Source organism: Photorhabdus africana (genome assembly GCF_035181445.1).
Classification (GTDB): domain Bacteria; phylum Pseudomonadota; class Gammaproteobacteria; order Enterobacterales; family Enterobacteriaceae; genus Photorhabdus; species Photorhabdus laumondii.
This window is the reverse complement of the sequence record NZ_JAXBVE010000010.1, coordinates 1-115,343: the sequence shown is the minus strand read 5'-3', so window position 1 is coordinate 115,343 and position 115,343 is coordinate 1. Positions and strand designations below refer to the sequence as shown.

Here is a 115,343-nt window from a genome sequence, read left to right as displayed (position 1 = left end):
CAAATTGCACGGAATCTTTTGCCGTTTCCCAAACTGGCCGAGAAGTCTGACCAGAACCTAATGCTTTGTTACTGTCGCCCTCTTTTACACTTAAAACCTGTACGGCGGAGGCATGGCTGAATAAAGCATGGTATTGATCACCGGCAAACTGTTCAGCGGGTAATTTCCAGTTACAATTGATCACCCACTTTTGCACACCACCAATAACCTCAGTTCCTCCTTCACGGCGATCAAGCACACCATCAAGATACCAAGCCATATCACCGAGATAATCAATCAGGGAGGGGGCTGTCGTATCCCAGTTACCAAAAATCAATCCTTTATAACTTTCCACACACGGCACTTCCTGAAGTCCCCATTGCTCTTTGCAAAGCCCATGTGGATAGGCGCACGCTTCCAACGGGACGTCGATTAATTGCCCATCCACACCATATGACCAACCATGATAAGGGCAAGTAAATGCACGGGTATTACCGCTATCCGCGTAACAAACCCGCATGGAACGATGGCGACATTGATTTAGGAAAGCTTTAACGGAACCATTTTTTTGGCGGACAACAACAACACTGTCCTCTCCCATATAAGTATTGAAAAAATCACCCGGATTGGGGATTTGGCTCTGATGAGCTAGAAACAGCCAACAACGGCCAAATATTCTTTCGAGTTCTAACTGATAGAGCTCGGGATCGATATAAATCTGAGGAGTTACGCGACCGGCTCGGGCATCAATCAGGCGGTAAATATCTGAATCTTTGCTCAATGTCATATTATTCAGTCCTCAAGTAAAAGAAAAGTTGACTTTTTGCCAACATGCAAAATGAATGCTATTAATAGATTAATATTTTGTGAAATACATTGTTTGTTTAAATTAAGACTTTTTTTCGATATGTGAGGAAACAGTAATGGAATTAAGACACTTACGCTATTTTATTGCGGTGGCAGAAGAATTAAACTTTACCAAGGCCGCAAAAAAACTACACACTGCACAACCTTCGTTAAGTCAACAAATAAAAGATTTAGAAGATTATATTGGTTCTACACTATTAGAGAGAAATAAACGCAGAGTCTCTCTAACCAAAGCCGGAGAAGTTTTTCTTCAACAAGCCCGGCTTATTCTTGACAATGCAGAGAAAGCAAAAAAAATGGCCCGCAGAGCGGCACAAGAACAAATTGTGCTAACTATCGGATTTGTCCCATCAGCAGAAGTTAAAGTATTACCTGAAGTCATCCCAATATTTCGCTTGGCTCATCCTGGAGCAAAAGTAGAACTTATTAGTTTATTTAATCCAGGACAAGAAGAGAAATTATTACAAGGTGATATTGATGTCGCTTTCATGCGTCCGCCAATAACGAGTGATTATATTGATTTTAAAGTCATTCTTAATGAACCACTGGTGGTTTTGATGCCCGCTAATCACAGGCTAAGGTATTGTGAGAAAATTTCAGTCGACGACCTACACGGAGAAAATTTTATTACTCCTGATCCAACACAATCTGGCGTATTACAACAGATTATAGAAAATTATTTTACTGAACATAATGTCGTACCTAATATTATTCAAACAGCTAATAATATGCTATTAATTTTAAACATGGTTAGCCTAAATTTAGGATGCGCAATAGTACCATTCTATATTACCAGCATCATGACAGATGCCGTTATTTGCCGACCATTATCAGGATATTCCCCCACAATAGAGTTAATAATGGCATGGAGAAAAGACAACACATCAGAATTATTATTGCACTTAATAGATGTTGTTGAAAATAAATATCTGCAAGAATAAAAATAAGCATCATCGTTTTTGCCTTTCAGACTAGACATATTAAGTATTAGTGAATATTACTTGCTGTCGTTATATTAATAACGTATTAATGTAAAATAAATAAGGAAGGTATCATGATGTCAATATCAGCAAATCTTCAACATAAACCTATACAGCCCGAATTACGTTCGCTTTGGTCTGCTATTGCCAGCGGTGAAATCCATCTACATCATCTCGATGTAAAAGGGATAAAAACGCGTGTTCTTGAAGCGGGTAACGGACCTACTCTGATTTTCTTACATGGTATTGCAGGTCATTTAGAAGCTTATATGCGCAACATACTGCCCCATGCTGCCCATTTTCGTGTACTGGCAATTGATATGCTGGGGCATGGCTTCACGGATAAACCTGTCCGTTCCTATGAGATTATCGATTATGTGGAACACCTACGGGATCTTATTGAGACATTAAATCTGAAGAAAATTCACCTTTCTGGCGAGTCATTAGGCGGATGGGTTGCAGCCCGGTTTGCGGCAAAATATCCGCAATATATTCACCGTCTGGTGTTGAACACCGCTGGTGGCATGATTGCTGATCCAAATGTGATGGAACGCCTGCGCACACTGAGCTTAAATGCAGTGAAAAACCCAGATCGGGAAGCTACCCGCAAGCGTCTTGAATTCCTGATGGAAGATCCTGCAATGGTGACAGAAGACTTGGTTGAAGCCCGTTTTGCCATTTATCGTCAGCCGGGTATGTTGTCCGCAATGGAAAGCATTATGTGCCTGCAAGATATGGATACCCGCTTACGTAACCTTTTGACCGAAGATGAACTGGCAAAGATCCAGGCTGAAACCCTAGTGCTATGGACTACACACGATCCGACTGCTGCGGTTTCAGTAGGTCAGCGTCTTGCCGGGCTTATCGAAAATAGCCGTTTTGTCGTGATGGAAAAATGCGGTCACTGGCCTCAATATGAAGATCCGGACACATTCAACCGGCTCCATATCGATTTTTTACTCAACGGCAACAGATAATGTCCCTTTCAGACGAGTGATATTCCAGCTGGAATGTCACTTCTGTGGTTTGAGCAGGAGAAACAACAGATGCATAACGTCATAACCCATCTTAGTGAAAAATTGTTTCAATCATGGCAGAATCATCAAGCCATTGATCCTATCTCTGATGAATATCCAGAATTAACGTTACACGACGCCTATCTCATCCAGCAAAAAGTTATTGCTCACCGGTTGGAAACAACTGGAGAGCGAATTGTCGGTAAAAAAATCGGTATCACTAGCCAAGCAGTTATGGATATATTGGACGTCGATCAACCCGATTTTGGCATTCTCACCTCAGATATGCATTACAAAAACAATACCACTGTACCCATTGAGCAATTAATTGCACCGAAAGCTGAAGGCGAAATTGGTTTTATCCTGAAACACAACCTGTGTGGGCCAGGTATTACGGCAGGAGATGTACTCAGAGCAACAGATTATGTCGTGCCCTGTATCGAAATTGTCGATTCCCGTATCCGTGATTGGAAAATAAAAATCACAGATACTGTTGCTGATAATGCTTCATCAGGGTTATTTGTCATTGGCAATGGCACCCGTCTGCCCTCAGAAATTGATTTAGCTGCCGTGACAATAACGTTGGAGAAGAACGGTAAACTGGTTGACACTGGCATTGGCGCCGCTGCACTAGGGCATCCAGCCAACGCAGTTGCCTGGCTAGCGAATATGCTAGGAACACTGAATATGGCGTTACTCCGTGGAGAAATCATTCTCTCTGGCTCCCTCACCACCATGGTGCCAGTTAATCCAGGTGATCAGTTGAAAATTAACTTACTCGGCGTGGGATCTGCCAAGATCAGTTTTGCCTGAAAAATTAGCCTTAGTTTCTAAATAGGAGTCATAAAAAGCCCCCACCAAAGTTACTGGCAACTTAGTGGCAGGGGCGTAAATAGCTTGTTATCATTTCAAACCTAATAGAATGTATTCCTTTCGTTAATATTATTTTTACCAAATTAAAAACAATAATTTCATAAGTTTCGTGGTAATACACATTCGTCGTTTTCAGCGACAACATTCATCATGTCTTGAGTCGTATTTTAAGTTCTGTATTGCTGAAACCGATACGGCACTCAATCAATTCCGCAAGAGCAAGGGCGTTTTTTTCTTTTTTTCGGTTACATACGATCTGTAATGAAAATGGTAACCCCTGACTGTTTAATCCTGTTGGGATGGAGACCGCGCATAAGTCAGCAAAGTTTACGAAACGGGTGAAGTCATTTGGGGGTTGATGTTCATCTTTTTCAGCTATAGGCCAAGAAGGTTCTGGGGTCGTAGGAATTACTAAAGCATCCACATTCTGAAACCAATTCGAAAATATCTTCCGTACGTGACGACAGAATATCAATGCTTCCGAATACTCTTTCTCTTTTATCTCTTTGCCACGTTCTAATCTTACTTTAATTGTATCGCTGAGGGAGTTCTGTGAATTACACAAATATCCATAATTCTGCCAAGCCTCAAACGCAGTGATGATAGAATTAGCCTTCATGCACTGCGATAAAGGATATGGGAAAGGTTTCTTTTGAGTTACCATACCCATTTGAGAAAAAACCTCCAGCAATGACGCATAATGCAAACCTGTTTCCTTATCTAAACCTGTTTCAAGAGGGTGGCTACCACTGGTGCCGTAACATATGCTTTTTGACTAAAACAGTTCGTGCCTCCTCCTGTGACCTTACCTTTCAGATCAAAAAAATCCTTAACAGCAAAAGGAATACCATGGAGAGGACCACGCCAATTTCCTGATCGTATTTCCTGTTCGGCATGTTTTGCTGCGGCCCGCGCATCAGCTTCATAGATCTCTGAAAAGGCGTTCAGCTTATGGTCGTAACATAAAATACGCTTCATGTACTCACCTAAAATCTCAACAGGTGATATCACTCCGCTCCGTATTCTTTCTCCTAATTCATTAATTGAAAGACTGATAATTTCATCCATCATTTATCTGCCTTTAGTGTTATAGAATTGTGATATTCATCAATATCATTTTTTACAAAAAGAAAATTGATAATCAAGATGGACAGTGTGGCTATGATAATAGTAATAACCGCATACTTCATGTTTAAAACAAAGAGTTTTTCACTGTTTACCATTTGCCCAAAAACTGCCACGGCAAAAGCGGAACCTATCTGACCAGTTGCACGGGAAACTCCTGAGGCAACGCCAGTGTACTGTTTCGGAGTACTTTGCATAAATAAAGATGTTGACATTGGTGATCCCAGCCCTCCACCAAAACCAATCAACACAAGTGGAACAAAAAGATAAGCATAGTCATTGTTGAACTGTGTAACCAGTAATCCACTGAAACCGACCAATCTTATCATGGCCCCAACAATCATCATGTGGCTCGTCTGGTAACGGCGTGCAAGCCATCCAGAGACCTTATTTCCCAATATGACACTGATTGAGAGCGGTAACAGGGCCATACCCGTTTGCGTTGCACTCAGGTGCTGAATATCCTGAAACCAAAAGGTCAGAATAAACATGGCACCAAAAAAGGAAAAAGCGCCAGAAAAGAAAATCCATGAAATAGCGCTAAAATTTGGCCACCTGAACAGCTCCAGTGGAAGCATAGGAGCTTTACTTCTTCTTTCTACCACTATGAATGCAGTCATGATGATTAAAGACAAGCACAACAAGATAACTGAGTTCAAATTGATTTGAGGAGAGTCATTCAGCCGGATGACACCAGCAATAAATAGAAATATTGTCAGGAAAAGAAGTAGCTGGCCTTTTATATCCATAGTTAAACTTTTATGTTCATGCTCTGGAGACTGCACCCTAAGTGTCAAAAAGATCCCTGCTAAGCAGAGCGGCACATTTACTAGGAAAATCGATCTCCACGACAGATATTCGGTCAGCCACCCTCCTATGACAGGCCCCGCCACCAGAGCGATACCTCCCCAGCTCGCCCAACTGGCAATGGCACGGGTTCGTTCTGTTTTATCTGTGTAGGTATGAGTGATCAAAGCAAGTGAACCTGGTACGAGTATGGCGGCGGAAATACCCTTTTTGTAGGGTCAATATGAATAATTCATGAAGGGGACTCTCAAGTCGTTCAAGAATCGTGAAGACCTCTGGATTACCCAGCCGACAGTTGATTTCAAGAAGGCTCGGCATTCCTTTTTTGTCAATCATGACACCAAAATAGAGGAATCCTATATATTCGATTCCTTCAGAATTAAGAGCTGCCAGACAAGGTTCTACAATTTGGGTAATGATAGCCTCATGCTGTGCGGAGGACAGTACTGGGGAATAAGCTCCCATACCACCAGTGTTAGGGCCTTTATCCCCATCAAGCAGCTTTTTATAATCTCGGCTTTCAGCCAGTGGTAGATAGTTTTTTCCGTCAAAGAGGATGGTGTAAGAGACTTCTTCACCTTCAATGAATTCTTCAACCAGCATTGGTCCGACATTTCTTGTGAAAAACTCTTCCAGCGTGTTTTTAACATGCTGGCGATCCTGGGCTATCACTACACCCGTTCCCCCATGAACCATACCGTCTGCTTTGATAACCACAGGTAAAGGTAATGTGTCGGCAAATTTTTGGGCCTGTTCCTGTGATTCACAAATTGCGCTGTAAGGTGTAGGTATTTGATATTTTTTCATGAATTTTTTGGAAAAGCCTTTCGACCATTCAAGTCGGGAGGCTTCACGAGTCGGGGCAATGATGGGTAACCCACGAGATTTAAAGTAGTCGGCTACCCCAGCTGCCAAAGTTTGGGTCGGTGTGATAAGCGTAAAGTCTGCTTTTAGTTCCAGAGCAGCCCTAGCCAGCCCCTCAACATCTCCTGAAGACACTGGAATATTTTCCATTCCGGGTGCGCATGACGTAGCCGGATTACCTGGGGCTAACCATACTTTTTCTACTGCTGGGTCCTGTAATAATTTCCATGCCAGCGCCTGTGCGCCGGCACCTGAACCTGCTATAAGGATTTTCATTATAGTCTTCTCTCAAAACACAGGGTTAAAAGGAATTTCATCAGTTTTGCCACCTGACTAAATCATCGATCCAGTCGGCAAAATGTTCAATTCGTTCAGTAAGTTGTACATCACTATTGCCGGTAATTATGGCGCTAACAACGTCATCGGTATAAGTTGTTGCCTGTTGATAAATTTGCCCGACTCTCCCTGATAAGCAGAGTGTGGATATCCAATCATAAGGAACTGAATCTGGCAAAGAAATCAGATATGCCGGACGAACAGGAACGCGAATTGATGCTGCGAATTCTCTTGGTTCAGTCCGGACTGTCAGTACATCATTGATACCTGCACAACTCTGTATCCAAGCTTTATGTATATTTATCCCCCAAGTGTGTTCTATTAACTCCCCCGTAAGTGAACCCGCAGTACGGGCCGCAATCTCGCATAAAATTAATCGGTCATCGGCGGTGTGGAATATTTCGGCATGAAACCCAAGGGTAGGCGCAGCAGGCAACGCTGATATAGTTCGATAGGTAATACTGTTCAGTCGCTCTGCCAAGGGGGTAGCAGGATCAATAGTACGGCTACCAAATATACCTGCATGCTGGTAATCAAGAGCATTATTGATATAAGCGCAGGGAGCAAAAAATGAATCTCCTGCTTCATTAATTACACCGTTAACATGATACATATTTCCAGAGATAAACTTTTCTACCATCCAGCCATCAACGGTTCTGTCGCGGAAAAAATCGGATACTTCTCTGAGACTCCTACATACCTTAACGTATTTCGAGCTGCATCCATCCACCGGTTTTATCACAACTGGGAAATTATGCTCTTCACTGAAAGTTAGAACATCCAGCCAACTGCCAAGTCGTCTAAACGGAGCCACTTCAATGCCTGCACGTTGAAGATAATCTTTCATTAAAACCTTATCTCGATACGCCAAGGCACTTTCAACGTTCTGGCCTGGGAGGCCATAATATTCCCGAAGTTGTGCAGCTCGGATAAGGTCAAATTCCGAATGAGGCAGAATCTGGCTGAATGAGGTGTGACGTCCTAATTCTGTGGCGATAGATAAAACACCTTCACCGTCATCAAGGCTGTCGATCTGCCGGACGTACCGGTAACGGTGCTGAAGAGGAAATTGTGGTGCAGAACTGATAAGCCACAGGTCATCACGGCATTCCTCCAACCATTCTGCAAAGTTAATCTTGATGCTTCTTCCGAGGCATAGTATTGCCATACTTTACCTCACATAACGTCAGAAATGGGTTTGATAATATCCAATACGGTGAAATCGCCCCATTGAGTACCGTTATCAATAAGATGATTGACCGTCATGTCCTGCCGAGTACAACGTCTCATAATGCGTAAAAAAGCATGCCATTCATCGCTTCCATGGAGAACCGGGACAGGGGTATCCGCTTCAATATAAAGTGGGAGCAAATGAGCAGATAAAATTTCGTTCGGTGAACATCTTGTCAGAATGGCTGCGGTATATCGTGCATGATCAGGCAACTGAAAACCGGTTTTCGACCATTCATTTATTGAGCATGAGAGAGGTTGATCGAAAATGAGGTTTCCCAGTCCAAAACATGTCAGCATGTTTTTGTGCCATTCAACACCTCGCAAGGAATGATGATGATGACCTATCACTAGGTTCACACCACATTGTGATAATCGTTTTGATATTTCCTTTTCGTATCTTGTAATAATGTCTTTACGAGTATGATCGCCCCAGTGCATCGCTGCAATAATAAAATCAGCTTGGCTACGGATATTGCCAACTAAGCATGAAAAATGCGCCCAATCATCTTCATTGATGACAGTCATAATATCGGGTAACGCTCCGGGAACCACAGCGCCGGAAAAAGGAGGACTGTAATAATCTCTTGAACGTAACGCTGCAACGCCTCCCTGAAAACTACCGGCTTCAGTTCCAGCATAATAAATGCCCGTTACGCCGAAAACAGCCACCCTGATCCCTCTACATTCAATTAAAGCAGGTTCCCAAGCTTGCTGAAATGTCAGACCGGCCCCGGTGGTTTGCACTCCTGCAGAATGTAATGCTTTCAAGGTGTCAGTCAGACCCTGCAATCCAGAATCCATGGCATGATTATTCGCAAGGGAAAGCACATCGAACAATGCCACGCCTTTGGCGTTTTTTACTGATGATATCGTCATCCCTCGCCGTCCGGGAATTGGCTCAGATTTATCGGTCAGTACACCTTCATAGTTGCCGATAACGATATCAACATTCTCAACTAAAGATGTCAGGTGGCTGAAAGCAGAAGCGGGATCTTCACGATTGATGAGCACATCCCCAAATGAAGCAATAGTAATACTCGACATAAAATCTCTATCCTTCTGATAACACAGGCCGTTGCTCAAAGCCTTTTCTGCATAAAAATACGGGCATTCCCATCTGGGAAAGAGGGCACCTCACCAAAAATGCTATAACCATGCTTCAGATAAAAGTCAGGTGCTTGAATCGCCATAGTAAACAGCACCGCCGTATGACATCCACGTAGGGTCGCTTTTTTTTCGGCCCGTTTCAGCAACGTACTTCCCAGTCCCTGCCGACGCAGTTCTTCCGGAAGAAAGAAATAACTAATGAAAAGCACACCCAGAGAGGTACGACCCACCAAGCCACCAACGACTTCGCCTTGCTGGTCATGGACATAGAAATCCAGCGGCTGGTTGTCAGAAATATTGGTTTGTTCCACATTCCATATATCAAGTAATTGACTAATTTTCCCTCGGCTTTCAACATCACCCTGATCGGAACTTTTGATGGAGTGCCCGGAGTCCAGAATATCTCGATTCATGCATTGATCCTGATTGACCGGGCCGATATATCGGCCCGGTTGGTTATATTAAGTTGCCGTACTCACCAAACGCGTTTCCAGAAATAACTGCTCATAATCACGACCGCGAGCTGTTAGTGCAGGTACCACAGGTCTGCCATCGGATAATTCGATCCAGAGCCTTAATAAATGGCGCTGGTTGAGTGCATCATCCTGAAACTCCGTGCGGGAATGCAGTGTGGTATAGTTGTTGAGAAAAAGGATTTCGCCAGGCTCAAGCATAATGAATAGTTTCAAGAATAATTGCTGCAGGCAAGTCAATACCGGAACCCGGAGAAACTAGCATTTTCTCCAAAACGTCCAGTGATGTGTCATTCTGACTAAGGAAATTTTCGAAAGGAAGGCGAACTATATTGTTCAGGGAAACACCCGCAGCATTTCGTTTTTTCTCTCTGGCGGTGGCTGCAAGAGCGCCCAGAGACATTCCGTGAAACGCATTGGTAAACGCAACAATATCGCTGCGCCCTGTAACTTTGCGCGCGATTTTCATTGCAGCTTCAACTGCATTGGTTCCTGTCGGCCCGGTAAACTGAAAACGATACTGCAAGCCCCGTGGTTTCAGTATCTGCTGATTAAAGCTTTCAATGAATGCCCGTTTTGCATTGGTATATAAATCCAGAGAATGTGTTATGCCATCTTTTTCAATATATTCAATAAGATGAGATTTTAAGCGAGGGTTGTTGTGGCTCGTATTTTTACCAACCGCCCTTACTCGCTTCGATAACTGTTCATTATTTTCTGTAATATTGTGAAGAATATGCATCATGGTAATGGCATGATCTTCATCCTCTTCACGTAAATTTTCCATCAGATGATGAATATCATTGAAGTTATCAATATGGCTGATCAGAGCACACAAAAAGCGAGTAAAGTTACGTGAATAATAATGATGTTGAATCAAGAAATAACGCATTCCGGACAGAGTGATTCGTTCTTCACTCATTGCGATGAGTAACGGGTGGTTAACCAGTTTTTTCACCGCATCTATATCCAGCCAGTTATCCCAGAGTCCTTCTTCGGTCAGTAATCCTATATCTTTTTTATCGGGTAAAGTTACAGTTTGATTTTGTTCACTCACCTTGCCTCTCCTGTTTCTGAAATAAAACGCATCTCTGATCTCTATAACAAGCAGTTCTTTACTAGTAGCAACAGAATAAGTACTGCGGTGCTTATAACCTCTTAACAATCAATGCCAGCGAAAATAAATATTTCATTGATGAAACCATAAATTATATTAACAATCATTTCAATAAATTATTAATCACGCAAAGTAATAAATATTCAACTATTTGAAAAATAAAATTAATATCTTTATGGGAGTATGAGTAAGTACCAATATCGCCTAATTTTTTATTGAAATAATTACTAATTAAAATAATTTCCAATAGGTATCAATTGATGTATCTAAATAGATATATGGACACCGACTCGATTCAAGTAGATAAATAAATTTTCTAGCAACGAAGTCGAAAACATATATTCGGCTTCAATGAGCCCGGATGAAAATCGGTACTCTCTGCCCTCATTATTTCAATTGATGCTATACCCGTTATCTTTCAAGCTGCCTCTTTGTTGGCTGCACTCGCTCACCCCATCTTAGTGAAAAATTGTTTTAATCATGGCAGAGTCATCAAGCCATCGATCCTATCTCTGATGAATATCCAGAATTAACGTTACACGACGCCTATCTCATCCAGCAAAAAGTTATTGCTTACCGGCTGGAAACAACTGGAGAGCGAATTGTCGGTAAAAAAATCGGTATCACTAGCCAAGCAGTTATGGATATATTGGACGTCGATCAACCCGATTTTGGCATTCTCACCTCAGATATGCATTACAAAAACAACGCCACTGTACCCATTGAGCAATTAATTGCACCGAAAGCTGAAGGTGAAATTGGTTTTATCCTGAAACACAATCTGTTATGACAAATTGACAGATTATTACCGGAGGAATAAAGAATAATGATCAACGAAGCAATTCAGGCAGCAAATGGCTTGGTAAGCATTGTCCCTCTCTTAGGGGGCAGCACTTCACGCAAAGATTATGATGAGGCTATGAAGCTGGTAGAATATCTGGTCGAGCACCATCCAGATAGTCCGCTGGTCGATATGCTTACAGCTAAAATTGACACATACGAAAGTAATGCGCCAGAGTTTACAGAGTTCAATGAACGTATTGCTAGCACACAAAGCGGTGTCGCAATTCTACGTACATTGATGGATCAGTACGGCCTGAATCAGACTGATTTTGAGGATGAAATAGGGAAGCGTTCCCTTGTTAGTCGTATTTTGAAAGGTGAACGTTCGTTAACGCTTGAAGCTATGCGTAAACTCTCAGTTCGTTTTGGTGTACCGGTTAGTGTTTTTATTGATTAATTGATAGCAAAACGACACAACCTGACGGGCTAGTTGCAGCAATTCGGCCTGTAGGCTCCAGGTTTCTTCCTGCGTATCTTTCAGCGCCGATCGAACCTCTTCCAGTTGCACGGTCAGATGCTCACCGGTAGTGCTGCGGCGGACCACCTCCTCGCGCAGCACCTTCTCACTGTCATTTAAAGTGAGCCTGAGGCCCTTTTCATTGGCTCTTAATGCGAGCAAAAAAGGTCGATGATTGCAAGCAAGCGGCTACCGCTAACTTTCCAGCAACTTCTGCGGTATTAACTAATACAGCCATATTGGCTTTCGCAGAAATTCCACCGGTTTCTCGATCCACCATTCTCATTAAATACTTTGTCAACGAGTTGCCAACAATATTTTTCTTCTTAGCCTCTAATACCGCTTCCTGTATAATGATATCAATCTTTTGATTATCCAGAGCATCCTCAGGCTTAGTTGGCGTCGTAATTAATATCCCTTTTCCTCCCGGCAACATCCAATTTATCTCAATAGCTTTGGCAATGACGGCAAGTTCATCAAGACGCTGTGGGCTTTTGAATCCGCTGGAACGGCAATAGAATGCAGGAAAATCATCCGACTGATAGGAGATGACTGGCACATTCCATGTCTCCAAAAACTCCAATGTTAATCCAATATCGAGGATATTTTTTGCGCCAGCACAGACTACAGCAACACGGGAACGCGTTAATTGAGTCAAGTCTGCGGATATATCCATACTCGTCTCTGCTCCTCGATGTACCCCACCAATACCCGCGGAACAGAAGAATTTAATACCCGCTATTTCTGCTGCAAGTATTGACGATGCCACGGTTGTCGCCCCCATGCCGCCACTCGCTAACACGACCGGAATATCTCGACTCGTGACCTTTGGAACGTGAGATGCTGTCGCAAATTTCTCAATTTGCTCATCTGACATCCCAATCAAAAATTCCCCCTTATCTATTCCTATCGTTGCGGGTATTGCCCCACTTTCACGAACAGCCTGCTCAACATTCTTAGCTGTTGTGACATTATCAGGGTAATCCAAACCATGAGTAATCACATTAGATTCCAAAGCAACAACAGGCTTTCCTGATTCAAGTGCTTCTTTTACCTCAAGGCTAAATTTAAATGGAACCTTATTACTGATATTCATACTATATACCTTTTAATTTTCTTAATATTATCGACTAAATACTGAACCTTGCAGATTATATTTCTATATCGCTGGTAATTTTAAAATGAGATTATTTTTTCAATCTCAGTAACACCTTCACTTTCCAACAGTTGATAGTGATCCGATATTAATTCAATTATTTTAGGCGACATTGATGAAATCACATCCGATCCTTCGATAAATGAATCATTATCTCTATTCGCCTTGAAAATAGTTATAGGTGCCTTTAGGGATCTGTGATAAAGCTCCTCAACACTGTACTTGAAATCATAAGTCAAAGTCACAATCCTAACGATGCGTTTTACTAATGATGGTTCCAAGTTTTTAAAACGACTACATATAAAGTTAATAAATGTCGTTTCACTATTTACTTGTTCTAAGCAAGTTTTAACCATCGGGCTATTGATTGAACGAGAAAATACAGAAAAAAGTATTTTAACAAAAGCCGGATTAGTAAATTCAGCACCTTTATCCATATATTTATCTTGCTCCATATGAAGATGAGGAGACCCCGGTGCCAATAAATTCAACGCGTTAACTTCTTCTCCCGCTTGTTCAAGCTGGTATGCAACTTCAAATGCTACTCGGGCACCAAATGAATATCCCCACAATGTATACGGCCCTTCTGGCTGTATTTTCTTTATCTCTTTAATATCTTCTTCTGCCATTCTCTGGATAGAAGAAAACGGTATTTCACTCTCGTTTATCCCATATGCCTGTATTCCATAAAATGCCCGGCCAGGAACAACTTTATTAGCAAGCAATCTCAAACTCATAGGATATCCGCCCAAACCCGGCCAACAGTAAATGGGGTCCTTGCTTGCCTGATTCAATAAAATTAATCTTGATATTGTTTTAGAGTCTGTCTGTTCAATCCACTTAGCCAATTCTGCTATATTAGGAGATTGAAAAAGTATCTGTAACGGAAAACGAATATTAAAGGCCGCATTGATCTTATTAACCATTGCAACGGCCATCAAAGAATTACCCCCACTTTCGAAAAAATCATCGAGGGCAGATACTGAATCCCATTTCAGTACTTCCATCCAAATTTTTCCAAGCCTTATTTCAGTATCTGTATGTAATGGCACCAATAGACGCTGTGTTGAAACATTCTCCACGGCTTTAGATTCTGATAAAGATTGATAATCCACTTTTCCATTGGCCGTCAAGGGTAATTTATCGAAAACTAATACCTTATTTGGAATCATATATTGAGGGAGTTGTTGTTGAAGATCATCTTTAATGATCTCAACTGGCCCTTTCATATGAACAACATCTTCTTTCATGCCTTCACACAGATATTGCTCCTGGCTAATACCCCCACCTATGCAGAAATAAAATGCCGCCATAGGTCTATCAAGTGCATTGAGAATAGATCGCATCCTTTTCGCCGAAGGTAAATCGTTATTGCTCTTCGAACTGTAACCAGATGACATTAATCCAATATACAATGGATTACTTTGTAACGCATGTAACCGACGACCCAGTGTTATATAATAGTGCCATTCAGGGACACAGCGTGGAATAATTGACACGCCAAAACTGGAGCGATCATAAACTTGCTGATTAATCGCGATAACATCCTTTTTTCGGACAATATCATCACTTATTCGTACAAATTCTCCGTTAGAAAAGTGATATAAACCACACGGCATCTCAGGTATTTTATTGGCATGTGTTTGTAAATAAATATCGGTCTCAAATGGCGGCAATCCATGTTCATAGCTACATATCTCAAATGCACCAAGATAATAATCCTGCATATCACCATCATACCAATCTGGACATTCATCTTGATATTCACTTTTACCAATACTCAAGCCAATTTCTGGTAATACGTCGTCAAAAAGACCCATAATATGGCCCGCTTCCATTTCCAGAACTTCTTGTATATTGTTCTTATAAACGGGCTCAATGGCTTCATGCTTGCCAATAAAATGCACTTTTATCGTTGGCATTTGCCGACGACTCAATGTTGAAATTTTTATTAACTGATGTGTCACTGGATGATAATAGTAAATCCCCGCCTCCAAACCGAGAACATTATGCAATTCAAAATACATTTGTGTCGCATAGAGAGCACCCGGTGAAGCATAAGCATATTTGGGCAATAAACGTTGATGACTGGTAAACTGACCAAAATAACGCAACGCATAACCGAAATCTTTGAGGGTTAAATGACTCAGTGGCAAAGAGCTAATTTCATTCGATTGAGTGGCTGTCAGCAATTTTTTTAATTTCTCTACCGTTATTTCTGTTCCCTCAAAATAGCGATATGTCTTGCGCCCAAATGCATATTCTCTCTGTTTTATCTCTCCTTCTTGATAAGGAAGTAAGAATGTAGGACGATTTTCACATAACTCTTCACTTCGACAACCAGAATTAGAAAGTTGGGCTTTTACCTGTAGTTTATCGGCTTTTGATTTGTGATGTGAGCTACTATTACCTTGATCCATCAATGCGGCTTCTTTCTCATCTAATTCCACACACGCGATGAGATTTTGGAAACCCGTTCTGGCATCCTTCTTAATTAACATTGCCGCCGTCTTTATCCAGCTATGTTCTTCAATCGCATGACGTATTTCATCAAGCTCAATACGGTAACCTCGTAATTTGACCTGGCTATCAACCCGACCAACAAAATAAGTATTACCATCAGCCCCTCTGGTTACCAGATCGCCCGTTCGATATAACCACTGATGTTGAGTTCCTGATACAAGGTGATTACAAATAAATTTATCTTTGGTCATTTCTGGTTTATGCAAATAACCACGTGCTAACTGAGCACCTGAAATATAAAGCTCGCCAATTTCTCCAACCGCCACAGGTAATCTATCATCATCAAGAACGTAGTATTCGGTATTATCTACAGGTGTGCCAATTGAAATAGAGGTTTGATAATTCGGCAAAGTCTCATTTGTCACCCGGAAAAATGATGAATTAATCGTACATTCTGTTGGGCCATATAAATTGATTAATTCACAGTGAGTAAAACTATTCAAAAATTGCGTGGCTAATTTGGTTGTCAGCGCTTCTCCCCCACTGAATACTTGAGTCAGTGATAAGCAATCCAAAAAATTAGGATTATCCAGTAACGCTTGTAGCAAAGTAGGAACACATTGCAAAGTCGTCACTTGATGCTGAAGAATAGTTTTAATAATTGCATCCGGATCGCGATAGCATCCTAAAGGACCCATAATCACTTGACCACCGATTGCAGGCGCTAGAATTTCCCATTGAGCCGCATCAAAACTCATTGGTGTTTTCTGTAAAATCCGGGAGTGACATCCTAACCCGAACGCTTTTGCAAGAAATCTCATTTGATTTACAATACTGTGATGTTCAATCATGACTCCCTTTGGCTTACCCGTGCTACCAGAGGTATAAATAATATAAGCTAGACTAGTGGGTTTAGGAACTTGAACTGTGCCCAGAATATCTTCTGTTGTTCGTGTTTTTATCGTCAGAGCGACATCTTCTGGTGTCATAATTAATACTGATTTTGGTACAATATCCTGTAGCTGTGCTTTTAAATGCGATTGCGTGAAAATCACATCAATACCAGAATCTTCTATCATATATTTGAGGCGTTCAACTGGATAGTCAGGCGATAACGGCAAATAGGCTTTATCCGCCGATAAAATACCCCATGCACCACAAATTAAATCGATAGAAGGATCACAAAAAAGCCCAATACCCACCGAATTTTTTGCGCTAATTTCTGACAGACAATATCCAATCTCTTTCACCCTTAAATAGAAATCAGCGTAACTGAGAGATTCTTCTTTATCAATAACAACATATCCATCTGCCTGGTGCTTAAGTTGATTCTCAAGCATATCCATCAATGTTATTGCTTCTTCTTTAAGATAAACATCCGTGATTGAGTCACATTTTGTAATATTATTTTCTAACATTTTTAATAACTTTATATAATAATAAAATGAATATCTCCGTAGTTAAAAATGACATTTTATCTACGAAATTATAAGTGTCTTTTTGCTCAATTAAAAAATTTAAATTGTGATTATTCAATGCTCTCCGCAAATAAAACGGTTATTATTCTCCACGGTAATGCTGGAGTATTTTTTTGTAGTTTCGTGATAAAATTCATCTATCAAAATGCATCTCATCATGATATGGAATTATCAATTAATTCATTGTTATTTAAATATTTCAATATTATTCAATTGGTGCTTCTTCGAAAGAAGGAGGAAGCAAAGGCGTATTTGTAAATTGACTTGCTGCTGCCCTATAAATAGTTAAACCATGTTCTTTCCACAATTTATTCATCACATAAACCAGCTTCGGGTTATGTTCTTCCTCTTCCTCTAATGCCCTGGCAATAATATGCGACCACTCCTGTTCCCAGACAGGATAAGTCATTTCATCTTGCCTGAATGAATAAGCCTGATTAAGCGCAGAAAACTTGGCAGGCTTCGATAAATTAGTTGTTGAAAACAGAATGCACAACATGCCAACCCAGTAACATTTAATAATATTTTTACTTTCCTCAGCTGGTAAACGTGAAGCGATATTTTTCATTGCAAACAACGAGCTAATCAAATGAAGAAGCAAAAAATCACCGGGTTTAGCGAGATAAATCAATGTTACGACATAAAATAATTGCGCCAAACTTTCTTCTACATTTTGCGTCTCAATCCAAACCGGCAAACGATATATCTCTGGGTGACCTTGCATTAAGATACGCGCAATACGATATTGAAGACCGGATCTTTTTAATTCAGGATGTATTAAATCGGTATCGGCCAGATTTTCATTATCAATCAACGAATTCACCCAATCGGTCAACTCTGCTTTTCTCTCCTCCCACAGTGTTGAAATTCGCAATATAGAATCAAAAGCATTCTTATCGTTTAGCGAATTATCAATAAAAGCGCACTCTGAATGACAAGGAACATACGAGAATGCCATGTAAGCAAGTCCTTCAATAATCATCCAAGGATGATCAATATCCAATGCCCAACCTAAATGAATAGTACCGTGAGTTAATGCACCAGCCCACCCAGACAAAAGCGTTGGCATATATTCTTGCAATACCTGTTCAATCCCTTTCTTTTTAATTTCTTCTTCAAAATAATCACAGTAAGAAGAATAACTTGTTCGCTTACCCAAGAAATGTTTCCAGTTCGTACTATCTACCACATGCTTTAATGTTTTAGGGGGTTCCAATCCCATACCATAAGGCGTCGATTTAGCATAATTATCATAATAGTCTTTAATTCTGCCAGCACTGATCCCTAAACCATGCAGTGCTATAACAGCATGTTTAACGTGATTAGTCAGGTGACCGTTAAATTCAATATGATATGAGCGATCATTAAGTAGTTTATTAATCATTTTTTACCCTACCGTTACTTATATTCTTATTTTAACTCAGTTGTTTTTCTAGTGAGATAAATTCCAGTTAACACAAACAGTACTCCAACAATTTTTACCAACCCGGGCGTCATACCCTGATATAGCCAATCAAGCAGTACCGCTGATAACATTTGCCCGGCAATCACAAGGACAGCGGCATTCATCGCCCCTAATTTAGGAAAAATATAGCTACTGACTGCTACAAACAAAGCGCCAAACACTCCCCCCATATAAGCCGCGGTTGGGATAGCGCTAAAATTCCATTCATTCCATTGCCAGCTCGATAAAAGTGTCAATATCACTGTTAAGAGAAAAAAACCACCTATATGATTCCAAAGCGAAGCACCAAAAGAACCCATCGAGACACTTAACTGCCCATTAATCGTCCTTGTCGCCGCAATAAATATGCCATTTAAAAAGGCAATAAAAATTAAACTCAGCATGAGTGACTTCCCCCAAACAAAATTAATATACTGCCAAATAGAACAAAGAAAATAACATATAAATCTTGTATCACTATCTTTCTTTTTCTTGTTCTTAAAAGCCCAAAATGATCCGCAACCAGACCAAAAAGTATTTGCCCAACTAACCCTAATGAAATTGTACTGGATAATGGTAGTCCACCATTAATAGCAATAGCCGCTAGCACAACGGTAAATGCACCAGGAATACCACCAAGATAAAACCATATAGGAATATTCGATTTCTTATGTTTACTTTCATCTATTTCTTTCCTAGAAAAGAGTTTAGATACAATAATAAACAATATCAAAGCAACAATCGCGCCAATACCATGAGCCACCCATGATGCAAAAAAGGGTGTTGTACTTTCTGACAGTATACTATTGGTGTAAATCATCAATGTCAGTAGACTTCCACCAATAACTGCCAGTAAGATATTTCTTATCGTATTAATCATTTAAGTCTATTTTCCTCAATAATACGAAGTACGTCATCAAAACAGTTAGCCATCCAGGTTGGCTTAGCTTCTTCCAACATATCGACATTATGTATACCATATGTCACCGCGATTGATCGCAGACCAACGGCATTTGCCATATGAATATCGTGAGTTGTATCACCTACCATAACCGCCATCTCTGGCATAGCACCGTAATATTCCAAAATTTTCCTTCCTGATTCTGGATCAGGTTTAGGTTTTGAAACGTGATCAGCACCAATTATCTCGTCAAATACAACGGCTATACCCGCAGCCTGAAGTAATGCTGTTGCACTTGCGGTAAATTTGCTGGTCGCTACAGATAATTTTACTCCCTGTTTATTTAAAGAGATTAATCCATCTTCAACACCAGGAAATAATAATTCCTTTGCTTTCGGCAGAATACATCGACGATACTGTAATTGATATTGTTCAACAGCTTTAGCGATTAACGCCTCTTCAGGCGATATATTCAAGAGCGTTGCAAATGCTTTCTCTAAAGGCAGACCAATTGTAGTACAGATGTTTTCATTTCCTACCAATGGAATGTTTAACGCCTTAAAAACAGCATTGAATGTTTCCACTATTGCTCGCGAAGTATCAAACAATGTACCATCTAAATCGAAAATGATTATTTTATTCATTAAAAAATACCTTTAAAAAATCATTAATTATAAAATAATGACTAAAATAATTTAATAACCAGGAGACTTAATCAACAAATCTTCTTTAAATTTAATTTCAGGAAAATAAACCTCTTCATTCCATTTGGCCTTTTCGATCGGCTCTAATGAAATGGAAATAACATCCTCTTTACAACCAAACGCTTTTTTTACTACCTTCGTCAATTCTAAAGATAAGATATCTTTATCTTCTTGTAAGAGATTAGCAGGAAAATGTTTTATATTAATATGTGGCATATGTCATCCTTTCAATCTAATTTTATTATATCGCATTCACGATGGTTTATACGTTCCAAAATATCGATCACCAAAATCACCTATGCCAGGATTCATAAAAGCATCTTTATTAAGCCCATTCTCTATTGAAGAGGTAATCAGTTTAATTTTCGGGTATGATGTCATGATTCTATTAAGACCAACAGGAGAAGAAAGAAAATTAACAACAATAATATTATCTTCAGGTACTTCTCTTTCTTTTAATAAATCTATAGCCTTAGCTAATGATCCTCCCGTAGCCAACATAGGTTCAAAAAGTAAAATAGTTCTCTCCGCAATATCATCAGGTAGGTTCGAATAATAATAATGAGGAAGTTTTGTCAATTTATCCCTTTGAATAAGAATTTTTCCCGTTGGGGAATCAGGGTACATTCTTCGATACTCGCCCTCTATACTTTCTCCCGCACGTATTACCGAAACACCACAAAGCTTAGTATTTAAAATCGCTCCATTATAAATATCCCCAATTGGGGTTTGAATATTATGAGAGGTATAGGGTAACAACTCAGATGCTGCCTCTAATAATAAACGAATGATACGATCGGAATAAAATACAAACTCCGATTGTTCGGCTTTACGATTACGTGCTTTTGTATGCAAAGAAGTCAAATATTGACTTTTCGGCAAAACATGCACGTTTTTATAATTCTCCATTACAACTCCAACTCATATTTATAGATAAACGTTATTCAGCCGTGCTTGGCCTCAAATAAACCCGTGACAATTAACGTGCCTATTTAGATCATCACACATCGATTAAAAGATAAACTCTCATATCCATTCTCTTAATGCAATAGGCCGAATCTACAGAATATTTTATATACTACTGCTTTATTGTTTAAATAGTTGTATTTAGCAACAAAATAAAAAATAGGTTCTTAAATTCAAGCCATATTTTCAGACTTGTCTTATTTCTCTATAAACCTTTATATGGAACCCTAATCTGACTTGTCAGAAAAATAAAAAATATATCCGTTATCTTTCAAATTGCCTCTTTGTTGGCTGCAATGACAGAACATTAACTCTACATAATGTAACAATTTCTTATAGTTAATATATACGATAATACATTTTGCCGAATAAATTGCAGAAAACTATTATAACTCTTACCAGAATCATCAAGAAATGCTAAAGTTGAAGGATATGAATATTTCAAATGAGCATGCCATATGATCCAGGAAAAACGTGTTATTCGTCGAATCCAGTCTGGTGGTTGTGCGATCCACTGCCAGGATTGTAGCATTAGCCAACTGTGTATTCCTTTTACCTTAAATGAGCACGAGCTTGACCAGCTTGATAATATCATTGAGCGTAAGAAACCTATCCAGAAAGGGCAAACGTTATTTAAAGCAGGCGATGAGTTGAAATCTCTTTATGCCATCCGTTCTGGCACCATTAAAAGCTACACCATCACCGAAGAAGGTGATGAGCAAATTACAGGTTTCCACCTCGCAGGGGATTTAGTCGGTTTTGATGCTATTCTCAATACTCAGCATCCAAGTTTTGCTCAGGCTCTGGAAACATCAATGGTCTGTGAAATTCCGTTTGAAACACTTGATGATCTGTCCGGCAAAATGCCTAATCTCCGCCAGCAAATGATGCGCTTGATGAGCGGAGAAATTAAAGGCGACCAAGAAATGATACTGTTGTTATCTAAGAAAAACGCTGAAGAACGGTTAGCCGCATTTATTTATAATCTCTCTCGTCGTTTCGCTCAGCGGGGTTTCTCACCAAAAGAATTCCGTTTAACCATGACCCGCAGTGATATCGGTAATTACCTGGGTTTAACGGTTGAAACGATTAGTCGTCTGCTTGGGCGTTTCCAGAAAAACCAAACTCTCGGGGTAAAAGGTAAATACATCACGATTGAAAATATGGATAAGTTGTCTGAGTTAGTCGGAAAAAAATCTGTTTCAATTACCTAATCTTAAAACCAGATCACCTTATTTTGTTGATCTGGTTCTCCTCTGACCTGTTCGGTTTGCTTATATTGGTTTATCTTTAGTATTGAAGCGTGAGTATTGAAGCGTGTTTTGTCTAGCCTCTGTGAGGATACTATTATGGCAAACTATCAGAACCTTTTAGTTGCAATTGACCCAAGTCAGGATGATCAACCGGCATTAAGACGTGCAGTTTATATAGTGCAACGTAACGGTGGCCGGATTAAAGCTTTCTTGCCCATTTATGATCTTTCTTATGAGATGACGACCTTACTCTCCCCAGAAGAAGGTAGTGCTATGCGTAAAGGCGTTACCAGCCAACGCACTGACTGGCTTAAACAACAAGCGTACTACTATCTGGAAGCCGGTATTGATATTGAAATAAAAGTGGTATGGCATAATCGACCTTATGAAGCGATTATCCAAGAGGTCATTACAGGTAATCATGATTTACTTCTGAAAATGACGCATAAACATGACAAGCTAGGCTCCTTGATTTTTACCCCACTTGACTGGCAGTTACTCCGCAAATGCCCATGTCCAGTATGGATGGTAAAAGATCAGATATGGCCGGACCAAGGCTCCGTTGTAGTCGCAGTCAATTTGTCTAATGAAGAGTCATATCATCATGAACTGAACCTGAAACTGGTTAAGGAAACTCAGGAACTGGCAAATCAAGTCATGAAAAACCCGGAAATTCATTTGGTCAGCGCTTATCCTGTTGCACCACTGAATATCGCTATTGAGCTACCCGATTTCGACCCAAGTGTCTATAACCATGCTCTACGTGGTCAACACCTTATTGCCATGAAAGAATTACGCCAAAAATTCTGCATTGATGAAAAATATACTCATATCCATGAAGGACTGCCGGAAAGTGTTATTCCCAAAATGTGTGATGAGATGAATGCGGGCATTATTGTTCTTGGTATCCTCGGCAGAACTGGGCTATCCGCTGCTTTTCTAGGAAATACCGCAGAACATGTAATCGACCAGCTTAAATGTGACATTCTGACAATCAAACCTGATGGTTTTGAATGCCCAATTAAAGCCGCTAAAGAGTGATAGTAATAGCATGATAATCACCCATTTGGCGATAAAACCCGAAACAGATTTTCGTCCCAGGTTTTATCGCCAGATAAACGGCTCAGGCAGTGTAACACCAAGGATCTCCTCACGAGCTATACGCCAGAAAAGACGAATACCCGCTTTAACTTGATAAGTTTCTTTTCCCAATACCTTAAAGATTAGACCACACTGATGGGGTAAACGACTGGTACCACTCGCTATACCCGTTTCAGCATCGTACTGAGGAGCCATGCGCGCCAGAATACGATCGTGGTGAACCTGAGGTGTCAGCAAGATCACATTGCCAAATACATGAAACGGCCCCATCACCCCCACGCTGTTCAATGGCTGCTTTTTTGGCTCCAGTACATAACGCTCGGTAAACAATATCTTGCCATCAAAATCAGTTGCCGTAATACGTGATGAGTAAACCTCAAATTTAAACCCCTGATCAGCAGAGTGGTATTTGCGACCGGACATAATAATTTCAGAATAAATCAGGGTGGCGGTCGGATGAATGGTTATTTGAGTATCGGTGATAAACCGAGAGCCGCTGTGAGGTATTACCGGATCGGGCATCATTTCCAGATAGCCTCCCTGCTCTATCTGGATAGTTTGTACTTGCGCCGCGTAGTTATTCTCCATCGAATGAATCTTAGTCGCCGATTGGGTAGTGACATGACCAAACGCCTCTGGAGCGACATGAATGTCCAGCGCCAATCTATCCCCTTGCAAGATACATCCCGATGTGGAGATCATGAATACGCACGGCATCTGCGGTAGTGCCTCATCCCAATACAGCGCCCGCTGTACCAAATAAGGAACCCGACGTTTCATTTGCGCCAAAATGCTGCGATCACCACGCCGGGCAAATCCCAACCGTAGATAGCCACTTTTACCGACATCACCGCTTGCCATCTGGGGTGGTTCATCCTGAAATCGTGCAAGTTCCGGCGCATTGACACCAAGATTATTTGCCTGTTGACACGCTTCTCCAATATTTTGGGGCAAGCTGGTGGAAGTCATTGTGTCGCCTGTAATGAATGGGTAAACAGGAAATCACGCATGATCATATTTACCAACGTTTCAACACCCTCACCAGTTTTGCAATTGGTCAGGATATAAGGACGCTGACCACGCACAACTTGAGTGTCATGCTCCATCACCGCCAGACTGGCGCCAACATAAGGCGCTAAATCAATTTTGTTGATCACCAGAATATCGGCCTGTACCAAACCCGGACCGTTCTTACGCGGAATTTTCTCCCCTTCAGCGACATCAATCACATAAATATAAAAATCCGCCAACGCTGGACTAAAAGTGAGTGTCAGATTATCACCACCACTTTCAATCAACACAACGTCACTGTCAGGAAAACGCGCTTCCATCTCCTCTACCGCAGCAATATTCATACTGGGATCTTCGCGCACCGCGGTATGAGGGCAAGCGCCGGTTTCCACACCAAGTATCTTTTCTTCATCCAAAATGCCTTTCAAGGTACGTTTAACCTGTTTAGCATCCTCAGTGGTAACAATATCATTGGTGATAATCAGAGGTTTTATTCCGCGCTGAATCAAGATAGGGGTGATCACTTCAATAACGGCAGTCTTGCCTGAACCCACCGGACCGCCAATACCAATTCGGGTAATTTTTTTCACAAGGATTTCCTCATACGATTAAGAGGGGTTAAAAGCGATATCAGGATCAAGTTAGTTACTGAACAGCCGGGTAAACGCACTAACGTGCAGTGCTGCCAGAACATCGGTCATCGGTGCATAAGATGTCATCTGTTCAATCCCTCCCTTTTCCGCCTCATCACAAAACAGTTCAATATCTTGATTCAATGAGAATAAGATACGTTGAATTTCAATATGGGTAACACGCATCAGACGTATAGCCGCACTAAGTATCGTCATTGCAACGCCATATTGATGCATGACGATCACTTCACGTGGAACAGCACCCAATGCACTCATGACGACCGCCAAAGTAATCGGATAGGTACCGGCGGCAATATTGCTCTTTATTTGTGCTAACCACCATGCAATTAATGACTCACCAGTGACTTCAACTGCCATTTCCGCTAACTTTTTCCCCATCCGCGTGACCATAGTGCGACTTTCTTCATTTAATTTTCGGTTAAATACTGCCCAATCATGGGAGATAGCCGCATCATGCTGCCCACTATTCAGCGCCTGACACGCAGCCATTACCGCGCGGCCATCACTACTCACCGCCTGTAACAACGCGGTACGCGTAAAGTCGCTTAATGTTGCCACGTCATATACGATTTTGCTCTGAATGGCCGATTCTAAACCGTTTGAGAAAGAAAATGCGCCAACAGGCAGTACTGAATCCGCAAACTGCATGATTCTGATTAAGCGGAGAGCATTCATTTTAGTTTGATCACATGCTGGTTCAGAAATGTATTATCGACATGAACGTGTGTCGCGGAATCCTCTGCACCACCGAATAACAAGCGAGCCTCTGAGTTGTTAAGAGAAGACAATATCTCTTCACCTTTAACAAAGGAGTAAGGCAATGCATGAAAACCGTGGGTTTTCATGACTGAATCCATGACCTTAGTTGATACTGTCAGCGGAATATAAATCTGGTTATGTTTAATCACTGACTTCCAATGCTGGTTACCTAAAGCATGACCAAGTTCAAAGCTCGTTTTCATTACCGTCTCTAAATCTAATGACAGCAATGATTTCAGGTGAATAACCATCACATCACGCAAGCTCATTTGAACAATAACCGCCAGTCCTTTAGCTTCGTCCCACAATAAAACGTCGCCATCAGACAATATCTGATGACGGTCAAGGGAAATACCCAAATCCAACCCGTTAAGGGTGGATTTACGACAACGGCTTTTTTGCGCTTCCCATTGCGAAAGCACCAAGATATCCGGCGAGATCCCTTGCAAGCGATCTCGCCAGAAAACATCCTTTTTGGCATTACCAAGAATCTGTTCAATAACAATCATAAGATAATCCTCTGAACGCGTGGATCGGTTAATCCGGCCAGAAAAATATTCTCTGACCGGCAACAAAAAAATAGGTTAACTAAAGAAATAGCGCTGATTGAGCGCGACTGTCCTGACCGGTTTTACTGTGGCATATTCACCATTCACCCTGACGGCAAAGGTTTCTGCATCCACTTCAATCGTGGGCGTTTCAGCATTACGCACCATATCTTTCTTAGAGATAGCCCGGCAGTTGCGCACCGCCATAACTTGGCGCTCCAAACCAAGGCTCTCTTTTACCCCCAGTTCCATTGCCGCCTGGGATACAAAAGTGACACAGGTTTCCTGTAGGGTTTTGCCCAATGCGCCAAACATCGGACGATAAAATGTCGGTTGTGGTGTCGGCAGTGAAGCATTTGGATCCCCCATCACCGCCCAATTAATCATCCCGCCTTTAATCACCAACTTAGGTTTTGCGCCAAAAAAACGTGGCTCCCACAGCACCAGATCAGCCATTTTTCCCACTTCAATTGAACCGAGCACATGACTTATTCCCTGCGCAATCGCCGGGTTAATCGTAATTTTGGCGACATAACGTAATACACGGAAGTTGTCGTTATGTGCTGCGTCCTCCGGCAACTTGCCACGCGCCGCTTTCATGGCATGAGCAGTTTGCATCACACGCAGCCAGTTTTCTCCCACTCGTCCCATTGCCTGAGAATCACTGGAAAACATCGACAGTACGCCCATATCGTGCAAAACATTCTCCGCAGCAATGGTCTCTGGACGTACACGGCTTTCCGAAAATGCAACATCAGCCGGCACTTTGGGATTAAGGTTATGGCAAACCATAATCATATCAAATAGTTCTGCCTGACTATTGATACCGTAAGGCAGTGTGGGATTAGTCGAGCTGGGCAACACATTCATCTGGCTGGCAACTTTAATGATATCCGGTGCATGTCCGCCACCAGCGCCTTCGGTGTGGAACGTATGAATGGTGCGACCTTCAAAAGCATCAATGGTATCCTCAACATAACCGCCTTCATTCAGGCTATCGGTATGCACTGCGACTTGGATATCCATGTCATCCGCTACACGTAAGGCATTACGCAACGCGGAGTTAGTTGCGCCCCAGTCCTCATGCACTTTCAACCCGGCAACGCCCGCTTTGATCTGCTCAACTAGCGGCATAGCCACCGCGGCATGGCCCTTTCCCAAAATACCTACGTTAACCGGTAAACTTTCAAAAGCACGCAACATGCGGTGGATATGCCACGGACCGGCGGTGACAGTGGTACCGTTTGTGCCATCAGTGGGACCAACACCACCGCCGAAGAAAGTCGTCACACCATTGGATAAAGCATGTTCAGCCTGTTGAGGAGAAATAAAATGAATATGGGTATCAATGCCAGCTGCCGTGAGGATGAGATGTTCACCAGATATCGCATCAGTACTCACACCAACCACCATACCGGGGGTAACACCATTCATCATGTTAGGATTACCACTTTTACCTATCCCGACAATGCGTCCCCCTTTTATACCGACATCCGCTTTAATAACGCCTTGCCGGGCATCCAAAATCGTGACGCTGGTAATCACCAAATCCAAGACGTTTTCGCTGGTCATACGGTTATCCGCACCCATACCATCACGCAGCGATTTGCCCCCGCCATAGACCGATTCATCACCATAGCCACGCAGATCTTTCTCAATTTCAATAAATAGATTGGTATCACCCAAGCGGATCTTATCGCCAATCGTTGGACCAAAAAGACCTACATATTCCTGTCGGGAAATGGTTGGCATAGTTTATTCCTTTGTTCGAAAGATTTTCCGACGTTCGTTAACTCTACCTCGAATTTATTCGATAATAACTCGATTCTACTACCCGGCATGTAACCAAGTTTTTTCCACAGGCTCATCAATAGCAACCTGACTTTTACCCGCCCAACCATCAACTAAATTATCAAATCCATAAACGTTTTGTTTCCCCCCTATCGGGATTAATGACACCTCGATTTCATCACCGGGTTCAAAACGGATAGCAGTTGTTGCGGTGATATTAAGTCGTTTACCAAACGCAGCCGCACGATTAAATTGCAAAGCTTTATTTACTTCAAAAAAATGGAAATGAGATCCCACCTGAATAGGACGATCACCTGAATTACGAATTTTTAATTGAATAACCGGACGATCTTCATTAAAGGAGATCGGGTCTTTAGCCAGAATATACCCCCCCAACGGAGTAATATCTTCTTTATTATTTTTTTCCATCGGAAAATCTCCACGTTAAGACGTGAGTCAAGACATAAGTTAATATTTTGTCTAGATAATTTTTCCTGCTATTTACAATTTGTTTCAGCAATTATTGAATGGGATCATGCACAGTGACCAAACGACTACCATCAGTAAATATTGCTTCAACCTGTACATGCGGAATAAGATCAGCGACGCCATCCATCACATCCTCTTTAGTCAGAACATGCCTGGAATCATCCATCACTTCTTCCAATGTTTTCCCCTCTCTGGCACCTTCCAATGCAGCCGCAGTAATAATCGCAACGGCTTCAGGATAATTGAGTTTTAAACCGCGAGACTTACGCTTTAATGCGACATCAGCCAGTGTATATACCATGAGTTTTTCAATTTCCCTTGGTGTTAATTGCATAAAGCCCCCTAATTATTGGTTATTCCATACAGCCACACTGGTTGCTGTCCCTATCCGAATATTGATTTAGATAATCTTTTAGTAAAAAATCTTTGACACAAAGAGCATAATATGTCAATTAAGATTATTCTTTTCAATACAGGTTAGTCCTCTTACCTCTTATTTAAGTTTATCCAAAGTAATATTACAAGCTGATGAGTATTCTTATTAGTGAAAAAATTATAGGTCATGAAGTCAGAAAATACTTACTGTTTTTTTTGACTTCTAGCAATCACCCGTAAGGCGGGTTTTACATTTACAGATTTACAGGTATTCCATATATGAATAATTCAACGGATAAAAAACGTGCTGTATCTCTTCTGGTTGTTTTGATTGCCGCCAATGTATTGGCTTGGGTTTGGGCATTTATCGCTTTCCGTCATCATGCGGTTATGATGGGAGCAGCCCTGTTGGCTTACGGTTATGGACTGCGCCATGCAGTCGATGCTGATCATATTGCCGCAATTGATAACGTCACCCGTAAATTGATGCAACAGGGTAAATCACCCATTGCTGTCGGCGCTTTCTTTTCTCTTGGGCACTCTACCATTGTTATTCTGGCTTGCTTCGCCATTGTTCTAACCTCTATGGCGTTTAAAGATCAAATGGGCTGGGTTCATGACTATGGCGGCATTGTTGGTACCTTAGTTTCTGCCTGTTTTCTGTTAGCGATAGCCCTGATTAATTTGCTGATATTGAAAAGCGTCTATCAGAAGTTTCAGGCGATCAAACGTGGCAGAAATTTGGCTAAAAGTGATTTGACTGAACTGGAAACGACGCCGGGCGGGATCATGACACGCTTGTTTCACTCAGTCTTCCGGCTGGTAAGCAAAAGCTGGCATATGTATTTGGTCGGTTTTCTGTTTGGCTTGGGTTTTGACACCGCTACCGAAGTTGGGCTATTAAGTATATCTGCCGCCGGTTCTCTCAGTGGACTTCCTCTGTGGTCGTTGATGGTATTCCCGGCGCTATTTACCAGCGGCATGGCACTCATCGACTCATTGGATAATTTTGTGATGGTGGGAGCCTATGGTTGGGCGTTTTCCCAACCGACACGCAAACTCTACTACAACATGACCATTACTGGAGCTTCCGTTGCCGTAGCACTGTTCATTGGTGGATTGGAAGCGCTTGGGCTTATTGCTGAGCAGTGGGATTTACATGGCGTTTTCTGGAACACTATCGGGGCATTAAACGACAACATGGGCAATGTCGGTTTTTGGGTTGTCGGGATTTTTATTCTGTTCTGGACATTATCTGTGATGAATTACCGCTGGCGGGGGTACGATACGCTGGAAATTAAATAACAAACGCAGAACTCTTCACATAACCGTGCGATGTATTACATCCTGAAATGTTGTTATGCTCGCTATCTAATGATAGCATTTGTGTTACTAGTGATATCATTGTGAGAAAGGTTATGCATAAACAAACGAAACAGACAATAACCCTTCGCTTAGATGAAGGGTTAAAAACACGCATTAAAGCGTTGGCTGACACGCAAGGCATTTCTGCCCATTCGCTTATGGTACGTTCAATCGAAAGTGAAATTGATACTTTGGAGGCCAGACAACAATTTTTACGTGATGCCGAAAACGCTTGGTTAGAATATGAAGCCACCGGTTTACATTTAACTGGCAGTGAACTTTGTAATTGGCTGGATGCGATTGTACGTGGCGAGGATAAGGAGCCACCTGAATGCCATCTGTAATAGTCACTCCCGCAGCAACAAGGGATATAAATCGTCTTATTGATTTCTTATATCAACGCGATACAGTTGCTGCGAAGTCGGCACTTAGTATCATTAGCAAACACATCCAAGCACTGGAATCTAACGTCTTATCTGGACGGCCAACAGAAATTTATCCACTCTTTGAGTTAATTATCCCTTTTGGTGGTACAGGCTATATATTGTTATACAGAGAACTTCCCGGAAGTAATACGCGTTACATTTTGGCTATCCGTCACCAGCGAGAAATCAACTATAAGCACTAACTTAAGCATTAATAACTAGTGAATCGCAAATAAAGTAAAACAACGAATGTAATTTCTGTCTCTTAATCAAGAAATCTGACTAAGAGACAGTAAATCCATCATAGCTGTAAGTTAAAACAATAGAAAATCACAGTGCACGCAGGATTGCCTCTACGCTCGCCTTCGCATCACCGAACAACATTTGGCTATTGTCTTTAAAGAATAGTGGATTTTGCACACCAGCGTAACCTGTATTCATAGAGCGTTTGAACACAACAACATTTTGTGCTTTCCAGACTTCCAGAACGGGCATTCCCGCAATTGGACTGTTGGGATCTTCCTGTGCCGCTGGGTTAACGGTGTCGTTGGCACCAATAACCAGTACGGTATCGGTATCAGAGAAATCATCATTGATTTCATCCATTTCCAGAACAACGTCGTAAGGCACTTTTGCTTCTGCCAACAGCACGTTCATATGCCCAGGCAGACGCCCCGCAACGGGATGAATACCAAAGCGGACGTTAACTCCCTTCTCACGCAGTTTGGCCGTGATGTCATGTACCGGATACTGCGCCTGTGCAACAGCCATACCGTACCCCGGCGTGATGATAACAGAAGTTGAGTTTTTCAACAGTTCAGCAACGTCTTCCGCTGTGGTTTCACGGTACTCACCCATCTCCTGATCATCACCGGTTGAAGAACCATCCGTACCAAACCCGCCGGCAATCACACTGATAAAAGAGCGGTTCATGGCCTTACACATGATGTAAGAGAGAATCGCCCCCGAAGAACCAACCAGTGCACCCGTTACAATCAACAAATCATTGCTCAACATGAAACCCGCTGCTGCTGCGGCCCAACCCGAATAAGAGTTCAGCATTGAAACCACCACTGGCATATCCGCACCACCGATGGAAGCAACCAAATGCCAACCAAATACCAATGCAATTGCTGTCATAAGCAACAACGTGAACACTTGCAGACCAATACTTTCTGTTTTTACAAAAGTAATTAACAACACAAACGAGATAACTAGCGCGGCAAGGTTTAGTTTATGACGATTTGGCAACATCAGCGGCTTGGAAGAAATTTTTCCACATAACTTCCCAAATGCCACAACAGAACCGGTGAAAGTAACCGCACCAATGAAAACCCCCAAGAAGACTTCTGTTAGATGGATATTCTCCATCACGGGTTCTGCAAAGCTATCGTGAGCAATAAAGCTATTAAAACCGACCAGCACGGCGGCCAAACCAACAAAACTGTGCAGAATAGCAACCAGCTCCGGCATTTCAGTCATTTCAACTTTATTTGCCAGACGAATACCAATCACCGCACCGATCACCATCGCCAGAATAACCCAGACAACACTTCCGGTATCAGGCCCGAAAATAGTTGCAATCAATGCGATTGCCATTCCGGTGATACCAAAAATATTTCCGCGTTTAGAACTTTCATGACGAGATAAACCTGCCAGGCTGAAAATAAATAAAATGGCGGCAACAATATAAGCTGCTGTAACGACTCCACTCGACATTAGTTACCCCTTAGTCCTTACGAAACATTTTCAGCATACGTTGAGTGACAGTGAAGCCACCGAAGATATTAATGCTGGCAATAAGAACAGCAATAAATGAGAAGAAACTTACCCATCCACCATCACCAATTTGTAATAACGCCCCAACGACAATAATCCCCGAAATGGCATTAGTGACCGACATTAACGGTGTATGCAACGCATGGCTGACATTCCAGACCACGTAATAACCCACCACACAAGCCAGCGCGAAAACAGTAAAGTGAGATAAGAACTCTTTTGGCGCAACATTGGCTAACCAACCGAACAAGATAACCGCCAATGCCAATAAACCATATTTCAACCAAGGTGAAACGGGTTTCGCCGCTGGCTTTTCTGCTTTAATTGATGCCGGTTTTGCCTGCGGCTGGGCCGAAACTTGAATGGGTGGTGCCGGCCAGGTCATTTCGCCCTCTTTGACAACTGTCACGCCACGAATAACCACATCGTCAAAATCAATATTGATTTCGCCATTTTTCTCTTTACACAGTAATTTCAGCAAATTAACCAAATTAGTGCCGTAGAGTTGTGAAGATTGTGTCGGCAAGCGACTTGGCAAATCGGTGTAACCAATAATTTTCACACCATTTGCAGTAATAACCAATTTATCTGCTTGCGTTAATTCACAGTTTCCTCCGGTCTGAGCGGCCAGATCAACAATCACGCTACCCGGTTTCATGGATTCAACCATCTCTTTGGTGATAAGACGTGGAGCTGGTTTTCCCGGAATTAACGCTGTTGTCACAATGATGTCAACTTCTTTTGCCTGTTCAGCAAAAAGCGCCATCTCTGCTTTAATGAAGGCTTCGGACATGACTTTTGCATATCCGTCACCACTACCGGCCTCTTCTTCAAAATTCAGCTCAAGAAATTCCGCCCCCATGCTCTGAACTTGTTCTTTAACTTCAGGACGAGTATCAAATGCACGAACAACCGCGCCCAAGCTGCCCGCAGCACCCACAGCAGCTAAACCAGCAACACCGGCACCAATAATCATCACCTTGGCTGGCGGGACTTTTCCTGCCGCAGTAATCTGACCCGTAAAGAAACGACCAAATTCGTGAGCGGCCTCGACTATTGCACGATAACCGGCAATATTTGCCATAGAACTTAACGCATCCAGCGACTGTGCTCTGGAAATACGCGGCACTGAATCCATTGCCAACACCGTGACTTTGCGGTCTGATAACTTCTGCAATAACTCAGGGTTTTGCGCTGGCCAGACAAAACTCACCAACGTACTCCCTTCTTTCATTAATGCAATTTCGTCATCCTCAGGAGCATTCACCTTTAAAATAATATCTGAACGCCAAATATTATGACGATCAGTAATTTCAGCACCTACTTGTTGGTAAGCACTATCCTCAAAGCTGGCTAAATGCCCTGCTCCACTCTCAACAACGACATTAAATCCCAATTTCAGCAGGTGTTCCACCGTGTTCGGTGTGGCTGCAACACGTGCTTCATTGGCAAGTCGCTCCTTCGGTACACCAATACGCATAATGTTCCCTTCCTAAAGCCTAAGATTAATGATGATTATTGCTTGTTACAGTCAATTTAGCGATTAAATTAACTTTATTACTGCCATCAGTAAAATCTATCAACAAATATTTTGATAACAAATTGAAAATATTATCGATGATAGATAACGAATGTGTAAAAAAATAACTAAGTAGTATTACCAGTGCAAATCGCAATTTTAACTGGACTACCCGCTATGTTGATAAAAACTTATGGCACCCTATCCTTAAACTTGCATTCATTCATACTGATAGCATAAATTCGTGGGACATTAGCTATTATTACATGTAATAATTATCGGCTATGTGATGCACAACCATGTTCAGCAAGTTACAACTATTTAATGCGCAAGGTGGAAGGATTTTTTATGAAGCTGAAAACAACGATCATTGCAGCAGCGGTACTCTCATTAACGGGTATTACCACTGTTCAAGCAGCTCAGGAGTTATCCCCGGAGAAAGCAGCAGAGCTGAAACCATTTAAACGTATTACAGTTACGGGCCCTTTTAATGCTATTTATGAAGCTGCCGATGCGGTTTCCCGTCGTGCAGACAAAATGGGTGCAGATGGGTTTTATATCCAAAGCCTTGACGATCTAAATAATAGCGGCAATCTGCGCGTTACAGCTGATCTGTACCACAAAGATGCAGAGAAAATTGATAATTTACCTAAATATCGTCTGTTCCGCGGCATCAAAGAATTACCCAAAGCAGAAGCTATAACGTTGGAACCATTCGATACTGTCACTATTAACGGCTTTTACGACAATGAACCCGATTTGAATGAAGCCATTGCAAAAGAAGCCAAGAAAAAAGGCGCTGCGGCTTTCTTTATTGTTCGTCAGGTTGCAATCAATGATGGCGGTAATCAGACGGTGACAGCTTATGTTTATAAAGATGATGCGCCAAAACGCCAAATTCAGGCTGATGAAGCTGTTATCCCGGCAGATTCCGATTCTGGACGTACTGCATTGGCTGCTGGTGGCGAATCAGCTAAGAAAGTAGAAATTCCTGGTTTAGCCTCTTCAACTTCAACCAGTAATTCTGTTGGCCGCTTCTTTGAAACCCAGTATTCTAAAGGTGAACGTTACACTGTAACTCTTCCTGATGGCACAAAAATCCAAGAATTAAATAAAGTCAGCGCTGCTCAGATGGTTCCTTTTGATTCCATCACCTTTTCAGGTTACTACAACAGCATGCCTGATGTTTCTTATGAAGTGGCTAAACGTGCCGCGGCTAAAGGTGCTAAGTACTATCATATTACTCGTGAATGGCAATCCAGTGGTGGTACCTCCACTATCAGTGCAGATCTGTTCAAATAACCAAAAACAAAAAAGGCACACATGACAATCATATGTGCTTTTTTTATTTGTAAAGATAATAAAGTTCTTCAAATTAGTGAGCGGATTCTAATTTCGAATCGATACAATCAATGGCATTCTGTATCGTCACTATTTTTTCCGCTTCTTCATCATCAATAGTTACCCCGAAATGCTCTTCCAGAGCCATAATCAGTTCAACATTATCTAACGAGTCGGCACCTAATTCCTCGAATGTTTGTGTATTAAGAATCTGGGTTTCAGGTATTCCAAGTTGTTCTGCAACAACGCTTTTGACACGATTCTCTAAATTTTCCACGCTGTATTTTCCTAGATGTACCAATTACAAGGGGAAACAGGTTGTTTCCCCATTCTTCATTAACACTAAGATTAAATATTTACACGACAGTCAGGTGCATGAATGCCCCGGTGAATCTGGCACTTTCAGGGATAAAACATAACAGACGCTGATCTTTCTTCAATTTACCCGACTTCATAAGCTCATCCAACATGATATAAATAGAAGCCGATCCGGTATTTCCTTTCACTGTTAAGTTAGTAAACCAACGCTCTTGTTCAATACTAAAATTAATATCGTCAAGACCCTCGGAAAATTTCATGCGGAAATATTCAGATGAGTAATGAGGCAAGAACCAATCAATAGATTCTGAAGATAAGTTACGATCAGCAACTATCCGTCTCAATGGTTCGGTAAGTGTGTATTTAACGACCCTCTCATTTAAATATCTGACATCTTGTTTGATGCAGAAAACAGAATATGCAAGCCAATCAGCCTGACTCATTTGAGCCCAACCTTTCAAACTGCCATCTGCTAACTTTTCTCCACCTGAGTACATACATGTCTCTTGCTCATTAGCAAAAGAGTAAATATCTATCCAATCAATTCGTAATGAAACACCATCAGGTCGAGGTTTGTTTTCAAGTAAAGCAGCGCCAGCACCATCAGAAAGCATCCAACGTAGAAAATCTTTTTCAAAAGCGATTTCAGGGCGTCGTTCCAGTTCTGCAACCCGAGCTTCGTTTTCACTCTGGAAATTGCGGGCATGCAATACAGTGGAAGGTACTTCCGACGTTGTTGAAACCGCATTACTTGTCGCTCCTGAAAGAACGGACAAATAAGCATATTTCATCGCTGTCATACCCGCAGCACAAGCACCGGAAGTTGAGATAACTTCACAGGGTTTATTTTTGAGCTCTCCATGAACCATGACACCATGACCCGGTATAATTTGATCAGAAGTACCACTGCTTGCTGCCAGACTTTGCATATCGTCTAAAGAGAAGTGTTCATCAACCAAACCTTTTACTGCCTCAGCCGCTAGTTGAGCAGATGTATAAGTTGCCTCACCTGTCTCAGGATCCAGTGCATAATGGCGATATTTGATACCATTATTGCGAAGGACTATATGACGAGATCTTGATGGACGACCACCAACAAAACCAAGGACAGATTCCATTGTATTATTATCTATCGGGTTTCCCGGCATAAACGCGGAAACTTTGGTGATATAAACGTTGTTACTCATTTACTTATTTATCTCCTTATCATCATAGCGGGCAGAACCAGAAGGTTGTTCATAGTATTTCTGTAATTCATTAAGACGTTCTTTCAATAATGGGGTAAGCAAACGGCGAACAACCACAGAAATAGGAAAAACAACGAGTACCATCAATATCAAATAGGTTACAAACAACGCTAATAAAGAGCGTCTTACCCATATCCCTCGTTTGCCCACACGGCAAATCAACCCTGACCAAAATCTAAATCCTCGATGTGCCGCACGTTCACCGAAAATAAAAGCTTGGTCGACAACCGCCGCTCCCAGACCTTTCAACATCGGAGCATCAACTTTCTCTTTATCCGTTTTGAGCGCTGCCAACAATGCATCACCAAAACGTGTAGCATCTTTAACATCTTTCTCCGATACGCCCGCCCGCGGTAAACTAGAAAATGGCTGTCTTTTTCCTGTCATTAACCATATCGGGGTTGTGAATACTGTTGCAAAAAAGTTTGCTTTATCAACAAAGACCACGTTATCGCGCAGATACGCTCCACTTTCATGTAGCAGTCTTTTGACAGTTTCCTGAGCTATCAACCACATGTTTCGGCAAGCAATAACTGTCACCACCGGTCGGCCATTAAGTAAACGCTTTCCTTCTTCACTCTTAAGAAATGCCACTATTGGAGGAGCCGGTGATAAATACCAAACCTGGTAGCCTAATATGACCAAATCAAAAGGTTCTTCGTCTTCCAGACCCAAAGGCGCTAGCTCAGGTGGATGTAACTGCACTGTTTCTGGGAAAACATCAACAAATTTAGAAAACTTCCAGGGAAATTCAAATGCTGGAATCGGTTTCAGAATAACTTCACGGATGTATATCTCGTCAGACTCTTGCAGGGGTGAAATTAAGCTTTTTACCACCTCGATCAATTGGCCGCTTTGGGAATACGACACCACAAGAACACGTTTCATATGTTCTAACCTTTATGAATATTTAATACTGAGCCATTCATCGGCACCTAAAAGATAAAAATTTGAATGACAACTGTCCTCTAACCATCTGAGAATATTTTTTGGCATATGTACATATAATCATTCCTGAAAATTAAAAACATATACAAGAAAAATAAGTTAATAAATCACAGAGTAATATTTTCACAAACAATATAAATCAAAGCAGTCGTTGTCAACATGATTTTTTTATTTTTATATAAGATTAGTTTTATATCACATTGTGGAAATTTAATTAGTTACTGATAAAAAAATCAATAAATAATATATTAACTTGAATATAAAATTAACAAGATCAATTAAAAACCAATAAATATTTAAATCAAATCAATAAATTAAAAAACGTTCCATACGTTTTAATTTTATAAAACATTCATAACATTATGAAACTACATATTCAATAGATTAATTTAATAATCTGACATGAAAACAAGAGATGATTATTACTTAGCAGTAATATTACATAACAAAATGAAAATTAGAGGTAAAACTTTATTTTTCACAACTATTTTTATTAAATTTTGAGATCGATCGAAAAAATTAAAATAAAAATTACTTAATTAGTAATAACACCATAGTAATTCATGCTTATTACCTATTTACCTTAGTACAATAAACAGCATTATAAAAATAACGCATATCAGCTTATAAAAATAAATTGCACCTCACTAAATTTACTATCAAACAATGCATAAATTTTATCGTTATTTGCATAGAAAACCATTGCATCCAGCTCATACCCTTCGTAGAATCCCCCCCTATTTCTAGGTTCAATCAGTCTGTTTCTCCGTTCTGTACAGCTTGGAAGCGATGAAAACCCGATACCCAGTTCATCTTTATGATCAGGATAACGAACTGGTTAATAATGCAGTTTATGTCATATTAGGAACATATTTTTGGAAAAGAAACTAGGTCTCACAGCGCTTACTGCTCTGGTACTCAGCTCTATGGTCGGTGCGGGTGTTTTCAGCTTACCGCAGAATATGGCTGAAATCGCTAGCCCGGCGGCGTTAATGATCGGCTGGGGAATAACAAGTGTCGGTATCCTGTTCCTGGCTACCGCACTGTTACTGCTCTCTCGTCTTCGTCCGGATCTTGATGGAGGGATTTTCACTTATGCCAAAGAAGGCTTTGGTGAACTAATAGGCTTCTGTTCTGCCTGGGGATATTGGTTATGCGCAGTCGTTGCCAATGTTTCTTATCTAGTTATCGTTTTTGCCGCCCTGAGTTTCTTTACTGATAAAGAGGGCATTGTCATCTTTGGTGATGGCAATACTTGGCAGTCCCTATTGGGAGAATCTATTCTACTCTGGTTCGTACATTGGTTAGTACTCCGCGGCGTTCAAACCGCAGCCGGCATCAACAAATTGGCGACAATGGCAAAATTGCTGCCTTTGGGTGCTTTCATCATACTTGCCGCCATCGCTTTCAAAATGGATATCTTTCATTTCGACTTTAAAGGCATCGATCTAGGGGTTCCTGTCTGGCAACAAGTAAAAGATACCATGTTGATTACCCTTTGGGTTTTTATTGGTATTGAAGGTGCTGTTGTAGTTTCAGCCAGAGCGAAAAAACGGACAGATGTGGGTATTGCAACCATGCTGGCTGTCGTTGCGGCGTTAGCAACATATATCTTGGTCACCCTACTCTCCTTTGGATTAGTACCGCGACCTGAGTTAGCAGCAATGCGCAATCCATCAATGGCAAACCTAATGGTAGGACTTGTTGGCTCCGCAGGTGAAATCATTATTGCGGCCGGATTGATTGTCTCCGTCTGTGGAGCTTATCTGAGTTGGACAATCATGGCAGCAGAAGTGCCATTTATCGCTTCCCAACACGGCTCTTTTCCAAAAGTATTTAACCGGCAAAACCGCAATAATGCGCCATCATCTTCATTATGGTTCACTAATGGCGCTGTACAACTCTCTCTCGTTTTGATCTGGTTGAGTGGAAGCAACTACAATTCATTGCTGACAATTGCATCTGAAATGATTTTAGTGCCCTATTTCCTTGTCGGAGCATTTCTTTTAAAAGTCGCTTTTGATCGTAGTAATAAGGGGTTATTACTCATTGCTGTTGGAGCATGCATTTATGGCATATGGCTGCTTTATGCATCCGGTTTGATGAATTTGCTATTGTCTGTTGTTCTCTATGCGCCAGGTCTTATTGTTTTTTTGTATGCACGCCGCCAAAACCCGCAGAAAAATAGCTTACATCTGGCTGAAAAGCTCACGATTGTCGCATTGCTGATAACAGCAATTCCTGCCACTGGGTTGCTGATCAAGTAATCCCGTCAGATCCAGCCATTATTCTCCTGTAATGGCTTTCTGGATTTTCATATAGCAGTTTGTTTGGTTTTTCGTTGTTCTGTCATATTTTTGTTAGTGTTATCTTTATAAGTATGTTGTAACTAATATTGTTAATACAACTTGATAGGTATGGTTCTTTAGTCAATTTTGTCGCATTTCGTCTCTGCCAAGGCATTCGCACTGAATTTTTTCGGTACGAATGCCCTGATAGAAACCAGGTATTTTGCTTTCAGTTATTTCAGTTTTTCGGCCCAATCCGCAATTGCATCCGCTGTTTCGAGCGGCTTCTCAGCAGGTAATGCATGGCTGGCCCCTTCAATTACTGCGACAGTAACGCGGTTACCGAACTCATCCTTCGCCTCCATTCGAGACGATTTAGGTCGAAACGGGTCGGAGCCAGCCTGTAGATCGAGGATTGGTGCCGTCCCGCCAGCCCACCAATCCTTACGATTGGTCAGCTCACGCGCCGAGGACTGGCTTTTTATGACATCAGAATGCCAACCCTCAAGCCAAGACGTTGGGTCATTGCCTGCCGCGAAGAAGGCAAGCCTAAGTTTCGTCAGCCGCTCCTCACGCGTGGATTTCGGATCACTAATCACCCTGATCGCATCCGAAAGCTCTGAGGGCCAAGATTTCGCTGCCCCAGCCAAAAGCACTATGCCACGCGTCATTTCGGGATAATCCGAAGCAATCGTCTTGGCGATCCAGTGGCCATAAGCGTGCCCCACCACAATTGCCTTACCTCCTTCTGCCGCAACCACAGACGCAAAATCATCGGCAAAGTCGTGGAAGGTCACATTTTCCATCGGACCGGTTGACCTTGAAATTCCGCGTGGCTCCGGCAGGGCAACACGATAGCCACGCATCGCCAGTCGATCCGCGAGTGGTGCGAATTCCGCTGTTCCCCGCCCAGTTGAAGCAATCACCACAAGCAGTGGCCCTTCCCCACGCACCGAATATTCGATCAATGCCACGCCATTGGTAGCAATTTTTTGTTCTACCTGCATGGCCGAAGCAGGACGCGCGGCGGCAAGCACGATGGACAAAAAGCCTAATATCAAGACGAACTGTTTCATTTTCCTCCCTTACAGGGTTAATTGTGTTGAGTGTTTATACACGTCGTCTTTCAAGTTTCCTCTTTGTTGGCTGCACTCACTCACCCCAGTCACATCGTTATCTATGCTCTCGGGGATTAGCTCCTTTGCCGTCGAGATCCATCTTGAAATCCATAAGGTATATAACCAATTATTAATTAAAAGATATTCTCATTAGTTAGCATAATGATTTATTGTATACAATAAATCACCTTAATATTAAAAAATAATCCTGTTTAAGCAGCAAATACAGATAAAAGTCTTAAATACAACACATTATCCAGTCATTCTTTGGATTTTTCCTAATTAATCGCTATGATCACCCAGCTTTATCCCAAAAAAGACACAGTTTGAATTATCGCTATTGTTATTGGGTAAAAGTCATAAATATTTACACGCTGTATTGATGTTTATACAGTTCCCATTAAATCAATATTTCTATTTCCCTAACGCCATACTTGGCAGGGTTAGGATCTATTTAAAATGAAAGCTAAACTGATTATTTCATCCTTACTTGCATCTTCTGTATTTATTTCTGTAGCAAATGCAGCCGACGGAAAAATCAACTTTACAGGTAATATCATCGCGAATGCCTGTAAAATCGATACCGACTCTGCAAATCAAAACGTAAACATGGGAACAATTAGTTCAAATGCATTTAGTGGCGTAGATAGTACCGCAGCAACAACCCCCTTTAGCATTAAGATGAGTGATTGCCCACCAGAATATACTCATGCACAAGTTAAATTTGACGGGCAGATAGATAGTAGAAACAGCAATCTTCTGGCCTTATCCAATGATAAAGGCCAGAATGTCGCCGATGGTGTTGCTATTGGTATCTATGAAGAAGATAACTCAACGCTGATTCCTTTGGCAAAGGCCTCCAAATCCCAGAATTTTACTGATCAAAAAACAGCAGAACTGAAGTTCATTGCAAAATATGTTGCTACCGCTCAAGCAATTAGCCCTGGCTCAGGTGATGCAGTCGCCAATTTTACGATTGTTTATAACTAAGACAGGCTAAATTTAGAACGGAACTTTATTCACGTTTTGTTTCTAGTACAGGGCATGGATGCCCATAAAATAACGCATAAAAACACGATAAAACGGAGATGCTACCGTGCAGTATCAACGCCTATTTACAATAATTTTTCTATATATTATCAGTATAAATTCCGCTATCGCAGGTGTCGTCATTGGTGGAACTCGTGTTATTTACATGAGTGACAAAAAAGAAGCCTCTATTTCTATAAGCAACCCGGAGAAAGATGCCCCTTACTTGATTCAGTCTTGGATCCAAGATGAAAATGATAATATGAAGACCCCTTTTATCGTTACTCCTCCCATCTTTAAACTCGCAGCAGGCCATGAAAATATCCTGCGGATTGTAAAAACAGAAAGTAACCTGCCTCAAGATCGGGAGTCACTTTTTTGGTTAAATGTAAAGTCTATTCCTACCTCGGTGAAATCAAATCAAAATCAATTACAAATAACAGTTAAGTCAAAGTTTAAATTGTTTTACCGCCCTGCAAATTTGGCAGAAAAGTCAAGTACCGCATACAAAGAGCTCAAATTCCGTATGGAAAATAATTCATTGATCGCAGAGAACCCCACCCCTTACTTCATTTCATTCTCTTACCTTAAAGTAGATCAACATGAAATAAAACCTGCGGGCATGATTAAACCCTTTAGCCAACTAAGCTGGCCTCTGTCGGCAAAGAACCTAAAACAGGTAAATTGGAAAGCAATTAATGATTTTGGTGGTGCTACCGCCGAGGAAAAAACAACCATTTAATAAAACCATTACATTACGCTACGCCAGAAAATTAATTATGGGAAAGTGCTCACAGCATAAGATTAATAAGCAACCATACAATATTGAACATTCATGGCTCTTATTATTGCCATTTATAGCTGTTGGCGTACTTTTTTACCCGGCTAAAACTTATTCTGAGGATTATTTCAACATTCATGCACTGGAAATAGGTACTGATTTTGGTTCACCTGAAGACATTGATCTCTCTATTTTCACGCAAGATGACTATCCGCCCGGTATTTACTGGGTAGATATTTACCTTAATAGAGATAAAATAGATACCAGGAACGTAACCTTTGTCACGATAAATAATAAATTGCTGCCCAAGCTGACAATTCAGCAATTACAGGATATGGGAGTAAAAGTTGATAGCTTTCCAGAGCTGATCAGTTTACCACCCGAAACAGAGTTGTCTGATTTAAGTCAATATATTCCATCAGCAAGCACCACTTTCAATTTTAGTCAGCAAAGACTGGATATCAGTATTCCACAAGCAATATTAAACAGTCAGGCAAGAGGTTATGTTTCGCCTGAATTATGGCAGCAAGGATTAACTTCATTACTGATTAACTATAATTATAGTGGTTCAAATACCTGGCAAGATAATCCATCTGGCTCTACGCAGACCCATTATCTGAATCTTCGAACGGGCGCTAATTGGCAAGCATGGCGCCTACGCAATTATTCTACCTATACCAGCCGTGATAAGAGTTGGAAAAGTATTAACACCTATTTACAACGGGATATTCATGCACTAAAAGGACAATTAACGCTAGGTGACAGCTTTACCCCCTCCTATATTTTTGAGGGTGTTCAATTCCGTGGCTTACAATTAGCTTCGGATGACAATATGTTACCAGACAGCTTACAAGGTTTCGCCCCTAGTGTCCGAGGAATTGCTCAAAGTAATGCTCAAGTTACAATCAAGCAAAACGGCTATATCATTTATCAAACTTATGTTTCACCGGGTCCATTTGTTATTAATGACCTTTTCCCAACCACAACAAGTGGAGATTTGGATATTATTATCAAGGAAGCAGATGGTCAGGAATATCGATCTACTCAATCCTTTTCGACTATACCGATTATGTTACGGGAAGGAGGCTTGCAATATTCGATAACACTGGGCCAATATCAATCATCAAATAATCATGGACGAGCACCTAATTTTACCCAAAGCGCATTAGTCTATGGTTTTTCTAATAATATCACTACCTATGGTGGTACGATTTTTTCAAAAGATTATCAATCCGTTGCTTTGGGCGCAGGTTATAACTTTGGTATATTGGGTTCTCTCTCTTTTGACATTACTCATGCTAATACCGATTTACCATCTAATATAAGTACCAAAGGGCAATCTTACCGTTTGCAATATGCAAAAGATCTTTCATTAACAGGAACTAATTTCACTTTGGCAGGCTATCGCTATTCGACACGTGGTTTTTACGATTTTAAAGAAGCCAATGACATAGATGATGCTAATAAAAGTGACTGGCGTTACCGCACCAATAAAAGAAGTAAATTGCAACTGCATATTAATCAATCTTTAGGAAATTTTGGCAGTTTATATTTGTCCGCTCTTCAACAAAATTATTGGCAACAACCTGGCTATGAACGTAATATCAACGCAGGTTATAGCATCAATTATAATAATATTAATTACAGCCTGAATTATACCTATAGCCAACTTCCAGATACGGATAAAAATGAGCAGCTCTTTTCATTCAGCATACAGATTCCATTAGATCGCTGGCTAAAGAATAGCTGGACCAGTTACAATTTTAATACCAATAAAAACAAAGATATTTCCCACCAAGTCGGTTTAAGTGGCACCGCGCTGGAAGATAATAATTTAATCTATAGCTTGCAGCAGAGTTACACAAATCACGGTACTGGCGCTGGCGGTCATATTCATGCGGAATATAAAGGTGCTTATGGTCAACTTAGTACTGGTTATAGCTATGATCGTCATTCTCACCAATTGAATTATGGTCTTCAAGGCGGTATTGTTGCTCACCCATACGGTATTACGCTTTCACAACATTTGGGAGATACATTGGCATTAGTCCGGGCTGATGGCGCTCAAGGAATAAAGATTCAAAATAATATTGGTATTGCCACCGATTGGAATGGTTACGCGGTTATTCCTTATATCAGCAGTTACCGGAAAAATCGGATCGCACTGGATACGCATTCATTAGCAGATAATGTCGATATTGACGTTAATACCCAAACCGTTATTCCTACTCGGGGAGCCTTAGTTCTGGCCGATTTTAAAACCCGGATAGGTCACAGAGTTCTCATCAATCTCTATTATCAAGAAAACCCTATTCCTTTTGGTGCGGTTGTCACGTTAGAAAAACGCCATGATATCGATGAAGTAAATAGCGCTATTGTGAGTCATGAAGGGCAAGTTTACCTCACTGGTCTACCCGATAGTGGGCGATTATTCGTGAAATGGGGTTATAAAGATATTCAGGAATGTGTCGTTAATTACAAATTACCGGAAAAAAGTCCTTTATCCGGTATTTATATAATAGCAGCTCACTGTAAATAACCACCCACAGGAAAACGCTATGTTTAATATTTACAATAAACTTAAATATTTTCTCATTATCACTAACTTATTAATTGGTTTGATAGTCAGCTCTTATAGTTTTGCCGCTAACTGCCAGTTTGAGAAAGGATTTAAACCAGAAATCACTCACCTCTCTTTTGGAACCTTATATGTCCCAAGAGATCAACCTATTGGTACAACCATTTACGAATATCGCGCAGATGAATTAGACAATAAAAACAATATTTTCTATTGCGATACAAACGTTAATACATCATGGGGATATACATCTTATAAAAGTGCAGATTATAACAAGGATGCTATTTACGAATCCGGTGTTCCCGGTGTTGGTATCAGAATAAATACTTGGGGTCCCGGCTATGGTATCGACTGGCTACCACGTATTGCTAATAACCCTGTAAGCTGCGACAATTCTGATCGTTGGTATTGTGGTAAAACATGGGGTTATTTGACAATTCAGCTAATAAAAATAGCACCAACAACAGGTTCTGGTTTTGTCAGAAACGAACAATTAATTCAGGCACGGGTAAATAATCATATCGTGCATACTTACCGTTTGGGAAATACCCGAATTATTACTAAAAGCTGTTCGCTGAAAAATACTAATATTACTGTTTCGATGGGCGATATCAAAAAAAACGATTTCTCTGGTATTAATAGCACCGCAGGAGGAAAAGATTTTGAGGTTATTCTAGATTGTGATGATGATGTCCAGATTCAATTAATGCTCGACGGAAAGAGAGCAAAAAATAATTTATATCATGTATGGGCGCTTGATCAAAATGATAATCGCACAACTGCTTCCGGTGTGGGTATGCAAATTCTTTACAACAACCAACCTGTCATTATCCATTCACAAATAAATATTGGTAATAGCTATTCAGGTGGGAAGTTATCTATCCCTTTACACGCCCGCTATTTTCAAACCGATCGCAATATTACTCCTGGACAGGCAAATGTAACCGCAACAATGACATTAACTTATCAGTAATAAATTTATCTACATCAGTTATAGAAAAATTATTTCTTGGCTGATGCGCTGTTATTTTATTATTTTTATCTGAAAAATTTTTTATAAAATTCAGCAAATTACGCCCACTAATTAACACGTTATGCGTTAGTGATAATAGCATCAATTGCTGAGAGAATTTCTCCTCGGGAAATGACAACATTACATATAAAATCTTTTTTCTTTATTTTATTGGCGTCAAGAAATGTAATAGCCGGAGTAAATACATAATATTTATTACCATTGATATCAACTACCGGCGTAATACGTTTACGAGTGAGTTCCATTTCTCCTGTTGAAGTCAGTGGAACAATTAATCTTGTTGATAAATTTTCAAAATAATCATGCTGAATAACCAGATAATAAGGCCAAAATTTATTAGATTTTGCTGAAGGATTACGATAAACATCAAATTGCGACATCAAAGGCTCCCAAAAAACTCATCATCAGTAATTATCCCTGCACGTTCTAAGAACTTATTAATTACCTGTATACTCTGCGCATCTTCCTTTTGCTCACATTTTTTAGCTTCTACAGCCTGCGCCAAAAGTTCATCCAGCGTAGCCGATAAGTTCATATTCAGGCTACGGGCCGCGTCTACCAGATCTGTTGTGAGGTATACGTTAGTGCCCTTCTTGGCTCCAGGCCGCGTAACAATTGTAGATCTCATAGTATGACCTCCTATGCTTAAAGTTATGCGCATAATTGTAATCCAATGAACCTAAAAGAAACAAGGAGATTTTAGTGTAGGATTTTATTTTTGAGTGAATTAATCTAAGAGCTAATATATCACAGATCATATTGCAAGTGGAGATATAACGTGGCTCAAGGTAGCTCCTTTACTTGCAAAGGGAAGTGATGCCCATTCATCAGAAACGCTATCAACAGCATTAGCAACTGCATTACCTAAAAACGTAAACGGAGTATTATCTATTCTTGATGATTCCAATGTTTCAATTAGCACTGATTCTGTTTGTTCGCTACCTTTTTATCAAGGAACAGAAGCAGAATTAAATCAGTATGTCGTTGATAGTATTCGTGCACTGTATAAAAGTAAAAGTGGTGAAAAATGCTTACAAAAGCTTATTTCTGCCACCGGTAATTCAAAATCGTTTTCTGAAGGAGATTAATAATGGCTATTCCTTTATATATGTACATAAAAGACGACGGCGGAGCAGATATTAAAGGTTCCGTTGATGTCTATGGTAGAGAAGGCAGTATTGAGATTTTAGAGTAGAAGATAAACGCGATACAGCGCGAAAGCCAGAGACGGCAAGCCAAGTATCCAAAGAATAATGCTTAATTGCATACCCTTTAATTTGCCATCAAAAGACAATGAACTTTTTTCAATAGATGACTCAATTCGAGATATAGCGTTATCAAATCTATTCTCTGACTTTGTTAATCTGGCATTAAGCTGTTCTTCACTTGGTTTCTTAGACAAAGTATTATTGATTACATCTAATTTTTGCATGATAACAGCAACGTCGGTCTTCATTGTGCCAACATCACTGATGACTGATTTCAGATCAGCCTTCACATCGCTCATTGTGGCTTTGATATGCTCAACGTCTGATTCAAGTTTTGCTACACGAGCTTCCAACATATCACCACCTCCACCACCATTGCCGTTTCCATACTTCATAGTATTGGGCAAATATTTATGACTTTCAAGAGTTGCTATATCATTGGCAGAGAATTCGTAAATATTAGCCATCACTTACCTTCCACTTTAGATGTAACAACAAAATAACTCTCATTTACGTCTATAACTTTGCTATCTGCGCTGCCGAATTCCCCCGAATACAGCTCAACAATAAGCTTATAAACACCTTCATTGGGCAAGTGAACCCTCTTTAATGTCATTGATGAAACCATAATATATTGGTCTGTAGACGTAAAACCAGACAAGTGAATGTATGCTGTATCGTTTCCCTTATCTTGATCATCAAGAACCGATTTATCATCAAAGAACACGTCAATTTTAGTGTAATACAGCTCATCTTTACGCAAGAAAACGCCTAAAGCTACATTAAGATACTCTACAGATGGAAAACTATCAGCATATATCCACATACTAGGAGGGTGCATCACATCAATTAACATTCCTTGTCTGATATGTACCGGGTAAGCAAATGATATTTTCTCTAACGTCATGATATTCCTCATATGTTTACTGCTGCTTCACATTCGATACTATTGCTTCTGTCAGAACAAATCCATGACGGCAAGCTCCGTTTGGTGGACAGGACTTAATTAAAACAAAGTGCTGGATAAGAAACCAGCACTTTGTCAATAACCTGAGCCACCTTTAGTCTTCTTTGATCAGGAAGCAATTTGCTCCATCGTTTGCAAAATTCTCTTATCCGAGACCGGATATGGCGTGCCCAGTTGCTGAGCAAACAAGCTGATCCGCAATTCTTCAATCATCCAACGAATCTCTTGCACTTCAGGCAACTGTTTCTGTTGCAGTGATAATTTCACCAGCCATTGCTGCCACTGTTGCTGAACATTTTCGACACGTCCCATTTGCGCTCTATCTCTGTGCGGATCAATCGCCAATTTTTCAAGACGGCGTTCAATGCCTTGCAGATAACGCAGGACATCCGGCAAACGTTTCCAACCATTCGCGGTGACAAATCCTTTGAAAACCAGACCAGAAAGCTGCTCTTTGATATCCGATAACGCCAAGGCCAGCGAAATATCCACTCTCCCCTTGAGACGTTTATTAATAGCAAAAATGGTGGTGAGTATCTGTTCCACTTGCTTAGCTATTTCCACGACAGTATCGTTCAACTCAGCCCGAACTTTGTCCTGTAGCTGAATAAAACCCTGCTCATTCCAAGCGGGCCCACCATTCACTGTCATCAATTTATCCACACCACAAGAGATGCAATCGTCAATCAAATCTAATACCTTGCCATAAGGATTAAAATAGAGCCCCAATTTGGATTTATTCGGCAATTTCTCATGTAAGTATTTAATTGGTGAAGGAATATTGAGCAACAATAGGCGACGGGTACCTTCCCACATGGCAATTTTTTGCTCCGGTTCGGTTTCAAACAATTTGATACCGATACTCTCTTTTTCATCCACCAGCGCTGGAAATGCTTTGACCGAGTAACCACCACGTTTCTGCTCATACCGTCCCGGTAATTCACCAAAACTCCAAATGTGCAGCCCACTCTGTTCAATTCCATCATCAGCAACAGCGGAAAGTGTCTCCTGAACTTTCTCTTTCAAGCGTAATTTCAGTGCAGATAAATCTTTACCTTCCGCGATAGTCCGATTCTTCTCTCCTACCACTCGAAATGTCATTTTGAGATGCTCTGGTACTTGCTCTAACTGCCAATCATCACGTGACACCGTAACACCCGTCATTCGCCGTAACGCTTTCTCAAAGCTATCTAACAAGGTCGATTGCGGTTGAGGTACCCGCTCCATAAATGCCTGAGCATAGTTTGGTGCAGGGACAAAATTACGACGAACCGGTTTCGGCAATGATTTAATCAGCGCAACAACCAGATCATAACGAATACCGGGGATCTGCCAATCAAACCCTTCATCCTTAACCTGATTCAACACCGGCAGCGGAATATGAACTGTCACACCATCAGCTTGCATGCCCGGCTCAAACTGGTAACTAAGCCGTAATTTTAATGCCCCCTGATACCAGTAATTAGGGTAATCCAGCGCACTGATTTTATCGGCATCGCCTTTGATCAACATATTTTTTTCAAAGTTAAGCAAGTCCGGTTGATCTTTAGCTGTCTTCATCCACCAGCGATCAAAATGGCGAGCAGAAACTACATCCTGAGGTAGCCGTTGATCATAGAAACTAAACAAGGTTTCATCATCCACCAAAATGTCACGACGACGGGATTTATGTTCTAGCTCCTCAATTTCCTCACGTAATTTCAGATTCGCGCGGAAAAATGCATGTCGAGTTTGCCAGTCGCCTTCCACCAGCGCATGGCGGATAAACAACTCACGGCAGAGCATTGGGTCAATTTTGCTGTAATTAACCAGACGACTAGCCACAATTGGCAAACCATATAAAGTGACTTTTTCCCTAGCCATTACCGCACCCTGAGATTTTTGCCAGTGCGGCTCGCTATAATGATACTTCACCAGATGCCCGGCTAACGGTTCAACCCATTCAGGTTCTATTCGCGCAGCAATACGCCCCCACAAGCGACTGGTTTCAACCAGTTCCGCCGCCATTGACCATTTAGGTGGCTTCTTGAATAAACCAGAACCAGGAAAAATAGCAAAACGGGCATTACGCCCACCGGTATATTCCTGTTTATCAGTATCTTTTTGGCCGATATGAGATAACAGCCCAGAAAGTAACGCAGTATGAATACCTCGATAATCTGCATCCTGACTATTGACCGACAGACCAATTTCTTTCACCACTTGTCGTAACTGGGTATATATATCCTGCCACTCTCTAACTCTCAGGTAGTTAAGATAATCTTGGCGACAAAGCTTGCGAAATTGCGAAGAGGAGAGTGCCTTTTGCTGCTCTTTCAAAAAATCCCATAATTTCAGAAATGCAATAAAATCGGAGTCTTTATCAGCAAATCGACGGTGTTTCTCATCAGCAGCCTGCTGTTTCTCCAGTGGCCTCTCTCTTGGGTCCTGAATAGATAGCGCAGAAGTGATAACCATCACTTCACGTACACAACCATGATGACGAGCTTCCAATACCATACGCGCCAGCCGAGGATCAACCGGGAGCTGAGCAAGCTGTCGCCCTATTGATGTAAGACGGTAATGACTCTTAGCCATTGCGCCTTGGTCAATAGTGCTCTGGTCAATAGCCCCAAGCTCCTCCAAAAGCCGAACACCATCCTGAATATTACGTTTATCAGGCGGTTGCACAAATGGAAATGCGCTGACATCCCCAAGACCAATTGCCGTCATTTGCAGAATGACCGATGCCAGGTTAGTACGCAGGATTTCTGGATCAGTAAACTCTGGCCGAGAAAGAAAATCATCTTCTGAATACAGCCGGATACAGATCCCGTCAGATACACGTCCGCAACGCCCCTTTCGCTGATTAGCCGACGCCTGTGATATGGGTTCAATCGGCAATCGCTGTACTTTCGTGCGATAACTGTAACGGCTGATACGTGCATACCCGGTATCAATCACATATTTAATTCCCGGTACCGTCAACGAGGTTTCTGCCACGTTAGTTGCCAGCACAATTCTCCGCCCCGTATGTGACTGGAAAATCCGATTCTGATCACTGTTAGAAAGACGCGCAAATAATGGCAGTACTTCGGTATGACGCAGATTCAGTTTATTCAGCGCATCTGCTGTATCACGAATCTCCCGCTCTCCACTCATAAAGATCAGGATATCCCCAGGCCCTTCACGGTTGAGTTCATCAACAGCATCAATAATGGCCTCAAGCTGATCCCGCTCTCCACCATTATCTTCCCCCATGACAGGACGATAACGCACTTCTACCGGATAGGTTCGACCAGAAACTTCGATAATTGGTGCATGATTAAAATGGCGAGAAAAGCGCTCAGGATCGAGAGTCGCGGAGGTAATGATCACTTTCAGATCGGGGCGTTTTGGCAGTAATTGGCGCAAATAACCCAGAATAAAATCAATATTCAGACTGCGTTCATGCGCTTCATCGATAATGAGCGTGTCATACTGTTTAAGTAACCTGTCATTTTGCAGTTCCGCCAGCAAAATACCATCGGTCATCAGTTTAACCAACGTGTTATCACCCACATGATCACTAAACCGGACTTTATAACCAACAGCAGAACCCACGGAGGTTTCCAATTCTTCCGCCAGACGATTGGCAACCGCGCGAGCAGCCAATCGGCGGGGTTGAGTATGACCGATAAGGCCCTTTATTCCCCGACCTAGTTCAAGACAAATTTTCGGGATCTGGGTTGTTTTACCCGAACCGGTTTCACCGGCAATAATGACAACTTGATGGTCACGAATAGCTTTGTAGATATCATCTTTCTTCTGGCTGACGGGCAAGTTTTCTGGATATTTGATCGTTGGACAAGCAGCCTGACGGTTAATGATTTTCTGAGACTCTTTCACTTATATTGATCCTTGTAACTTCTTACTTTGCTAATTAGCCAGCTTTTATTGGCGATATGGTAACACATCCCATTTATTGGCAATAATTTCAGCGGATATTTCCACCACGTTATATTGACGTGGATAAAAGTCTTTCAATAAATTTGAATTCTATTCTCTAAATATTGATCTGTTACCATAAGTCAATAACTCATAAAATAACTATACCCGTTATCTTTCAAGTTGCCTCTTTGTTGGCTGCACTCGCTCACCCCGGTCACATAGTTTGCTATGCTCCCAGGGATTCACTCCCTTGCCGTCGCGATGCATCTTGAAATCCGTAGGGTATATATCGTGATTAACAAATGAATTACCAAAAGTTAACTTAAGGAATAAACATGAGTAAAGTTCTGGTTCTTAAATCCAGCATTATGGCGCAGCATTCACATACTAACCAAATGGCAGATTTCTTCATTGAAAAGTGGCAAACCAATCATGCCGATGACAGCATTACAGTACGCGATCTGACTGCACAACCCATTCCTGTTCTGGATAATGAACTGGTTCATGCATTGCGTCCGAGTGGCAATGAAATGACCGCTCGCCAAAAAGAGACGTTAGCACTATCTGACGAACTCATTGCGGAATTGCAGGATAATGACGTTATTGTTATTACTGCACCTATGTACAACTTCCACATTCCAACCCAACTGAAAAGCTATTTTGATATGATAGCCCGTGCTGGCGTGACTTTCCGTTATACCGAGAATGGCCCTGAAGGTCTGCTAAAAGGCAAACGAGTCATCATCCTGACCAGCCGTGGCGGCATCCATAAAGACGGCCCCAGTGATCTGTTAGTGCCTTATCTGCGTCTGTTCCTAAATTTCATTGGGCTCACTGATATAGAGTTTGTATTTACCGAAGGTGTCGCGTTAGGCCCTGATGCCGCAAATCAAGCGCAACAAACCGCCCGTGAAGTTTTGCAAGCAATCGCTTCCTGATAACCACATTTTTGTTCGTAATTCATACATCACCTATATTTTATATTGCTGTCTTTTGCGCGTCATTCGACGCGCTTTTATTTCTTCAACCACTTACCATTAATACCACGCACATACTCACCAAGTTCAGCTCTGTTCACCAATTTTTCGCCAGTAAGTTTAGCCACTTGCTCTGTAGAAATATTATTGCCAGCCGCAATTTCCGCGTATTTTTTCTCGCGGGCTTGGTTAATTTCCGTCACCAAAGCTTGTGCCTGACTATCTGTTTTCACTGTAGCCAGATAACCACTGAACGTTTCACCGACCAACCCTTTCTGCTTTGCCTCATTCAGGGTCATTCCTCCAACGAAAGAGCTAAACAATATACTCGCCAATAACAATATTCCCGTACCTGTTCTCTTCATAATGCCAACCCCCTAGAATAAACCCGTGTTATTCTTGAGCATCTCTTCAACTTGCCTGTCTACTTTTATCTGAATTTCATGCTCAATTTTGACATTCATATTAATATTAATGGGCTTCTCAGGTGTTGCCACTTCAAGGCGTATACAACCTGACAGCATGAAAGGCCCCATTGATAGTAAGAACAGCTTCATTCCAGTTTGTTTTGTCATTTATCACTCCCATTTAATACAGAGATATTCTGCTGTAGCCAATCTTCAAGATTGTTGCCAAACCGTAAGCTACGCCATAAGTGAAATATATTCTCTTCATGACGATAATTCAGCTTGACTTGCCGTTTTTTATCTCTTAATGAATTAATACCTTGAATTTCAGCATTAAGTGTCAGAACCCCTAAATTATCAAGACTGACTTGCGCCCGTAAGCGACTGATTTCTAAATAGCGTAACCAATCCATAGCGGCGCCAGCGGAAATATTATCTTTGTTAATGGAGTCTACCGTGTCTTTATCCAAGCGTAAGGTCATATGGTCAATATTGGTAATCTGACCTTGCTGAACGATCCAACGTTCATTATTAATAAACAACGGCAATTTTCCGCTGATTTTGCCGGACATCGCAAATTGTTTAACTTTCAACACAGTAAAAAGGCGACTTAACCCCAATTTCTCAAGCGTCAAAATAGCAGGATGATGCTGAGGAAGCCTTAATTTATCTAAGTTAATATGTCCATCCAATATACCTACATTCACATTAGTCAATTCCAGCGGTTTTTGTTCCGATGGTGGATAAAACCCCTGTAAATCCGCCGTCAAGTTACTCATTTCAAACAGGTTATTAAACGTTTTCACTCGTAGCTGAACCGGTGATTTAACACCAAATTGCCAGATACTATCTCTCAACCGCCACGGTAAGACAAAATCAAGTCCACTGATTTCACCCTCTTTAAGCCACATGCTGCCATTTTTTACCACCCAGTGTCCCCCCGCAACAAAACCTTGCTCCTGTGTGACAGAAAAAGCGGCCTGTGCATAAAGATCACCTGATCGTAAGTTTATCCCTAAATCTTTAGGTACCAACGGCTGAAATGCGAGTAAGGATTGAGTAGGCCAACGCGCTTCACCCCGCAATCTTGCTCCATCCCAACGACTGTAAAAAGGGATCGGACCAATATTTCTTGATGAAAGATCACCATTAACAATAAAGTTGTTCGGGCTTTCTCCTGTCAATTTTGCTGTCAGCTCAGCAGGGGGCAAAAAGCCACCGGACCGAAACGATGTTTTCTTCGCTGTCAGCCGTAACTCACCATTAAAGGCCGGTGATTTCTCTGAACGTTGCCATTCCAATGGTTTTGTTAATTGTAGACGCGGTGTATCCACCCGGATCATGCCGTGCTTAATCACATTAAAGCCGGTAGTCATTTCGTTGATGCTAATCAATGTGTCACGCCAACGCCCTTTTCCGACGATATCCCATTTAGCCTGTAGGGGCGGTAAATAGCCATCTCCCCAATAGTTCCAACGCCAATTGCCTTTATCCGGCATAAAATCCTCGGCATGACCCTCTAGATGCAAACGGAATTTTCCCCAGTCACGGTGTTGCGCATTAACAATTGCCTGTAACCGACCAGTAAAACCTTCACGTGTCAGATAAGTTCCCGCTAACGGTGATCGGGCATCTTTAACCATAAACTCATCAGACAATCGCCCCCAAGCCCGAAACAACGAACCTGACTGGAAAGTCATTTTCGGATTAACTAACGGACCATTAATTATCGCAGGCAATGACATAGCCATAATCATATCCTGCACATTAATCTGACCTGTTAATTGAAAAGGAAGTTGCGTATTTAATGCGTTTATCCGGCCCGGCTTTATCGTTAACACTATATTCGCTTTACCACGTTCACCCTGAGTGACCAAATTGATACGGCCACTCATTAGCAGGTTATCCAACCCTTGTTGCCAATGAGCAATCTTAAATATCAGCAACAGACAATGGAGCAAGGCCTTGTGTAGATTTAGGTAACTGATTTAGGCAATTGATATCCCCACGAATATCTGCGGCATTTAATTGCCAATGATAACTGTTATCTATCTCTGAATATGGGTAACTAACAGATAATCGCGATACACGAATAAACCTACAATCCTTCACCTGCAATGAAATATCAGCCAGTTGCAAAGCCCCATTTTTCCATTTTGGTTGTTTCAATGAAACCGTCATACCTGGAGGTAACCAGTGACCGGTGACCTTAGGTAACCAATGAGGAATCGAAAACCATCCCGCCGTTATCAGCAATACCAGCAACATCAGTATGGTAATGAATATTTTTAACCCTTTGGCTATCAACTGTTTGCTCTCCTCATTAAGCCTTAAATCGGTTACTTCTATACCCGTTATCCTTCAAGTTACCTCTTTGTTGGCGGCACTCGCTCACCCCGGTCACATCGTTACCTATGCTCCCGGGGATTCTCTCCCTTGCCGTCGCGATCCATCTTGAAATCCATTGGGTATTTTGTTATTCCATAATTTAGCAGACAGACCTTAAACTAAGACATTGATTATTAAGAAAATTATGTTGAACATATAGGGGAACAACAAGCAATACACTTATAGAGTTAATTAATTTATTGGTTTATTTAACCCTTTAGGTCAGCAATAATTTAAGCTCAAAACAATTTATTAGCTACTTAAATTATAGCGGAGATAATCCCATGAAATTAGTCGTTTACAGTACCAAACAGTATGACTATAAACATCTGGAGCAGGTCAATAAAAAGCTCGGATTTGGTTATGATTTCGAGTTTTTCGATTTCCCTCTCAGTTCAAAAACGGCCAAAAACGCTATTGGTGCAGATGCTGTTTGTATTTTCGTCAACGATAATGCTGACCGTAAAGTGCTTGAAGAATTGGCTGAAATGAATATAAAAATCCTCGCATTACGTTGCGCAGGTTTTAATAATGTCGATCTAGATGCAGCTAAAGAATTAGGTATTCAGGTTGTACGGGTTCCAGCCTATTCCCCTGAAGCTGTTGCTGAACATACCGTCGGATTAATGTTGTGCTTAAACCGCCGTATCCACCGAGCTTATCAACGTACCCGTGACGCCAATTTCTCTCTTGAAGGCTTAATTGGCTTCAATATGCACAACCGTACAGCGGGAATTATCGGAACCGGCAAGATTGGTATCGCAACTCTACGTATTCTTAACGGATTTGGTATGCGTCTGCTAGCTCATGATCCCTACCCCAATCAAGCTGTTTTGGATCTCGGTGCTCAATATGTCGATCTGGATACGCTGTATGCACAATCCGACGTCATATCTCTTCATTGCCCGTTAACACCAGAAAATCATCATCTGCTGAATGAAGTTGCTTTTAGCAAAATGAAAAACGGCGTCATGATCATCAATACCAGCCGAGGGGCTCTAATTGATTCCGTCGCAGCCATTAGCGCATTAAAACAACAAAAAATTGGCGCTCTGGGTATGGATGTTTACGAGAATGAACGCGATCTCTTTTTTGAAGATAAATCTAATGACGTAATTCAGGATGATATTTTTCGTCGCTTGTCTTCATGTCATAACGTGCTGTTTACCGGTCATCAGGCATTTCTGACAGAAGAAGCCTTAACCAGTATTAGTGAAACTACGCTGAGAAATATCCAGCAATTAATCAACGGGAAAAATTGCCCAAATATTGTTAGTAAGTACCCTTAAAATAATATATAGGAGATAAACATGAAAAAAATACTACCTTTGGCAACAGCAACTTTATTGTTAGCCACATTCCAAGCGTCTGCGGTAGAAAACGTGTCAGTTGATGATTTACAACGCCACAAATTTGTTCTGGTGAGCGTTAATGGCGAAGGCGTGAAAAATCAAGAGGGGCGCATACCAACCATTGAATTCGGGGAAAAAATGCACGTTTCTGGTTCCATGTGCAATCTCTTTATGGGCCAAGGTAAACTGAAAAACGGTGTACTGACCGTTAAAAACCTGGCCAGCACTCAGATGCTTTGCTCTGATGAAAAATTAAACAGATGGGATTACCTGATTGGTCAAGTATTAGCCGATGGCGTTAAAGTGACGTTGAAAAATCAAAAACTGACACTCTCTCACCCCGACAATACATTGGTTTATAAAGTTAAGTAATCAAAAAAATCATTTATAAAGTTAGCATTAAACATTTAGCAGAATGAAATTCCTTGAATGGACTCAAGATTAAACTCTGTTTATCCAAATGTTTTATGTTTTAGGTGCCGGAAATTATTCTCCGGCACTTCCAGATATAATATCTAAGCAATAAGTTTACCGCTGATATTAAACTTTTAAACATTATAGGAGAACCAAAATCGACACAAATAAACATAGGCAATATAACTTATTTTTAACTTATTCCCTTCAACTTAAATAAAGAGTTATACACTTTTCACATTTAATAAATAGTTTACTAACCAAATAAAAGGAAATAATTTATGTCCAATATTGCACCGACTGATATTCAATTTATCGACCTCATGAACGAAATGCGCCAACACGCAAAACGTATGTTAAATAATTCTAAAATTGAACCATTTATGCCATCAACACCTGAACTCCAGACATATGCAAATATGCTTGGGGAACAATATGAAAGCACAGATATTACCGAAAATAAGGAAATAGACGGTATTATTAATGAATTGAAAGATTCTGTGAAATCTGGTGCTAATTCAACAACAAACGTATCTAAGACAAGTGTAACTGATAGCACACAGAAATATCAGGCAGCGATTACCGCTGATCCAGACAACGCAGACCAAGACTGGATCGATAACATGAATAAATCTCGTCAAAGAACCAAAGATGAGAACAACAGACAAATTGATACAAGTTACGATAAAGCCATTCAATTTGGGTTACAATTTCCTAACTCCAGAGCAGCAATACAAAGTTTTATGGAAAAAACTAATGCATTCTTTTCCAGTTTATTTGGCAGACTCTCAAATTTTATACTTGATGCAGCCAGGCAACTCTCGGAATGGATAAGCAGAGCATGGGAATCAATTAAATCGTTCTATGATAAAATTAATGTTTGGATTTCCGGTGCTTTGTAATTAATGGATAATGGTTCGAACTAACTCGAACCATTATATTCACCTCAGATATAACCTGGGAAAATTAATTACTTATTAGGCAGTTTGATCCTAGAAATAATTGCCAGTCTATCCATATAATATTTCGCATTACCCCACAACCAACTCTGCTCTTTACTCACATCATCTTCAGCTAAAATATTTCTTAATTCACAGGTCATAACATCATAACCGTAAACATAAAGCCCAAACTGTAACGCCTCATACATTCTGGCTTGCCAAAAAGAGGTGCCTTCTATTATTTGACTCATATTTGAAGCAACAACATCACAGGTTTTAATCAGATAGTGGAAAAAGATTTTAGCGGCCAAATCACTTAATGCCGCTTTATGTTGTGGCTTCCTCGTTCGCCACACAAGTATCTGCGAAGCGAGACGACAGTTAAGCACCAAGTCACTTAATATAATAACTTTGTTGTAATAAACGACTTCTTTTGTTTCGTCACTAAGTAGCGCTAATTCAAAATAGGGCTCATCTATATCATCCAAGTCTAGCCTGTTATCAACCCTGATCAACCGGTAACCTGGCGGAAAAATGAGTTCATCCACATCATGCACAATATTAGTACCAGAGGAATTAAGAGCATCATACAGCACACGATTGAACTCTAACTCACTCAATTGGATGAAATCATTGGTAATCTTTTCTATGTTTCCCACATGTATTGGCATACTTTATGCCTCCTATAATAAACCACAGGTTCAATTACCTAATGGTAATAGTATAGATGCAATTATATATATCCGTCATCTTTCAAGTTGCCTCTTTGTTGGCTGCACTCGCTCACCCCGGTCACATCGTTATCTATGCTCCCGGGGATTCGCTCCCTTGCCGTCGCGATCCATCTTGAAATCCATTGGGTATACAATCAACCTTTAGTTCATTTTTGGGGGATATGCCTACTGGTTAACTTCGCTCTTCCCAACCTGGGAAACACAGAAAATAATTTATTAAATTATAGTTAATTAAATTATTATCAAGGTTTATTAATAATATGCTCTTCCCATTCCACAACATCAATTTCCCGTACAGCGATATGCCTAACAGAAATTCTTTCGCTATGCATTGCTGATTTAGAACCTTTAATCAGAGGATGCCACGGTAATAATGGCTTCCCTTCTTCAAGCAAACGATATGCGCAAGTTATTGGTAACCATGCAAAAGTCGGCAAATTATGACGGGTTAATTTGATACAATCCGGTTCATATCTGAAACGATCTTCGTAATTTTTACATTGGCACGTTTTTATATTGAGTTGATTGCAAGCAACATTAGTAAAATAAATTTCATCGGTATCATCATCCATTAATTTATGTAAACAACACTGCCCACAACCATCACATAATGACTCCCATTCTTCATCCGTCATCTGATCTAGGGTTTTTACCTGCCAGAAAGGCTGAGACATAACTTCTACTATTCCTTATATTATTCAAATCACTCTGGTAGTGAGTGAATTATCATTCAGAGTAACCTTTAACACATCACCGGGTTTCAGTGCGCCAACACCTTCCGGTGTACCAGTGAGAATCACATCTCCCGGCCGCAAAGTAAAAAAGTGCGACATATGGCTGATCAGGGGAACGATGGGTGTCAACATATCGTTACTATTACCGTTCTGCCGTAGTTCATTATTGACCGTCAGTGAAAACTGGACATTCCACGGATCACCAAAATGACTTATTCGAATAAACCCAGATATCGGGCAAGAGCCATCAAACGCCTTACTTTTTTCCCACGGTTGACCTGCTTTCTTGAATTTAGATTGCAAATCACGCAAGGTAAGATCCAATGCAACAGCAAAACCCGCGATAGCGGCGCCAACTCGCTCTTCATTTGCTTGTTTCAACGGCGTACCAATCAGTACAGCCAGTTCAACTTCATGGTGTACAACACCAAAATCCTTTGGAATGGCAATTGGCTGATATATATCACACAGTGCAGTTTCCGGCTTAATAAAAACCACTGGCTCTTCCGCTGGCTGAGACCCCATCTCTTTAATATGTTTAGCGTAATTACTACCAACGCAAACCACTTTATTAACAGGAAGATCCAGTAATGCCCCCTGCCAGTCTCTGTGTTGATACATATTCGTTTCTCACTCTGGTTTATACCCGTTATCTTTCAAGTTGCCTCTTTGTTGGCTGCACTCACTCACCCCGGTCACATAGTTACCTATGCTCCCGGGGATTCGCTCCCTTGCCGTCGCGATCCATCTTGAAATCCATAAGGTATAAAAGCACAACTTATTGTGAATATTGTAGTGGTTAATTTTGCTTATCAAGCCCTTGGATCCTTCTTATTTTTCCATCTGGCTCAGATGTCCATTCATTAAGTTTTCAACCGGAGGAGGGATTTGCAGGTAAAAACCCTGTTCAATTAACGATATTTTTACCTTTTCTATATCAGCACCCGCCAGTTTTGTTCTGTCTGCCAGAGAGATAGTCATTGTATATTGGGGCTGTCCAAAATTTTTCAGTAACTCTTCGGGAACACGAGAGAAATTATCTCTTTTTTCAACATAAAGATATGTTTGCTCCCTTTTCGGACTTCTGTAGATCGCACAAATCATTATAATAAACTCTTTTAAATTCAGGTCACAACTTGCTTGAATAATTCAGTAATTATAACATGTTTATTGTATTTCTAAATATCGTATCCCAGGGGGTGTTCTGGGGGGATCTCAAATTTGCTGAATCTGAGTCAGGCAGGATAGATGTCACAGTCGCCAATTGAGCTAAAAGGCAGTAATTTTACGCTTTCGGTTGTTCATTTACATAATGACCAACCAGAAATCATTCTACAGGCCCTACAGGAAAAAGTGGAACAAGCACCGGATTTCCTGAAAAATGCGCCGGTTGTCATTAATATCTCCGCTCTGCCGGCAAACGCTGATCTGAAAGCACTGCATCACGCTATTGGTTCAGCCGGATTCCGTATTGTCGGAATGAGCGGTTGTCGTGATGAGCAACAGCGCAGAGCGGTAATAAAAGCCTCCTTACCATTACTAAGTGAAGGAAAAAAACAAAAAACCTCGGCAAAGGAAGATAAACCGGCCGAGCCCGCGATTAAAAAAACTCGCGTAATTAATTTACCTGTTCGCTCAGGTCAAAGGATTTATGCCCAAAGCAGTGATCTTATTGTTACCAGTAATGTAAGCGCCGGCGCCGAATTGATTGCCGACGGCAATATTCACATCTACGGTATGATGCGTGGTCGGGCATTAGCCGGTGCATCCGGTGATCAGGAGTGTCTGGTTTTTTGCACCCACTTAAATGCTGAACTTATCTCTATCGCAGGGCAATATTGGCTCGGTGATAAAATCCCGACTGAATTAGCAGGAAAAGCCGCAAAACTTAGCCTGGTAAATAATGAATTAACTATTGAACCTTTAATCTAGCCCTTTTAATAAGGAATCACTTCATGGCACGCATTATTGTTGTTACATCAGGTAAAGGTGGCGTTGGCAAAACCACTTCAAGCGCGGCCATTGCTACCGGCCTTGCTCAAAGAGGTAAAAAGACCGCCGTTATCGATTTTGATATCGGCCTGCGTAACCTCGATCTGATTATGGGATGTGAACGCCGCGTAGTTTATGACTTCGTGAACGTTATCCAAGGTGACGTCTCGCTTAATCAGGCATTAATCAAAGATAAACGTACCGAGAATCTTTATATCTTGCCTGCATCACAAACCCGCGATAAAGACGCTCTCACCTCTGAAAGCGTTGAGAAGGTTTTAGTTGATCTGGATAAACAAGGTTTCGATTTTATTATCTGCGACTCCCCGGCAGGGATTGAAAGTGGCGCGTTGATAGCACTCTATTTTGCTGACGAAGCGATCATCACAACGAATCCGGAGGTCTCTTCCGTACGTGATTCAGACCGTATTCTGGGTATTTTGGCTTCTAAATCTCGACGAGCTGAACGGGGTGAAGATCCGATTAAAGAACATCTGCTATTAACCCGCTATAACCCAGGGCGTGTAAATCGTGGTGATATGCTAAGTATGGAAGACGTTCTGGAAATTTTATGCATTCCTTTAATCGGTGTTATTCCGGAAGATCAATCTGTACTGCGTTCATCTAACCAAGGGGAACCAGTCATTCTGGATGCAGAATCCGATGCAGGAAAAGCGTATGCAGATACTGTTGAACGTTTATTAGGGGAAGAACGTCCTTTCCGCTTCATTGAAGAAGAGAAAAAAGGCTTCTTAAAACGCCTGTTTGGGGGGTAAAACATGGCCTTGCTAGATTTCTTTCTGTCGAGAAAAAAAACGACAGCAAATATCGCTAAAGAGCGGCTGCAAATCATCGTGGCAGAGCGTCGCCGTGGTGATTCTGAACCTGCTTATCTGCCTGATATGAAACGGGATATCTTGGCGGTAATCTGTAAATATATACAGGTCGATCCTGATATGCTCTCTGTACAATTTGAACAGAAAGGTGATGATATTTCCGTGCTGGAACTTAATATAACGTTACCAGAGGCAGAGGAAACTCAAAAATAACGCAGATAGACAGGGCTGTTTTATCATTACCGCCATCAAAGTAACCAAACTATTACGTGGCAGTCTGAGATGGGGTAACCCTAACGGGCCCCCCTTTCTCGCACTTTAGCCTGGCATCAGGCTAAGGCCCTGATATGGATTAATCAGGATAGTTCGCCAGAATCTCTGCGACTGGCTCAGCCAGCAACTCTCCCCGCCATCCACTAAGCAGTTCAGGTTTGTTATTTAATTGTTTCAAGTTCCAGTGAACGCTAAGTAATTGATTAATCTGACGACGAGAGGCCAATAATTCAGAATTAAACCTATGCTGTTCACTTACCTGATGAATCAGCGCCTTAATATCCTTAAATGCTTTGCGATAACCAGGTTGATCAATCAGGTTGGTCATTGGCGGCGGGCATTCACTTTCTGGAATATTTCCACTTTCAGCAACCATTGCCAATAGACGACGACCATGACAACGAATCTCCTGCCCGCTTAACCCTAACGCACCCAACTCTGCCAGAGAAGTTGGCATATAACGCGCTACCTGCCACAGGTTTTCTTCACGAATGACGAAGTTCACGGCTAAATCGCGTTCTCTGGCCTGACTCAAACGCCATGCCGCCAGTTTTTTCAAACACGCAAGCTGTTGGGGACGTAATTGACAGATATTGCCTATCTGTTTATAAGCAGATTCCGGTTCCAATATCTCTTTACGGCGTCGACTGATAAGCCGACACTCGCCCGTCGCAGCCTCCATATATCCGGCCTGCGCTGTTGCAGTCATCAAGATATCCGCCAAAGGCAACAGATAATAAACATCCGCTGCGGCATATTCGCACTGTTTTTCACTTAACGGGCGGGCAAGCCAATCAGTGCGGGATTCGCTTTTATCCAGCTCGACATGAATATATTCAGCCACCAGCGCGGCAAAGCCACATGAAAGCGGGTGCCCAATAAAAGCCGCCAGAACCTGAGTATCAATCATCGGTTCCGGCAAGCATTGAAAAGCATTCAGAAAAACTTCCAAATCTTCACTGCCGGCATGCAACAGCTTCAATATTTGAGGATGAGTAATTAACTCACGGAAAGGTTGCCAGTTGGTGATATTAAGTGGATCAATCAGAGAAAGTTGTTCGCCATCATACAGTTGTATCAAACCTAATTGTGGGTAATACGTCCGTGTGCGTACAAATTCAGTATCCAATGCTACTTTTGAGTATTTTTTTGCCCTTTCGCAAACTTGTTGCAACTGAGCATCTGTGGTGATCAACTGATAATTCAAAACATAGTTCTCTTAGCCATTCATGGAATAAGCACGACAACGCCGGCTAATACCGGCGTTGTCGTGCTTATCAATATTATGAAGAGGATCTCAGGCTATGCTACATTCCTGACCTTTTCCTCTTCATCACGCAGTTCCCTACGAAGAATTTTACCTACATTAGACTTAGGTAATTCATCCCGGAACTCAATGATCTTTGGTACTTTATACCCTGTTAGATAACGACGACAATGGGTTTTAAGTTCATCCTCGGTCAAACTAGGATCTATCCGAACCACAAATACTTTGACAGTTTCACCGGAACTTTCGCTTGATACCCCTATTGCTGCTGACTCTAGCACTTTAGGGTGAGCTGATACAACATCTTCAACTTCATTAGGATACACATTGAAACCAGAAACCAAAATCATATCTTTTTTACGATCTACGATATGAATGGAACCCTGTTCATTAATATTCGCAATATCACCCGTTGCTACCCAACCATCTTTCAACACTTCTTCTGTTGCATCAGGCCGATTCCAATAACCAACCATCACCTGTGGGCCACGTATCCACAATTCTCCCTGCTGGCCCATCTCTACCTCATTACCATCATCATCCACAAGTTTGATTTCCGTTGAAGAGACCGGGAAACCAATACTGCCAGTATAATGTTTCGAGTTATAAGGATTACAGGAAACCAAAGGTGAACATTCCGTCAGACCATAACCTTCAAGCAGATTGGTACCTGTCACTTTTGCCCATTTCTCAGCAACCGCTTTCTGTACCGGCATACCACCACCAACAACCAGACGCAGCGTAGAAAAATCAAGCTTCTTAAATTCTTCATTATTCAACCAGGCGTTAAACAACGTATTTACCCCGGTGACAGAAGTGAACGGATAACGACCTAACTCTTTAGCTGTACCCGTAATATCACGCGGGTTAGTGATCAGAAGATTGCACCCACCCAAGTAAATAAGTAACAAGCAATTCACCATTAACGCAAATATGTGATAGAGAGGCAACGCCGTAACAATCAGCTCTTGGCCTGCACGTAATAATGGAGAATAAACCGCTTTTGCCTGTTCAAGATTTGCCAATATATTACGGTGAGTTAGCATAGCCCCTTTAGCTACACCGGTGGTGCCACCAGTATATTGCAGAAAAGCCAAATCATTACCATTAATTTCTGGTTTTACATATTGCATGCGATAACCTTTCTGTATCGCACAACGAAATGAAATGCCATCAGGCAGATTATACTTCGGTACCAGCCGTTTGATATATTTCACCGCAAAATCAACCAACGTACCTTTAGGTCGAGATAGTTGGTCCCCCATCCGCGTCAAAATAACATGCTTAACTTTAGTGTTAAAAACGATCTTTTCCAATGTATGGGCAAAATTGGAGACGATCACAATAGCGGAAGCACCGCTGTCATTAAGCTGATGTTCAAGCTCACGTGGGGTATACAGCGGGTTTACATTTACGACAATCATACCTGCACGTAGAACACCAAACAGTGCAACGGGATATTGCAGCAGGTTTGGCATCATCAGCGCAACGCGATCTCCTTTACTTAGTCCCAAACCATTTTGCAAATATGCTGCAAATGCCCGACTACGCTCTTCCAACTTACGGAAGGTCATAATCTCACCCATATTGATAAATGCAGGTTGATCTGCATAGTGCGCTACGGCATTTTCAAACATCTCAACCAATGATGCATAACGATCCGGGTCAATTTCCGCAGGAACATCCGCCGGATAATGTTTTAGCCAGACTTTCTCCAAGGTAGTACTCCTGAAATTTTAATTGCTATGTTATCACTCGCCTAATAAATAACGCACGCTTTGATTTAACAAATTATTAACTCAGCGTACCAGTTTAAAAAAGAAACATTGTTCAGGTTGAGATACACATCACTAATTTCATGTTAATCTTGATACATAAAAACAAAGAAAATTGTGTTGTCTGTAAATTATTTTTATTTATCAGTATATTATTGCCATAGTTAATATTTAACTTTGTAGCTATTGATTATACATTGACCTACTTATTTTTTGCTTAAGATAGCATTTTTGAAATAGCATTTATTGCTTTCGTCTATTCCAATGCATTATTAAAAAACCAATATTAATAAAAAATGATTATATACCCTATGGATTTCAAGATGCATCGCGACGGCAAGGGGGTGAATCCCCGAGAGCATAGCGAACTATGTGACCGGGTGAGCGAGTACAGCCAACAAAGAGGCAACTTGAAGGATAACGGGTATATCGGTTTTGTCATACTGCAATCGGATGATATTCCTGATGAACTACGGAAAATTCTGGCAGAAGAGATGACTGCGGGTTTGGGTGCAAGAATTGCAATGAAATTAACGATCAATCCAAAGATAGATAGGAAATAACAGATAAATTACCGCCACATATTATTGCGGCGGCTCAAACTGGAAAGAAAGTTACAATGTCACAAAGTATATCACTCTATCTGGTCAAAATAGTCTCAACAGGTGCGGGGTCGGGGTAATACCAATTCCATCCCCAACCTGAATAATAGGGATAGCCATAATAATTCCAAGGCCCCGGACCATAAGGCATCAATACTCGCTGAACAACTTTCCAGCGTTGATAGCCCATCGCATTAATCACAACATAAGCGTAATCCGCACAACCAATTTTTCCCTTTTTCAATCCCACTATCGGACCGACGACAGTGACGTAATTTCCTTTAAAATCGTCAGGATCAAGGAAATCATTAACATAAACATAGATACGGCCAAGGGAAGGCTCATCTAATTCTGGACTGGCATCCGATGCTAATGGCAATGAGGATATTTCCAAACGAGTACGGTGATTTTCATTCACGACACCAAGTACCTTGCCGCCGAATCGCCCTTCCTGACCGATAAACAGCTCAGGCGTACTCTTAACAGAAAGCAGATCTTGAACAGGCGTTGGTGACGTTCCTTTTACTGAATCAGGAACGGTGATACAGCCTGTAAGCATTACAACACCTAACAAGATTAGCGCTTTAACACTCGGCCGGTAGTTTATTACTCTTAACATAACCACCTTCTCCTGAAAATTGTCCCAATCATGATGTTTAAAATAACGCTGTCTATTTGATACTTTCTTTTACTACAAGTTTCATCAATAGATACTTAACGGCCCGGTAATTTTTTCCAAGTAACTTCATTACGCAAGTATACCGGTTCAGCATGTTCTACGGCCGTCACCTCACCGTTTTGCCACATCTGTATCGCCAGAGGTAACATATCTTCAGCATGAGGTAATGTGATACGACTATCAGTTAACGTTAAATGACTTGTCATCAACTGAGGATGAGCCTGCCAACCAGTACCCGCAACTACCCAATCGCCACTCAATGAAGCCATGAATGCCTGTACCTGTTCCGGTTTCAACACGGCTTCTGTTTCACTTCCTCGCCATTCACCTTGCTGATTACGGATATATTGCCCCCAGTAAACCTCTCCCATCCGGGCATCAATGGCGGTTAATACCTGAGTTGCACCTAGCAGACGAAAAACACCTTGAGCCATTGCATTGAGCGTTGACACACCAATCACCGGCAGTTCAGCCCCCAGAGCCAAGCCCTGAGCAATACCAACACCAATACGTACACCGGTAAAACTACCCGGTCCACGGCCAAAAGCCAAAGCGTCAAGCTGTTGTAAACTCATCCCGGCTTCTGCCAGAACAGATTGAACCATAGGTAAAATGCGTTGCGTGTGTTCACGTGGAGAAATTTCAAACTGTGCCAAAACGGCACCATCATTCCAAAGAGCAACAGAACAGGCTTCCGTTGCAGTATCAATAGCCAGAATTCGTACAGGCATGCCTCAAGCACCTCGGCAAGAAATATAATTCAAAATAAAGTGCTATTTTATCATAGCCTGGTCGATTTTACTCAGTTGGCAGCCATATGAAGGCCATTACCCTTTGCCATATGTACACAGGGGATAGCTGTGTCTTTATGAATTATCAGATAAGTTTACCTGTACTCCATCGCTTCTTAACGTGATCTGTTGTTACATCATGGAACGATCCTTAATCATGTCACGCGATAGCCTGAATTCCGTTCTTCTTAACTATCGTAAGCAATCTCAAGGCTGGGCCTCCGGGTTTTTTTGTTCCACGCTCCCAGTCTGATATAAGATTTTTGCTCACATTCAAATATCGGGCAAAAACAGGCTGTGACAAATGCTCCCGCTCACGAAGAGAACGTATTTCCTCTGGAGAGAGCGATTCTATGGGAGTCAAACAGGCAGCATCAAACTCACGCATGGTTTGCTTATTGACAGCCCCTATTTCGCTTAGTGCCTCCATCGTTTCGTGAATTGCAGCAAACGCATCACTACGATATTTTTTAACCATATTTAGTCACCTCCGAAAAATGACCTTTTTTAATTAACCTGACTAATTGTTCATCTGATAACCCTAGAACGAGGGACGCCATCTTCTTAAACTGTATCTCTTCATCATATTCAATATTAGATCTGTCACTTTTAGCAACCCCATAAACAAAAAAAGCATGTTCTGCGGTCTGGTACAAAATTACCGTGCGAAATCCACCTGACCTTCCTTGCCCTTTACGTGCCACTCGCTGCTTAATTACACCTCCGCCTAAGTCAGCATCAATTTGACCTCTATTGGCTCTTTCAATAGCATCAAGCAAAACCTCGTCGGAAATACGCTGTTTTCGGGCAAAACGCTCGAACCATGCATTCTTAAATATTCTCAAAAAGTAGTTCCACTATTAAATCAATTAAAGTATAATACAAAGTATGATATATAATGGAGATTAAAACAACAATGGAATTAATCGAACCCTTTTTTACCAGAAATATTAGGAGATTGCCGAGCTTGCAGGAAAGCGACCGCTTTCGTTAAATCTCGGGTTCGTGGTGAAGGTGGCAAACTATTCAAAAACACTTCACCATATGGACGCATCACTAAACGATTATCACAAATGACAATGACGCCATAATCATCAATATCACGAATAAGCCGCCCGACACCTTGTTTCAGGCTAATCACCGCATCTGGTAACTGAACTTCATTAAATGCATCACCACCTCTAAGTTGGCAATCTTCAATACGGGCTTTTAACAGCGGATCATCCGGTGCCGTAAAGGGCAATTTATCGATAATGACACAGGAAAGCGCCTCACCGCGCACATCAACACCTTCCCAAAAACTGCTGGTTGCCACCAATAAAGCGTTGCCGGCAGCAATAAATTGCGAAAGTAGCTGACCCTTGCTGGTTTCCCCCTGAACCAAAACCGGCAATGTCATGTTGGCACGGAATGCCTCAGCCAGACTGCGCATCATCTGGTGTGAGGTACATAAAAAGAAACATCGACCTTTATTGGCTTCAATGAGTGGTTTGAGCATCTCTGCCAACCATTTTGCACTACCAGGTTGATTTGGTGATGGTAGATGACGGGGAACGCAAAGTAGTGTCTGACTTTGATAATCAAATGGACTTGGTAGTAACAACGTTTTCGCCTGTTTTAAACCTAGCCGTTCAGTGAAATGGGAAAGTTGCTCGTTAACAGAGAGTGTGGCTGAGGTGAACACCCAACAACCGGATTGCTCATTAATTATCTCACTAAATTTGTCGGCAACAGACAGCGGTGTGAGTGCTAAAAGAAAATGGCGACCATAACTTTCAAACCAATAGCTATAACCGGGGATAGTCACCTCTTTCAAGCGCTTAAGACGATTACGATAAATTGTTGCCCTTTCAAAGGCCGCGTCCAACATGACTGAACGCCCTAAAGATAATTTCATCACGTCATAACAAAGCTCAAGCGCATCATCAAGCAATACCAATGCCCGCTGGACTTGCGGGTTTTGCAATAACTCCCGCAAATTACCCCGATAACCGTTCTCTCCCAACGCTAGCCGGAAATCTTGTGTACTCTGACTCAGACGATCTGCGCTCTTTTGTAATTGAGCTTGATCTCGGACTTCCGTGCGATACACCATAGTGATGTCTCTGGAGAGATCCATCAGTTGGCGGCTACTTAATTGCTGACCAAAATATTGACTGGCGATATCAGGGACTTGATGTGCCTCATCAAATATTTTGACTTCTGCTTGCGGGATCAACTCACCAAATCCCGTTTCTTTCACCACCAGATCCGCCATAAACAGATGATGGTTAACAACGATAACATCCGCCTCCATTGCCCGGCGGCGAGCTTTGAGAACAAAGCATTCCTGATAACGCGGACAATCACTGCCTAGACAGTTATCGTTCGTACTGGTTACCAACGGCCAAACCTGGCTATCTTCCGCCACTTGGTGACAAGTACTGATATCCCCCTCTTCAGTTTGTGAAGACCAGCCTCTTAGCCGAACAATATCTGACAAAATTTCTGCTTCCAATTGTCCGCCCCCAAAAGAGTGCTGTTCCAACCGTTCCAAGCACAGATAATTTGCACGACCTTTCAACAACGCTAATTTACCGGTGAAATTAATTGCTTCGGCGACTGTCGGTAAATCACGATTATAGAGCTGATCCTGTAATGCCTTAGAACCTGTGGAAATGATAACTTTCTGCCCAGAACGCAACGCGGGTGCTAAATAGGCAAATGTCTTACCTGTTCCCGTGCCTGCTTCTACGACCAATTGTTGATGGTTTTTAATCGCACACTCAATAGCCACTGCCATTTCTCTTTGAGCATCACGGGGTTTAAAACCGGTTATTGCTTTAGCAAGGGCACCATTTTTCGCAAAATCGTCTGACACAAACCGTCTCTTTCAATAGAATGGATGGAGATTATGCCAATAGTATGTTCTGATCACCACCCAAAATCAGGCAGATAGTCATTCACAGGAAGGAATATCCATGACAATTGAACGTATTGATCCTCAAGATCGCTGGTCCGAAGCGGTAGTTTACAATAAAACCATTTACTACACCGCCGTACCGGAAAACCTGGATGGTGATATTACTGAGCAAACAGCGAATACACTGGCCGCTATTGATATTATGTTACAGCGTCTCGGTTCTGATAAAAGCAAAATTATCGACGCCACTCTTTTCCTGGCTGATGGAAAAGAGTTTACTGGCATGAATGCCGCCTGGGATGCATGGGTTATTGCAGGAAGCGCACCAGTACGCTGCACCGTTGAAGCTAAACTAATGAATCCCAAATATAAAGTCGAAATAAAAGTTATCGCAGGTATTTAATATTAATTTTGGGATATTCTCTATCGCCTACATTTATATTTTAATTATATGGAGGTTATTCAGAATATCCCAATAGGTGTTATTAATATAAGTAAGATATGATTTCCCCTGTTAATTTAGTTGCAATAACACGTTAAAATAAAACATTAATCGATATTTTCATAAACTATATTATTCATTGATCCAAGTGGAATATTATAAACCCAACAATTCTAACCTTCCTCCTATGCCTTGAACTATCGGTAACCATTATAATGTTCATCTAATATTGACATTCTCATTTTGACAAACCATGAAAATGACCATTATAATGTTCATTAAGGCCATCAATGACCACTATAATGGTCAACAGGAGGGGGGAATGTTAAAACATAGAGCCTATTCAAAATTCTCTCAAGAGGCAGTTATGTTACTCGGAGAACAAATCAAGTTAGGTAGAAAACAACGCCATTGGTCAGAAAAGAATTTGGCAGAACGTGCTGGTATATCCAGAACCACACTACAAAAAATTGAAAACGGGGATATGGGTTGTTCCATAGGATTAGCATTTGAGCTGGCCAACCTTGTAGGTATCAGCTTGTTTGACAGTGATAAATTTCCTATCTCAGCACGTATAGAACAAACAAGAGATAAATTAGTTTTATTACCACAGCGTATTCAGGAAGAAAAGAGAGAGGTATACGATGATTTCTAATAACAAAGAAGTTGTTTAGTCCCAACATTTGATGGCTAGATATGCTAGTTATGAAAAATTTGCCGAGATTATACGATATCGTTTCACTAATCCTCAGAAAACATTAGAAGAATTATTTTCACGATTAGTTTTTAATATACTGTGCGGTAATACAGATGATCACGCTCGAAATCATGCTGCATTTTGGGATGGAAAAAATTTAAGTTTAACTCCGGCTTATGATATATGCCCTCAAGGTAGATCAGGCAATGAAGCATCTCAAGCAATGTTAATAGTCGGAAATAAAAATCTAAGCCAATTACAAACTTGTTTGGAAACTGCACATAACTTTAATATTTCAGAGAAAAAAGCAAAAGAAATCTTTAATGGACAAATATTAATAATCCAAGATAATTGGAATAATATCTGTGAAGAAGCTGAGTTAAGTGAAATAGATAAAAAATTGTTCTGGCATAGACAATTTTTAAATCCATTCTCCATAATTTTTTGAGAACTTTAAAACCTGTACATAAACTTATTGTAAACCCATCTTACGGGCCAAAATACCTACTCTATTTCAGCAATGGCCCTTAATAATTTATTTTAGAAATATATGTTATGTTTTATCCGCTGATAATACTTTGATGATCAATGTAAATAAAATAGTTTCCAATATTGCTTATCACAAATAGCGTTAATTTCATCTAACAGAGTTAACTCACCAAATTGACTTTCTATTTATTTACCTTTTCAATGTTGAATTATACTTATACGTCGTCCATACTTTCTAATAAGCACATCAGTGTCTGCCACTGTTTAGTGAATATAAACATGGCCTAATCTTCAATAACTTTTATACCCTATGGATTTCAAGATGCATCGCGGCGGCAAAGGAGCGAATCCCCGGGAGCATAGCAAACTATGTGACCGGGGTGAGTGAATGCAGCCAACAAAGAAGCAACTTGAAAGATGACGGGTATATCACTTGGTATGGAGCATACTATGGATGTTTGTTCAGGTTGTCATGATTCCCTTCATGATTCCGTTGTTGCGGAAGTAGAAGGCAAGATCTATAAAAGTTGCTCATGTTGTTCCGCCGCAATGGGTCAACATGTTTTTTATCGCTATGAAGACTTTGGTATGAGGGATATGGGTGATGGCCGCTATATTGTTCAGTCTTGGTGTCCTGGTTGTCGAGTGAAAGATGGTCATAAACCAGACGTCTGTTTTACCTGCTAAAAGTCATTTATATACCCTATGGATTTCAAGATGGATCGCGACGGCAAGGGAGCGAATCCCCGGGAGCATAGATAACTATGTGACCGGGGTGAGTGAGTGCAGCCAACAAAGAGGCAACTTGAAAGATAACGGGTATATTCATATCTGCTGGTTATTATGCAAAATAGTTGCTAGTTGCATGCCAGCAGATAATATAAGAAATAAACAATAAAATTCGTTACTTAAAAACCTGAACGCTAATAATGTGTCTTTATCCTGATTTTAAAAATTAAGATGGCTTAAGCCATCTTGATTATCACCATGCCCAACAGCAACAAGGCAATTCCACCCCAACCTTTATAATTCAAACGCTGATTAAACATAATCCAGCCAGCAGCAACCGTCGCGATAATACCGAAAGCGCCCCATAAGGCATAAGCAATGGACAACTCAATTCCCTTCACTGCCTGAGCAAGCGCACTGAACGCCCCAAGGACAGCAATAAGCGAGAGAATCCCCATCCAAGGACGTCTAAAACCATCAGAAAGTTTCAGTAAAATATTCGCTAAAATATCCAACGTGACAGCAAGGAATAAGAACGCCGCATGCCACCATTCAAATTGTTGCAACATGTTAAGCCTCCTTTATTTTACTGTTTTTGATTATTGCGACACTGACAGCCTTATTTGCCATCTGTTTCACTACCTCTGCCGATTTTTTAACTGCGGCTTTTCTAGTGCCGGATTTAATCAACATAATTCCTGTTATCAGCAGAGCCAAACCACCTACTTTCATCAATGACAATGATTCATCAAACCACATGACACTAAAAACAGTAATAAATAGAATGCCAACCCCTTCCCACAAAGCATACGCAACGCCCAGTGCCACTTTTTTCACCGCCATTGCCAACAAGATATAGGATGTGGCGATCATGATGTACATCACGGCCATGCCAACTACACCGCCGGAAACGCTGGCATGTTTCATCGATAAGGTACCGATAACTTCGGTAATAATTGCCATTACAAGGAATAACCAATAAATCATTTTCTTTCTCCTGACCACGCAAATACGCACGTCAAGACGCAAGCTATAAATGATCTAAACCCACCCATATATAAGATGAGAAATAATAACCTGACGTTTTTGACGAAACAGAAATACCGGTTGAAAACCGGTTAACAGGAGTCAGACGCTATAATGCACCGCACCAATAATGCTCACTGGATAAAATGGCAGAAAGGAAAAGCATGTGAGTGGAACTTTGAAACTTGACGCTTTTGGCGCTGTTCATGATATCTCATTCCTTCATCGCACCGATATTCCGCGCGATATACTAAGAATCCTCATAAATAGTGTTAATTTTCCTAGTACTTCTACCATATAAGATAATATAAAGCAATCAATCAATCTCATTTATTTTTTTATCTGATAGACAACATTGAATAAAAAAACAGAATTGATACCAACAATATACCCTATGGATTTCAAGATGCGTCGCGACGGCAAGGGAGTGAATCCCCGGGAGCATAGCAAACTATGTGACCGGGGTGAGCGAGTGCAGCCAACAAAGAGGCAACTTGAAAGATAATGGGTATAAGCTGATACCTTGTTGATAACAACCCAGCCGCTTACAGCGCGGCTTGAGCCTCAACAGAAAGGTTTGTCAATTATTCAAATTCATTCCATGAACGACCATCGCGGGTGATCATGGCAACAGAAGCAACCGGCCCCCACGTTCCCGACTGATAAGGCTTAGGCGCATCATTATCCGCCGCCCATGCATTCATAATAGAATCAACCCATTTCCACGCTTCTTCCACTTCATCACGACGAACGAATAGCGCCTGAATACCCCGCATAGCCTCTAGCAGTAACCTCTCATAGGCATCCGCCAACGGAATATGGTTAAACGTTTCAGAGAAACTCAGATCCAGCTTAGTGGTTTGCAGGCGATGCTTGTGTTCCAGCCCCGGAGCTTTATTCAGCACTTCAATATCAATACCTTCATCCGGCTGCAAACGAATCGTCAGCTTGTTCTGCGGTAGTTGTTGATAAGATTCAGAGAACAAATTCAGCGCGGGCTTTTTGAAATAAACCACCACCTCAGAACATTTCGTTGGCAGACGTTTACCGGTTCTCAGATAGAAAGGAACCCCGGCCCAACGCCAATCATCAATATCGACACGGATAGAGACAAAAGTTTCCGTCCGGCTGGACTGGTTCGCCCCCTCTTCTTCCAGATACCCCGGTACCTTATGCCCCTGAACAAAACCAGCAGTGTATTGACCTCGTACCGTCTTCTCTCGCACATTCGTGTGATCAATACGGCGCAGAGAACGCAATACTTTTACTTTTTCATCGCGGATACGGTCTGTCGTCAAATCCGCCGGAGGAGACATAGCAATCATGGTCAATATTTGCAACAGGTGATTCTGGATCATATCGCGCATCTGCCCGGCTTGGTCAAAATAACCCCAACGGCCTTCAATACCGACTTCTTCAGCTACCGTAATTTGTACATGATCAATTGTCCGGTTATCCCAATTATTCACAAACAGGGAATTGGCAAACCGCAGCGCCAACAGATTCAATACGGTTTCTTTACCCAGATAATGATCGATACGATAAACCTGACGCTCATTGAAATATTTTGCCACTTCATCATTAATAGCTTTGGATGATTCAAGATCGGTCCCTAAAGGCTTTTCCATCACAACTCGATTTGGCTCTTTATTTAGCCCTGCAAGGCCCAACCCGTGACAAACCGAACCAAAAGTACTGGGTGGCATCGCAAAATAATGGATTGCAGGCCGATTCTCCTGCTTAAGAACTGCCTTCAATTTGGCAAAGTCTTCCTTTTGATTAACATCCAGATTGCAGAATGCCAAACGCTCACGCAATGTCTTCCATAATTCTGAATCTAATTTTTCTGGCAAGAATGTATTTAAAGCTTCTTCAACAACCTTGGTATAAGCCGTTTTATCCCAATCAGCCCGGCCAACACCGATAATCCGGGTTTCTGGGTGAATATAACCCGCTTTCTCAAGCTGATAAAGGGAAGGCAATAATTTCCGGCGTGCCAAATCCCCTTTAGCGCCAAAAATGACTAAATCACAAGCCTGAGCTGTAGAAGTAACCGCCATATGTCTCTCCTCGTTGCGGGATATTGTAATTTTGTTACAGCATTAACCAATAATGTACTCTTTTGGCCATGGCGCGTAAACAGCGATAATGAATAACCATCACTTTATGTTAACAATATGTTTTATCCATGATAAAAATGTGATAACTTTATGTAACTTTACAACGTTTATGAAAGATAATTACCAATATGGAAGTTAGACACTTGTCATACTTTTATGAAAAACATTAAATTATTGTGACTTCCTACTGCCAGCTTCAATTTGCTAATAGTATATTTTCATAAAAATTTATATAGATTTCTTCTCTGAATGAAATCGTCAAAACCACAGGTAACTGCGTTTTATGAATACACTGGAACGGGTCCAAAACAGTATCGAATTTTTGAGTAAGTCAGAAAAAAAAGTGGCACAGACAATCCTGGCTTCACCGCAAACTGCGATTCATGCCAGTATCGCCACACTGGCAAAAATGGCGGAAGTCAGTGAACCCACGGTTAACCGTTTTTGCCGCCGTCTGGATACTAAAGGTTTTCCCGATTTCAAACTCCATCTAGCCCAAAGTCTTGCCAATGGCACACCTTATGTAAATCGCAATGTTGAAGAGAGCGATACAGTTAGTGCCTACACCAATAAGATATTTGAATCGGTAATGGCAACTCTGGATACCGTCAAAAACAATTTGGATATTACCGCCATTAACCGAGCTGTTGATTTACTGACTCAAGCCCGGAAAATCTCATTTTTTGGCTTGGGGGCCTCTGCTGCCGTCGCCCATGACGCAATGAATAAATTTTTCCGGTTCAACATCCCCGTTATCTATTTTGATGACATTGTGATGCAACGAATGAGCTGTATTAACAGTGCCGAAGGTGATGTCGTCGTACTCATCTCCCATACCGGCAGGACTAAAAGCCTGGTCGAAGCAGCACAACTTGCGCGAGAAAATGATGCGATAGTTATCGCAATTACCTCCCAAGATTCTCCCCTCGCCCACGAAGCAACGCTCGCCATTCTTCTGGACGTCCCGGAAGATACAGATATTTATATGCCAATGGTCTCAAGAATCGCTCAATTAACTGTTATTGATGTTTTAGCTACTGGTTTTACCCTGCGCCGTGGTTCAAAATTCAGAGATAACTTGAAAAGAGTCAAAGAAGCGCTACGAAATTCACGCTTTGATAAAATTGACTTTCCCCCGACCTGAAAATAGCCCTCTCATTATTAGGCTGACTCGCAACCATTGCGTAGTCAGCGATCGTTTATAACTCACTGAACATCGGTAAATAATCTGCACTAGCTAATAAGAGAGAAATTACATAATTATGTCAAGAAAATCCTATATTATTCAGTTAACTCAATAAAATAATGACCGTTTAAAATTAAAACATAGGGTATTATTATAAAAAATTTACCGAAAGAAATAGAAAGCAGGAAGATAAAAATAACTTTCAAATATTGAATATAAATTTTTTAGATATTTACCCGATCAACAGTTTCACATTTCTTATTTCCACCCATTATACAAAAACTATTACCCCTCTAAGTTATAAGAATACTTTATTATGCTTTTTCCGAGCTAAAATATTATTGACATATATTACTTAAAATTAATTTTTTAATAATTCAGTATGTTGTTTATAAAAGCACATTATTTATATCTGAGGAAAATATATGAATCTCAAGAATGATTTTAAAGCTTTTTCTATTGGTAATAATGCTAATATAGTCAGTCAAGAAGCCTATGAAGAAAGCCGAAGTTTGAAAACTGGGTTCCCCCCAAGCGATATCACTATTCATGTGCTAAACAAAGTATTACGTCAGTCATCAACCATATCCTCTGTCATCGCTAATTTTATCGCAACCCAATCTGGCAACGATATTCTGGATGATGGCGATATCGCTAAACTGATTGCCCAATTAAATAGCGCGTTAGAACAAAAAATTACAACAACAGTGCCAAGTGCCTCACTAATACAACAAGGCGTTATTCAACTCACAGATAAAACAGGCAACAGTAATACCCTTGCAGCAACGCAGAAGTTTGTTTCTGATGTAAACGATAACGCTAATAACCGGCTAGCAAAAAACCAAAACGGTGCCGACATTCCTGATAAAGATGCTTTTGTGAGAAATCTCAGCTTATTCGAAAAATTGATCCCGGTAGGGGTACCACTTCCCTGGCCGACTACCACGCCACCAGAAGGATGGGCGCAATGTAATGGCGCTCCCTTTGATAAAACAAAATATCCGAAATTAACGCAGGCTTATCCTAACGGAGTATTACCCGATTTACGTGGTGAATTTATTCGTGGTTGGGATAATGGACGTGGTGTTGACAACGGACGTCATATATTAAGTTTTCAATATGATGCGTTCAGAAGACATAATCATAGTATTTATACCACTAACAGCGATAGAGCCACTCTTGAATATACGGACCCCATGCGTGGCAGTATGACTGGAGGTCCAAACGAACGCGGCGGCTTAGGGGAAAATAAATCTATTGGGATGAATGGTGATAATGAAACACGCCCGAGAAATGTGGCATTTAATTATATTATCAGGATGGCCTGATGAATAAAGCCGTACCGGACAAAAATAATATGACCATCCAATAGGATCACACAACCATACAATTTCAGGTAATACCGGAGATTCTGATTGCCAGATTCCACTAATCACGACCACTTTTCATTGCCAGAACTTCCAAGACTATTAGATTATCGATAAACCGGGAACAAATCGTGATAGGATAGAAATGCGGCAACGGTCATATCAGGATGTGTTGATACGAGTCACAAAAAACCACGATAGTCGCTTGCGGCCTTGCCACGAAGGTAAACCACAAAAGTAATCTGTAAACAGCCTTGATAGTTGGATTGCCAAAGAGGTTTTTTTACTCGTTTTATAGGATAATTAATAGATTATTGATTATTTTTATATCACAAATACCAATACTCACAGGTCAACGGAGTAAAATATGTCCAGACGGCTCAGAAGAACTAAGATTGTTACTACACTTGGTCCGGCTACTGATCGCGATAATAATCTTGAAAAGATTATTGCTGCGGGTGCAAACGTAGTCCGCCTTAACTTTTCCCACGGTACCGCCGAAGATCATCTCCAGCGAGCCAACAAAGTCCGCGAGATCGCCGCCCGCCTGGGATGCCATGTCGCTATTCTTGGCGATCTTCAAGGACCTAAAATTCGCGTATCAACGTTTAAAGAGGGCAAGATTTTCCTGAATGTCGGAGATAAATTTCTGCTTGATGCCAATCTTGGTAAAGGCGAAGGCGATAAGGAGAAAGTCGGTATCGATTACAAAGGATTACCCGCAGATGTTGTACCGGGTAATATTTTGTTGCTGGATGATGGCCGTGTTCAACTGAAAGTATTAACAGTTCAAAGCATGAAAGTCTTCACGGAAGTCACTGTAGGTGGCCCGCTATCTAACAATAAAGGCATCAACAAACTGGGTGGTGGTTTGTCCGCTGAAGCGCTGACCGAAAAAGATAAAGAAGACATTATTACTGCGGCCAGAATCGGCGTTGATTACCTCGCTGTCTCTTTCCCCCGCACCGGTGAAGATCTCAATTATGCTCGTCGCCTGGCGCGAGACGCGGGTTGTGAAACGCAAATCGTGGCAAAAGTTGAACGCGCAGAAGCGGTTAGCAGTGATAAAACCATTGATGAAATCATTCTGGCTTCTGATGTGGTCATGGTTGCTCGTGGTGACCTTGGCGTAGAAATCGGCGATCCAGAGTTAGTTGGTGTTCAGAAGAAGTTGATTCGCCGAGCACGCCAGCTAAATCGTGTCGTGATTACTGCCACCCAGATGATGGAATCCATGATCACCAATCCGATGCCTACCCGCGCAGAAGTGATGGATGTGGCAAACGCCGTTCTTGACGGCACTGATGCGGTGATGCTCTCCGCTGAAACCGCAGCAGGCCAATACCCGGCCGAAACCGTTGCCGCAATGGCGCGAGTTTGTCTGGGAGCAGAAAAAATGCCCGGCCTTAACGTATCCAAACATCGGCTAGACACCACTTTCGACAGTATTGAAGAAGCCATTGCGATGTCTACCATGTACGCGGCAAACCACTTAAATGGGGTTAAAGCCATTATTGCCATGACTGAATCAGGCCGGACCACTCGTATCATGTCTCGCATCAGTTCTGGTCTCCCGATATTCTCGATGTCCCGTCATGAGAAAACCTTAAACCAAACGGCACTTTATCGTGGCGTGACACCGGTTTATTGCAGCAGCCATACTGACGGCATCACCGCAGCTAATGAAGCGGTTAATCGTCTGCGTGATAAAGGTTATCTAATTTCCGGTGACCTGGTGCTGGTTACTCAGGGTGATCAGATGGGAACAATTGGCAGTACTAATACCTGCCGTATTCTTGAAGTGGAATAAAACTTTATGACATTTAGCGCCAAGTTTTCGACAAGTAGGTTAGAACCAGAAAACTGGCGCACTTTTATTTGAAATCCATAGGGTATAAATCCTTTACCTAAAAAGAGTAATTTTAATCTTCTCTAATATTCTATTATGGAAATATTTCAATCAGATATTATAAAAATACAAGCAATGTTAAGTCTAGGTTAAAAACATTTATCTTAAACATAGCAATAAGAATAAATTAGATAAATTCTCATTGCCAAAAAATTCTATTTTATTAACGTTATAGCTGTCCGATATGCCAAAATTTAGGACTTACATCTGCCAAATAATGTCATAAAAAACAACAAAGGATATTGACAATCATTTAAAATAGCACTATAAATTAAATACTGATATCAGCACCTTCCATATGGAAATACAATATTTCCTAATAATATCTCTATTAGAAGGAAATAGCGGATTAATTCATTAACCATCTAAAAATAAAGTGGAGATTATCATGCATAATACCTCAACCTATAAAACTCAAGAAGCATTGAATTCCCTTGCTGCATCATTCAAAGAGACCGAACTCTCAATTACTGAAAAAGCACTGGAAGAATTAAACAGTAAACCAAAGATCCCTGAGATTACCGCCTGGAACTGGTCAAAGAGCTTCCAAGAGATTTAACCCTACCCTATCAGGTTATTTTATTTTCCTGCAAAAAATGCCTATTAGGATAAATACTGCATCCGTTCAATTAAAAATTTTTTGAACCTTGACCATAGGGTAATCCTATGAATTTTTTGGGATTACCCTAAATAATTTCATTATGTGAATATAATAATTTGAACAATATAGATAAATGTTTTCACCTACGAAGGAAATTTTGTCTTTTTCTAAAAGAGATAATATACTCATTAGATTAAATTTTTTCATCTCTACATATAAATATAATGGATTTCAGTAACTCAAAAGTGTAAAAAGATGAGAAAAAACGCATATTGACAAAAAAACACTTTAGTTGGATCTTCATGTAGTTGTGTGGAAGACTCAAAAGCAAGGATAGCCGTCTCATCCACACCACGGTACATTAGCATTTATATTAAAATTTTTCCTATACCCTATGGATGTCAAGATGCATCGCGACGGCAAGGGAGTGAATTCCCGGGAGCATAGGTAACTATGTGACCGGGGTGAGCGAGTGCAGCCAACAAAGAAGCAACTTGAAAGATAACGGGTATATACAGTAAGGAATGGTAGCCACAAATGAACGCTATTAACATCTCAAAATCCATGAAGCGTTTCAATATCTCAGTATCGATACTCTCAGTGTCAATAGCGATATTAGCCATTTATTTACTTTCCACCACCTTCTATTCAGATACGCAGGTCGATAACGATTATGGAAACAATAGCAGTTTTTACCGGGTAGAAACGACCTTTAATTTACCTAACGGAGAAAAAGTCAGATCAGCAAAATCACCCTTGCCACTCACAGACGAACTGAGAAAAGATGAGAGAATAAGCCACGTAAACTACTTTTTTAAACTTAACACTACGATTGAATTAAAGGGAAAGAAGATCACTAAAGTCCCTGTGTTTGCGGTAAATGATGAATTCTTGAATATCCTATCTCCCTTTAAGAAAGTGGATACCTCTCTGGGCGCAAATGAGATTTATATCACAGAAGAGTTCAATAACCACTATCTCGGCTTAGCAAATCCCAAAGGGAAATCTCTCGTTTTAAACAATGAAACCTATATCATCAAAGATATTTTAGAAAGACGTCGCGATTCCAGCCTTAATATTCAAGCTATTATTGCATTTAAACCAACGCTGATTAAAGATTACAATAAAGAACTATTCAATTGGTATGATACCCAGGCTTATATTTTCATAAGATTTGCTAATGAAAAGTCAATGTCTAACCTCAATACACTACTCAATCATATTATTGAAACCAAAGCGCCCAATCTTCCAGGTGCGCCATTTACTGCCAGCGAATTTATTCATCTATCACTAAAAAAATTAAAAGATATGCATTATCAAGATGGATTACCTGATGAAATATCTACTGGTTTATCAAAGGAGATAATCTATAGCTCATATATTGCATTCGCGTTTATCTTATTTTCAGCGCTCACCAACTACTATAATTTAACCTCTGCGGATTCAGCAGAAAAAAGGGATATCTATCAGTTAAAGAAAGCATTAGGTGCTTCAACTTTCAATATTATCAAAGATTCATTACCTTCCATGCTGATCAGAATGACATTCTCCACCTTTATTTTCTTACTACTTATTATCACAACATTCAGTACATCACATTATATCAAGAATATATTTTCCCTATTAGAAATAAAGAGTTTAATATATCTGGGGATATTCTCTATTTTTATCACTTTTATGCTTATTTCATCAATACATTTTTCATTCTCATTACGTTTCTATATTTATCAAAGAAACAGAAAAATGGATATGAGATATGAATCAACACTTGCCTCTTGGTTTAGAAAATCATCGTTAGCTATTCAATTACTTGTTTCTGGGGTATCTATTTATTTAGTCACTGGACTAGCAAATCAATATATTCACCTTGTTGATTTATACACGCCGTATGATAATACCAAGACAATATCGGTAGCAATTAATAACGATAATAGCAAAAAATTAGCGATTAATGAATTAAGCTATAATCTTATCAGCCAATACAATACATCAAACATAACCCTAAGTAACTGGCGACCATTTGACATGTCAAGGGAAAATATCACTGTTTACTATTCCGGCCAACAAAACAAGAATAACTATATTTCGTCTAATGTTATTACTGCGGACGAGAATTTTACTCATGTATGGAAAATGAAAATCTTAGCCGGCGGAAATAATCGAGTATATCAAAGTGATAATGAGAATATAGTCAATGCATTAGTTACAAAAGAATTTTTAAAACAGAATGGCATCACTCAATACGATGATATTTTTAATAATTACTATTGGTACATAATGGAGGACAAAAAGATCCAAATTAGATTTATTCAGATTATAGATGATTTTAATTTAGGCGCGGTAGATGAACCTTTTCGACCCATCATTGTTTTCATAAAAAAAGATCACAGCAAATATGCTTCGCTGAATCTAAATGATATTAGTCACCTTACTCCGACACTCAAAAAATTATCAGAACAGGGTTTTGATAAAAATGACATTGATTTAACCAGTGATTTATTTGATGCTTATTATGATAACTATTTAAAAGTAATAAAATTATCATCGGCTGTCGCTATATTTTCCATCCTATTATTAATCATTGCCTGTTTTACTACCAGTATGACTGACTTTAACTCTATGAAAAAAGAATTAAGTATAATGGAGTCTATTGGCGGCTCCATTTATACAAACCTTACCCACTTTTTATCGAAAAGCGTTATCCCTATTATCGCATCAATTTTCGTAGCATATCTATTGGGAAGAACAATTTTAGTTTATCTACTCGATGAATATGGCGTAATTTACACTGACTCTTTTGTATACAGTGCTTTCGCGCTATCTGCCACAATGATATTCACCGTTATTATCATGATCACTACCTATTTGGTGAATTATAGAAAACTCTCTGCTACTAAATTTTTGTGAGATTAATCATGGATATAGAAATTAGAAAAAAAAGCATGCATAATAAGGAGAAATTATTAATTCTCATTTTCTTTATTGCTTTTATTTCATTTATCGCCTTTATTATCTATTACGTCACTTCAGCCAAAGAAGCTGTCGTCAATGAAAATGAAGTGACTCAATTTCATGTCAGTAGCAAAGTAGATAGCGATATTCTGAAAACAAGAGCGGTTGTTATTCCTAATAAAAGCGTGTCTATTTCAACAGAAATTGGCGGTATTGTTACTGATATAATGAAAAAACCATCACAAGATGTTTTGAAGAGTGAAGAAATCGTTAAATTATCTAATTTTAATTTCACATTGAGTAATTCCGCAATGTTAGCGGATGTTACAGACAAATTGAATAATTTGATCAATATCAGAATAAATTTGCAATCTGATTACAGGGATATCAATAACAGATTCTTAGAAGCCGATAAAGAGTTGAAAAAGGTAGCAGACAAGTTAAGACGATATCATGATCTTGTACACAAAAATTATGTTTCTAAAGAAACTTTGTCTGATTTAAAGATTAAAAGAGATTACTGGCACAATGTTTATTTATTTTACAAAAAATTGAAAAATGATAAAGATCGAGATATAGCAAAGCAATTAAAAGAAATAGACGAATTTGTCGAAAAACAGCGAAAACTTTCCGAAATTATTGAAAATGGTTTTGAACAACTTTCAATAAAATCACCTATAGCCGGTAATATCAGTTCATTAGATTTAATTTTAGGTCAGCGATTAAAGCCTGGCGATCAAATTGCTATTGTGGATGACTTATCCAGCTTCTATTTTGAATCAGAGATTAACGAATATTATTTAAATAAAATAGCCTACCATTCATCTGCCAGCTTAATCTATAACAATGGAAAAATCCCTTTACTTGTGAAGTTAATTTCATCTGAAGTCAATAATGGAACATTCAAAGTTAGATTTGAATTGGAAGATAAGAAAGCCATTAACTTCAAACGGGGGCAATCCGTTGATGTCATTATTAAACTTAATGAAGATCGAAAAATATTCTCCGTACCTTCATCAATGATCTTTTCCATTGATAATAAAAGCTATGTATTTGTTTACTATCCAGATAAGAAAATTGCTCAACGTATTCAAGTGTCTATCGGGCAGAATAATGGTTCCAATATTGAGATTAAAAATGGTGTTACTGAAGGACAAACGTTAGTAAGCTTTGGTAAAAACAGATTGGTTAATAATGATACCGTAAGGATTGAATAAAATGATTAGTATGATGAATGTCTGTAAATCATATAAAACGAAATTTATTCAAACAAATGTTTTGAATGAAATAAATCTCAATATAGATAAAGGTGAATTTATCTCCATAATGGGCGCATCTGGATCAGGGAAATCAACATTACTCAACGTTATTGGCATGTTTGAAACGATTGATAGCGGTCAATTCACACTGAATAATAGCAATATTTTAGCAATGAAATATTCTGAAAAAATATCATTCAGACGAGAATTTATTGGTTATATTTTTCAATCATTCAATTTATTACCCAATCTAACTGTATTTGAAAATATAGAACTACCATTGAAATATAGAGGTTTTTCCAAAAAACAGAGAAAAAATAAAGTATTTGATGCAATAAGTCATTTTGGATTAGAAAATCGGGAAAATCATAAACCGGTACAATTATCTGGCGGACAACAACAACGTGTCGCTATTGCCAGAGCAATGATATCAAATCCTACTATTTTATTGGCTGACGAGCCAACGGGGAATCTAGATAGCGTAAATGGTCAGAATATTTTATCTTCACTTAAAGCTCTCAACGAAAATGGCACGACGATTGTTATGGTAACCCATTCCATTGAAGCGGCTGCATTTTCTCACAGAACATTAACCATGAAGGATGGCCATTTGCTTGCTTGAGCATATACCCTATGGATTTCAAGATGTATCGTGACGGCAAGGGAGCGAATCCCCGGGAGCATAGATAACTATGTGACTGGGGTGAATGAGTGCAGCCAGCAAAGAGGCAACTTGAAAAATGACGGGTATAAATAACATAATAAAGGAGTTCATTATGGACACAATAATCCCAATAAAACATTTAGATTCAGATGAATCATCGATTCTCAAGAAATCGCCTAAGATTAATTACAGGCAGTTGGCTTGCAGAATTATCGGCGAAATCCCGGCTGAAAAGATATTAGATGATGATGAATTGGCTTTATATAATGAGGAAATAGGTATACACCTTAGCCCTGAAATTATTAATGCCAATAAGTTAGTCGTTGTTGTTAAAGCTACCAGGCTTTGCAATTTAAGGTGTACTTATTGCCATTCCTGGGCAGAAGGAAAAGGAAATACGTTAACATTCTTCAATTTAATGCGCTCTATTCACCGTTTCCTATCTATACCCAATATAAAGCGATTTGAATTTGTCTGGCATGGAGGTGAAGTGACTCTATTGAGTGTTAATTATTTTAAAAAACTTATCTGGTTGCAAGAGCAATTTAAAAAGCCAGATCAAGTTATCACCAATTCAGTACAAACCAATGCGGTCAATATTCCCGAAGATTGGCTGGTATTCCTTAAAGGGATCGGGATGGGGGTAGGTATAAGTGTTGATGGTATTCCAGAAATACACGATAGTAGGAGATTAGATTATAGAGGCAGACCAACATCTCATAAAGTTGCCGCAGGTATGAAAAAACTAAGGATTTATGGTATACCTTATGGTGCTCTTGTTGTTGTCGATAGAGATGTTTACGAATCAAATATAGAAAAAATGCTCTCTTATTTTTACGAAATTGGTTTAACGGATATTGAATTTTTGAATATTGTTCCAAATAACCGTTGTCAACCTGGTGACGATCCTGGAGGAAGTTATATAACCTACCATAATTATATTAATTTCCTTTCCAAGGTTTTCCGTGTTTGGTGGAATGGTTATCAAGATAAAATCAATATTCGTCTGTTTCATGGATTTATTGACAGTATTAAATCATCTCAAAAGAAAATATCAGATTGTTATTGGGCAGGTAATTGCTCTCAGGAAATTATCACTTTGGAACCTAATGGCACAGTATCAGCATGTGACAAATATGTTGGTGCCGAGGGCAACAATTATGGTTCGATTATCGATAATGATCTTGGGCATTTATTAGCTAAATCAAGCACAAATAAGAATCATCTTAAAGAGGAAATGGAATCATACGAAAAAATGCATCAATGCAAATGGTTTCACTTATGTAATGGTGGATGTCCTCACGATAGAGTGACTAACAGAAAACATAATCCGAATTATAATGACTCATGTTGTGGAACCGGAGGTTTGTTAGAGACAATAAAACAAACCATAGCGGCATAAATGCTATCCTGATATTTTAAGTACAAGTATAAAATGCCTCGTCAAAATACCCCCTATGCCCTATAGATTTCAAGATGGATCGCGACGGCAAGGGAGAAAATCCCCGGGAACATAGATAATTATGTGACCGGGGTGGGTGCAGCCAACAAAGAGGCAACCTGAAAGATGACGGGTATAACTATTGAATGCCATATCCAATAGTTAGGGGGACAATACAAACTTTCAAGCCGTGATAATGACTTTACATCTTTGTGGCTAAAATCACAGATCTTCTCTCCCATAGGGCCCAATATCACCCGCTTTCCGAGTCTTAAGTAATTTAAGTATCCAGGTATATTGTTCAGGGTTCGGTCGCACCAATTGCTCCAACTCTTCATTCATTCGGCGAGCAATAAAAGCGTCATCTTTGCCATCAATATCATCCATTGGTGGACGAATATAAATATCAAGCTGATGAGTACGGTAATTATAAACCGGAAACAACGGCACAATAGCGGCACGACAAACCTTCATCAATCGCCCAATTGCCGGCAATGTCGCTTTATAAGTTGCGAAAAAATCAACAAATTCACTGTGCTCCTCACCATGATCTTGATCAGGTAGATAATATCCCCAGAAACCCTGGCGAACAGTAGCAACAAACGGTTTAATTCCCGCATCACGAGAATGTAAACGGCCACCAAAATGATGGCGAACTTTATTCCACAGATAATCTGCAACCGGGTTTTTCTGGTGATGGAACATGGCTGATATTTTCTGTCCACCCACAGACAGTAATATCGCTGGAATATCCACAGCCCAACCATGAGGCACCATGAAAATAACGTTTTTCCCCTGCGCTTTCAGTTGAAGAATAATCTCTTCCCCATGCCACTGCGTCCGGCTTAACGTTGATTTTGTACCACGTAAACACAGTTCAGCCAACATAACAAAAGGTTGAGGTGCGGTAGAAAACATCTCATCAATCAATGCTTCACGCTGTTGCTCCGTCAGTTCCGGCATACAGTAACACAGATTTATTCTTGCTCTACGACGTGCCCCTTTCGCTAACTTACCCGCCAACCAGCCTATTTTAGCCAGCAGAGGATCACGCACTTTAACCGGCAGGTAAGCCAGCCCGGCCAACACACCAATGCCCAGCCATAATCCCCAATAACGAGGATGTAGGTAAGATTTATGAAATGTCGGCACATAACCAGCTTTATTGTCTGTATCTGTTTCTTTATGCATGAGATAACTCTTTAAAACAAAACGATAATTTGCCATTTTAATACAGGGATCTATATCAACAGATGTCAACATATCTTGTTCTGCAATACAAAACGACAGCGGATGATAACAATCATCCGCTTTAAAGTCTGTTACTAATGAACAATTAAACTCAATCTAACAGAAGCTGGGGCGTTACCTCTTTTACCATTGTCAGGAATTCTGTGCGTTCTTTACCACTCAAACCGCCAGAACGCGGCAATTTCGCCGTTAATGGGTTTACCACCTGCTGATTGATCCAGAATTCATAATGCAAATGTGGGCCGGTAGAACGACCAGTGCTACCGGACAACGCGATACGATCACCCCGTTTTACCTTCTGCCCTGATTTCACCAACAGCTTTCTCAAGTGCATATAACGCGTGGTATATTGGCGACCATGACGAATGGCAATAAAGTTACCTGCTGCTCCGTTATATTTGGAGACAATCACCTCACCGTCACCCACCGCCAAAACAGGCGTTCCCACCGGCATAGCAAAATCCACCCCTTTGTGTGGCGCAACCCGACCGGTGACTGGATTCACACGCCGAGGATTAAATTGGGAAGATACCCGAAATTGCTTGGTGGTTGGAAAACGCAAAAATCCGCGCTCCAGACCGGAACCTTGACGATCATAAAAACGCCCATCTTCCGCCCGGATAGCATAATAATCTTTACCACCACTATTTAGGCGAACACCAAGTAATTGGCTCTGTTCACTGTGACCATCCAACATTTCACGGGACAGCAATACAGAGAAACGATCACCTTCATGTAATTTACGCAAATCAATTTGCCATTGCAGTGCCTTGGTGACTTCACGTGCTTCACTGCTGGTCAAGCCAGCATTTAAAGCACTGCTGGTAAAGTTATTATCAACAACGCCAACGACGACGCTGTTTTTCCACTCCCCTTTTTGAAACTCTTTTGTTTCTTTAAACAGATCGCCTTCACGGGTATAAATGCGCATTTCACGGCGGGAAACACCCCAAGTCAGCGTTTGCAAGTCACCCGCTTCATTGACTGTCCATGACAATGGCTGACCAATGTTCAATCCCCGTAACGCTTTATGCTGACTCGCCAGTAACGCTACATCAGAAGAGTCGATACCAAATTGGGTCAGAATATTACTGAGGGTGTCACCGTCGGAGACAATATATTCATGCGGAGTTTGAGCCGTGACCTCTGAGTTCGTCTCTTCATCAGGAATACCCTCGTCCGGTAGCTGTTCACTGCTATCTGCAATAATCTCATCACTATCTACGGGAAGATTGATGGCGATACTGCCGACTGTTGTTTCTTCTTGTTCATGATGATAAGCAATAGGTTGCCACATAGTGACAACCAATGTTGCTACAGTCAGCGAACCCAACATAATTTTATGCGGTCGCGGTAACTCCTTATACACCAGAACGATAGTTTTAACTATCTGTTGCACTCATTGAATTCCTTATTGCTTTAATTCAGGCAACCCGCGTACTGTTCCGACAACTGAGTTATAAATTTCATATAGCTGTCCTTATCCAATACGATGCGGCCTCCTAACGGATCTAAAGTGCCCATACGCACTCCCGTATCCTTCGCCACAGCATTAATAACGGTCGGCCTGAATTGTGGCTCAGCAAAAATGCAAGTTGCTCTCTGCTCAACCAATTGTGTTCGTATATGATGTAATTTTTGTGCGCCAGGTTGTATTTCAGGATTAATCGTAAAATGTCCTAATGGCGTCAAGCCATAATGCTGTTCGAAATAGCCATAAGCATCGTGAAAAACAAAATACCCCTTACCACGCACCGGCTTAAGAATATTAGCAATATTTTTGTCAGTTTGCGCAAGCTGAGCATTGAATTTACGTAGGTTTACGTCCAGCGCTGCTTTTTTCTGCGGATAACGCGCTTTTAATTGATCATAAATCCCCTGTGCAACCTGTTTTGCGATTTCTGGTGATAACCAGATGTGCATATTATATTCACCATGAGAATGATGTTCATGACCATCTTCATGTTTATGCTGATCCGGTTCGGGTAAATCTTTATCATTTTTCAACAATAATGGCCTTATCGTTGGCAATTGTGCTAAAGCTAACTGTTTATTTTGTGGAACTTTGGCTAACGGTTTAGACAAAAAGATTTCCATCTCAGGTCCAACCCACACAACTAAATCCGCCTGGTTAACTTTCCTAAGATCAGACGGTTTCAACGCATAATCATGCGGTGATGCCCCATCAGGTAACAGTATCTGCGTATCAGTTACACCCTCAGTTATTGCCGCAGCAATAAAACCCAACGGACGGATTGATGTCACAACATCAGCATTAACCGATTGTATCGTTCCTGACATGAAAACAGCAGTAATCGCGGTCTTGCAGAGAAACTTGTGCGCTAGTTTATATGATTTGTGTAACATAATGTAAATATCTCGTGGACAGAAACCAGAATTGTTATATTATAACATCTCAATGTTCACGCAAGATATATTTAACATGTCGACACTCATCACTTTAAAAAATGTTGCTGTTAATTTCGGCGATCGTCGGGTATTAAACAATATCTCTCTTCATTTGCAACGAGGGAATATTCTGACTTTGCTAGGTCCTAATGGTGCCGGTAAATCAACTTTAGTCCGCGTTGTTTTAGGGCTCATTGAGCCATCATCCGGCACTATTGAACATACCGATGGGTTGAAAATCGGCTATGTTCCACAGAAATTGCATCTTGATCCCACCCTGCCATTGACAGTTAAACGCTTCATGATGCTAAAACCCGGTGTAAAATCTGGCGATATATTGCCGGCACTTGAACGGGTAAATGCTGCTCATCTATTGCAACAGCCCATGCAAAAATTATCCGGCGGGGAAAGCCAACGGGTTTTATTAGCCAGAGCACTATTAAATCAACCTCAATTACTCGTCCTTGATGAACCAACACAAGGGGTCGATGTTAATGGTCAATTAGCACTTTATGATTTAATTAATCAAATCAGGACCGAATTGCATTGCGCTGTACTGATGGTTTCCCATGATTTGCATCTGGTCATGGCGAAAACAGACGAAGTTTTATGCCTTAATCAACATATTTGCTGTTCCGGCACACCTGAAGTTGTTTCAACTCACCCTGAATTTATCGCTATGTTTGGTCATCACGGTGCTGAGCAATTGGCAATATATCGCCATCAACACGATCACCATCAACACAATCACCATCATGATCTGAAAGGGAAAATTATCTTGGAAAATAACAGGGAATGCCACTCATGATCGAATTATTATTCCCCGGTTGGTTGGCCGGCGTATTATTGGCTATTGCTGCCGGGCCATTAGGTTCATTTGTTGTCTGGCGCAGAATGTCCTATTTTGGCGATACTCTGGCTCATGCTTCATTGCTGGGCGTTGCTTTCGGATTATTGCTAAATATTAGCCCTTTTTACACAATTATCGCCGTCACGTTGATACTGGCAATTATTTTGGTTTGGTTGGAGAAACGTCCTCAATTGGCAATCGATACTTTGTTGGGGATTATGGCTCACAGCGCATTATCATTAGGGCTGGTGGTTGTCAGTTTAATGTCTAATGTGCGAGTTGATTTGATGGCTTATCTGTTTGGTGATTTGTTATCAGTCACCTATGAAGATATTTGGTTAATTGCCATCGGTGTCATCATTGTCACCACGCTGCTGTTCTGGCAATGGAACGCCCTGCTCTCTATCACCGTCAGTCAAGAAATGGCTTTTGTGGATGGAATTAAAATACAGCGGTTAAGAGTGCTGTTAATGCTGGTAACAGCATTGACAATCGGCTTGGCAATGAAGTTTGTCGGCGCACTGATTATCACCTCCCTGCTCATTATCCCGGCCGCCACTGCTCGCCGTTTTGCCCGCACACCGGAGCAAATGGCCGGTATTGCTATTGTGGTTGGTATACTTGCCGTCACTGGTGGATTAGCTTTCTCCGCCATTTACGACACACCAGCAGGACCCTCTGTCGTGCTATGTGCTGCGGTGATGTTTATTATCAGCCTGATCAGTAAAGCAAAAAATTGATCCACTGAGTGGGTATAGACCCTATGGATTTCAAGATGCATCGCGACGTCAAGGGAGCGAATCCCCGGGAGCATAGATAACTATATGACCGGGGTGAACGAGCGCAGCCAACAAAAAAGCAACTTGAAAGATAACGGATATAACCCAGTTATCAGGAAAACGGGATAGGCTTCCCTCGCAGGAGTACCCATCCCGATTTTTCAGGTCATTAAACAAATCATTCCTGATCTCTGACCATACCAAAATGGCGATAAGCATGTTCGGTGGCAATTCGTCCACGGGAAGTACGTTGAATAAAACCTTGCTGGATCAAAAAGGGTTCCAGCACATCCTCAATCGTTTCCCGCTCTTCACTAATAGCAGCGGCAAGGTTATCTACCCCAACCGGCCCGCCCATAAATTTATCAATGATGGCAATCAGTAATTTACGATCCAGATAATCAAAACCGGCAGCATCCACGCTCAACATATCCAGCGCTCTAGTAGCAATATTGCCATCAATCGCACCATTCCCTTTTACTTGAGCAAAATCACGTACCCGGCGCAGTAAACGGTTTGTAATCCGCGGCGTTCCACGAGAACGCATGGCAACCTGCCGAGCGCCATCGTCAGTGATCGCTACCCCCATAAAACGAGCACTGCGAGAAACGATACTTTGCAAATCGTCCACATTATAAAACTCAAGACGCTGCACGATACCGAACCGATCACGCAGTGGAGAAGTCAAAGAGCCTGCGCGAGTGGTAGCCCCAATCAGGGTAAAAGGCGGCAAATCAATTTTAATCGAACGGGCTGCCGGCCCCTCGCCAATCATAATATCCAGTTGGTAATCTTCCATTGCTGGATAGAGAATTTCTTCCACTACCGGCGATAAGCGGTGAATTTCATCGATAAACAACACATCGTGCGGTTCAAGATTGGTCAGCATTGCCGCCAAATCACCCGCCTTTTCCAACACCGGGCCAGAAGTTGTGCGAAGATTAACGCCCATCTCATTGGCAACAATATTCGCCAGCGTTGTTTTCCCCAATCCCGGCGGGCCAAAAATCAGCAGGTGATCAAGGGCATCACCACGCTGTCTGGCAGCCTGAATAAAAATCTCCATCTGCTCACAGACTTGCGGTTGCCCAACATATTCAGACAACAATTTAGGTCTGATTGCGCGGTCAATCACTTCATCGTCTTGCAAAACTTCCGCAGAAACCAGACGGTCAGCTTCAATCATGGCTTACCCCTGTAACTTAGAGAACAGCGCGAAGTGCTTCGCGGATAAGTGTTTCACAATCAGCACCCGGTTTAGCGATTTTACTTATCATGCGGCTAGCCTCTTGCGGCTTGTAACCCAGAGAGACTAATGCCGCAGCGGCTTCTGCTTCGCTATCAGCGTCAGAAGTTGTCTGTTTGGCCGTTGCCGGCAAATTAATATCACTGCTCTGATTGAAGAGATCGCCATTAAGCCCTTTAAAGCGATCTTTCATTTCAACCACCAACCGTTCAGCGGTTTTCTTACCTACACCCGGCAGTTTAACCAGAGAAGCGATCGCTTCTTGTTCAATAGCAGAAACAAATTGCTGCGCAGACATGCCTGAAAGAATAGCCAACGCCAATTTAGGCCCTACGCCATTCACTTTAATTAATTCACGGAATAGCGCCCGCTCCTGCTTATCATTAAAACCATAAAGTAATTGCGCATCTTCACGCACAATAAAGTGAGTAAACAGAACAGCTTCCTGTCCGGCATCAGGCAATTCATAAAAACAGGTCATTGGCATATGGACTTCATAACCAACGCCATTCGTTTCCAGTAAAACCAAGGGTGGTTGTTTTTCCAGCACAATTCCTCTGAGACGCCCTATCACTCGTTTACCCCCTAAAAAATAAAACTGATTGTTCTACTTATGGTTATAACATAAAAAAAGCTGGATGCATATCCAGCCATTATCTTAAACGTCCACGCGCCAAGATTAATCTGGGATCACCAACCCGCAAAAGATTCTGATTAAAGTGACAATGGGTTATCGCAATCGCCAATGCATCTGCCGCATCGGATTGCGGGTTAGCAGACAATTTCAGCACCGAGCGCACCATGTGCTGAACCTGACTTTTTTCAGCCGCCCCGGTTCCGACAACCGTTTGTTTCACCTGCCGCGCAGCATATTCAAAAACCGGTATAGATTGATTAACGGCGGCAAGAATAGCCACTCCCCGTGCTTGCCCTAATTTCAGCGCTGAATCGGCGTTTTTTGCCATAAAGACCTGCTCGATGGCAAAAGCATCGGGTTGAAATTGCGTAATAATTTCAAGGATACCCGCATAAATACGCTGTAACCGGCTAGGCAGATCATCAACTTTTGTTCGGATACAACCGCTGCCAAGGTAGCTCAAGTGACGCCCCTGCTGACGGATCACACCATAGCCAGTAACGCGGGAACCCGGGTCGATACCTAAGATAATCGCCATATTCTGTTTATTCGCCTTTGATTATCCCCTTTAATAAAGGAGATAAAAACGTTAGAGAAAGTGTCCTGTACCACAGCACACTTTCTCTACGCTATATACCCGTTATCCTTTTGAAATCCATAGGGTATACAACCCAATTGAAATTACAGCAAAGCAGCAACTTCATCAGAGATTTCACCGTTATGGTAAACCTCTTGTACGTCGTCTGAATCTTCCAACATATCAATCAAGCGTAATAATTTAGGTGCAGTTTCCGCATCTAATTCCGCTTTAGTGGAAGGGATCATCGAAACTTCTGCTGATACAGCCACAAAACCGGCCGCATCTAACGCATCTTTCACATTACCAAACGTTTCTGGTGTGGTGTAAACATCAATCGCGCCATCATCATAGGTTTCTACATCATCAGCGCCGGCTTCCAACGCCGCTTCCATAACCGCATCTTCATCCAGCCCTGGCGCGTAAGAAATCACCCCTTTCTTGGTGAACAGATAAGCCACCGAGCCATCAGTACCCAAATTACCACCGGTTTTAGTGAAAGCGTGACGAACGTCAGAAACAGTACGGTTACGGTTATCACTCAGACACTCAACCATCACCGCCGTTCCCCCCGGACCATAACCTTCATAAATGATGGTTTCCATGTTATCCGCGTCATCACTGCCGACACCACGGGCGATAGCACGGTTCAGAGTATCGCGGGTCATGTTGTTGGACAGTGCTTTATCAATTGCAGCACGCAGACGTGGGTTAGATGCCGGATCTCCACCCCCCAGACGGGCTGCCGTTACTAGCTCCCGGATAATTTTGGTGAAAATCTTACCGCGTTTCGCATCCTGCGCAGCTTTGCGGTGCTTGGTGTTGGCCCATTTACTATGACCTGCCATAAGGTTCTCCGATAAAACGTCTAATAAACTTATTCAATAACAAACTCTTCAATCGCCTGCCGATTGCTCCACGACTTAGTGAGCTTTACTGCTTTATCCGCATCCAGCCATTGATAAGCCTGATGTTCAGTCAACAAGCACTCTCGCTCTTCCGGCAATGCCAGACAGAACCAGTACTCTTTATTGCGGGTGACTCCTGGAGCATAGCGATGGCGTAAGTGGGTAAAAATCTCATAATAAAGAGAACGTCGGCAATCCATCAGTTCAAGATTTTCACCTATAATATCAATACCGACTTCTTCTTGCACTTCACGCAATGCTGTCTCCCACGGCGTTTCATCTCCATCAAGGCTGCCAGTGACAGACTGCCAAAAATCAGGATCGTCCCGCCGCTGTAACATTAGCACCCGTCGGCTGGAAAACGCATAAATAACCACCAGCACAGACTCGGGGCGCTTATAAGCCATTATTCACTCTCTTTTCTAGCAACAACAGAGATTGATAACTCTTCAAGGGCCGCCGGATTAGCATAACTTGGCGCTTCCGTCATCAAACAAGCGGCTGCGGTAGTTTTAGGGAATGCGATAACATCACGGATGTTATCCGTTCCTGTCAGCAACATCACCAGACGGTCAAGACCAAATGCTAAACCTGCATGGGGTGGCGTACCAAATTTCAGTGCATCCAGCAAGAAGCCAAATTTCTCCTGCTGTTCCTGCTCATTAATGCCCAAAATACGGAACACTACCTGTTGCATTTCATTACGGTGAATACGCACTGAGCCACCACCCACTTCGTAGCCGTTAATCACCATATCGTAAGCATTGGCAATAGCCGAAACCGGATCTTGCTCCAACTCCGCCGCTGACATATTACGCGGTGAAGTAAACGGATGGTGCATAGCGGTCAGGCCACCTTCCCCATCATCTTCGAACATGGGGAAGTCGATAACCCACAGTGGCCGCCAGCTATCCAATTTTGTCAGGTTCAGATCGCGCCCTAATTTCAGACGCAACGCTCCCAAGGCATCAGTGACCACTTTTACACTGCCAGCACCGAAGAACAAAATATCGCCATCCTGTGCGCCGGTACGGGAAAGCAGACCTTCAATCACCTCGGCATTCAGGAACTTGGCTATCGGACTTTGAACCCCTTCCAGACCGGCAGCACGTGCATTGACTTTTATCCACGCCAGCCCTTTTGCGCCATAAATCCCAACGAATTTGCCATATTCATCAATCTGCTTACGGCTCAATTCAGCACCACCTGATACCCGAATCACAGCTACGCGGCCTTTACTGTCATTCGCCGGTTCAGCAAAAACACTAAATTCCACATCTTTAACCAGATCTGCAACATCAACCAACTCTAATGGGTTACGCAGATCAGGTTTATCAGAACCGAAACGACGCATCACTTCGGCAAACGTCATCACCGGGAAATGCCCCAGATCAACACCTTCAATTTCAAGCCACAATTCACGGATCATCATTTCCATCATTCCCCTGACCTGCTCAGCAGTCATAAAGGAAGTTTCCACGTCGATCTGGGTAAATTCTGGCTGACGATCTGCACGCAAGTCTTCATCACGGAAGCATTTAACAATTTGATAATAACGGTCAAAACCGGACATCATCAGCAATTGTTTAAATAACTGCGGGGATTGAGGCAAGGCATAAAATTTGCCTTTATGAACACGACTTGGCACCAAATAATCACGGGCGCCTTCGGGTGTTGCTTTCGTCAACATTGGCGTTTCAATATCCAGGAAACCCTGATTATCCATGAAACCACGCACAAAACTGGTGATTTTAGCCCGTGTTTTCAGGCGATTTGCCATTTCAGGCCGACGCAGATCAATATAGCGATATTTCAGACGTTGCTCTTCACTGTTCGTCTGGTTGCTATCCAAAGGCAGCGGTTCGGAGCGGTTGATGATATTCAAACTTTCCGCAAAAACCTCTATTTCACCGGTGGCCATATCTTTATTAATTTGACTGTCAGGACGGGCGCGGACATTACCGGTGATTTGAATACAGAATTCATTACGCAGTTCAGCGGCCTGAGAAAATGCGGCTTGCTGATCCGGGTCAAAAAATACCTGAACAATCCCTTCACGGTCACGCATATCAATAAAAATCAAGCCACCCAGATCACGGCGGCGGTTTACCCAACCACAAAGAGTCACCTTCTGGCCTTCATGGGTCAGATTCAACTGCCCACAATAATCAGTACGCATACAATATCCTTTTACTCGGCTGTTGTGCTGTTGCTGCGGAAATTTTGGCATCGTTCTTGAACTTGAAAAGTGTCATGAAGTGTCAAAAAAGGTCGCCATTATAATGGAAATTCTGCTCAGAGATAAGGGCAGGTAATATCCCGATGCGATACCATTGCTTGATGTCTGATAATTGGGCAATTTATTTTCAATTCCCATCTATTTATAGCGACAGTTTTATTTTTGGGGTTTATCATAACTTAATTGGCCAATTTCGGTTAGGCAATGGAGTTAAAAATGGTTAGCTCGCTTTATGTTGTGTTGGGCGCACTATTATTGATTAAGCTGTCTTTTGATGTGGTTAAGTTAAGAACACAATATCGTGTCTCATATGGAGATGGTGGTTTTTACGAATTACAAACAGCGATCCGCATCCACGGTAATGCTGTGGAATATATTCCTATCGCTATGTTATTGCTGGTCATGATGGAGATGAACGGCTCAAATGTCTGGATGATACATGTCTGTGGTTTGATTCTGCTCATCGGCAGAGTCTTGCATTATTATGGCCTGTACCACCGTGAACTCCGCTGGCGACGTTCAGGCATGGTAGCAACTTATCTCTCAATCGTATTAATGGTGATGACAAATATTTACTACTTGCCTTGGGAACAGATATTTTCTCTCTACTAACCTGATAGTACTGACGCTGAAATAACAGGCAGCAAACTCGGCTGCCTATTATTCTAACCATAGCGGTTTCCTATATAAGGAAGACTTTCCAACGTTGACATGCAAAGCGAGATAGTAGGCGAATAATTCAGGAGGCACACCATAAAACGCAGGTTCATTCCGATTCAGGATTGCGACCACCTCACCTTCCCCCTGCAAATTTGATATGCCATACACCATCTCACTCTTTTACGTAAGCAAACAATAGGTCATTTAAAAGGTGCTTTTCAATGCATCTTTACTTTTATATCAAACCCAAAGATCCCCTAATGCTGACTAATGAAATCAAGGATTGATCGCGTCATGATATGATTTTTGTGCAACACTTAATCTCCTCAAATATTTCCATTATTCACTCCTTTCAAGCACAGAGAAAATTGGTTCAAGGTCAAGCTTTACATCTGTTAGAATGCCACCTTCTATTTTTTCTGATAATTAATGCTGTTATGTCAAATCAAGATCCTTACCATCAAAGGGATAGCCTGTTTGCCACGCCCATTGCCAATCTGGGAGACTGGCATTTCGATGAACGGGTAGCCGAAGTTTTCCCTGATATGATCCAACGCTCCGTGCCAGGCTATTCAAATATTGTTTCCATGATTGGTATGCTGGCCGGCCGTTTCGTGACATCAAACAGTCAAATTTATGATCTGGGTTGTTCTCTAGGTGCATCAACCCTGGCAATGCGCCGCAATATTATCGCTGAAAACTGCAAAATTATCGCCGTTGATAATTCCCCGGCAATGGTGGAACGCTGTCGTCGCCATATTAATGCTTTCCGGGCGCAAACACCGGTTGAAGTCATTGAAGCCGATATTCTTAATATCGATATTCAAAATGCTTCGATGGTCGTACTGAATTTCACCTTACAATTCCTCAACCCGCAAGATCGACAAGGTTTACTAAACCGGATTTACCAAGGATTACGTCCTGGTGGTGTTTTAGTTTTATCAGAGAAATTCAGCTTTGAAGATCAACAGATTGGAGAGTTACTGTTTAATATGCACCACGATTTTAAGCGTGCTAACGGATATAGCGAACTGGAAATCAGCCAGAAACGCAGCATGCTTGAAAATGTCATGTTGACTGATTCTGTAGAAACACACAAATCCCGTCTCCATCAATCCGGTTTTAACCATGTTGAAGTCTGGTTTCAGTGTTTCAACTTTGGTTCACTGCTGGCGATAAAAGGAGCCGATAAATGATCGATTTCGGTAATTTTTATCAACTTATTGCAAAAAATAACCTCCAGCATTGGCTTAATTGTCTTCCTGCTCAATTGCAAGCATGGCAAAAAGCGGCCCTGCACGGTAATTTTAAATCATGGGTAAAAACCCTGGAAAACCTACCCGAAATTTCACCGACCCAATTAGACCTGAAAAATGGCGTGATCGCAGAATGCGATCCGCCCCTATCCGCAGGTGAAAAAATTTGCCTTACCAATATATTGCGAATATTCATGCCGTGGCGCAAAGGCCCATTCTCGCTTTATGGTGTAAATATTGATACTGAATGGCGTTCAGATTGGAAGTGGGATCGAGTACTGCCCCATATTTCTCCATTAACCGGCCGGACAATTCTTGATGTTGGCTGCGGCAGTGGCTATCACCTGTGGCGGATGGTCGGTGAAGGGGCTGAACTTGCCGTTGGTATCGATCCAACTCAGCTCTTCCTTTGCCAATTTGAAGCTGTCAGAAAGTTACTTGGCAATGATCAACGCGCCCATCTTTTACCGCTGGGCATTGAACAATTACCGGCACTGGCCGCTTTCGATACAGTCTTTTCAATGGGCGTTCTCTATCACCGCCGCTCTCCTCTTGACCATCTCTGGCAATTGAAAAACCAGCTTATATCCGATGGTGAACTGGTATTGGAAAGCCTGGTTGTTGAAGGAGATGAACATACCTGTTTAATCCCAGGTGAACGTTATGCTCAAATGCGCAACGTCTACTTCATTCCTTCGGCAAAAATGCTGAAAATCTGGCTAGAGAAGTGCGGTTTTGTCGATGTGAAAATTGTCGATCAGGCAGTCACAGCCACGGAAGAACAACGTCGTACAGATTGGATGAAAACTGAATCACTATCTGATTTCCTCGATCCTACGGATAGCAGTAAAACCATTGAGGGTTATCCCGCCCCCCTACGGGCAGTACTGATCGCCCGTAAGCCCTAATTTTTCGAACTGGCCCAACATTGGGCCAGTTCATATACCCTATGGATTTCAAGATGGATCGCGACGGCAAGGGAGCGAATCCCCGGGAGCATAGCGAACTATGTGACCGGGGTGAGGGAGCGCAGCTAACAAAGAAGCAACTTGAAAGATAACGGGTAAATAGATTTTATTCAAACAAAGTCAGACTCAGCATCCCTTTCATCACCTCTACCACACCACCATCAACACAATAATGTGAAAACTCATCCACCTCATTGTCCGCGCTCATCGTCACTCCCGCTTTGCGATAGGTCATGGTAGAAGGCATAATCCGGCTTGCCGAACTGTGAACTTCCGTTAATCCGATATCGATAAATTTATGAATATTACTCATACGAACACCCGCACCTGCCATAATAATTGGCCCCTGACTGGCTTGATGCAACTCTTTCAATAAGGGTAATCCCAATTCGGCATTCTGTTGCTGGCCGGAAGTCAATATTCGTTTAACACCAAGTTGAGTGAGTTGATCCAATGCCACATAAGGATTAAAACACATATCAAATGCACGGTGAAAAGTGACGGCCATATTGCCAGACAGTGCCATCAATTGTTGCATACGGGGCAAATCAATATGCCCTTCTTCATTTAATACACCAAAAATGACGCCCATAAATCCCATATCACGGATCTGAGCAACATCATTTTTCATCACCTCAAAATCTGAGTGACTGTAGCAAAAATCACCACCTCTTGGACGTACAATGGGATAGACAGGAATAGTTAATTGCTCAATAGCCTGCTTCAATGTACCAAAACTCGGTGTTAATCCCCCTTCCGCCGGACTGGCGCAGAGCTCTATCCGGTCAGCACCCGCCTGTTGTGCGATTAATGCGCAACCTACGCTAAAACAACAAATTTCTAACTTTGTCATCAGAAGTTCCTTAGACACCCAGTTATTAACGAGCAATCAATGAATCTAAACGATTCAGTAATTCAACCCACTAACTATGACATCTAATTATTGCCGATGATTTGTAGGAAATCACAAGGTCAGAACTTTTATCTGGATCACTAGGATGAAAAAGTTAATTTTGCTGACTAGTACTCATTTTTGACAATTTCACGCAATGTAAATGGGTGAAACTTGACAGTAATCTCACCATCAGTGACAGCTAAGGTCGGATTAGGCAACCGCTCTTGTTCCCCTTTGGGTTGACTCTCTTTAACTATCCCCAACTTGGGTGTAATATTATACTCAAGTTGGGGACAGATGGATAAATGATGGAAGCTGTTTTTATTGAACTACCACCTTTTGAACGTTACCGTCATAACTACCTGAGTGATGAGGAGTTTCGAACCTTCCAAAATATGCTGCTGAAAAATCCAACAGTAGGGGACGTAATCCAACATACTGGCGGATTACGTAAAGTGCGTTTTACTGATTCTCGAAGGAAAAAGGGAAAACGGAGCGGTATTCGGGTGATTTACTATTGGTGGGTATCTAAATCGCAATTCATGCTTTTCACTATCTATGATAAAGATGAAATGTCAGACTTAACTAAAGAGCAATGCGAATCCTTACGTAAAATGCTAGAAATGAGAAAAAGGAGCATAAATGAACCGTGATCTATTTACAGAACTCAATGAAGGGATGAAAGCTTGGGAAGAGGCTAATGAAGGCAAACTCACATTGAAAACCCATAAGAGGAGGTTAAAAAATAATATCTTCATCAGTCCGGATGAGTTGAAATCTATCCGGAGTAAACTGAATATTTCTCAGGCTATTTTTGCCCAGTACCTGCATACCGGTGAGACAACATACCAGAACTGGGAACAGGGACGGGCTAAACCGAATAAACAAGCTGTGTTACTGATTAAAATGGTGGAGCGCAATCCGCAGGCATTAGAATTTCTTGCCAGCCTCACATAACGATATCACTTTAACTTATGTAGCTGAGCATTCACTTTTAACAATTTCACTCAATGTAAATGGGTGAAACTTAATGGTGATCTCACCATCAGAGACAGCTAAGGTCGGATTAGGCAATCGCTCCTGTTCCCCTTTGGGTTGGCTCTCTTTGACAGAAAAACCTGCCGGCAAAGGTTGCGGTAATAATGCTTTTGCTGCTGTTGATAAGATCTCAGGTGCCACCGGCAGCACCAGCTCCACATGTTCCCATCCCTGATGCAAGTAAGTTTTCTTGCCAGGATAAGGCAATTCAACACAATCAATTTGCCAATTAAGCACCGCGATTGGGTGCTCTAAATCAAACAGGCAGATTGGGCGTCCATTAATGATACTTTCTGACATCAAACTGCCACATTGCAAAAAACCTTTACGCCAGCGCTCCGCTACAGAGATATCGTGACAACGTAAGGAGATATGATCGGCTTGATACTGTTCAACATTCAAATCAAGCCGTTGTTTGAACCGTACCAATTTTTGCTCAAATATTGCCAGATCAGCCACTAAATCCTGTAATTCAACAATAGAAGAAAAATGTGTCATATTATCCCAGTTAAGATGCAATAGATTGGTCCCTTCCCTTGGCCCCAAACAGCCCAAGAGTTTTAAAGGGTTGCTACCATTTCAAGCCTCGAATGATACTCTCGATTTGTAATAATTGAAATTCGATGGTACCAACACAATCACTCTTTCAATAATTCCATGAATTCTCATTACCCTATTTCACTCACAAAAAACTGCAATTAAGCGAAAAAACCCGCTTGGGACAAGGTTTGATATCTTGCAAGAAACACTATCTATCAATAAGTTACTATACCCGTTATCTTTCAAGTTGCCTCTTTGTTGGCTGCTCTCTCTCACCCCGGTCACATCGTTATCTATGCTCCCGGGGATTCGCTCCCTTGCCGTCGCGATCCATCTTGAAATCCATTGGGTATATAACCATTTTATTTTACACAATTTCCGTACGTAATGGGAATTAAGGGGAATTCTGGTTTTATAATATAATTAGATTAGGAAATTAAAAATAGGAATATTATTATTTTATTCTAACGATTCAGGACAATTATTTAAAATAAAAAATCACAATATTAAAATTAACGGTAGATACAAAGATTATTGTAATTGATACAGATCACAAACACTAATTTTCTCATTGAAATCCAATCATAAAGAAAATAAATTACATTTTAGTCAAATATGTAAATATCTTTGACAAAACTATTTCTATAAAACATAATTTCGGAGGCAATACTATGTCTGATTGGTCAGGAAGTGTTCCAGCTAACGCTGAAAACGGTAAATCCACAGGACTTATTCTCAAACAAGGAGATACAATCTCTGTTGTTGCTCATGGATGGGTGAAATATGGCCGTGATAATGTTGAATGGGCAGCACCTGATGGCCCTGTACCTAATAATCCACAACCGCCACCAATAGCCACACTCGTCGCTAAGATCGCCAACAAGAAGTTTGCAATTGGCAACGGAGTACTTCATAAAACGATTCCTGTAGATGGCGAATTAATACTTTTATTCAATGACGTACCGGGTACTTTTGGTGATAATTCAGGTGAATTTCAAGTCGAGGTCATAATAGAATCTCGGTATTCCCCTCTAAAGGAAATAATATAAAAATTATATGAACATGTATTACTAATATAATAAACATTCTATTTAATACAACGTCAAGTGAAAAATCACATTATTTCACTTGGCAGATAAGAAAAAGTCCGCGTTAAATAGCAGCCTCATCATTATTATTACTGTTTCCTACAAATGGATGCTTACTATGTTTTTCTTCAAACGATATAAGCATCCACATCAGATAAAGAAAAAGATTCTATTTGGTCTATTGGTAATATATGTCAGAATAAAGCTACCTGAAAGTAAGCATTCCCCCCTTGCGCTTTTTGTAACTCAATTTTTGATGTATTCCATTATCCATGAGATCAACTGGGAAGAAAGTTTTTCCTATCAATAAAATAGGCCACGCAATGCGCAGCCCTTAATAAATTGCACTACCGAACCAAGTCATTAGCGTATTACTTTTCCCGAATGCCTTCGATAGAAATCAATAAATCCGCTTCCTGTGATTTAGGTCCCAAATCTGCTTTGAAATTAAAGTCTTTCAGTTTGATTTTACCAGAAGCTTCAAAACCTGCGCGGTAGCCACCCCACGGGTCTTTACCTTCCCCCATCAGCTCGGCATTCAGTACCACCGGCTTTGTCACACCGTTTAAAGTCAGATCACCCGTAACAACATATTTCTCCCCCTCTTTTTTCACTTCGGTTGAAGTGAATTTTGCTTCAGGGTATTTCTCTGTATTAAAGTAATCTTTACTACGCAGGTGTTTATCACGTTCGGCGTGGTTAGTGTCCAAGCTGGCTATTTTGATGGTCACATTAACTTTATTCTCAGCCGGATTTTGCTCATCAAATGTGAAAGAGCCATCAAAATCTTTAAATGTCCCATATAGCCAGCTATACCCCAAATGCTGAATGCGAAATCCAATAAAGGCGTGCTGGCCGGGTATATCAATTTTATAATTGGCAGCTAGTGCAGAGCTTGCATTTAGTAACAATGCACCCGCAGTCAGGCCAAGTAACGTCTTCTTCAACATATTCTTCTCCATAATCGTCTTTTATATTATTCAGGACGGAAACCCAGTATCCGCTTTAAGGTTGCATCACAGTCGATAAAATGGTGTTTTAATGCTGCAACAGCATGTAATAACGATAAAATTACCACTGCCCAAGCAAGGTAAAGATGAATCATTCCGGCAGTATCCGCCTGTTCGCCCTGACCGATTAATGTGGCCGGCACAATAAACCAGTCAAAAACAGAAATCGGCTGCCCATCAGCGGTCGAAATTAAATAACCACTAATCAAAATGCCAAACAGTAAGATATACAACAAAATATGCATTAAAACCGCGCTGACTCTAATCAGGCGACTATAACTGGCTAATGGCTTGGGTGGTGGAGAAACAAAACGCCAGATAACACGCACAGCCATCATGATAAACAGCAACATTCCGATGCTTTTATGAATTTCAGGTGCTTTGTGATACCACGTATCGTAATACCCTAATGTCACCATCCACAGTCCTAGCGCAAACATGCCATATACGATCAATGCAACCAGCCAATGTAAAAGCACAGATAAGTGACCAAACTGGTTGGAAGTATTCTTCCAAAGCATAACAGTTCCTTTTTTAGGTAAATGTAGACTAGCCATTCTTTGAACTAGTTCAATTATAAATGATATTAATCTCTTTTTTATTAAAAATCCCAACAAATAATTTGCAAAAGATTTTCAATTTTAATCAATAAAACTCAATTAAGATAAAAAAACGCTAAATAACAATAAGATAGAAACAAATCACATTAATAATAATGCCGAAAAAATATATAATATATATTTTTTTGTTATATTTGATTTTAAATTTTAACTAATGTAAAAATCAATTATCTTATTTTCTATTATTTCTCTATAATTTTCCATTTATAAGAATCATAACTTGATGCGCTCGTATCTGGCGAGTCTAACACAAGCCTGAAACAATAAAAGGCTATAAAACATGAGGAATATCACTATTTACAGCAACAAATCTTACAGCATTAATCATGCAATAGTGGTAAAAATAACATCAATAAATTATCAAAAATGGGGTTTTTTATGTCAAATAGCATCTTACAAGCACTCACTGTGTTGAAGTCAAAAAAATGGGTCGATTTGACGCATAGCTTCGATAAAGATTCTCCACATTTTTTTATGCTTGATTCAGCAGAATTTAAAACACTGTTTGATTACAAAGATGGCTTTTTTGTTCAGCAATTTTCTTTTCCCGGCCAATATGGGACTCACCTTGATGCTCCCTGCCACTTTGTTCCTAATACCCGTTATGTTGATGAACTGGAATTAAAAGAATTAGTTTTACCTTTAATCGTGCTTGATCAATCAGAAAGAGCAAAACAGGACCCCAACTTTTCACTTTCTAAAGAAGATATTCTTAAATTTGAAGAAGAATATGGAATTATTGAGGCCGGTACTTTCGTTGCGCTCAGAACGGATTGGAGTAAACGCTGGCCATCTCAGAAAGCAATGGATAATAAAGATGATTCTGGCAATAACCAAATACCTGGGTGGGGAATAGATGCCCTTAAATTTTTATTTGAAGAACGCCATATTAAAGCTATTGGACATGAAACATTTGATACCGACGCCGCTAAAGATTTTAGAAAGAATAATGCGTTGTTGGGCGAAGATTATGTATTAAAGCAAGATACTTATCAGATAGAACTTTTAGCTAATTTAGACCAAGTACCTGTACGTGGTGCAGTTATTTTCAACATTGTCGCCAAACCTAAAAAAGCCTCTGGTTTTCCTGTTCGTTCGTTTGCCATACTCCCATAACCGCGCCCCTCCCTGATGCCGTATATTCATTACGGCATTATATACCCGTTATCTTTCAAGCTGCCTCTTTGTTGGCTGCACTCGCTCACCCCGGTCACATAGTTACCTATGCTCCCGGGGATTCACTCCCTTGCCGTCGCGATGCATCTTGCAATCCATTGGGTATAGAGAAGAGGCGTTTTTTATCTTCGCAACTTGGCACAAAGCAACAGTAAAGTGGTATGTCATGTGTTGAATATGGTATAAAGCCCGCCGTTTTTTCTTATGAACCATTTTGCAAAGGGTATTGTTTGCTACAATATACCTATTTCTTGTTCGTCATTTAAGGTAACCAGGTGAATATTCAGGCAATTCTTTCAGAAAAAGTCAGCCAAGCGCTGATTGCAGCAGGTGCTCCAGCCGACAGCGAAGCTCACATCCGCCAATCCGCGAAAGCGCAATTTGGCGACTATCAGGCCAATGGTGTTATGGCCGCCGCGAAAAAAGTGGGCATGCCTCCCCGACAACTGGCAGAAAAAGTTGTTAACCTGCTAAATCTGCAAGGTATCGCCAGTAAAATTGAAATCGCTGGCCCCGGCTTTATCAATATCTTCCTTGATAAAGCATGGATTGCAGCCAATATCGAAACTGCACTGAAAGATGAAAAGCTGGGCGTTACACCAGCCAAACCGCAAACTATTGTTATCGATTATTCCGCCCCCAATGTCGCGAAACAGATGCACGTTGGTCATTTGCGCTCCACGATTATTGGTGATGCCGCCGTCCGTACACTTGAATTCCTCGGTCATAAGATTATCCGCGCTAACCATGTGGGTGACTGGGGAACCCAGTTCGGTATGCTAATTGCCTATTTGGAAAAAGTGCAAAACGAAAATGCCAGCGATATGGCATTGTCCGATCTGGAAGCTTTCTATCGCGAAGCCAAAAAGAATTACGATGAAGATGAAGAGTTTGCCATCCGCGCCCGTGGCTATGTGGTGAAGCTGCAAGGCGGTGATGAATATTGCCGTACCATGTGGCGCAAGCTAGTGGATATCACAATGGCCCAAAATCAGCAAACCTATGATCGTCTGAATGTCACGCTGACTAAAGATTCTGTCATGGGTGAAAGTCTGTACAACGATCTGCTGCCCGGTATTGTCGCTGATCTGAAACAGCAAGGGCTGGCAGTGGAAAGCGATGGTGCAACCGTAGTTTACCTTGATGAATATAAAAACAAAGAAGGTGAACCGATGGGCGTTATTATCCAAAAGAAGGATGGAGGTTATCTTTACACCACAACCGATATCGCCTGCGCAAAATACCGTTATGAAACCCTGCACGCGGACCACGTTCTTTACTACATCGATTCCCGTCAACATCAACATTTGATGCAAGCCTGGACCATCGCTCGTAAAGCGGGTTATGTACCAGAATCCGTGTCACTGGAACACCATATGTTCGGCATGATGTTGGGCAAAGATGGCAAGCCATTTAAAACTCGCGCCGGTGGTACAGTCAGATTGACCGATCTATTGGATGAAGCCATTGAACGGGCCAATATCCTTATCCGTGAGAAGAACCCGGATATGCCAGAAGATGAATTGAAAAAAGTCGTTGAAGCTGTCGGTATTGGTGCCGTGAAATACGCTGATCTCTCCAAAAGCCGTACCACAGATTACATCTTCGATTGGGATAATATGCTCGCTTTTGAAGGCAATACCGCACCTTATATGCAATATGCTTACACCCGTGTTGCCTCCATCTTTAAACGTGCCGAAATCGATGAAAGCAGTCTGACCCTACCGGTTATCCTAAATGAAGATCGCGAACAAACATTGGCCACCCGTTTGTTACAATTCGAAGAGACCATCACCACCGTCGCCCGTGAAGGTACGCCACACGTGATGTGTGCTTACCTGTACGATTTGGCTGGTCTATTCTCCGGTTTCTATGAACACTGCCAAATCCTCAATGCGGAAAGCGAAGAGTTGCGTCAAAGCCGCCTGAAACTGGCGCTCCTGACCGCTAAGACATTGAAGCAAGGTCTGAATACATTGGGTATTGAGACGGTAGAGCGGATGTAACCGGATAATCGCTGTTTTTCCGAAAAATTGGCGTGATCGGGCATATCTATTATTGCCTTATCACGCCTGTCACAATAGGCAGCGCCACCCTTCATAATCCCCAACGCGACCGCTACTTGCCGAGCAAATCCCGGTTGTTGCAATTAATGTTCATATATACCCGTTATCGATGCTCCCGGGGATTCGCTCCCTTGCCGTCACGATCCATCTTGAAATCCATAGGGTATAGCTATTTAATCATTAGCTGATATCCCGGTAACCTCAGAAAACTCAAGCTCAGCTTGAACTAACAATAACTACCGGGATACCTCAATTTATTAAAAACTGCGGTGGGCAAAATCTTTTAGCCGAAAACCCATCAGCATCAACGCAGCAAAATAGCTGCTTGCACCGGCAATAACGACCACCATCAATCGCAACAAGCGCGTAGCCATATTTCCCTGCTCCCATGCTGGCATCAACCATAAAGTAACAGCTAATACGGCAATCATTACCGTAATTGCCACAACCAGTTTAAATAAGAACATCCCCCAACCCGCTAACGGCTTAAAAATATTTTTCTTACGTAATTGCCAATAAAGCATACTAGCATTGAAACAAGATGCCAGACCAATAGACAAGGCTAACCCGGCATGTTTCAGCGGGCCAACAAAAGCAAGGTTCATTAATTGAGTTAGAATCAAAGTGACAATCGCAATTTTTACCGGGGTTTTAATGTCTCGACGAGAATAAAAACCCGGAGCCAACACCTTGACAATAATTAGCCCCATCAATCCAAAACAGTAAGCAATTAACGCTTTTTGGGTCATTACTGCATCAAATGCAGTAAAATTACCGTATTGGAATAGAGAAACTGTTAAAGGTTCTGCCAGCATACCTAAAGCAACAGCACAAGGCAGCGCTAATAAAAAACAGAGCCGCAGCCCCCAATCCATTAATTTGGTGTACTCCTCATGATTTCCACTGGAAAAACTTTTCGCTAGTGAAGGTAAAAGAATTGTTCCAAGCGCAACACCCAATACACCAGAGGGTAATTCCATCAAACGGTCAGCGTAATACATCCAGGAGACAGAACCGGACACCAGAAATGAGGCGAAAATCGTATTAATAATTAATGAAATCTGGCCGACTGAAACCCCAAGAATTGCAGGCCCCATCTGCCGCATAACCCGCCATACGCCGCTGTCACGAAAAGAAATACGCGGTAATACCAGCATGCCAATCTTTTTTAAATGAGGAAGCTGATATAAGAGTTGCAAAATTCCGCCCACAATCACCGCCCAACCCAACGCCATCACCGGCGGATGACAATAAGGGGCGACAAATAATGCAAACACAATCATGCTGATATTAAGTAACGTCGGAGCGAAAGCAGGAACAGAAAATCGATTCCAGGTATTTAATATCGCACCTGCCAATGAGGCCAGTGATATCAGAAAAATATAGGGGAAAGTAATTCTCAACAGATTTGTTGTCAGAGTAAATTTATCGGCGGTATCGGTAAAACCCGGTGCAGTAACATAAATCACCCAAGGCGCGCTTAAAATCCCCAACACAGTAACAATGGCCAGAATTAACGTCAACATACCGGAAACATAAGCAATAAACGTCCGGGTCGCTTCATCACCTTGCTGATTCTTATATTCTGCCAAAATAGGCACAAATGCCTGAGAAAAGGCGCCTTCTGCAAAAATACGGCGCAGTAAATTAGGCAATTTAAATGCAACAAAAAAAGCATCCGCTGCAACACCTGCCCCAAATATGCGGGCAATAATGGCATCTCGGATAAAGCCCAAAACCCGAGAGAACATGGTCATAGAGCTAACCGCAGCCAGCGATTTCAATAAATTCATCGTATTTATCTCAAAATCATGTTAGTTGATTTCCGAACTGCCTGTACGTCAGTGCAAAAATGGAAAATGGATTATACACGACTGAGATACTTGTAAGCTGTCTGTACTTTTTAGGCCGCCTGTGTTAGTGCAAAAAACCACCAAATCACACCATCTTAATCCAGCTTGCTAAGCTACCTATCCAACAGTGCACGATTAGATATTAACTTTAACCTACTGACAGTTAAAACATATACTAATAAACAATAAAAAAGCCTTTTTTAAGATAAATAATATTCCTTTAAAATCAATAAATTATTATTTAACATAAAAAAATCAATAAATTATTATTTAACATAAAATCATGTACGGACTCAAATTACATGAATATTTATTTTCACTCACTCTTTATTTATCTATTTTTCAATTCAATTGCCATTATCCAGAAAATATAAAATCGAAGGTGGAATTTATCAAATGATTATGAAACATAACTTCAACACTTATTAATCAGACCAATCAGAATAATATCTATTTTTATGGAATCAAGAAACCATTAAAAGTATTTTCATGATAATCAGTCAACAAATTACTTTATCACTCATTATAATTCCAAAAATAATAAACTCTTAACCGTCATTTACCATAAAAAAAGCAAAACAGAGTTAAAAAGCCCTTTCAGGAAATGAGAGGGCTTATTGTCATATACTTACCAGATTGTCCAACCGGACATTTTGGCTTACCCTAACGGTGTTACCTGTTTATTAGCGTCTAATATCTTATTAGGATCTACCGCCTTATTAGGGTCTACCATCAGAATAATTGTATTTGTTACCTGATTCTGAGATGAGCCAGCATTCACTGCTTTCTGAGGCACCTCAACACTCACTGGTTTCTGAGGTAACTGGGCATTCACTAATTTCGGATGCAGCGTATACATCCCACCATTAAATGGATCAAATAAGAGCCAACCAATTAAACCACCAAATAAAAAATTACCCCCAATGTACCAACCGTTGGCGCTCGCCTTAATTGGTAACGTGACAGACTCAGAATTATCTTTAGTAAAAGTAACCAAATAATCTTTTTTACCAAAATAACTTCCATCAGACTTTTCTAAAATAACATCTTGAGGCGTTTTCCCTTGGGCAACAACCCTGCCTAATTCATCTTTGATAGAGAATGTGGCCCCCGATGGATTGCTATCAACTTGAACATGCTGAGTTTTATCACCCACGATCGTAGCGCAACCGCTAGTAAACATCACAGCAGCTAAAGATAAGGCAGCAATATTATTCATGGTTAATTATTCACTTTGTTAACAAAAGCGGCGAGTATACCTAAATTCATGCTTATGCACTAGAGCTCATTAACTTTTATAAGCTGCCAATGTAGCATTGTATTTGGCCTAGATGATGGTGCCTTGCAACTAGCCTTACTACAAAAAGCTGAAATAACTACTTAAAAAAACGCACCAACCGAAGTCAGTGCGTCAAATAAGCCAACTCATTGAAACTTATTCAGGATAGAACTCTTGAGAAAAGATCTGATTTATATTCCAAATACATTCATCCGGGAACATATCCAGCCCTGTTTCATCGACAGCAGAAGAAACTGCATCAGCCCAAACTTTTGCAAACCAGTTTTCATCAGCAATTGTGTTTTTCAAGCTGGGTGTCTCTTTTATATGCAATGCCAGCGCTTTTCTCTGTTCCTTAATAGTTCGTTGCCAGCTTGAACCACGGCGTTCAGGCTGGAATTGCCACTTCAAAAGATGGGACAACAAAACTGACATACGCCTTGCTAGTTCACGTTTTTCACTCTTGCCCACGTCCTCAATTTCCTCGGCAATATTAACTATATCGATCTCAGAGAGTTTACCTGCGCGCAATAATGCTGCTTGCTCATTTGCCCAAGCTATCACATCAGTTTCGTAGCGGGTATGACTCATAGCTGCCTCCGTTAATAAAAGCTGCCTGTACGGCAGTGAACGTCCATTCTTCGGCTGACTGGTTTTGATTATTTTTCTAAGCTGCCTGTACGGCAGTGAACTGATAATACAAATAAAATCTCTTTAGCAAAAGTTTCTAAGCTGCCTGTACGGCAGTGAACAAGGTGCGTTCATCAATCCTTGGTGTATCTGTTTTCTAAGCTGCCTGTACGGCAGTGAACTCTATTGGTCTTCAATTGCTGCCGGATTTAAATTTCTAAGCTGCCTGTACGGCAGTGAACGTTAAGCCATCACAAGTGGCTCGCAAGCTAATTTTCTAAGCTGCCTGCATATACAGGCTCTTAAGCAGTAACTGTATATTTTAGATAGAAAAAAGGCTTCATTTATGATCTGATAATCGTCGCCAAACTAATACCAAAACCACGGATGAAGCCTGTGA

The 115,343-nt window shown here is 41.2% G+C and carries 116 protein-coding genes, 5 pseudogenes and 1 CRISPR repeat array (1 of these 122 running past the window's edge); of the genes and pseudogenes, 48 read left to right on the top strand and 73 right to left on the bottom strand.

Features of this window, described 5'->3' with window-relative positions; genetic code table 11:
- Window positions 1–766: the 5' portion of a 3-phenylpropionate/cinnamic acid dioxygenase subunit alpha gene (gene hcaE, locus SLS51_RS08335; protein ID WP_323837272.1), read on the bottom strand. Its footprint begins 596 nt before the window's first position; 766 of the gene's 1,362 nt are visible here — the first part of the coding sequence; its start codon is at window positions 764–766; its stop codon lies beyond the left edge, outside the window.
- A 136-nt stretch (window positions 767–902) separates the two neighbouring features.
- Between hcaE and hcaR the strand changes: the two genes are divergently transcribed.
- The 3 genes from hcaR to SLS51_RS08320 all read left to right on the top strand — a co-directional run bounded on the left by hcaR (window position 903) and on the right by SLS51_RS08320 (window position 3,655).
- A complete protein-coding gene (hcaR, locus tag SLS51_RS08330) occupies window positions 903–1,787 on the top strand; it encodes a DNA-binding transcriptional regulator HcaR (protein ID WP_323837270.1) in 885 nt (294 codons plus the stop codon).
- Between the two features lie 113 nt (window positions 1,788–1,900).
- Window positions 1,901–2,803 (top strand): alpha/beta fold hydrolase, encoded by a 903-nt coding sequence (locus SLS51_RS08325; protein WP_323837268.1) that lies wholly within the window; start codon window positions 1,901–1,903, stop codon window positions 2,801–2,803.
- 69 nt (window positions 2,804–2,872) lie between these two features.
- A complete protein-coding gene (locus SLS51_RS08320) occupies window positions 2,873–3,655 on the top strand; it encodes a fumarylacetoacetate hydrolase family protein (RefSeq protein ID WP_323837266.1) in 783 nt (260 codons plus the stop codon).
- A gap of 208 nt (window positions 3,656–3,863) precedes the next feature.
- Here SLS51_RS08320 and SLS51_RS08315 read toward each other — a convergent pair whose 3' ends face one another.
- Genes SLS51_RS08315 through SLS51_RS08275 form a run of 9 tightly spaced genes read right to left on the bottom strand, consistent with a single transcriptional unit; the run spans window position 3,864 to window position 10,717 of the window.
- Entirely contained in the window at window positions 3,864–4,385 is a 522-nt protein-coding gene (locus tag SLS51_RS08315) for an amidase family protein (RefSeq protein WP_323837264.1), read from the bottom strand.
- Between the two features lie 50 nt (window positions 4,386–4,435).
- Window positions 4,436–4,786: an amidase family protein gene (locus tag SLS51_RS08310; RefSeq protein WP_323837262.1), complete on the bottom strand. Its 351-nt coding sequence runs from the start codon at window positions 4,784–4,786 to the stop codon at window positions 4,436–4,438.
- Window positions 4,783–5,814 (bottom strand): MFS transporter, encoded by a 1,032-nt coding sequence (locus SLS51_RS08305; RefSeq protein WP_323837260.1) that lies wholly within the window; start codon window positions 5,812–5,814, stop codon window positions 4,783–4,785. The genes SLS51_RS08310 and SLS51_RS08305 overlap by 4 nt, the downstream gene beginning before the upstream one ends.
- On the bottom strand, window positions 5,789–6,787 hold the full coding sequence (purD, locus tag SLS51_RS08300) for a phosphoribosylamine--glycine ligase (RefSeq protein ID WP_323837258.1): 999 nt from the start codon (window positions 6,785–6,787) through the stop codon (window positions 5,789–5,791). Before purD ends, SLS51_RS08305 begins: the two co-directional genes overlap by 26 nt.
- Before the next feature lie 40 nt (window positions 6,788–6,827).
- Window positions 6,828–8,015 (bottom strand): ATP-grasp domain-containing protein, encoded by a 1,188-nt coding sequence (locus SLS51_RS08295; protein WP_323837256.1) that lies wholly within the window; start codon window positions 8,013–8,015, stop codon window positions 6,828–6,830.
- Between the two features lie 8 nt (window positions 8,016–8,023).
- The gene (locus SLS51_RS08290; RefSeq protein ID WP_323837254.1) at window positions 8,024–9,124 is read right to left on the bottom strand and encodes a CapA family protein; all 1,101 of its coding nucleotides are present in this window, start codon (window positions 9,122–9,124) and stop codon (window positions 8,024–8,026) included.
- 35 nt (window positions 9,125–9,159) lie between these two features.
- Entirely contained in the window at window positions 9,160–9,600 is a 441-nt protein-coding gene (locus SLS51_RS08285) for a GNAT family N-acetyltransferase (RefSeq protein WP_113024496.1), read from the bottom strand.
- A 48-nt stretch (window positions 9,601–9,648) separates the two neighbouring features.
- A complete protein-coding gene (locus tag SLS51_RS08280) occupies window positions 9,649–9,876 on the bottom strand; it encodes a TauD/TfdA family dioxygenase (protein WP_323837251.1) in 228 nt (75 codons plus the stop codon).
- Window positions 9,854–10,717 (bottom strand): aminotransferase class III-fold pyridoxal phosphate-dependent enzyme, encoded by an 864-nt coding sequence (locus SLS51_RS08275; protein ID WP_323837250.1) that lies wholly within the window; start codon window positions 10,715–10,717, stop codon window positions 9,854–9,856. Before SLS51_RS08275 ends, SLS51_RS08280 begins: the two co-directional genes overlap by 23 nt.
- 700 nt (window positions 10,718–11,417) lie before the next feature.
- Between SLS51_RS08275 and SLS51_RS08270 the strand changes: the two genes are divergently transcribed.
- Together SLS51_RS08270 and SLS51_RS08265 are read left to right on the top strand one after the other, a co-directional pair.
- Window positions 11,418–11,567, top strand: coding sequence for a hypothetical protein (locus SLS51_RS08270; protein ID WP_323837247.1), 150 nt, complete (start codon window positions 11,418–11,420; stop codon window positions 11,565–11,567).
- 36 nt (window positions 11,568–11,603) lie between these two features.
- Window positions 11,604–12,017 (top strand): helix-turn-helix domain-containing protein, encoded by a 414-nt coding sequence (locus tag SLS51_RS08265; RefSeq protein WP_323837245.1) that lies wholly within the window; start codon window positions 11,604–11,606, stop codon window positions 12,015–12,017.
- On the opposite strand, the gene SLS51_RS08260 is transcribed toward SLS51_RS08265, so the two are convergent.
- The 9 genes from SLS51_RS08260 to upp all read right to left on the bottom strand — a co-directional run bounded on the left by SLS51_RS08260 (window position 11,976) and on the right by upp (window position 21,132).
- Window positions 11,976–12,164, bottom strand: a complete 189-nt coding sequence (locus SLS51_RS08260; RefSeq protein ID WP_323837243.1) for a hypothetical protein — start codon at window positions 12,162–12,164, stop codon at window positions 11,976–11,978. The genes SLS51_RS08265 and SLS51_RS08260 overlap by 42 nt on opposite strands.
- A 52-nt stretch (window positions 12,165–12,216) precedes the next feature.
- Window positions 12,217–13,173, bottom strand: coding sequence for a pseudouridine-5'-phosphate glycosidase (locus SLS51_RS08255; RefSeq protein WP_323837241.1), 957 nt, complete (start codon window positions 13,171–13,173; stop codon window positions 12,217–12,219).
- An 80-nt stretch (window positions 13,174–13,253) separates the two neighbouring features.
- Window positions 13,254–17,114 carry an amino acid adenylation domain-containing protein gene (locus tag SLS51_RS08250; protein ID WP_323837239.1) on the bottom strand — a complete coding sequence of 1,287 codons (3,861 nt, stop codon included), beginning with the start codon at window positions 17,112–17,114 and terminating at the stop codon, window positions 13,254–13,256.
- Between the two features lie 265 nt (window positions 17,115–17,379).
- The gene (locus tag SLS51_RS08245) at window positions 17,380–18,558 is read right to left on the bottom strand and encodes a questin oxidase family protein (protein ID WP_323837237.1); all 1,179 of its coding nucleotides are present in this window, start codon (window positions 18,556–18,558) and stop codon (window positions 17,380–17,382) included.
- A 26-nt stretch (window positions 18,559–18,584) separates the two neighbouring features.
- Window positions 18,585–19,022, bottom strand: coding sequence for a DMT family transporter (locus SLS51_RS08240; protein WP_323837236.1), 438 nt, complete (start codon window positions 19,020–19,022; stop codon window positions 18,585–18,587).
- Window positions 19,016–19,498: a DMT family transporter gene (locus SLS51_RS08235; protein WP_323837235.1), complete on the bottom strand. Its 483-nt coding sequence runs from the start codon at window positions 19,496–19,498 to the stop codon at window positions 19,016–19,018. Before SLS51_RS08235 ends, SLS51_RS08240 begins: the two co-directional genes overlap by 7 nt.
- A complete protein-coding gene (locus SLS51_RS08230) occupies window positions 19,495–20,163 on the bottom strand; it encodes an HAD family hydrolase (protein WP_323837233.1) in 669 nt (222 codons plus the stop codon). Before SLS51_RS08230 ends, SLS51_RS08235 begins: the two co-directional genes overlap by 4 nt.
- Before the next feature lie 51 nt (window positions 20,164–20,214).
- Window positions 20,215–20,439: a tautomerase PptA gene (gene pptA / locus SLS51_RS08225; protein WP_011146435.1), complete on the bottom strand. Its 225-nt coding sequence runs from the start codon at window positions 20,437–20,439 to the stop codon at window positions 20,215–20,217.
- Between the two features lie 36 nt (window positions 20,440–20,475).
- A complete protein-coding gene (upp, locus tag SLS51_RS08220) occupies window positions 20,476–21,132 on the bottom strand; it encodes a uracil phosphoribosyltransferase (RefSeq protein WP_289992415.1) in 657 nt (218 codons plus the stop codon).
- Between the two features lie 515 nt (window positions 21,133–21,647).
- On the opposite strand from upp, the gene fnr reads away from it, so the two are divergent.
- Complete coding sequence (fnr, locus tag SLS51_RS08215) at window positions 21,648–22,403, top strand: fumarate/nitrate reduction transcriptional regulator Fnr (protein WP_011146433.1); 756 nt, start codon at window positions 21,648–21,650, stop codon at window positions 22,401–22,403.
- A gap of 135 nt (window positions 22,404–22,538) precedes the next feature.
- Complete coding sequence (uspE, locus tag SLS51_RS08210) at window positions 22,539–23,483, top strand: universal stress protein UspE (protein WP_323837228.1); 945 nt, start codon at window positions 22,539–22,541, stop codon at window positions 23,481–23,483.
- Between the two features lie 63 nt (window positions 23,484–23,546).
- On the opposite strand, the gene SLS51_RS08205 is transcribed toward uspE, so the two are convergent.
- The 7 genes from SLS51_RS08205 to SLS51_RS08175 all read right to left on the bottom strand — a co-directional run bounded on the left by SLS51_RS08205 (window position 23,547) and on the right by SLS51_RS08175 (window position 29,128).
- Window positions 23,547–24,512 (bottom strand): urease accessory protein UreD, encoded by a 966-nt coding sequence (locus SLS51_RS08205; RefSeq protein WP_323837226.1) that lies wholly within the window; start codon window positions 24,510–24,512, stop codon window positions 23,547–23,549.
- Window positions 24,509–25,144: an urease accessory protein UreG gene (gene ureG / locus SLS51_RS08200; RefSeq protein WP_011146430.1), complete on the bottom strand. Its 636-nt coding sequence runs from the start codon at window positions 25,142–25,144 to the stop codon at window positions 24,509–24,511. Before ureG ends, SLS51_RS08205 begins: the two co-directional genes overlap by 4 nt.
- A 51-nt stretch (window positions 25,145–25,195) precedes the next feature.
- Entirely contained in the window at window positions 25,196–25,882 is a 687-nt protein-coding gene (locus SLS51_RS08195) for an urease accessory protein UreF (protein ID WP_323837223.1), read from the bottom strand.
- Complete coding sequence (locus SLS51_RS08190) at window positions 25,879–26,475, bottom strand: urease accessory protein UreE (protein WP_323837221.1); 597 nt, start codon at window positions 26,473–26,475, stop codon at window positions 25,879–25,881. Before SLS51_RS08190 ends, SLS51_RS08195 begins: the two co-directional genes overlap by 4 nt.
- 75 nt (window positions 26,476–26,550) lie before the next feature.
- Window positions 26,551–28,266 (bottom strand): urease subunit alpha, encoded by a 1,716-nt coding sequence (locus SLS51_RS08185; protein WP_323837219.1) that lies wholly within the window; start codon window positions 28,264–28,266, stop codon window positions 26,551–26,553.
- 78 nt (window positions 28,267–28,344) lie between these two features.
- Window positions 28,345–28,734 (bottom strand): urease subunit beta, encoded by a 390-nt coding sequence (locus SLS51_RS08180; protein ID WP_323837217.1) that lies wholly within the window; start codon window positions 28,732–28,734, stop codon window positions 28,345–28,347.
- Between the two features lie 91 nt (window positions 28,735–28,825).
- Entirely contained in the window at window positions 28,826–29,128 is a 303-nt protein-coding gene (locus SLS51_RS08175; protein ID WP_011146425.1) for an urease subunit gamma, read from the bottom strand.
- A gap of 320 nt (window positions 29,129–29,448) precedes the next feature.
- Between SLS51_RS08175 and SLS51_RS08170 the strand changes: the two genes are divergently transcribed.
- From SLS51_RS08170 to SLS51_RS08160, 3 genes are all read left to right on the top strand, one after another.
- Window positions 29,449–30,474 (top strand): HoxN/HupN/NixA family nickel/cobalt transporter, encoded by a 1,026-nt coding sequence (locus SLS51_RS08170; protein WP_323837210.1) that lies wholly within the window; start codon window positions 29,449–29,451, stop codon window positions 30,472–30,474.
- A 113-nt stretch (window positions 30,475–30,587) separates the two neighbouring features.
- The gene (locus tag SLS51_RS08165; RefSeq protein WP_036806311.1) at window positions 30,588–30,878 is read left to right on the top strand and encodes a CopG family ribbon-helix-helix protein; all 291 of its coding nucleotides are present in this window, start codon (window positions 30,588–30,590) and stop codon (window positions 30,876–30,878) included.
- Window positions 30,866–31,162, top strand: coding sequence for a type II toxin-antitoxin system RelE/ParE family toxin (locus SLS51_RS08160; RefSeq protein ID WP_011146423.1), 297 nt, complete (start codon window positions 30,866–30,868; stop codon window positions 31,160–31,162). Before SLS51_RS08165 ends, SLS51_RS08160 begins: the two co-directional genes overlap by 13 nt.
- A gap of 127 nt (window positions 31,163–31,289) precedes the next feature.
- Here the strand turns inward: SLS51_RS08160 and pntB are convergent, their stop codons facing one another.
- Entirely contained in the window at window positions 31,290–32,678 is a 1,389-nt protein-coding gene (gene pntB, locus SLS51_RS08155) for a Re/Si-specific NAD(P)(+) transhydrogenase subunit beta (RefSeq protein ID WP_323837203.1), read from the bottom strand.
- Window positions 32,679–32,688: 10 nt separating this feature from the next.
- Window positions 32,689–34,218, bottom strand: coding sequence for a Re/Si-specific NAD(P)(+) transhydrogenase subunit alpha (gene pntA / locus SLS51_RS08150; RefSeq protein ID WP_323837201.1), 1,530 nt, complete (start codon window positions 34,216–34,218; stop codon window positions 32,689–32,691).
- Window positions 34,219–34,605: 387 nt separating this feature from the next.
- On the opposite strand from pntA, the gene ydgH reads away from it, so the two are divergent.
- Window positions 34,606–35,559 carry a DUF1471 family protein YdgH gene (gene ydgH, locus SLS51_RS08145; protein ID WP_323837199.1) on the top strand — a complete coding sequence of 318 codons (954 nt, stop codon included), beginning with the start codon at window positions 34,606–34,608 and terminating at the stop codon, window positions 35,557–35,559.
- A gap of 73 nt (window positions 35,560–35,632) precedes the next feature.
- Here the strand turns inward: ydgH and stlE are convergent, their stop codons facing one another.
- From stlE to stlC, 3 genes are all read right to left on the bottom strand, one after another.
- The gene (gene stlE, locus SLS51_RS08140; RefSeq protein WP_323837197.1) at window positions 35,633–35,875 is read right to left on the bottom strand and encodes a stilbene biosynthesis acyl carrier protein StlE; all 243 of its coding nucleotides are present in this window, start codon (window positions 35,873–35,875) and stop codon (window positions 35,633–35,635) included.
- A gap of 79 nt (window positions 35,876–35,954) precedes the next feature.
- A complete protein-coding gene (stlD, locus tag SLS51_RS08135) occupies window positions 35,955–37,103 on the bottom strand; it encodes a beta-ketosynthase StlD (RefSeq protein WP_323837195.1) in 1,149 nt (382 codons plus the stop codon).
- On the bottom strand, window positions 37,104–38,051 hold the full coding sequence (gene stlC, locus SLS51_RS08130; protein WP_323837193.1) for a stilbene biosynthesis aromatase StlC: 948 nt from the start codon (window positions 38,049–38,051) through the stop codon (window positions 37,104–37,106).
- A 935-nt stretch (window positions 38,052–38,986) separates the two neighbouring features.
- Here stlC and SLS51_RS08125 point away from each other — a divergent pair.
- A complete protein-coding gene (locus SLS51_RS08125; RefSeq protein ID WP_323837191.1) occupies window positions 38,987–40,378 on the top strand; it encodes an amino acid permease in 1,392 nt (463 codons plus the stop codon).
- A gap of 254 nt (window positions 40,379–40,632) precedes the next feature.
- Here SLS51_RS08125 and SLS51_RS08120 read toward each other — a convergent pair whose 3' ends face one another.
- Window positions 40,633–41,475: an alpha/beta fold hydrolase gene (locus tag SLS51_RS08120; protein ID WP_323837189.1), complete on the bottom strand. Its 843-nt coding sequence runs from the start codon at window positions 41,473–41,475 to the stop codon at window positions 40,633–40,635.
- Between the two features lie 501 nt (window positions 41,476–41,976).
- On the opposite strand from SLS51_RS08120, the gene SLS51_RS08115 reads away from it, so the two are divergent.
- The 4 genes from SLS51_RS08115 to SLS51_RS08100 all read left to right on the top strand — a co-directional run bounded on the left by SLS51_RS08115 (window position 41,977) and on the right by SLS51_RS08100 (window position 46,878).
- Window positions 41,977–42,507, top strand: a complete 531-nt coding sequence (locus SLS51_RS08115; RefSeq protein WP_323837187.1) for a fimbrial protein — start codon at window positions 41,977–41,979, stop codon at window positions 42,505–42,507.
- Between the two features lie 106 nt (window positions 42,508–42,613).
- A complete protein-coding gene (locus SLS51_RS08110) occupies window positions 42,614–43,288 on the top strand; it encodes a fimbrial biogenesis chaperone (protein ID WP_323837185.1) in 675 nt (224 codons plus the stop codon).
- Window positions 43,245–45,866 (top strand): fimbria/pilus outer membrane usher protein, encoded by a 2,622-nt coding sequence (locus SLS51_RS08105; RefSeq protein WP_323837184.1) that lies wholly within the window; start codon window positions 43,245–43,247, stop codon window positions 45,864–45,866. Before SLS51_RS08110 ends, SLS51_RS08105 begins: the two co-directional genes overlap by 44 nt.
- Before the next feature lie 19 nt (window positions 45,867–45,885).
- Complete coding sequence (locus SLS51_RS08100; RefSeq protein WP_323837182.1) at window positions 45,886–46,878, top strand: fimbrial protein; 993 nt, start codon at window positions 45,886–45,888, stop codon at window positions 46,876–46,878.
- A gap of 119 nt (window positions 46,879–46,997) precedes the next feature.
- On the opposite strand, the gene SLS51_RS08095 is transcribed toward SLS51_RS08100, so the two are convergent.
- Both SLS51_RS08095 and SLS51_RS08090 read right to left on the bottom strand, forming a co-directional pair.
- Entirely contained in the window at window positions 46,998–47,321 is a 324-nt protein-coding gene (locus SLS51_RS08095) for a CcdB family protein (RefSeq protein WP_323837180.1), read from the bottom strand.
- Window positions 47,318–47,566 carry a type II toxin-antitoxin system CcdA family antitoxin gene (locus SLS51_RS08090; RefSeq protein ID WP_011146408.1) on the bottom strand — a complete coding sequence of 83 codons (249 nt, stop codon included), beginning with the start codon at window positions 47,564–47,566 and terminating at the stop codon, window positions 47,318–47,320. Before SLS51_RS08090 ends, SLS51_RS08095 begins: the two co-directional genes overlap by 4 nt.
- A 462-nt stretch (window positions 47,567–48,028) precedes the next feature.
- On the opposite strand from SLS51_RS08090, the pseudogene SLS51_RS08085 reads away from it, so the two are divergent.
- Window positions 48,029–48,127, top strand: a pseudogene (locus SLS51_RS08085) (type VI secretion system tube protein Hcp); the annotation flags it as partial.
- On the opposite strand, the gene SLS51_RS08080 reads toward SLS51_RS08085, so the two are convergent.
- The 3 genes and pseudogenes from SLS51_RS08080 to hrpA all read right to left on the bottom strand — a co-directional run.
- On the bottom strand, window positions 48,125–48,613 hold the full coding sequence (locus SLS51_RS08080; RefSeq protein ID WP_323837177.1) for a hypothetical protein: 489 nt from the start codon (window positions 48,611–48,613) through the stop codon (window positions 48,125–48,127). The pseudogene SLS51_RS08085 and the gene SLS51_RS08080 overlap by 3 nt on opposite strands.
- Complete coding sequence (locus SLS51_RS08075) at window positions 48,613–49,053, bottom strand: hypothetical protein (protein ID WP_323837175.1); 441 nt, start codon at window positions 49,051–49,053, stop codon at window positions 48,613–48,615. Before SLS51_RS08075 ends, SLS51_RS08080 begins: the two co-directional genes overlap by 1 nt.
- 168 nt (window positions 49,054–49,221) lie before the next feature.
- Window positions 49,222–52,968: pseudogene (gene hrpA / locus SLS51_RS08070) on the bottom strand (ATP-dependent RNA helicase HrpA); the annotation flags it as partial.
- A 389-nt stretch (window positions 52,969–53,357) separates the two neighbouring features.
- On the opposite strand from hrpA, the gene SLS51_RS08065 reads away from it, so the two are divergent.
- Window positions 53,358–53,960 (top strand): FMN-dependent NADH-azoreductase, encoded by a 603-nt coding sequence (locus tag SLS51_RS08065; protein WP_323837173.1) that lies wholly within the window; start codon window positions 53,358–53,360, stop codon window positions 53,958–53,960.
- Window positions 53,961–54,037: 77 nt separating this feature from the next.
- On the opposite strand, the gene SLS51_RS08060 is transcribed toward SLS51_RS08065, so the two are convergent.
- The 4 genes from SLS51_RS08060 to SLS51_RS24620 are packed head-to-tail and all read right to left on the bottom strand — an operon-like array spanning window position 54,038 to window position 56,713.
- Window positions 54,038–54,364: a YdbL family probable chaperone protein gene (locus SLS51_RS08060; protein WP_323837171.1), complete on the bottom strand. Its 327-nt coding sequence runs from the start codon at window positions 54,362–54,364 to the stop codon at window positions 54,038–54,040.
- Between the two features lie 12 nt (window positions 54,365–54,376).
- Entirely contained in the window at window positions 54,377–54,574 is a 198-nt protein-coding gene (locus tag SLS51_RS08055) for a YnbE family lipoprotein (RefSeq protein ID WP_323837169.1), read from the bottom strand.
- Complete coding sequence (locus tag SLS51_RS08050) at window positions 54,571–56,352, bottom strand: YdbH family protein (RefSeq protein WP_439126854.1); 1,782 nt, start codon at window positions 56,350–56,352, stop codon at window positions 54,571–54,573. The genes SLS51_RS08055 and SLS51_RS08050 overlap by 4 nt, the downstream gene beginning before the upstream one ends.
- On the bottom strand, window positions 56,339–56,713 hold the full coding sequence (locus SLS51_RS24620) for an intermembrane phospholipid transport protein YdbH family protein (protein WP_439126853.1): 375 nt from the start codon (window positions 56,711–56,713) through the stop codon (window positions 56,339–56,341). The genes SLS51_RS08050 and SLS51_RS24620 overlap by 14 nt, the downstream gene beginning before the upstream one ends.
- Window positions 56,714–57,078: 365 nt before the next feature.
- Here SLS51_RS24620 and SLS51_RS08045 point away from each other — a divergent pair, with 365 nt between their 5' ends.
- The 3 genes from SLS51_RS08045 to SLS51_RS08035 all read left to right on the top strand — a co-directional run bounded on the left by SLS51_RS08045 (window position 57,079) and on the right by SLS51_RS08035 (window position 59,462).
- Window positions 57,079–58,083 (top strand): 2-hydroxyacid dehydrogenase, encoded by a 1,005-nt coding sequence (locus SLS51_RS08045; RefSeq protein WP_323837167.1) that lies wholly within the window; start codon window positions 57,079–57,081, stop codon window positions 58,081–58,083.
- A gap of 21 nt (window positions 58,084–58,104) precedes the next feature.
- Complete coding sequence (gene hslJ, locus SLS51_RS08040) at window positions 58,105–58,518, top strand: heat shock protein HslJ (protein WP_323837165.1); 414 nt, start codon at window positions 58,105–58,107, stop codon at window positions 58,516–58,518.
- A 323-nt stretch (window positions 58,519–58,841) separates the two neighbouring features.
- Window positions 58,842–59,462 carry a hypothetical protein gene (locus tag SLS51_RS08035; RefSeq protein WP_323837163.1) on the top strand — a complete coding sequence of 207 codons (621 nt, stop codon included), beginning with the start codon at window positions 58,842–58,844 and terminating at the stop codon, window positions 59,460–59,462.
- 68 nt (window positions 59,463–59,530) lie between these two features.
- On the opposite strand, the gene SLS51_RS08030 is transcribed toward SLS51_RS08035, so the two are convergent.
- Window positions 59,531–60,172 (bottom strand): hypothetical protein, encoded by a 642-nt coding sequence (locus tag SLS51_RS08030; protein WP_323837161.1) that lies wholly within the window; start codon window positions 60,170–60,172, stop codon window positions 59,531–59,533.
- Between the two features lie 56 nt (window positions 60,173–60,228).
- On the opposite strand from SLS51_RS08030, the gene SLS51_RS08025 reads away from it, so the two are divergent.
- Complete coding sequence (locus SLS51_RS08025) at window positions 60,229–60,351, top strand: hypothetical protein (RefSeq protein WP_323837159.1); 123 nt, start codon at window positions 60,229–60,231, stop codon at window positions 60,349–60,351.
- Window positions 60,352–60,477: 126 nt separating this feature from the next.
- Here SLS51_RS08025 and ycgN read toward each other — a convergent pair whose 3' ends face one another.
- From ycgN to SLS51_RS08010, 3 genes are all read right to left on the bottom strand, one after another.
- Window positions 60,478–60,909, bottom strand: coding sequence for a cysteine cluster protein YcgN (gene ycgN / locus SLS51_RS08020; RefSeq protein WP_323837157.1), 432 nt, complete (start codon window positions 60,907–60,909; stop codon window positions 60,478–60,480).
- Between the two features lie 24 nt (window positions 60,910–60,933).
- The gene (locus tag SLS51_RS08015) at window positions 60,934–61,590 is read right to left on the bottom strand and encodes a fumarylacetoacetate hydrolase family protein (RefSeq protein WP_323837155.1); all 657 of its coding nucleotides are present in this window, start codon (window positions 61,588–61,590) and stop codon (window positions 60,934–60,936) included.
- Window positions 61,591–61,800: 210 nt separating this feature from the next.
- Window positions 61,801–62,073 (bottom strand): YcgL domain-containing protein, encoded by a 273-nt coding sequence (locus tag SLS51_RS08010; RefSeq protein WP_323837153.1) that lies wholly within the window; start codon window positions 62,071–62,073, stop codon window positions 61,801–61,803.
- Window positions 62,074–62,217: 144 nt separating this feature from the next.
- Here SLS51_RS08010 and minC point away from each other — a divergent pair, with 144 nt between their 5' ends.
- The 3 genes from minC to minE are packed head-to-tail and all read left to right on the top strand — an operon-like array spanning window position 62,218 to window position 64,010.
- The gene (gene minC / locus SLS51_RS08005) at window positions 62,218–62,901 is read left to right on the top strand and encodes a septum site-determining protein MinC (RefSeq protein WP_323837151.1); all 684 of its coding nucleotides are present in this window, start codon (window positions 62,218–62,220) and stop codon (window positions 62,899–62,901) included.
- A 23-nt stretch (window positions 62,902–62,924) separates the two neighbouring features.
- Window positions 62,925–63,737: a septum site-determining protein MinD gene (minD, locus tag SLS51_RS08000; protein WP_323837149.1), complete on the top strand. Its 813-nt coding sequence runs from the start codon at window positions 62,925–62,927 to the stop codon at window positions 63,735–63,737.
- A 3-nt stretch (window positions 63,738–63,740) separates the two neighbouring features.
- The gene (gene minE / locus SLS51_RS07995) at window positions 63,741–64,010 is read left to right on the top strand and encodes a cell division topological specificity factor MinE (RefSeq protein ID WP_011146390.1); all 270 of its coding nucleotides are present in this window, start codon (window positions 63,741–63,743) and stop codon (window positions 64,008–64,010) included.
- A 139-nt stretch (window positions 64,011–64,149) separates the two neighbouring features.
- Here the strand turns inward: minE and rnd are convergent, their stop codons facing one another.
- Both rnd and fadD read right to left on the bottom strand, forming a co-directional pair.
- Window positions 64,150–65,277, bottom strand: a complete 1,128-nt coding sequence (gene rnd, locus SLS51_RS07990) for a ribonuclease D (RefSeq protein WP_323837146.1) — start codon at window positions 65,275–65,277, stop codon at window positions 64,150–64,152.
- Window positions 65,278–65,372: 95 nt separating this feature from the next.
- Complete coding sequence (gene fadD / locus SLS51_RS07985; protein ID WP_323837144.1) at window positions 65,373–67,055, bottom strand: long-chain-fatty-acid--CoA ligase FadD; 1,683 nt, start codon at window positions 67,053–67,055, stop codon at window positions 65,373–65,375.
- A gap of 380 nt (window positions 67,056–67,435) precedes the next feature.
- On the opposite strand from fadD, the gene SLS51_RS07980 reads away from it, so the two are divergent.
- The gene (locus SLS51_RS07980; RefSeq protein WP_323837142.1) at window positions 67,436–67,675 is read left to right on the top strand and encodes a hypothetical protein; all 240 of its coding nucleotides are present in this window, start codon (window positions 67,436–67,438) and stop codon (window positions 67,673–67,675) included.
- A 76-nt stretch (window positions 67,676–67,751) separates the two neighbouring features.
- Here SLS51_RS07980 and SLS51_RS07975 read toward each other — a convergent pair whose 3' ends face one another.
- From SLS51_RS07975 to yoaA, 5 genes are all read right to left on the bottom strand, one after another.
- A complete protein-coding gene (locus tag SLS51_RS07975) occupies window positions 67,752–68,333 on the bottom strand; it encodes a Slp family lipoprotein (protein WP_323837140.1) in 582 nt (193 codons plus the stop codon).
- Between the two features lie 95 nt (window positions 68,334–68,428).
- Window positions 68,429–69,124, bottom strand: coding sequence for a tRNA (adenosine(37)-N6)-threonylcarbamoyltransferase complex dimerization subunit type 1 TsaB (gene tsaB / locus SLS51_RS07970; protein WP_323837139.1), 696 nt, complete (start codon window positions 69,122–69,124; stop codon window positions 68,429–68,431).
- 220 nt (window positions 69,125–69,344) lie between these two features.
- The gene (locus tag SLS51_RS07965; protein WP_040150516.1) at window positions 69,345–69,662 is read right to left on the bottom strand and encodes a helix-turn-helix domain-containing protein; all 318 of its coding nucleotides are present in this window, start codon (window positions 69,660–69,662) and stop codon (window positions 69,345–69,347) included.
- Window positions 69,655–70,029 (bottom strand): type II toxin-antitoxin system RelE/ParE family toxin, encoded by a 375-nt coding sequence (locus SLS51_RS07960; protein WP_323837136.1) that lies wholly within the window; start codon window positions 70,027–70,029, stop codon window positions 69,655–69,657. The genes SLS51_RS07965 and SLS51_RS07960 overlap by 8 nt, the downstream gene beginning before the upstream one ends.
- A 77-nt stretch (window positions 70,030–70,106) precedes the next feature.
- On the bottom strand, window positions 70,107–72,044 hold the full coding sequence (yoaA, locus tag SLS51_RS07955) for a DNA repair helicase YoaA (protein WP_323837133.1): 1,938 nt from the start codon (window positions 72,042–72,044) through the stop codon (window positions 70,107–70,109).
- 100 nt (window positions 72,045–72,144) lie between these two features.
- Here yoaA and SLS51_RS07950 point away from each other — a divergent pair, with 100 nt between their 5' ends.
- The 4 genes from SLS51_RS07950 (at window position 72,145) to SLS51_RS07935 (ending at window position 74,401) form a co-directional block, all read left to right on the top strand.
- Window positions 72,145–72,489 carry a RidA family protein gene (locus SLS51_RS07950; RefSeq protein WP_323837132.1) on the top strand — a complete coding sequence of 115 codons (345 nt, stop codon included), beginning with the start codon at window positions 72,145–72,147 and terminating at the stop codon, window positions 72,487–72,489.
- 361 nt (window positions 72,490–72,850) lie between these two features.
- Entirely contained in the window at window positions 72,851–73,183 is a 333-nt protein-coding gene (locus SLS51_RS07945) for a helix-turn-helix transcriptional regulator (RefSeq protein WP_165578281.1), read from the top strand.
- A gap of 31 nt (window positions 73,184–73,214) precedes the next feature.
- Entirely contained in the window at window positions 73,215–73,673 is a 459-nt protein-coding gene (locus tag SLS51_RS07940; RefSeq protein WP_323837128.1) for a HipA domain-containing protein, read from the top strand.
- Between the two features lie 458 nt (window positions 73,674–74,131).
- Window positions 74,132–74,401 (top strand): hypothetical protein, encoded by a 270-nt coding sequence (locus SLS51_RS07935; protein ID WP_323837125.1) that lies wholly within the window; start codon window positions 74,132–74,134, stop codon window positions 74,399–74,401.
- Window positions 74,402–74,679: 278 nt separating this feature from the next.
- Here SLS51_RS07935 and mdtI read toward each other — a convergent pair whose 3' ends face one another.
- The 3 genes from mdtI to zwf all read right to left on the bottom strand — a co-directional run bounded on the left by mdtI (window position 74,680) and on the right by zwf (window position 77,529).
- On the bottom strand, window positions 74,680–75,012 hold the full coding sequence (gene mdtI / locus SLS51_RS07930; protein ID WP_323837122.1) for a multidrug/spermidine efflux SMR transporter subunit MdtI: 333 nt from the start codon (window positions 75,010–75,012) through the stop codon (window positions 74,680–74,682).
- A gap of 1 nt (window position 75,013) precedes the next feature.
- On the bottom strand, window positions 75,014–75,430 hold the full coding sequence (gene mdtJ, locus SLS51_RS07925; RefSeq protein WP_323837120.1) for a multidrug/spermidine efflux SMR transporter subunit MdtJ: 417 nt from the start codon (window positions 75,428–75,430) through the stop codon (window positions 75,014–75,016).
- Between the two features lie 623 nt (window positions 75,431–76,053).
- Window positions 76,054–77,529, bottom strand: coding sequence for a glucose-6-phosphate dehydrogenase (gene zwf, locus SLS51_RS07920; RefSeq protein ID WP_323837118.1), 1,476 nt, complete (start codon window positions 77,527–77,529; stop codon window positions 76,054–76,056).
- 343 nt (window positions 77,530–77,872) lie between these two features.
- Here zwf and SLS51_RS07915 point away from each other — a divergent pair, with 343 nt between their 5' ends.
- From SLS51_RS07915 to darE, 8 genes are all read left to right on the top strand, one after another.
- On the top strand, window positions 77,873–78,733 hold the full coding sequence (locus SLS51_RS07915; RefSeq protein WP_323837116.1) for a MurR/RpiR family transcriptional regulator: 861 nt from the start codon (window positions 77,873–77,875) through the stop codon (window positions 78,731–78,733).
- Window positions 78,734–79,200: 467 nt separating this feature from the next.
- Window positions 79,201–80,103: a phage tail protein gene (locus SLS51_RS07910; RefSeq protein WP_323837113.1), complete on the top strand. Its 903-nt coding sequence runs from the start codon at window positions 79,201–79,203 to the stop codon at window positions 80,101–80,103.
- A 406-nt stretch (window positions 80,104–80,509) separates the two neighbouring features.
- A complete protein-coding gene (gene pyk, locus SLS51_RS07905) occupies window positions 80,510–81,952 on the top strand; it encodes a pyruvate kinase (RefSeq protein WP_323837111.1) in 1,443 nt (480 codons plus the stop codon).
- A 487-nt stretch (window positions 81,953–82,439) separates the two neighbouring features.
- Window positions 82,440–82,610, top strand: coding sequence for a darobactin family peptide antibiotic (gene darA, locus SLS51_RS07900; protein WP_323837109.1), 171 nt, complete (start codon window positions 82,440–82,442; stop codon window positions 82,608–82,610).
- 579 nt (window positions 82,611–83,189) lie between these two features.
- On the top strand, window positions 83,190–85,559 hold the full coding sequence (darB, locus tag SLS51_RS07895) for a darobactin export ABC transporter permease subunit (protein ID WP_323837106.1): 2,370 nt from the start codon (window positions 83,190–83,192) through the stop codon (window positions 85,557–85,559).
- 8 nt (window positions 85,560–85,567) lie between these two features.
- A complete protein-coding gene (darC, locus tag SLS51_RS07890) occupies window positions 85,568–86,821 on the top strand; it encodes a darobactin export ABC transporter periplasmic adaptor subunit (RefSeq protein ID WP_323837104.1) in 1,254 nt (417 codons plus the stop codon).
- Window position 86,822: 1 nt separating this feature from the next.
- On the top strand, window positions 86,823–87,485 hold the full coding sequence (locus tag SLS51_RS07885) for an ATP-binding cassette domain-containing protein (RefSeq protein ID WP_323837103.1): 663 nt from the start codon (window positions 86,823–86,825) through the stop codon (window positions 87,483–87,485).
- A gap of 154 nt (window positions 87,486–87,639) precedes the next feature.
- The gene (gene darE, locus SLS51_RS07880) at window positions 87,640–88,929 is read left to right on the top strand and encodes a darobactin maturation radical SAM/SPASM protein DarE (protein ID WP_323837101.1); all 1,290 of its coding nucleotides are present in this window, start codon (window positions 87,640–87,642) and stop codon (window positions 88,927–88,929) included.
- Window positions 88,930–89,190: 261 nt separating this feature from the next.
- Here darE and lpxM read toward each other — a convergent pair whose 3' ends face one another.
- The 3 genes from lpxM to znuA all read right to left on the bottom strand — a co-directional run bounded on the left by lpxM (window position 89,191) and on the right by znuA (window position 92,586).
- Window positions 89,191–90,159, bottom strand: a complete 969-nt coding sequence (lpxM, locus tag SLS51_RS07875; protein ID WP_323837099.1) for a lauroyl-Kdo(2)-lipid IV(A) myristoyltransferase — start codon at window positions 90,157–90,159, stop codon at window positions 89,191–89,193.
- A gap of 151 nt (window positions 90,160–90,310) precedes the next feature.
- On the bottom strand, window positions 90,311–91,618 hold the full coding sequence (gene mepM / locus SLS51_RS07870) for a murein DD-endopeptidase MepM (protein WP_323837097.1): 1,308 nt from the start codon (window positions 91,616–91,618) through the stop codon (window positions 90,311–90,313).
- Window positions 91,619–91,638: 20 nt separating this feature from the next.
- Window positions 91,639–92,586 carry a zinc ABC transporter substrate-binding protein ZnuA gene (gene znuA, locus SLS51_RS07865; RefSeq protein ID WP_323837095.1) on the bottom strand — a complete coding sequence of 316 codons (948 nt, stop codon included), beginning with the start codon at window positions 92,584–92,586 and terminating at the stop codon, window positions 91,639–91,641.
- A 76-nt stretch (window positions 92,587–92,662) separates the two neighbouring features.
- Between znuA and znuC the strand changes: the two genes are divergently transcribed.
- On the top strand, window positions 92,663–93,436 hold the full coding sequence (znuC, locus tag SLS51_RS07860) for a zinc ABC transporter ATP-binding protein ZnuC (RefSeq protein ID WP_323837093.1): 774 nt from the start codon (window positions 92,663–92,665) through the stop codon (window positions 93,434–93,436).
- Complete coding sequence (znuB, locus tag SLS51_RS07855) at window positions 93,433–94,218, top strand: zinc ABC transporter permease subunit ZnuB (protein ID WP_323837091.1); 786 nt, start codon at window positions 93,433–93,435, stop codon at window positions 94,216–94,218. Before znuC ends, znuB begins: the two co-directional genes overlap by 4 nt.
- A gap of 217 nt (window positions 94,219–94,435) precedes the next feature.
- On the opposite strand, the gene ruvB is transcribed toward znuB, so the two are convergent.
- The 6 genes from ruvB to aspS all read right to left on the bottom strand — a co-directional run bounded on the left by ruvB (window position 94,436) and on the right by aspS (window position 99,804).
- Window positions 94,436–95,443 (bottom strand): Holliday junction branch migration DNA helicase RuvB, encoded by a 1,008-nt coding sequence (gene ruvB, locus SLS51_RS07850; protein ID WP_323837089.1) that lies wholly within the window; start codon window positions 95,441–95,443, stop codon window positions 94,436–94,438.
- 16 nt (window positions 95,444–95,459) lie between these two features.
- Window positions 95,460–96,077, bottom strand: a complete 618-nt coding sequence (ruvA, locus tag SLS51_RS07845) for a Holliday junction branch migration protein RuvA (protein ID WP_323837087.1) — start codon at window positions 96,075–96,077, stop codon at window positions 95,460–95,462.
- A gap of 79 nt (window positions 96,078–96,156) precedes the next feature.
- Window positions 96,157–96,678 (bottom strand): crossover junction endodeoxyribonuclease RuvC, encoded by a 522-nt coding sequence (gene ruvC / locus SLS51_RS07840; protein ID WP_214088114.1) that lies wholly within the window; start codon window positions 96,676–96,678, stop codon window positions 96,157–96,159.
- A 143-nt stretch (window positions 96,679–96,821) separates the two neighbouring features.
- The gene (locus SLS51_RS07835; RefSeq protein WP_323837083.1) at window positions 96,822–97,565 is read right to left on the bottom strand and encodes a YebC/PmpR family DNA-binding transcriptional regulator; all 744 of its coding nucleotides are present in this window, start codon (window positions 97,563–97,565) and stop codon (window positions 96,822–96,824) included.
- A gap of 29 nt (window positions 97,566–97,594) precedes the next feature.
- Window positions 97,595–98,032: a dihydroneopterin triphosphate diphosphatase gene (nudB, locus tag SLS51_RS07830; protein ID WP_323837081.1), complete on the bottom strand. Its 438-nt coding sequence runs from the start codon at window positions 98,030–98,032 to the stop codon at window positions 97,595–97,597.
- On the bottom strand, window positions 98,032–99,804 hold the full coding sequence (gene aspS, locus SLS51_RS07825) for an aspartate--tRNA ligase (RefSeq protein ID WP_323837333.1): 1,773 nt from the start codon (window positions 99,802–99,804) through the stop codon (window positions 98,032–98,034). Before aspS ends, nudB begins: the two co-directional genes overlap by 1 nt.
- Window positions 99,805–100,080: 276 nt before the next feature.
- Here aspS and SLS51_RS07820 point away from each other — a divergent pair, with 276 nt between their 5' ends.
- On the top strand, window positions 100,081–100,476 hold the full coding sequence (locus SLS51_RS07820) for an MAPEG family protein (protein WP_323837079.1): 396 nt from the start codon (window positions 100,081–100,083) through the stop codon (window positions 100,474–100,476).
- Window positions 100,477–100,578: 102 nt separating this feature from the next.
- Here the strand turns inward: SLS51_RS07820 and SLS51_RS07815 are convergent.
- Window positions 100,579–100,668 (bottom strand): annotated as a pseudogene (locus SLS51_RS07815) (plasmid stabilization protein); the annotation flags it as partial.
- 293 nt (window positions 100,669–100,961) lie between these two features.
- Between SLS51_RS07815 and cmoA the strand changes: the two are divergent.
- Together cmoA and cmoB are read left to right on the top strand one after the other, a co-directional pair.
- Window positions 100,962–101,720: a carboxy-S-adenosyl-L-methionine synthase CmoA gene (cmoA, locus tag SLS51_RS07810; protein WP_323837077.1), complete on the top strand. Its 759-nt coding sequence runs from the start codon at window positions 100,962–100,964 to the stop codon at window positions 101,718–101,720.
- Window positions 101,717–102,688 (top strand): tRNA 5-methoxyuridine(34)/uridine 5-oxyacetic acid(34) synthase CmoB, encoded by a 972-nt coding sequence (gene cmoB, locus SLS51_RS07805; protein ID WP_323837075.1) that lies wholly within the window; start codon window positions 101,717–101,719, stop codon window positions 102,686–102,688. Before cmoA ends, cmoB begins: the two co-directional genes overlap by 4 nt.
- Before the next feature lie 166 nt (window positions 102,689–102,854).
- Here the strand turns inward: cmoB and cutC are convergent, their stop codons facing one another.
- Together cutC and SLS51_RS07795 are read right to left on the bottom strand one after the other, a co-directional pair.
- The gene (gene cutC / locus SLS51_RS07800; protein ID WP_323837073.1) at window positions 102,855–103,601 is read right to left on the bottom strand and encodes a copper homeostasis protein CutC; all 747 of its coding nucleotides are present in this window, start codon (window positions 103,599–103,601) and stop codon (window positions 102,855–102,857) included.
- Between the two features lie 167 nt (window positions 103,602–103,768).
- Window positions 103,769–103,897, bottom strand: a pseudogene (locus SLS51_RS07795) (VOC family protein); the annotation flags it as partial.
- Between the two features lie 54 nt (window positions 103,898–103,951).
- On the opposite strand from SLS51_RS07795, the gene SLS51_RS07790 reads away from it, so the two are divergent.
- The gene (locus tag SLS51_RS07790; protein ID WP_323837331.1) at window positions 103,952–104,296 is read left to right on the top strand and encodes a toxin; all 345 of its coding nucleotides are present in this window, start codon (window positions 103,952–103,954) and stop codon (window positions 104,294–104,296) included.
- Window positions 104,286–104,600 (top strand): helix-turn-helix domain-containing protein, encoded by a 315-nt coding sequence (locus SLS51_RS07785; protein WP_323837071.1) that lies wholly within the window; start codon window positions 104,286–104,288, stop codon window positions 104,598–104,600. The genes SLS51_RS07790 and SLS51_RS07785 overlap by 11 nt, the downstream gene beginning before the upstream one ends.
- A gap of 15 nt (window positions 104,601–104,615) precedes the next feature.
- On the opposite strand, the gene SLS51_RS07780 is transcribed toward SLS51_RS07785, so the two are convergent.
- Window positions 104,616–105,179, bottom strand: a complete 564-nt coding sequence (locus SLS51_RS07780; protein ID WP_323837069.1) for a VOC family protein — start codon at window positions 105,177–105,179, stop codon at window positions 104,616–104,618.
- Window positions 105,180–105,892: 713 nt separating this feature from the next.
- On the opposite strand from SLS51_RS07780, the gene SLS51_RS07775 reads away from it, so the two are divergent.
- Window positions 105,893–106,270, top strand: a complete 378-nt coding sequence (locus SLS51_RS07775) for a LecA/PA-IL family lectin (protein ID WP_323837067.1) — start codon at window positions 105,893–105,895, stop codon at window positions 106,268–106,270.
- 410 nt (window positions 106,271–106,680) lie between these two features.
- On the opposite strand, the gene SLS51_RS07770 is transcribed toward SLS51_RS07775, so the two are convergent.
- Window positions 106,681–107,259: a YceI family protein gene (locus SLS51_RS07770; protein WP_323837065.1), complete on the bottom strand. Its 579-nt coding sequence runs from the start codon at window positions 107,257–107,259 to the stop codon at window positions 106,681–106,683.
- A 26-nt stretch (window positions 107,260–107,285) separates the two neighbouring features.
- Window positions 107,286–107,840, bottom strand: a complete 555-nt coding sequence (locus SLS51_RS07765) for a cytochrome b (RefSeq protein WP_323837063.1) — start codon at window positions 107,838–107,840, stop codon at window positions 107,286–107,288.
- A gap of 477 nt (window positions 107,841–108,317) precedes the next feature.
- Here SLS51_RS07765 and SLS51_RS07760 point away from each other — a divergent pair, with 477 nt between their 5' ends.
- Window positions 108,318–109,055 (top strand): cyclase family protein, encoded by a 738-nt coding sequence (locus tag SLS51_RS07760; RefSeq protein WP_323837061.1) that lies wholly within the window; start codon window positions 108,318–108,320, stop codon window positions 109,053–109,055.
- A 335-nt stretch (window positions 109,056–109,390) separates the two neighbouring features.
- Window positions 109,391–111,121: an arginine--tRNA ligase gene (argS, locus tag SLS51_RS07755; protein WP_323837059.1), complete on the top strand. Its 1,731-nt coding sequence runs from the start codon at window positions 109,391–109,393 to the stop codon at window positions 111,119–111,121.
- Window positions 111,122–111,438: 317 nt separating this feature from the next.
- Here the strand turns inward: argS and murJ are convergent, their stop codons facing one another.
- From murJ to SLS51_RS07740, 3 genes and pseudogenes are all read right to left on the bottom strand, one after another.
- Complete coding sequence (murJ, locus tag SLS51_RS07750; RefSeq protein WP_323837057.1) at window positions 111,439–112,974, bottom strand: murein biosynthesis integral membrane protein MurJ; 1,536 nt, start codon at window positions 112,972–112,974, stop codon at window positions 111,439–111,441.
- Between the two features lie 880 nt (window positions 112,975–113,854).
- Window positions 113,855–114,253, bottom strand: a pseudogene (locus SLS51_RS07745) (hypothetical protein); the annotation flags it as partial.
- Window positions 114,254–114,469: 216 nt separating this feature from the next.
- Window positions 114,470–114,904, bottom strand: coding sequence for a DUF29 domain-containing protein (locus SLS51_RS07740; protein ID WP_323837055.1), 435 nt, complete (start codon window positions 114,902–114,904; stop codon window positions 114,470–114,472).
- 13 nt (window positions 114,905–114,917) lie between these two features.
- A CRISPR array of direct repeats spans window positions 114,918–115,185; the repeat unit is 28 nt; unit sequence TTTCTAAGCTGCCTGTACGGCAGTGAAC.
- Window positions 115,186–115,343: the final 158 nt, after the last annotated feature.

Excerpts from the sequence above, each read along its gene's own strand:
- hcaR (WP_323837270.1), top strand. The coding sequence starts at position 903 with ATGGAATTAAGACACTTACGCTATTTTATTGCGGTGGCAGAAGAATTA.
- SLS51_RS08325 (WP_323837268.1), top strand. The coding sequence starts at position 1,901 with ATGATGTCAATATCAGCAAATCTTCAACATAAACCTATACAGCCCGAA.
- SLS51_RS08320 (WP_323837266.1), top strand. The coding sequence starts at position 2,873 with ATGCATAACGTCATAACCCATCTTAGTGAAAAATTGTTTCAATCATGG.
- SLS51_RS08315 (WP_323837264.1), bottom strand. The coding sequence starts at position 4,385 with ATGGGTATGGTAACTCAAAAGAAACCTTTCCCATATCCTTTATCGCAG.
- SLS51_RS08310 (WP_323837262.1), bottom strand. The coding sequence starts at position 4,786 with ATGATGGATGAAATTATCAGTCTTTCAATTAATGAATTAGGAGAAAGA.
- purD (WP_323837258.1), bottom strand. The coding sequence starts at position 6,787 with ATGAAAATCCTTATAGCAGGTTCAGGTGCCGGCGCACAGGCGCTGGCA.
- SLS51_RS08295 (WP_323837256.1), bottom strand. The coding sequence starts at position 8,015 with ATGGCAATACTATGCCTCGGAAGAAGCATCAAGATTAACTTTGCAGAA.
- SLS51_RS08290 (WP_323837254.1), bottom strand. The coding sequence starts at position 9,124 with ATGTCGAGTATTACTATTGCTTCATTTGGGGATGTGCTCATCAATCGT.
- SLS51_RS08285 (WP_113024496.1), bottom strand. The coding sequence starts at position 9,600 with ATGAATCGAGATATTCTGGACTCCGGGCACTCCATCAAAAGTTCCGAT.
- SLS51_RS08270 (WP_323837247.1), top strand. The coding sequence starts at position 11,418 with ATGGATATATTGGACGTCGATCAACCCGATTTTGGCATTCTCACCTCA.
- SLS51_RS08265 (WP_323837245.1), top strand. The coding sequence starts at position 11,604 with ATGATCAACGAAGCAATTCAGGCAGCAAATGGCTTGGTAAGCATTGTC.
- SLS51_RS08255 (WP_323837241.1), bottom strand. The coding sequence starts at position 13,173 with ATGAATATCAGTAATAAGGTTCCATTTAAATTTAGCCTTGAGGTAAAA.
- SLS51_RS08250 (WP_323837239.1), bottom strand. The coding sequence starts at position 17,114 with ATGTTAGAAAATAATATTACAAAATGTGACTCAATCACGGATGTTTAT.
- SLS51_RS08245 (WP_323837237.1), bottom strand. The coding sequence starts at position 18,558 with ATGATTAATAAACTACTTAATGATCGCTCATATCATATTGAATTTAAC.
- SLS51_RS08240 (WP_323837236.1), bottom strand. The coding sequence starts at position 19,022 with ATGCTGAGTTTAATTTTTATTGCCTTTTTAAATGGCATATTTATTGCG.
- SLS51_RS08235 (WP_323837235.1), bottom strand. The coding sequence starts at position 19,498 with ATGATTAATACGATAAGAAATATCTTACTGGCAGTTATTGGTGGAAGT.
- SLS51_RS08230 (WP_323837233.1), bottom strand. The coding sequence starts at position 20,163 with ATGAATAAAATAATCATTTTCGATTTAGATGGTACATTGTTTGATACT.
- pptA (WP_011146435.1), bottom strand. The coding sequence starts at position 20,439 with ATGCCACATATTAATATAAAACATTTTCCTGCTAATCTCTTACAAGAA.
- upp (WP_289992415.1), bottom strand. The coding sequence starts at position 21,132 with ATGGAGAATTATAAAAACGTGCATGTTTTGCCGAAAAGTCAATATTTG.
- fnr (WP_011146433.1), top strand. The coding sequence starts at position 21,648 with ATGATCCAGGAAAAACGTGTTATTCGTCGAATCCAGTCTGGTGGTTGT.
- uspE (WP_323837228.1), top strand. The coding sequence starts at position 22,539 with ATGGCAAACTATCAGAACCTTTTAGTTGCAATTGACCCAAGTCAGGAT.
- SLS51_RS08205 (WP_323837226.1), bottom strand. The coding sequence starts at position 24,512 with ATGACTTCCACCAGCTTGCCCCAAAATATTGGAGAAGCGTGTCAACAG.
- SLS51_RS08195 (WP_323837223.1), bottom strand. The coding sequence starts at position 25,882 with ATGAATGCTCTCCGCTTAATCAGAATCATGCAGTTTGCGGATTCAGTA.
- SLS51_RS08190 (WP_323837221.1), bottom strand. The coding sequence starts at position 26,475 with ATGATTGTTATTGAACAGATTCTTGGTAATGCCAAAAAGGATGTTTTC.
- SLS51_RS08185 (WP_323837219.1), bottom strand. The coding sequence starts at position 28,266 with ATGCCAACCATTTCCCGACAGGAATATGTAGGTCTTTTTGGTCCAACG.
- SLS51_RS08180 (WP_323837217.1), bottom strand. The coding sequence starts at position 28,734 with ATGGAAAAAAATAATAAAGAAGATATTACTCCGTTGGGGGGGTATATT.
- SLS51_RS08175 (WP_011146425.1), bottom strand. The coding sequence starts at position 29,128 with ATGCAATTAACACCAAGGGAAATTGAAAAACTCATGGTATATACACTG.
- SLS51_RS08170 (WP_323837210.1), top strand. The coding sequence starts at position 29,449 with ATGAATAATTCAACGGATAAAAAACGTGCTGTATCTCTTCTGGTTGTT.
- SLS51_RS08165 (WP_036806311.1), top strand. The coding sequence starts at position 30,588 with ATGCATAAACAAACGAAACAGACAATAACCCTTCGCTTAGATGAAGGG.
- SLS51_RS08160 (WP_011146423.1), top strand. The coding sequence starts at position 30,866 with ATGCCATCTGTAATAGTCACTCCCGCAGCAACAAGGGATATAAATCGT.
- pntB (WP_323837203.1), bottom strand. The coding sequence starts at position 32,678 with ATGTCGAGTGGAGTCGTTACAGCAGCTTATATTGTTGCCGCCATTTTA.
- pntA (WP_323837201.1), bottom strand. The coding sequence starts at position 34,218 with ATGCGTATTGGTGTACCGAAGGAGCGACTTGCCAATGAAGCACGTGTT.
- ydgH (WP_323837199.1), top strand. The coding sequence starts at position 34,606 with ATGAAGCTGAAAACAACGATCATTGCAGCAGCGGTACTCTCATTAACG.
- stlD (WP_323837195.1), bottom strand. The coding sequence starts at position 37,103 with ATGAGTAACAACGTTTATATCACCAAAGTTTCCGCGTTTATGCCGGGA.
- stlC (WP_323837193.1), bottom strand. The coding sequence starts at position 38,051 with ATGAAACGTGTTCTTGTGGTGTCGTATTCCCAAAGCGGCCAATTGATC.
- SLS51_RS08120 (WP_323837189.1), bottom strand. The coding sequence starts at position 41,475 with ATGAAACAGTTCGTCTTGATATTAGGCTTTTTGTCCATCGTGCTTGCC.
- SLS51_RS08115 (WP_323837187.1), top strand. The coding sequence starts at position 41,977 with ATGAAAGCTAAACTGATTATTTCATCCTTACTTGCATCTTCTGTATTT.
- SLS51_RS08105 (WP_323837184.1), top strand. The coding sequence starts at position 43,245 with ATGATTTTGGTGGTGCTACCGCCGAGGAAAAAACAACCATTTAATAAA.
- SLS51_RS08100 (WP_323837182.1), top strand. The coding sequence starts at position 45,886 with ATGTTTAATATTTACAATAAACTTAAATATTTTCTCATTATCACTAAC.
- SLS51_RS08090 (WP_011146408.1), bottom strand. The coding sequence starts at position 47,566 with ATGAGATCTACAATTGTTACGCGGCCTGGAGCCAAGAAGGGCACTAAC.
- SLS51_RS08080 (WP_323837177.1), bottom strand. The coding sequence starts at position 48,613 with ATGGCTAATATTTACGAATTCTCTGCCAATGATATAGCAACTCTTGAA.
- SLS51_RS08075 (WP_323837175.1), bottom strand. The coding sequence starts at position 49,053 with ATGACGTTAGAGAAAATATCATTTGCTTACCCGGTACATATCAGACAA.
- SLS51_RS08065 (WP_323837173.1), top strand. The coding sequence starts at position 53,358 with ATGAGTAAAGTTCTGGTTCTTAAATCCAGCATTATGGCGCAGCATTCA.
- SLS51_RS08060 (WP_323837171.1), bottom strand. The coding sequence starts at position 54,364 with ATGAAGAGAACAGGTACGGGAATATTGTTATTGGCGAGTATATTGTTT.
- SLS51_RS08055 (WP_323837169.1), bottom strand. The coding sequence starts at position 54,574 with ATGACAAAACAAACTGGAATGAAGCTGTTCTTACTATCAATGGGGCCT.
- SLS51_RS08045 (WP_323837167.1), top strand. The coding sequence starts at position 57,079 with ATGAAATTAGTCGTTTACAGTACCAAACAGTATGACTATAAACATCTG.
- hslJ (WP_323837165.1), top strand. The coding sequence starts at position 58,105 with ATGAAAAAAATACTACCTTTGGCAACAGCAACTTTATTGTTAGCCACA.
- SLS51_RS08035 (WP_323837163.1), top strand. The coding sequence starts at position 58,842 with ATGTCCAATATTGCACCGACTGATATTCAATTTATCGACCTCATGAAC.
- SLS51_RS08030 (WP_323837161.1), bottom strand. The coding sequence starts at position 60,172 with ATGCCAATACATGTGGGAAACATAGAAAAGATTACCAATGATTTCATC.
- SLS51_RS08025 (WP_323837159.1), top strand. The coding sequence starts at position 60,229 with ATGCAATTATATATATCCGTCATCTTTCAAGTTGCCTCTTTGTTGGCT.
- ycgN (WP_323837157.1), bottom strand. The coding sequence starts at position 60,909 with ATGTCTCAGCCTTTCTGGCAGGTAAAAACCCTAGATCAGATGACGGAT.
- SLS51_RS08015 (WP_323837155.1), bottom strand. The coding sequence starts at position 61,590 with ATGTATCAACACAGAGACTGGCAGGGGGCATTACTGGATCTTCCTGTT.
- SLS51_RS08010 (WP_323837153.1), bottom strand. The coding sequence starts at position 62,073 with ATGATTTGTGCGATCTACAGAAGTCCGAAAAGGGAGCAAACATATCTT.
- minC (WP_323837151.1), top strand. The coding sequence starts at position 62,218 with ATGTCACAGTCGCCAATTGAGCTAAAAGGCAGTAATTTTACGCTTTCG.
- minD (WP_323837149.1), top strand. The coding sequence starts at position 62,925 with ATGGCACGCATTATTGTTGTTACATCAGGTAAAGGTGGCGTTGGCAAA.
- minE (WP_011146390.1), top strand. The coding sequence starts at position 63,741 with ATGGCCTTGCTAGATTTCTTTCTGTCGAGAAAAAAAACGACAGCAAAT.
- SLS51_RS07980 (WP_323837142.1), top strand. The coding sequence starts at position 67,436 with ATGCATCGCGACGGCAAGGGGGTGAATCCCCGAGAGCATAGCGAACTA.
- SLS51_RS07975 (WP_323837140.1), bottom strand. The coding sequence starts at position 68,333 with ATGTTAAGAGTAATAAACTACCGGCCGAGTGTTAAAGCGCTAATCTTG.
- tsaB (WP_323837139.1), bottom strand. The coding sequence starts at position 69,124 with ATGCCTGTACGAATTCTGGCTATTGATACTGCAACGGAAGCCTGTTCT.
- SLS51_RS07965 (WP_040150516.1), bottom strand. The coding sequence starts at position 69,662 with ATGGTTAAAAAATATCGTAGTGATGCGTTTGCTGCAATTCACGAAACG.
- SLS51_RS07950 (WP_323837132.1), top strand. The coding sequence starts at position 72,145 with ATGACAATTGAACGTATTGATCCTCAAGATCGCTGGTCCGAAGCGGTA.
- SLS51_RS07945 (WP_165578281.1), top strand. The coding sequence starts at position 72,851 with ATGTTAAAACATAGAGCCTATTCAAAATTCTCTCAAGAGGCAGTTATG.
- SLS51_RS07940 (WP_323837128.1), top strand. The coding sequence starts at position 73,215 with ATGGCTAGATATGCTAGTTATGAAAAATTTGCCGAGATTATACGATAT.
- SLS51_RS07935 (WP_323837125.1), top strand. The coding sequence starts at position 74,132 with ATGACGGGTATATCACTTGGTATGGAGCATACTATGGATGTTTGTTCA.
- mdtI (WP_323837122.1), bottom strand. The coding sequence starts at position 75,012 with ATGTTGCAACAATTTGAATGGTGGCATGCGGCGTTCTTATTCCTTGCT.
- mdtJ (WP_323837120.1), bottom strand. The coding sequence starts at position 75,430 with ATGATTTATTGGTTATTCCTTGTAATGGCAATTATTACCGAAGTTATC.
- zwf (WP_323837118.1), bottom strand. The coding sequence starts at position 77,529 with ATGGCGGTTACTTCTACAGCTCAGGCTTGTGATTTAGTCATTTTTGGC.
- SLS51_RS07915 (WP_323837116.1), top strand. The coding sequence starts at position 77,873 with ATGAATACACTGGAACGGGTCCAAAACAGTATCGAATTTTTGAGTAAG.
- SLS51_RS07910 (WP_323837113.1), top strand. The coding sequence starts at position 79,201 with ATGAATCTCAAGAATGATTTTAAAGCTTTTTCTATTGGTAATAATGCT.
- pyk (WP_323837111.1), top strand. The coding sequence starts at position 80,510 with ATGTCCAGACGGCTCAGAAGAACTAAGATTGTTACTACACTTGGTCCG.
- darA (WP_323837109.1), top strand. The coding sequence starts at position 82,440 with ATGCATAATACCTCAACCTATAAAACTCAAGAAGCATTGAATTCCCTT.
- darB (WP_323837106.1), top strand. The coding sequence starts at position 83,190 with ATGAACGCTATTAACATCTCAAAATCCATGAAGCGTTTCAATATCTCA.
- darC (WP_323837104.1), top strand. The coding sequence starts at position 85,568 with ATGGATATAGAAATTAGAAAAAAAAGCATGCATAATAAGGAGAAATTA.
- SLS51_RS07885 (WP_323837103.1), top strand. The coding sequence starts at position 86,823 with ATGATTAGTATGATGAATGTCTGTAAATCATATAAAACGAAATTTATT.
- darE (WP_323837101.1), top strand. The coding sequence starts at position 87,640 with ATGGACACAATAATCCCAATAAAACATTTAGATTCAGATGAATCATCG.
- lpxM (WP_323837099.1), bottom strand. The coding sequence starts at position 90,159 with ATGCATAAAGAAACAGATACAGACAATAAAGCTGGTTATGTGCCGACA.
- znuA (WP_323837095.1), bottom strand. The coding sequence starts at position 92,586 with ATGTTACACAAATCATATAAACTAGCGCACAAGTTTCTCTGCAAGACC.
- znuC (WP_323837093.1), top strand. The coding sequence starts at position 92,663 with ATGTCGACACTCATCACTTTAAAAAATGTTGCTGTTAATTTCGGCGAT.
- znuB (WP_323837091.1), top strand. The coding sequence starts at position 93,433 with ATGATCGAATTATTATTCCCCGGTTGGTTGGCCGGCGTATTATTGGCT.
- ruvB (WP_323837089.1), bottom strand. The coding sequence starts at position 95,443 with ATGATTGAAGCTGACCGTCTGGTTTCTGCGGAAGTTTTGCAAGACGAT.
- ruvC (WP_214088114.1), bottom strand. The coding sequence starts at position 96,678 with ATGGCGATTATCTTAGGTATCGACCCGGGTTCCCGCGTTACTGGCTAT.
- SLS51_RS07835 (WP_323837083.1), bottom strand. The coding sequence starts at position 97,565 with ATGGCAGGTCATAGTAAATGGGCCAACACCAAGCACCGCAAAGCTGCG.
- nudB (WP_323837081.1), bottom strand. The coding sequence starts at position 98,032 with ATGGCTTATAAGCGCCCCGAGTCTGTGCTGGTGGTTATTTATGCGTTT.
- aspS (WP_323837333.1), bottom strand. The coding sequence starts at position 99,804 with ATGCGTACTGATTATTGTGGGCAGTTGAATCTGACCCATGAAGGCCAG.
- SLS51_RS07820 (WP_323837079.1), top strand. The coding sequence starts at position 100,081 with ATGGTTAGCTCGCTTTATGTTGTGTTGGGCGCACTATTATTGATTAAG.
- cmoA (WP_323837077.1), top strand. The coding sequence starts at position 100,962 with ATGTCAAATCAAGATCCTTACCATCAAAGGGATAGCCTGTTTGCCACG.
- cmoB (WP_323837075.1), top strand. The coding sequence starts at position 101,717 with ATGATCGATTTCGGTAATTTTTATCAACTTATTGCAAAAAATAACCTC.
- cutC (WP_323837073.1), bottom strand. The coding sequence starts at position 103,601 with ATGACAAAGTTAGAAATTTGTTGTTTTAGCGTAGGTTGCGCATTAATC.
- SLS51_RS07790 (WP_323837331.1), top strand. The coding sequence starts at position 103,952 with ATGGAAGCTGTTTTTATTGAACTACCACCTTTTGAACGTTACCGTCAT.
- SLS51_RS07785 (WP_323837071.1), top strand. The coding sequence starts at position 104,286 with ATGAACCGTGATCTATTTACAGAACTCAATGAAGGGATGAAAGCTTGG.
- SLS51_RS07780 (WP_323837069.1), bottom strand. The coding sequence starts at position 105,179 with ATGACACATTTTTCTTCTATTGTTGAATTACAGGATTTAGTGGCTGAT.
- SLS51_RS07775 (WP_323837067.1), top strand. The coding sequence starts at position 105,893 with ATGTCTGATTGGTCAGGAAGTGTTCCAGCTAACGCTGAAAACGGTAAA.
- SLS51_RS07770 (WP_323837065.1), bottom strand. The coding sequence starts at position 107,259 with ATGTTGAAGAAGACGTTACTTGGCCTGACTGCGGGTGCATTGTTACTA.
- SLS51_RS07765 (WP_323837063.1), bottom strand. The coding sequence starts at position 107,840 with ATGCTTTGGAAGAATACTTCCAACCAGTTTGGTCACTTATCTGTGCTT.
- SLS51_RS07760 (WP_323837061.1), top strand. The coding sequence starts at position 108,318 with ATGTCAAATAGCATCTTACAAGCACTCACTGTGTTGAAGTCAAAAAAA.
- murJ (WP_323837057.1), bottom strand. The coding sequence starts at position 112,974 with ATGAATTTATTGAAATCGCTGGCTGCGGTTAGCTCTATGACCATGTTC.
- SLS51_RS07740 (WP_323837055.1), bottom strand. The coding sequence starts at position 114,904 with ATGAGTCATACCCGCTACGAAACTGATGTGATAGCTTGGGCAAATGAG.